The organism is Streptomyces sp. NPDC058650 (genome assembly GCF_042717315.1).
Classification (GTDB): domain Bacteria; phylum Actinomycetota; class Actinomycetes; order Streptomycetales; family Streptomycetaceae; genus Streptomyces.
On the sequence record NZ_JBHXRL010000016.1, the window covers coordinates 1 to 115,343 of the forward strand.

94 protein-coding genes and 1 pseudogene (1 of these 95 running past the window's edge) are annotated in these 115,343 nt (G+C 72.6%); 58 read left to right on the forward strand and 37 right to left on the reverse strand.

Annotation, left to right across the window (positions count from 1 at the left end):
- Positions 1-204 precede the first annotated feature (204 nt).
- The 10 genes from ACFWWU_RS25620 to argF all read left to right on the forward strand — a co-directional run bounded on the left by ACFWWU_RS25620 (position 205) and on the right by argF (position 21,634).
- A complete protein-coding gene (locus ACFWWU_RS25620) occupies positions 205-2,676 on the forward strand; it encodes a hypothetical protein (protein WP_384148145.1) in 2,472 nt (823 codons plus the stop codon).
- Complete coding sequence (locus ACFWWU_RS25625; RefSeq protein WP_384148146.1) at positions 2,673-4,460, forward strand: hypothetical protein; 1,788 nt, start codon at positions 2,673-2,675, stop codon at positions 4,458-4,460. Before ACFWWU_RS25620 ends, ACFWWU_RS25625 begins: the two co-directional genes overlap by 4 nt.
- On the forward strand, positions 4,457-5,014 hold the full coding sequence (locus ACFWWU_RS25630; protein WP_384148147.1) for a Pycsar system effector family protein: 558 nt from the start codon (positions 4,457-4,459) through the stop codon (positions 5,012-5,014). The genes ACFWWU_RS25625 and ACFWWU_RS25630 overlap by 4 nt, the downstream gene beginning before the upstream one ends.
- Positions 5,015-5,022: 8 nt before the next feature.
- A complete protein-coding gene (locus ACFWWU_RS25635) occupies positions 5,023-7,653 on the forward strand; it encodes a VWA domain-containing protein (protein WP_384148148.1) in 2,631 nt (876 codons plus the stop codon).
- Positions 7,654-7,675: 22 nt separating this feature from the next.
- The gene (locus ACFWWU_RS25640; RefSeq protein WP_384148149.1) at positions 7,676-11,179 is read left to right on the forward strand and encodes a tubulin-like doman-containing protein; all 3,504 of its coding nucleotides are present in this window, start codon (positions 7,676-7,678) and stop codon (positions 11,177-11,179) included.
- Complete coding sequence (locus ACFWWU_RS25645; RefSeq protein ID WP_384148150.1) at positions 11,176-13,854, forward strand: hypothetical protein; 2,679 nt, start codon at positions 11,176-11,178, stop codon at positions 13,852-13,854. The genes ACFWWU_RS25640 and ACFWWU_RS25645 overlap by 4 nt, the downstream gene beginning before the upstream one ends.
- Positions 13,851-16,157: a hypothetical protein gene (locus ACFWWU_RS25650; RefSeq protein ID WP_384148151.1), complete on the forward strand. Its 2,307-nt coding sequence runs from the start codon at positions 13,851-13,853 to the stop codon at positions 16,155-16,157. The genes ACFWWU_RS25645 and ACFWWU_RS25650 overlap by 4 nt, the downstream gene beginning before the upstream one ends.
- The gene (locus ACFWWU_RS25655; protein WP_384148152.1) at positions 16,154-18,892 is read left to right on the forward strand and encodes a hypothetical protein; all 2,739 of its coding nucleotides are present in this window, start codon (positions 16,154-16,156) and stop codon (positions 18,890-18,892) included. The genes ACFWWU_RS25650 and ACFWWU_RS25655 overlap by 4 nt, the downstream gene beginning before the upstream one ends.
- 306 nt (positions 18,893-19,198) lie before the next feature.
- Positions 19,199-20,431, forward strand: a complete 1,233-nt coding sequence (locus ACFWWU_RS25660; protein WP_384148153.1) for an arginine deiminase — start codon at positions 19,199-19,201, stop codon at positions 20,429-20,431.
- Between the two features lie 180 nt (positions 20,432-20,611).
- Entirely contained in the window at positions 20,612-21,634 is a 1,023-nt protein-coding gene (gene argF, locus ACFWWU_RS25665; protein ID WP_384148154.1) for an ornithine carbamoyltransferase, read from the forward strand.
- A 73-nt stretch (positions 21,635-21,707) separates the two neighbouring features.
- On the opposite strand, the gene ACFWWU_RS25670 is transcribed toward argF, so the two are convergent.
- Positions 21,708-22,235, reverse strand: a complete 528-nt coding sequence (locus ACFWWU_RS25670; protein WP_384148155.1) for an ATP-binding protein — start codon at positions 22,233-22,235, stop codon at positions 21,708-21,710.
- Between the two features lie 253 nt (positions 22,236-22,488).
- On the opposite strand from ACFWWU_RS25670, the gene ACFWWU_RS25675 reads away from it, so the two are divergent.
- Positions 22,489-23,316, forward strand: coding sequence for an enoyl-CoA hydratase family protein (locus ACFWWU_RS25675; protein WP_384148156.1), 828 nt, complete (start codon positions 22,489-22,491; stop codon positions 23,314-23,316).
- Positions 23,301-25,859, forward strand: coding sequence for a bifunctional salicylyl-CoA 5-hydroxylase/oxidoreductase (locus tag ACFWWU_RS25680; protein WP_384148157.1), 2,559 nt, complete (start codon positions 23,301-23,303; stop codon positions 25,857-25,859). Before ACFWWU_RS25675 ends, ACFWWU_RS25680 begins: the two co-directional genes overlap by 16 nt.
- Before the next feature lie 31 nt (positions 25,860-25,890).
- Here ACFWWU_RS25680 and ACFWWU_RS25685 read toward each other — a convergent pair whose 3' ends face one another.
- The 3 genes from ACFWWU_RS25685 to ACFWWU_RS25695 form a co-directional block, all read right to left on the reverse strand.
- A complete protein-coding gene (locus tag ACFWWU_RS25685; protein WP_384148158.1) occupies positions 25,891-26,991 on the reverse strand; it encodes a peptidoglycan-binding protein in 1,101 nt (366 codons plus the stop codon).
- A gap of 186 nt (positions 26,992-27,177) precedes the next feature.
- Positions 27,178-27,996, reverse strand: a complete 819-nt coding sequence (locus tag ACFWWU_RS25690) for a PaaX family transcriptional regulator C-terminal domain-containing protein (protein WP_384148159.1) — start codon at positions 27,994-27,996, stop codon at positions 27,178-27,180.
- A gap of 45 nt (positions 27,997-28,041) precedes the next feature.
- On the reverse strand, positions 28,042-29,664 hold the full coding sequence (locus ACFWWU_RS25695) for an AMP-binding protein (RefSeq protein WP_384148160.1): 1,623 nt from the start codon (positions 29,662-29,664) through the stop codon (positions 28,042-28,044).
- Positions 29,665-29,922: 258 nt separating this feature from the next.
- Here ACFWWU_RS25695 and ACFWWU_RS25700 point away from each other — a divergent pair, with 258 nt between their 5' ends.
- The 5 genes from ACFWWU_RS25700 to ACFWWU_RS25720 all read left to right on the forward strand — a co-directional run bounded on the left by ACFWWU_RS25700 (position 29,923) and on the right by ACFWWU_RS25720 (position 37,016).
- Positions 29,923-31,086, forward strand: a complete 1,164-nt coding sequence (locus ACFWWU_RS25700) for an acyl-CoA dehydrogenase family protein (RefSeq protein WP_384148161.1) — start codon at positions 29,923-29,925, stop codon at positions 31,084-31,086.
- Positions 31,083-31,496, forward strand: coding sequence for a RidA family protein (locus tag ACFWWU_RS25705; RefSeq protein ID WP_384148162.1), 414 nt, complete (start codon positions 31,083-31,085; stop codon positions 31,494-31,496). The genes ACFWWU_RS25700 and ACFWWU_RS25705 overlap by 4 nt, the downstream gene beginning before the upstream one ends.
- Positions 31,497-31,616: 120 nt before the next feature.
- Positions 31,617-33,170, forward strand: a complete 1,554-nt coding sequence (locus ACFWWU_RS25710; RefSeq protein ID WP_384148163.1) for an MFS transporter — start codon at positions 31,617-31,619, stop codon at positions 33,168-33,170.
- A 328-nt stretch (positions 33,171-33,498) separates the two neighbouring features.
- Complete coding sequence (locus tag ACFWWU_RS25715; protein WP_384148164.1) at positions 33,499-33,849, forward strand: trypco2 family protein; 351 nt, start codon at positions 33,499-33,501, stop codon at positions 33,847-33,849.
- Positions 33,846-37,016, forward strand: coding sequence for a trypsin-like peptidase domain-containing protein (locus ACFWWU_RS25720; RefSeq protein WP_384148165.1), 3,171 nt, complete (start codon positions 33,846-33,848; stop codon positions 37,014-37,016). The genes ACFWWU_RS25715 and ACFWWU_RS25720 overlap by 4 nt, the downstream gene beginning before the upstream one ends.
- Before the next feature lie 100 nt (positions 37,017-37,116).
- On the opposite strand, the gene ACFWWU_RS25725 is transcribed toward ACFWWU_RS25720, so the two are convergent.
- On the reverse strand, positions 37,117-38,646 hold the full coding sequence (locus ACFWWU_RS25725) for a UDP-N-acetylglucosamine 1-carboxyvinyltransferase (protein ID WP_329620694.1): 1,530 nt from the start codon (positions 38,644-38,646) through the stop codon (positions 37,117-37,119).
- A gap of 51 nt (positions 38,647-38,697) precedes the next feature.
- A complete protein-coding gene (locus ACFWWU_RS25730) occupies positions 38,698-39,054 on the reverse strand; it encodes a VOC family protein (RefSeq protein WP_384148166.1) in 357 nt (118 codons plus the stop codon).
- Positions 39,055-39,219: 165 nt separating this feature from the next.
- Here ACFWWU_RS25730 and ACFWWU_RS25735 point away from each other — a divergent pair, with 165 nt between their 5' ends.
- Positions 39,220-40,080, forward strand: a complete 861-nt coding sequence (locus ACFWWU_RS25735; RefSeq protein ID WP_384148167.1) for a maleylpyruvate isomerase family mycothiol-dependent enzyme — start codon at positions 39,220-39,222, stop codon at positions 40,078-40,080.
- A gap of 354 nt (positions 40,081-40,434) precedes the next feature.
- On the forward strand, positions 40,435-43,152 hold the full coding sequence (acnA, locus tag ACFWWU_RS25740) for an aconitate hydratase AcnA (protein ID WP_384148168.1): 2,718 nt from the start codon (positions 40,435-40,437) through the stop codon (positions 43,150-43,152).
- Positions 43,153-43,232: 80 nt separating this feature from the next.
- On the opposite strand, the gene ACFWWU_RS25745 is transcribed toward acnA, so the two are convergent.
- Complete coding sequence (locus ACFWWU_RS25745; protein WP_384148169.1) at positions 43,233-44,189, reverse strand: FG-GAP repeat domain-containing protein; 957 nt, start codon at positions 44,187-44,189, stop codon at positions 43,233-43,235.
- 536 nt (positions 44,190-44,725) lie between these two features.
- Between ACFWWU_RS25745 and ngcE the strand changes: the two genes are divergently transcribed.
- The 10 genes from ngcE to ACFWWU_RS25795 all read left to right on the forward strand — a co-directional run bounded on the left by ngcE (position 44,726) and on the right by ACFWWU_RS25795 (position 58,160).
- Complete coding sequence (gene ngcE / locus ACFWWU_RS25750; protein WP_384148170.1) at positions 44,726-46,174, forward strand: N-acetylglucosamine/diacetylchitobiose ABC transporter substrate-binding protein; 1,449 nt, start codon at positions 44,726-44,728, stop codon at positions 46,172-46,174.
- Between the two features lie 100 nt (positions 46,175-46,274).
- Positions 46,275-47,204, forward strand: coding sequence for a carbohydrate ABC transporter permease (locus tag ACFWWU_RS25755; RefSeq protein WP_384148171.1), 930 nt, complete (start codon positions 46,275-46,277; stop codon positions 47,202-47,204).
- Positions 47,204-48,145, forward strand: coding sequence for a carbohydrate ABC transporter permease (locus ACFWWU_RS25760; RefSeq protein ID WP_384148172.1), 942 nt, complete (start codon positions 47,204-47,206; stop codon positions 48,143-48,145). The genes ACFWWU_RS25755 and ACFWWU_RS25760 overlap by 1 nt, the downstream gene beginning before the upstream one ends.
- Before the next feature lie 181 nt (positions 48,146-48,326).
- Positions 48,327-49,538, forward strand: a complete 1,212-nt coding sequence (locus ACFWWU_RS25765) for an ROK family protein (protein WP_384148173.1) — start codon at positions 48,327-48,329, stop codon at positions 49,536-49,538.
- A 122-nt stretch (positions 49,539-49,660) separates the two neighbouring features.
- A complete protein-coding gene (locus tag ACFWWU_RS25770; RefSeq protein WP_384148174.1) occupies positions 49,661-50,725 on the forward strand; it encodes a sugar ABC transporter substrate-binding protein in 1,065 nt (354 codons plus the stop codon).
- Positions 50,726-51,049: 324 nt separating this feature from the next.
- Positions 51,050-51,838: an ATP-binding cassette domain-containing protein gene (locus tag ACFWWU_RS25775; RefSeq protein ID WP_329620684.1), complete on the forward strand. Its 789-nt coding sequence runs from the start codon at positions 51,050-51,052 to the stop codon at positions 51,836-51,838.
- Positions 51,835-53,136, forward strand: a complete 1,302-nt coding sequence (locus tag ACFWWU_RS25780; protein ID WP_384148175.1) for a sugar ABC transporter permease — start codon at positions 51,835-51,837, stop codon at positions 53,134-53,136. The genes ACFWWU_RS25775 and ACFWWU_RS25780 overlap by 4 nt, the downstream gene beginning before the upstream one ends.
- 227 nt (positions 53,137-53,363) lie before the next feature.
- Complete coding sequence (gene dxs / locus ACFWWU_RS25785; protein ID WP_384148176.1) at positions 53,364-55,283, forward strand: 1-deoxy-D-xylulose-5-phosphate synthase; 1,920 nt, start codon at positions 53,364-53,366, stop codon at positions 55,281-55,283.
- A gap of 211 nt (positions 55,284-55,494) precedes the next feature.
- Positions 55,495-56,982 (forward strand): amino acid permease, encoded by a 1,488-nt coding sequence (locus ACFWWU_RS25790; RefSeq protein ID WP_384148177.1) that lies wholly within the window; start codon positions 55,495-55,497, stop codon positions 56,980-56,982.
- Between the two features lie 95 nt (positions 56,983-57,077).
- Entirely contained in the window at positions 57,078-58,160 is a 1,083-nt protein-coding gene (locus ACFWWU_RS25795) for a hypothetical protein (protein WP_384148178.1), read from the forward strand.
- A gap of 90 nt (positions 58,161-58,250) precedes the next feature.
- Here the strand turns inward: ACFWWU_RS25795 and ACFWWU_RS25800 are convergent, their stop codons facing one another.
- Both ACFWWU_RS25800 and ACFWWU_RS25805 read right to left on the reverse strand, forming a co-directional pair.
- Complete coding sequence (locus ACFWWU_RS25800; RefSeq protein WP_384148179.1) at positions 58,251-60,389, reverse strand: 3-hydroxyacyl-CoA dehydrogenase NAD-binding domain-containing protein; 2,139 nt, start codon at positions 60,387-60,389, stop codon at positions 58,251-58,253.
- Positions 60,386-61,600, reverse strand: a complete 1,215-nt coding sequence (locus tag ACFWWU_RS25805; protein ID WP_024755102.1) for an acetyl-CoA C-acyltransferase — start codon at positions 61,598-61,600, stop codon at positions 60,386-60,388. The genes ACFWWU_RS25800 and ACFWWU_RS25805 overlap by 4 nt, the downstream gene beginning before the upstream one ends.
- Positions 61,601-61,906: 306 nt before the next feature.
- Here ACFWWU_RS25805 and ACFWWU_RS25810 point away from each other — a divergent pair, with 306 nt between their 5' ends.
- Entirely contained in the window at positions 61,907-63,028 is a 1,122-nt protein-coding gene (locus ACFWWU_RS25810; RefSeq protein WP_384148180.1) for an alpha/beta hydrolase, read from the forward strand.
- 80 nt (positions 63,029-63,108) lie between these two features.
- Here the strand turns inward: ACFWWU_RS25810 and ACFWWU_RS25815 are convergent, their stop codons facing one another.
- From ACFWWU_RS25815 to ACFWWU_RS25825, 3 genes are all read right to left on the reverse strand, one after another.
- Positions 63,109-64,392 (reverse strand): ribonuclease D, encoded by a 1,284-nt coding sequence (locus ACFWWU_RS25815; RefSeq protein ID WP_384148181.1) that lies wholly within the window; start codon positions 64,390-64,392, stop codon positions 63,109-63,111.
- Between the two features lie 81 nt (positions 64,393-64,473).
- A complete protein-coding gene (locus tag ACFWWU_RS25820; protein WP_017242457.1) occupies positions 64,474-65,139 on the reverse strand; it encodes a response regulator transcription factor in 666 nt (221 codons plus the stop codon).
- 322 nt (positions 65,140-65,461) lie between these two features.
- Entirely contained in the window at positions 65,462-66,163 is a 702-nt protein-coding gene (locus ACFWWU_RS25825; RefSeq protein ID WP_384148182.1) for a DUF3000 domain-containing protein, read from the reverse strand.
- A 91-nt stretch (positions 66,164-66,254) separates the two neighbouring features.
- On the opposite strand from ACFWWU_RS25825, the gene hemE reads away from it, so the two are divergent.
- Complete coding sequence (gene hemE / locus ACFWWU_RS25830; protein WP_384148183.1) at positions 66,255-67,331, forward strand: uroporphyrinogen decarboxylase; 1,077 nt, start codon at positions 66,255-66,257, stop codon at positions 67,329-67,331.
- 47 nt (positions 67,332-67,378) lie between these two features.
- Here hemE and ACFWWU_RS25835 read toward each other — a convergent pair whose 3' ends face one another.
- The 3 genes from ACFWWU_RS25835 to ACFWWU_RS25845 form a co-directional block, all read right to left on the reverse strand.
- A complete protein-coding gene (locus ACFWWU_RS25835) occupies positions 67,379-67,867 on the reverse strand; it encodes a hypothetical protein (protein WP_384148184.1) in 489 nt (162 codons plus the stop codon).
- A gap of 66 nt (positions 67,868-67,933) precedes the next feature.
- A complete protein-coding gene (locus tag ACFWWU_RS25840; protein WP_384148185.1) occupies positions 67,934-69,307 on the reverse strand; it encodes an FAD-dependent oxidoreductase in 1,374 nt (457 codons plus the stop codon).
- A 9-nt stretch (positions 69,308-69,316) separates the two neighbouring features.
- Positions 69,317-70,330: a DUF4349 domain-containing protein gene (locus tag ACFWWU_RS25845; RefSeq protein WP_384148186.1), complete on the reverse strand. Its 1,014-nt coding sequence runs from the start codon at positions 70,328-70,330 to the stop codon at positions 69,317-69,319.
- Between the two features lie 139 nt (positions 70,331-70,469).
- Between ACFWWU_RS25845 and hemG the strand changes: the two genes are divergently transcribed.
- The gene (hemG, locus tag ACFWWU_RS25850) at positions 70,470-71,966 is read left to right on the forward strand and encodes a protoporphyrinogen oxidase (RefSeq protein ID WP_384148187.1); all 1,497 of its coding nucleotides are present in this window, start codon (positions 70,470-70,472) and stop codon (positions 71,964-71,966) included.
- Between the two features lie 17 nt (positions 71,967-71,983).
- Complete coding sequence (gene hemQ, locus ACFWWU_RS25855; RefSeq protein ID WP_384148189.1) at positions 71,984-72,697, forward strand: hydrogen peroxide-dependent heme synthase; 714 nt, start codon at positions 71,984-71,986, stop codon at positions 72,695-72,697.
- A gap of 66 nt (positions 72,698-72,763) precedes the next feature.
- Here hemQ and ACFWWU_RS25860 read toward each other — a convergent pair whose 3' ends face one another.
- The 5 genes from ACFWWU_RS25860 to ACFWWU_RS25880 all read right to left on the reverse strand — a co-directional run bounded on the left by ACFWWU_RS25860 (position 72,764) and on the right by ACFWWU_RS25880 (position 78,653).
- Positions 72,764-74,380 (reverse strand): alpha/beta hydrolase, encoded by a 1,617-nt coding sequence (locus ACFWWU_RS25860; protein ID WP_384148191.1) that lies wholly within the window; start codon positions 74,378-74,380, stop codon positions 72,764-72,766.
- 87 nt (positions 74,381-74,467) lie between these two features.
- Positions 74,468-75,223 carry a TIGR04222 domain-containing membrane protein gene (locus ACFWWU_RS25865; RefSeq protein WP_384148193.1) on the reverse strand — a complete coding sequence of 252 codons (756 nt, stop codon included), beginning with the start codon at positions 75,221-75,223 and terminating at the stop codon, positions 74,468-74,470.
- Positions 75,224-75,271: 48 nt separating this feature from the next.
- The gene (locus ACFWWU_RS25870; protein ID WP_384148195.1) at positions 75,272-76,312 is read right to left on the reverse strand and encodes a TIGR04222 domain-containing membrane protein; all 1,041 of its coding nucleotides are present in this window, start codon (positions 76,310-76,312) and stop codon (positions 75,272-75,274) included.
- A 2-nt stretch (positions 76,313-76,314) separates the two neighbouring features.
- Entirely contained in the window at positions 76,315-77,745 is a 1,431-nt protein-coding gene (locus tag ACFWWU_RS25875; protein WP_384148394.1) for a DUF692 domain-containing protein, read from the reverse strand.
- Between the two features lie 89 nt (positions 77,746-77,834).
- The gene (locus ACFWWU_RS25880; RefSeq protein ID WP_384148197.1) at positions 77,835-78,653 is read right to left on the reverse strand and encodes an MBL fold metallo-hydrolase; all 819 of its coding nucleotides are present in this window, start codon (positions 78,651-78,653) and stop codon (positions 77,835-77,837) included.
- Between the two features lie 85 nt (positions 78,654-78,738).
- Here ACFWWU_RS25880 and ACFWWU_RS25885 point away from each other — a divergent pair, with 85 nt between their 5' ends.
- On the forward strand, positions 78,739-79,338 hold the full coding sequence (locus ACFWWU_RS25885; protein ID WP_384148199.1) for a CGNR zinc finger domain-containing protein: 600 nt from the start codon (positions 78,739-78,741) through the stop codon (positions 79,336-79,338).
- 10 nt (positions 79,339-79,348) lie between these two features.
- Here the strand turns inward: ACFWWU_RS25885 and ACFWWU_RS25890 are convergent, their stop codons facing one another.
- Complete coding sequence (locus ACFWWU_RS25890; RefSeq protein ID WP_384148201.1) at positions 79,349-79,933, reverse strand: hypothetical protein; 585 nt, start codon at positions 79,931-79,933, stop codon at positions 79,349-79,351.
- 12 nt (positions 79,934-79,945) lie between these two features.
- On the reverse strand, positions 79,946-80,659 hold the full coding sequence (locus ACFWWU_RS25895) for a peptidyl-tRNA hydrolase (protein ID WP_384148203.1): 714 nt from the start codon (positions 80,657-80,659) through the stop codon (positions 79,946-79,948).
- A 137-nt stretch (positions 80,660-80,796) separates the two neighbouring features.
- Between ACFWWU_RS25895 and ACFWWU_RS25900 the strand changes: the two genes are divergently transcribed.
- The 4 genes from ACFWWU_RS25900 to ACFWWU_RS25915 are packed head-to-tail and all read left to right on the forward strand — an operon-like array spanning position 80,797 to position 83,202.
- The gene (locus tag ACFWWU_RS25900) at positions 80,797-81,474 is read left to right on the forward strand and encodes an AIM24 family protein (RefSeq protein WP_384148205.1); all 678 of its coding nucleotides are present in this window, start codon (positions 80,797-80,799) and stop codon (positions 81,472-81,474) included.
- Positions 81,471-82,346 (forward strand): ATP-binding cassette domain-containing protein, encoded by an 876-nt coding sequence (locus tag ACFWWU_RS25905; RefSeq protein ID WP_384148207.1) that lies wholly within the window; start codon positions 81,471-81,473, stop codon positions 82,344-82,346. The genes ACFWWU_RS25900 and ACFWWU_RS25905 overlap by 4 nt, the downstream gene beginning before the upstream one ends.
- Positions 82,343-82,993: an ABC transporter gene (locus tag ACFWWU_RS25910; RefSeq protein ID WP_384148209.1), complete on the forward strand. Its 651-nt coding sequence runs from the start codon at positions 82,343-82,345 to the stop codon at positions 82,991-82,993. Before ACFWWU_RS25905 ends, ACFWWU_RS25910 begins: the two co-directional genes overlap by 4 nt.
- A 14-nt stretch (positions 82,994-83,007) precedes the next feature.
- Positions 83,008-83,202, forward strand: coding sequence for a hypothetical protein (locus ACFWWU_RS25915; protein ID WP_384148211.1), 195 nt, complete (start codon positions 83,008-83,010; stop codon positions 83,200-83,202).
- A 23-nt stretch (positions 83,203-83,225) separates the two neighbouring features.
- Here ACFWWU_RS25915 and ACFWWU_RS25920 read toward each other — a convergent pair whose 3' ends face one another.
- On the reverse strand, positions 83,226-84,086 hold the full coding sequence (locus ACFWWU_RS25920) for a polysaccharide deacetylase family protein (protein WP_384148213.1): 861 nt from the start codon (positions 84,084-84,086) through the stop codon (positions 83,226-83,228).
- A 47-nt stretch (positions 84,087-84,133) separates the two neighbouring features.
- Positions 84,134-84,331 carry a hypothetical protein gene (locus ACFWWU_RS25925; RefSeq protein WP_384148215.1) on the reverse strand — a complete coding sequence of 66 codons (198 nt, stop codon included), beginning with the start codon at positions 84,329-84,331 and terminating at the stop codon, positions 84,134-84,136.
- A gap of 113 nt (positions 84,332-84,444) precedes the next feature.
- Here ACFWWU_RS25925 and ACFWWU_RS25930 point away from each other — a divergent pair, with 113 nt between their 5' ends.
- On the forward strand, positions 84,445-85,953 hold the full coding sequence (locus ACFWWU_RS25930) for a hypothetical protein (protein ID WP_384148217.1): 1,509 nt from the start codon (positions 84,445-84,447) through the stop codon (positions 85,951-85,953).
- On the opposite strand, the gene ACFWWU_RS25935 is transcribed toward ACFWWU_RS25930, so the two are convergent.
- From ACFWWU_RS25935 to zapE, 4 genes are all read right to left on the reverse strand, one after another.
- Positions 85,939-86,874 (reverse strand): PPK2 family polyphosphate kinase, encoded by a 936-nt coding sequence (locus ACFWWU_RS25935; RefSeq protein WP_384148219.1) that lies wholly within the window; start codon positions 86,872-86,874, stop codon positions 85,939-85,941. The genes ACFWWU_RS25930 and ACFWWU_RS25935 overlap by 15 nt on opposite strands.
- Before the next feature lie 91 nt (positions 86,875-86,965).
- The gene (locus ACFWWU_RS25940; RefSeq protein ID WP_384148221.1) at positions 86,966-88,324 is read right to left on the reverse strand and encodes an alkaline phosphatase PhoX; all 1,359 of its coding nucleotides are present in this window, start codon (positions 88,322-88,324) and stop codon (positions 86,966-86,968) included.
- A 141-nt stretch (positions 88,325-88,465) separates the two neighbouring features.
- The gene (locus tag ACFWWU_RS25945) at positions 88,466-88,891 is read right to left on the reverse strand and encodes an OsmC family protein (RefSeq protein ID WP_384148223.1); all 426 of its coding nucleotides are present in this window, start codon (positions 88,889-88,891) and stop codon (positions 88,466-88,468) included.
- 34 nt (positions 88,892-88,925) lie between these two features.
- A complete protein-coding gene (gene zapE, locus ACFWWU_RS25950) occupies positions 88,926-90,011 on the reverse strand; it encodes a cell division protein ZapE (protein ID WP_384148226.1) in 1,086 nt (361 codons plus the stop codon).
- A 63-nt stretch (positions 90,012-90,074) separates the two neighbouring features.
- Here zapE and ACFWWU_RS25955 point away from each other — a divergent pair, with 63 nt between their 5' ends.
- The 8 genes and pseudogenes from ACFWWU_RS25955 (at position 90,075) to ACFWWU_RS25990 (ending at position 97,081) form a co-directional block, all read left to right on the forward strand.
- Positions 90,075-90,860, forward strand: a complete 786-nt coding sequence (locus ACFWWU_RS25955) for a pyrimidine reductase family protein (protein WP_384148228.1) — start codon at positions 90,075-90,077, stop codon at positions 90,858-90,860.
- A gap of 105 nt (positions 90,861-90,965) precedes the next feature.
- Positions 90,966-91,439 carry an indole-3-glycerol phosphate synthase gene (locus ACFWWU_RS25960; RefSeq protein ID WP_384148230.1) on the forward strand — a complete coding sequence of 158 codons (474 nt, stop codon included), beginning with the start codon at positions 90,966-90,968 and terminating at the stop codon, positions 91,437-91,439.
- 167 nt (positions 91,440-91,606) lie between these two features.
- Positions 91,607-92,998, forward strand: coding sequence for a UDP-N-acetylmuramate--L-alanine ligase (gene murC / locus ACFWWU_RS25965; RefSeq protein ID WP_384148232.1), 1,392 nt, complete (start codon positions 91,607-91,609; stop codon positions 92,996-92,998).
- Positions 92,999-93,008: 10 nt separating this feature from the next.
- Positions 93,009-93,419 carry a peptide-methionine (R)-S-oxide reductase MsrB gene (msrB, locus tag ACFWWU_RS25970; protein WP_384148234.1) on the forward strand — a complete coding sequence of 137 codons (411 nt, stop codon included), beginning with the start codon at positions 93,009-93,011 and terminating at the stop codon, positions 93,417-93,419.
- An 80-nt stretch (positions 93,420-93,499) separates the two neighbouring features.
- Positions 93,500-95,230 (forward strand): annotated as a pseudogene (locus ACFWWU_RS25975) (YwqJ-related putative deaminase); the annotation flags it as partial.
- 72 nt (positions 95,231-95,302) lie between these two features.
- Positions 95,303-95,767: an SUKH-3 domain-containing protein gene (locus ACFWWU_RS25980; protein ID WP_384148395.1), complete on the forward strand. Its 465-nt coding sequence runs from the start codon at positions 95,303-95,305 to the stop codon at positions 95,765-95,767.
- Complete coding sequence (locus tag ACFWWU_RS25985; RefSeq protein WP_384148236.1) at positions 95,760-96,155, forward strand: YwqJ-related putative deaminase; 396 nt, start codon at positions 95,760-95,762, stop codon at positions 96,153-96,155. Before ACFWWU_RS25980 ends, ACFWWU_RS25985 begins: the two co-directional genes overlap by 8 nt.
- An 8-nt stretch (positions 96,156-96,163) precedes the next feature.
- Entirely contained in the window at positions 96,164-97,081 is a 918-nt protein-coding gene (locus ACFWWU_RS25990) for an SUKH-3 domain-containing protein (protein WP_384148238.1), read from the forward strand.
- A gap of 17 nt (positions 97,082-97,098) precedes the next feature.
- On the opposite strand, the gene ACFWWU_RS25995 is transcribed toward ACFWWU_RS25990, so the two are convergent.
- From ACFWWU_RS25995 to ACFWWU_RS26010, 4 genes are all read right to left on the reverse strand, one after another.
- On the reverse strand, positions 97,099-97,884 hold the full coding sequence (locus ACFWWU_RS25995; RefSeq protein WP_384148240.1) for an SDR family NAD(P)-dependent oxidoreductase: 786 nt from the start codon (positions 97,882-97,884) through the stop codon (positions 97,099-97,101).
- A gap of 126 nt (positions 97,885-98,010) precedes the next feature.
- Positions 98,011-98,736, reverse strand: a complete 726-nt coding sequence (locus ACFWWU_RS26000; RefSeq protein WP_384148242.1) for a DUF4232 domain-containing protein — start codon at positions 98,734-98,736, stop codon at positions 98,011-98,013.
- Positions 98,737-98,879: 143 nt separating this feature from the next.
- The gene (locus tag ACFWWU_RS26005) at positions 98,880-99,119 is read right to left on the reverse strand and encodes a DUF397 domain-containing protein (RefSeq protein ID WP_384148244.1); all 240 of its coding nucleotides are present in this window, start codon (positions 99,117-99,119) and stop codon (positions 98,880-98,882) included.
- The gene (locus ACFWWU_RS26010; RefSeq protein ID WP_384148246.1) at positions 99,116-99,982 is read right to left on the reverse strand and encodes a helix-turn-helix domain-containing protein; all 867 of its coding nucleotides are present in this window, start codon (positions 99,980-99,982) and stop codon (positions 99,116-99,118) included. The genes ACFWWU_RS26005 and ACFWWU_RS26010 overlap by 4 nt, the downstream gene beginning before the upstream one ends.
- A 153-nt stretch (positions 99,983-100,135) precedes the next feature.
- Here ACFWWU_RS26010 and ACFWWU_RS26015 point away from each other — a divergent pair, with 153 nt between their 5' ends.
- Together ACFWWU_RS26015 and ACFWWU_RS26020 are read left to right on the forward strand one after the other, a co-directional pair.
- A complete protein-coding gene (locus ACFWWU_RS26015) occupies positions 100,136-100,609 on the forward strand; it encodes an ATP-binding protein (RefSeq protein ID WP_384148248.1) in 474 nt (157 codons plus the stop codon).
- Between the two features lie 125 nt (positions 100,610-100,734).
- Positions 100,735-101,124 (forward strand): VOC family protein, encoded by a 390-nt coding sequence (locus ACFWWU_RS26020; protein WP_384148250.1) that lies wholly within the window; start codon positions 100,735-100,737, stop codon positions 101,122-101,124.
- A gap of 70 nt (positions 101,125-101,194) precedes the next feature.
- On the opposite strand, the gene fusA is transcribed toward ACFWWU_RS26020, so the two are convergent.
- Positions 101,195-103,240, reverse strand: a complete 2,046-nt coding sequence (fusA, locus tag ACFWWU_RS26025; RefSeq protein WP_384148252.1) for an elongation factor G — start codon at positions 103,238-103,240, stop codon at positions 101,195-101,197.
- Positions 103,241-103,597: 357 nt separating this feature from the next.
- Between fusA and ACFWWU_RS26030 the strand changes: the two genes are divergently transcribed.
- Entirely contained in the window at positions 103,598-104,461 is an 864-nt protein-coding gene (locus tag ACFWWU_RS26030) for an aldo/keto reductase (protein ID WP_384148254.1), read from the forward strand.
- A gap of 6 nt (positions 104,462-104,467) precedes the next feature.
- Here ACFWWU_RS26030 and ACFWWU_RS26035 read toward each other — a convergent pair whose 3' ends face one another.
- Positions 104,468-104,890 (reverse strand): VOC family protein, encoded by a 423-nt coding sequence (locus ACFWWU_RS26035; RefSeq protein WP_384148256.1) that lies wholly within the window; start codon positions 104,888-104,890, stop codon positions 104,468-104,470.
- 66 nt (positions 104,891-104,956) lie between these two features.
- Here ACFWWU_RS26035 and ACFWWU_RS26040 point away from each other — a divergent pair, with 66 nt between their 5' ends.
- Both ACFWWU_RS26040 and ACFWWU_RS26045 read left to right on the forward strand, forming a co-directional pair.
- A complete protein-coding gene (locus ACFWWU_RS26040) occupies positions 104,957-105,643 on the forward strand; it encodes a nucleoside/nucleotide kinase family protein (protein ID WP_384148258.1) in 687 nt (228 codons plus the stop codon).
- Between the two features lie 22 nt (positions 105,644-105,665).
- On the forward strand, positions 105,666-106,187 hold the full coding sequence (locus ACFWWU_RS26045) for a YcxB family protein (RefSeq protein WP_384148260.1): 522 nt from the start codon (positions 105,666-105,668) through the stop codon (positions 106,185-106,187).
- Between the two features lie 88 nt (positions 106,188-106,275).
- Here the strand turns inward: ACFWWU_RS26045 and ACFWWU_RS26050 are convergent, their stop codons facing one another.
- Entirely contained in the window at positions 106,276-107,070 is a 795-nt protein-coding gene (locus ACFWWU_RS26050; RefSeq protein ID WP_384148262.1) for a hypothetical protein, read from the reverse strand.
- Positions 107,071-107,166: 96 nt separating this feature from the next.
- On the opposite strand from ACFWWU_RS26050, the gene ACFWWU_RS26055 reads away from it, so the two are divergent.
- The 4 genes from ACFWWU_RS26055 to ACFWWU_RS26070 all read left to right on the forward strand — a co-directional run bounded on the left by ACFWWU_RS26055 (position 107,167) and on the right by ACFWWU_RS26070 (position 110,976).
- Entirely contained in the window at positions 107,167-107,715 is a 549-nt protein-coding gene (locus ACFWWU_RS26055; RefSeq protein WP_384148264.1) for a tetratricopeptide repeat protein, read from the forward strand.
- Between the two features lie 9 nt (positions 107,716-107,724).
- A complete protein-coding gene (locus ACFWWU_RS26060) occupies positions 107,725-108,615 on the forward strand; it encodes a LysR family transcriptional regulator (RefSeq protein WP_384148266.1) in 891 nt (296 codons plus the stop codon).
- A gap of 56 nt (positions 108,616-108,671) precedes the next feature.
- Positions 108,672-109,631, forward strand: coding sequence for a hypothetical protein (locus tag ACFWWU_RS26065; protein ID WP_384148268.1), 960 nt, complete (start codon positions 108,672-108,674; stop codon positions 109,629-109,631).
- A 169-nt stretch (positions 109,632-109,800) separates the two neighbouring features.
- Positions 109,801-110,976 (forward strand): aminopeptidase P family protein, encoded by a 1,176-nt coding sequence (locus ACFWWU_RS26070; RefSeq protein WP_384148397.1) that lies wholly within the window; start codon positions 109,801-109,803, stop codon positions 110,974-110,976.
- A 71-nt stretch (positions 110,977-111,047) separates the two neighbouring features.
- Here the strand turns inward: ACFWWU_RS26070 and treZ are convergent, their stop codons facing one another.
- Complete coding sequence (gene treZ, locus ACFWWU_RS26075; protein ID WP_384148270.1) at positions 111,048-112,799, reverse strand: malto-oligosyltrehalose trehalohydrolase; 1,752 nt, start codon at positions 112,797-112,799, stop codon at positions 111,048-111,050.
- A 61-nt stretch (positions 112,800-112,860) separates the two neighbouring features.
- Positions 112,861-113,850, reverse strand: a complete 990-nt coding sequence (locus ACFWWU_RS26080; RefSeq protein ID WP_384148272.1) for a GNAT family N-acetyltransferase — start codon at positions 113,848-113,850, stop codon at positions 112,861-112,863.
- A 133-nt stretch (positions 113,851-113,983) separates the two neighbouring features.
- Between ACFWWU_RS26080 and ACFWWU_RS26085 the strand changes: the two genes are divergently transcribed.
- Both ACFWWU_RS26085 and ACFWWU_RS26090 read left to right on the forward strand, forming a co-directional pair.
- Positions 113,984-114,532 carry an FHA domain-containing protein gene (locus ACFWWU_RS26085; protein WP_384148274.1) on the forward strand — a complete coding sequence of 183 codons (549 nt, stop codon included), beginning with the start codon at positions 113,984-113,986 and terminating at the stop codon, positions 114,530-114,532.
- Positions 114,533-114,679: 147 nt separating this feature from the next.
- Positions 114,680-115,343, forward strand: the 5' portion of a protein-coding gene (locus ACFWWU_RS26090; protein ID WP_384148276.1) for a cytochrome P450. Its footprint extends 500 nt past the window's final position; only the first 664 of its 1,164 coding nucleotides appear in the window; it begins with the start codon at positions 114,680-114,682; its stop codon lies beyond the right edge, outside the window.

The following is a 115,343-nucleotide window of genomic DNA, read 5'->3' on the forward strand; positions in this document are numbered from 1 at the left end:
GGGGGGGGGGGGGGGGGGGGGGGGGGGGGGGGGGGGGGGGGGGGGGGGGGGGGGGGGGGGGGGGGGGCCCCCCCCCCCCCCCCCCCGAACCGGGGGCGGGAACCGCACGTACAACGTCGGGGGAGACCTGCTCGACATCCATCACAACACGATCCACGGCGGCTTCACCGGAATCCGCAAGGACACGCGGGCGGGTGAGCCGGAGTGAGCGACCACGACGACGGCGCATCCTCGAACGAACCCGACGGCGGGGGCCCGGGCGCGGACGAGCGGGGCGGGGGCCGAGGCGGGGACGAGCGGGGCGGGGGCCGGGCCGGGGACGATCGCGGCGGGGGTCGAGGGGGTCGGGAAGGCGGCCGGGAAGGTGGTCGCGAAGGCGGCCGGGGAGGGGGCAGGGAGGGCGGCCGGGAAGGCGGCCGGTCGGGCGGGACCGAACAGGGGGACGGCACCGGGGACCAGCCGCGCGAGCCGAGCGTCTTCGCGGCCGCGGACCGGGGCCCCCTCGGCGGCGAGGGCGACACCGGCGGCGCCGCCACGGCGCGGCGCGCCGTCCGGACCTGGGCGAGCGCGGCGGGTGGTGACCGCCACACCAACATCCTGGGCGACGGCACGGTCTTCGAGGGCAACCAGTTCTTCTCCCTGCACGCCTCCGACCGCGCCGCGCACTTCGTCCGGGGCCCCGTCCCGCCCGAGACGCTCGACCATCTCGGCCGGGTGTACTGCGAGGCCACCGGCTACCAGCGGATGAAGCGGCGGCTCCGCGAGCACCGGGTCCTCGTCCTCTGTGGCGAGCCCGGCAGCGGCCGCAAGGCCACCGCGCTCGCCCTCCTCGGCGAGCTCACCGACGGCAAGGTCTTCCGGCTCGACCCGCGCCACGGCGTCGACGAGATCACGGAGGAGGCCCTCCAGGACGGCGGCGGCCACCTGATGGAGCTGCTCACCGAGGACATCCGCACGGAGAGCGAGCCACGGCACTCGCGCTCCGCGCCGGGCGCCGACGGCGCCGCCGCCGCGCGCCGCCCCGCCACTCGCCTCTCCGAACTGCACCTGGACCGCTTCGCGGAGCTGCTGCGCGGTGTCGGCGCGTTCGGGATCGTCCTCGTCGAGAACGGCGAGCTCGCCGATCGGATGCTGCGCGGACGGTACGGGATGTACTGCGCGCCGCCGCCCGCCGACGAGGTCCTCCGGCGCCATCTGCGCGACCTCTTGCGCGCCGAGCCCGCCGAATCCCTCGACGCCGCGCGGGCACTCGCCGCCCGTCCCGACGTCGTCACGGCCCTCGGCCTGGAGGAGCTGCGCCCGCGCGAGGCCGCCCGGCTCGCCGACCACCTCGCCCGGCACTGGCGCGGCGAGGTGACGGATGATCAACTCCGCGCCGATTGCGCCTCCTTCGTCACCTCGCAGGCCCGCGAGTGGTTCGCTGGCGCCGACCGTCCCGGCACGCTGCCCGAGGCGCTCCCCGTTCTGGGCGCGGGAGCGTTCCGTATCGCCGTCGCCGTCTTCGACGGCTCCGCGTACAGCCTCGCCGCCGAGGCCGCCGAACTCCTCGCCTGGGAGCTCGCCGTCACGCTCGACCCCGAACACGCCCCGGGACGGCGCTTGTTCGGTACGCACGCCGAGCACCGGCCGGTGCAGGCGCGTGCCGTCCTGGAGGACGGACTGCTGGACCTCGGCCCCGCGAAAGTGCCGGTGCGGGCCGTCCGTTTCCAGGGGGAGGCTCTGGCCGGCGCCGTGCTCGGCGAGATCTGGCACGGCTACCACAACGTCCGTGGACCGGTGGCACGTTGGCTGCGGACCCTCTGCGACGATCCGCGCGCCGAGGTGTGGGTCCGGGCCTCCATCGCCGCCGGCGTGCTCTGCTCCTGGGACTGGATCCACGGATTCCGTGAACTGATCGTGCCCCTCGCCGTGACGGACGCGCCCGTGGCCCGACTGGCCGCCGCGACCGCGCTCGCCGAGTCCGCCCGCGACCCCCGCATCCGGCCGGCCGTCGCCGCCGTGCTCAAGGACTGGGCCGTGTCCGAGGACTCCGCGCTCGTCGGGACCGCCCTGCTGGCCCACGGCTACGTGCTCGCCGCCGGGGACGTGCCCGGCTCGCTCGACGCGCTCGCCCGGGTCGTCAGGGTCCACGAGGCGTCCGACGGCGACGTGCTCGCGCCCGCGGCCTTCAGCGCGGCCCGGCTGCTCGCCTCGGGGGAGCCCGAGCCCGTGCTGCGGCGCTTCGGCCAGTGGCTCGACGACGGCCGGCTCAACCTCGCCAACCTGGTGCATCTCGCCGTCATCCGCACGCTCAACACCCGGACCACCCACCTGTGGGGCCTGCGGGACGTGCCCGAACTCGACCCGCACGCGGCCCGCCCGCTGCTCGTCGCCCTGCTCGCCACCCGGCCCGGGCTCGCACCCGACCTCGCCGGGCTGCTGCGGCACACGCTCGCCACGGCGCGCTCCGGAGAGGTGGCCCTGGAGGCCCTCGGCAGCCTGCTCCGGCGGGCCGCGAAGGACGAGGAGGCGCTCGGGCACGTCTGTGGCTTCCTGCCGCTCCTCGCCGTGGACCGCCGTGACCGCGACCGCCTCAGGGGTCTGCTGAACGAACTGGTCCGGGACCGTGACAGGCCTCTGGACAGAGGCGCGGCGCGCCGCATGTGGGACGCCGTGACGGAAGGAGCCAACCGATGACCGGGCCCGAGCAGAACAGGCGCGCGCGACCGGACGAGCGGGCGCCGGAGGGACGGATGCCGGACGGCCGGGCCCGGCAGAGGTACGAGGAATCGCCCGGGCGCGCACGGGACGACAGGGAACGGCAGCAGGGGGCCGAGCGGGACCGGCAGCAGGCGGCCGAGCGGGAACGGCAGCAGGGGTCCGAGCGGGACCGGCAGCGGTACGACGGCCAGGGCGGGGCCCGGGCCGGGGAACGGGACCGGGATCGCGGCCGAGAGCGGGATCGGGATCGGTACGGGGTCGGGGACGGGGACCGGGGCCGGTGGCCCGAGCCGGAGCGCGAACAGGGGCAGGGGGGCGCACGGGTGCCGGAGGGCCGGGAACAGGACGGGGGCCGGGGCGAGGTGCGGGACGACGTACGGGGCGCGGGACGGGCGAGGGAGCAGGGGAGCCCGGAGGCCTCCGGGTGGCCGCGCGGACCGCTCCTCGGCGAGTACGCACCCCCGTACCGCCGCCGCAGCGGCCGGGTCGCGGCGGTGCTCCTCTACCGCAACGGCGGTCACCGCGTGGTCTGGCCGGATCGCAACGAGGACGTGAACAAGCCGCTGCTCGGCTCGCCGTACACCGTCTTCGAGGTCCAACTCGGCCGCAACATCACGGAGTTCCGTCTCCAGCTGCCCGCCGCCGGGGACGGCGTCTTCTTCGAGGCCGTCGCCAGGGTCCAGTGGGTGGTGACCGATCCGCACCTCGTCGTCCAGGAACAGGTCGAGGACGTCGCCGAGTTGCTGCACGACGAGCTGCTCGACGGCCTGCGCCGGCTGTCCCGGAGGTTCCGGATCACCGAGGCGCAGCGCGCCGACGAGGCGGTACGGGAGGAGCTGAGTGCCGGCCGCCTGCGCCTCGGCCGGGACATCGGACTGAAGACCCGGGTCCACGTCTTCATCGACCTCGACGACTCGGTGAAGGCCGAGGTCTACCGGCGGGACCGGGTCGGCGTGACCATGGAGGCCGACGCGCGCGAGGCCGAGGCGGAGCGCCGCAAGGACGCGGCCGAGCGGGCGCGGATCGCCGATCGGGCCCGCGAGATCGAGGCCCTCTTCCGGCGCGGCGACCTGGCCCAGATCGCCCACCACATGGCGATGCACCCCGACAAGCAGTGGGAGATCCGCACACAGCTCCAGCGGGAGCGGCGCGAGGGCCAGGAGGACTACCTGGCCGTCTTCAACCGCCTTCTGGACACCGGGGTGCTGGAACGGCACGACATCGGCGAGCAGATGTACCAGGTGCTGATGTACCTGCGGACCCAGACCAGCACCGTCGTCGGCGGCATCACCGACCACGTGCTCAACCCGGGTGGTTCCTCGGGGCCGCGGACGCGGCGCGCCCTGGAGGAGGGCACTCCGGAGCCGGTTCGACCGGACTGGGGCGACGAGCACGGGGAGGGCCGGGAGGGCCGGGAGCCCGCGGAGCGCGGCGACGCCCCGCACGACCGGCGGGTCTACGAACCGACCCGTGTCGAGTCCGGCTCCGACCGGGAGCGTGATCGGGAACGCGATCGGGACAGGGCGCGGGGCAGGGAGCGGGGGGAGTACCGGGACAGGGACGGGGACGGGGGCGGGGACGGGGACCGCGAGCGGGGCCCGGGCCGACGGGACGGCGGCCGTGACCGGTACGAGGGGGACGACCCGTACGACCGGTTCGACCGCGACGATCCGTACGACCGCGAGGGCACCGGCCGGTCCCGGCGCCCCTCCGGACCCGTACGCCCCAGCGAGGAGTTCGACGACTGGGAGGACGTGTGACGACCCGGGACCCCGCGCCGACGCCGACGCCGACGCCGCCCCCGGCCTCGACTCAGCCGGACTCCGCCCCCGCCGCCGCCCCGGTGGCGCCCGAAGAGCTGCGGTTCATGGCCGAGCGGCTGCTCGCCACCGTCCGCGAGGACATCGGACGGGCCGACACCAAGGCCGCGATCCTGCTCTCCGGAGCCCTCGCCTTCCTCGCGGTCGTGTTCTCCGGGGACCGGGCCCCGGTGCCCACGGCCGGTCCCGGGCTCGTCCTCCTGCTCGCGGCGGGCGCGCTGTGGACCGCGGGCGTCCTGATGCTCGTGTCGGTGGTCCTGCCCCGCACCCGGATCGGGGCCGACCGCACGTTCCTGCGCGACCTGGCGGCCGGCCCGTCCGAACGCGAACTGCGCGAGCGGCTCGCCCCGCCCGGCGCGGACGCCACCGGCTGGCTCCTCGAACAGGCCAGCGTGCACGGACTCGTGCTCGCGGCGAAGTACCGGTGGCTGCGCCTGGGCGTGTGCGCCCTCGCGCTCGGCGCCCTCCTGGCCCTCCTCAGCGAACTGTGGTGAGAGTGACGATGCAGTGGACGAACAAGGGGAGCGCCCTGCTCCTCGCCGGTGCGCTGCTCGCGCTCACCGGCCCGCTCGCGGCCGCCGGGCCCCCCGGCGCGCCGCGCGCACCCCGAGCGGTCGCCGAGCCCGCCGAGGGACCCGACCCGATCGACTTCGCCGTCGTCGTGGACCAGTCGGCCAGCCTGGCCGACAAGGACCTGGCGCGCGAGACGGAGGCGGCGGGGCTGCTCAGCCAGGGCGAGATATCCGAGCGCTCCCGGGCGGCCGTCATCGGCTTCGGCAGCTCGGAGAAGGCGGGCCAGTCGCCCGTGCGCGAGGTCTGCGCGCTGACCGTCGCCGACGCGGCGGGCCGTGAGCGGCTCAGCGACTGCGTCCAGCTCCTCAACCGGCGCGACGCGGCCCGGATGGGGCCGGGCACCGACTTCCCGGCGGCCATCCGCCAGGCCGTCACCCGTCTCACCCAGAAGAGCCCCGCCGGAACCGCCCGTACGGGCAGCGGCGCGGCCGCGAAGGCCCCCGCCACGCCCAAGGTCGTCTTCCTCCTGACCGACGGCAAGCTCGACGTCTCCGACAGTCCCGAGTACGGCACGGACCCCGCCAACCGCCAGTCCAACGGCGAGCGGCGGCTCACCGAGGAACTCGCCCGCGCCCGGGCGGCCGGGGTCCAGATCTGGCCCCTCGGCTTCGGCGCGGAGATCGACCGCGCCGCGCTCACGGCCATGGCCGAGGGCGGCTTCCGGGGCGCCTGCTCCGACGTGCCGGGCTCCGTCCCCCACATGCGGGTCGTCGCCGGCTCCGCCGACCTCGACAAGGCGCTCCAGGAGACCTTCGCCGCCGCCCGCTGCGCGCGGATCGCGCACGGCACCGCCGGCAAGCCGCCCGCCGACCTGACCGTCGTCATCCCGCCCATCGCCACCGACGGCTCCCTCACGGTCGCCAAGCACGACCCGAAGGTACGGGTCACCTACTACGACCCGGCGGGCCGCAAGGTCCCCACCCGGGGCGAGTTCGACGGCTCCACCTTCGAGGTCGGCGGACAGGACGGGCCGGTCGAGGCGCTGCGGGTGAAGAACCCGCTGCCGGGCCGCTGGCGCGTGCACATCGAGGCGCCGGAGGGGCACCGCGACCGCGAGGTCGCCGTCCGGGCGATCTGGCAGGGCATGCTCCGCTCCGACGTCACCCTCGACCCGGCCTCCCCGCGTGCCGGGGAGCAGGTCACCGTGTCCGTACGGATGCAGACCCGGCGCGGTGTCACCGTCACCGACCCCCGGCAGCTCGCGGGTCTCACGGTCGCGGCCGAACTGCGCGGCGCGGGCTTCTCCCCCGTGACGTTCCGGCTCGCCGACGACGGGCGGGCCCCCGACAGCAGGGCGGGCGACGTCCGGTTCACCGGCGCGCTCACCGTGCCCGCCGGCGCCACCGGCGACCTGGAGCTCACCACCCGCATGTCGGCGCCCGGCGTCACCTCCGACCGGCGGCCGCTGCACGCCCGCATCACCCAGGGCACACCGCTCCTCACCGCCGGACTCGTCTTCGACCGCGCCACCGTGCACCCCGGGAGCACCGTCCGCGGCACCCTCGACGTCACCAACAACGACTCCGGTCCGCGCGCCCTGCGCCTCGCCGTGGAGAACCTGACGCCGGGCGCCGAACTCTCCGTCTCCCCGGCGACCGTCACCGCGCCGCCGGGCGGGAGCACGCGCGTCCCCTTCACGGTGACCGTCGGCGGCGGTGCGCCCCTCGGCGAACTGGGCGGCCGGGTCGCGGCGCTGGACACCGGCGACCGCGACCGCGTCCTCGACGACGCCTTCCTCGACGTCCTCGTCGTGGCCCCGCCGACCTGGTGGGACCGCTGGTGGAAGGCCGTCGCCGGCGGAGCGGCGGGGCTCGTCCTCGTCGCCGCCTTCCTCGTCGCACAGTGGGTCGCCCGGCGCCGCCGCCGCGACCTCACCGGCGTCACGCTCGAACTCCGCGGGGACGGCCGGGTCCTCGACACGCTCACGGTCGGCCGGGGCCAGGGCGTCCGCGGGTCCTTCCCCTTCGCCGTGGACGACGGGGGCGGCGCTCCGCCCACCCTCCGCCGGGCCCGCGAGGGCTCCTCGTCCGGCGCCCACGTACTGCGCCGCACGGGCACCGGCCAGCTGCTCCTGCGCCCTCGGGGCGGAGCGCAGGTGCCCCTGCGGCCGGGCGAGCCGGCGGGCCTCGACGCGTACGAGATCGTCGTACGGGGCGGGGGGACGGCCCGCGACGGCAGGACGGGCCGCACCCGCAGGGGCTCCGGCTACGGCACCGGCACCGGCGGTGGTTTCGGCTCGGACGACGGCTTCGGTACGGACGACGGCTTCGGCTTCGGCATGGACGACGGCGCCGGGTTCGGTACGGGCGACGGCTTCGGCTTCGGTACGGGCGACGGTTCCGGTTCCCCAACGGGCGACGGCTCCGGGACCCGTACGCGTACCGACCGGGAAGGCCGCGTTCCGAGGCCGCGACGGTTCGGACGGCCGCGACGGTCCGGCCGGTCCGGCGGCGGAACGGGCAACCCCGCGACGACGACCGAAAGCGATACCGGCAGCGGCACAGGACTCAGTACGGGAACGGGCGGCACGACCGCCGGGGACCCGGACCCCAATTTCTGAACGGGCCCCCAAGGGAGACGACATGAAGATCTACCAGCCCATGCTCTTCGTCGGGCTCGGCGGCACCGGCGGACGCATCGGCACCGAACTCGAGCGCAGCCTCCGCCGGGAGCTCTGCGGCCCCGACGGCACCGCTCTCGTCGACGGCGGCCGCCGGATGCCCTTCCAGCTGCCGGACTGCCTCCAGTTCGTCTACGCCGACTTCAGCGAGGCGGAGCTGCTGAAGCAGCCGCAGTTCAAGGCCAAGGGCGCCGAGGGCGCCGCCTTCGCCCGTACCTCCCGGATCGTCCGGGACCTGCTGCCCACCGACTTCGACTCCTCGCCCGAGGTCACGCAGATGCTGCGCGTCTCCGTCCCCGGGGAGACCCGGCTCTGGCTGCCGCCCCGGATCCGGCAGCCGCGCGTCGCCCCCCTCAGCAGCGGTGCGGGGCAGCTGCCGACCGTCGGGCGCTCCGCGCTCTTCGCGACGCTGCGGTCCGGGCTCGAACCTGTCCTGCGCCAGCTCCGCGAGGCGATCGGGGCCATCGGCCAGGCGGCCGGCGACCTCCAGCGGGTCGGCGGCGGCAAGATCCGGGGCTGTGACGTCTTCGTCGCCTTCTCCGTCGCCGGCGGCACCGGCGCCGGCATCTTCTACGACTTCATCCATCTCATCGGGCACGAGTTCCGCAACGCCAAGGTGCCCGGGGTGAAGATCTACCCGCTGGTCGTCATGCCGTCCGCCTTCCCACTGGAGGCGGGCGGCGGACGCGAGGCCGAACTCAACGCCGCCCGCGCCCTCGTGGACCTCTCACGGCTCGTCGACGACCAGAACATGCCCGACGCCGTCGACTCCGTCGGCGACGTCGAGCAGCGCGGCCGGCTCAGCGTCACGTACCCCCGGGACGGGGTCGTCGCCCTGCGCCCCGCGACCATGCAGACCGCCTTCCTCTTCTCCAAGCCGTCCGTCATCGGCACCGAGGACCTGCGCCGCTCCATCGCCGCCATGGTCATGTCGCTGATCGGCACCGAACTCAGCGATTCCAACGGCGCGGTGACCCACGCCGACGACGACTACCAGTCCTTCGCCGAGCGGTTCGTGAACAAGGCCGTCGAGCGCTCGACGCCGGCCCGCTCCGGCATCGGCTACCGGGGCATGTCGACCAGCCTGGCCGCCTCCCTCACCGTCCCCGTCGACGACCTCGCCGAGATCGTCGCCGCCCGGCTCCTCGCCCAGGCCGTGCGCGGCATGGAGGAGCGGGCCCGGCGGCCTGCCCGGGACGGATCGGAGCGCGTCCGCGACCTCTTCGTCCGGGCCGGCATCGGCCGACTCTGGAACCGCGAGGCACCGGTCGTCCCCGGACCCGAGCAACTCCCCAGGGGGCGCAAGGACATCGCCCAGGAACTGCAGCACAGGCTCGGGGACATGGAGGACGCCCTGCGCCGCCTCGACGCCAACCTCACCCGTGAGATACCGCGCCTCACCGAGGACTTCAAGCCGGGCTCCGGCGCCCGTGAACTCCTCGGTCTCATCGGCCCGTTCCAGCTCGAAACCGTCCTGTCCGGACTGCCCGGCCACCCCGACAGGGTCGCCAGGGTGGGCTTCACCGGAATGCTCGACAACCGGCGCAACGAGCCCGAACGGCCGGCCCACGTCCAGGCCGCCGCCCCGCCGATCCCCCGCATCACGGGGAGTGTCGGCGGACTCGTACCGGCTCGGTGGAACGACCCCGACGTCCAGGACGCGCTCGCCGCGCAGCAGGCCTGGTACCAGTGGCGGGCCCGAGGCCTCTGGCACCGCGGCTGGCAGGCGGGCGAGAACCAGTGGCGGCCGTCCCTGGCCAGGATCGTCAACGAGCTGGGCGAACTCACCAAGGCACTCCGCGCCCATGAGCAGGACGAGGCACGGGGCTTCGGCGAACGCCGCCGCGAGCTCTACCGCGACGACCGCGCGGGCATCGCCTACCTCCTGCCGCCGCAGAACACCCTGCGCGCCTTCTACGACGAGGTCTTCGATCGCCTCGCCCAGAGCGAGGGCCTGCCCGAGGCCACCGACGCGGCGACGCTCCTCGACCGGCTGGTCCGGCCCGACGACTGGCGCAACGCCCTCGACGCGGTACGCCGAGCGCCGGGAGCGCCGGTCAAGGAGATCAAGCAGGTCCTCGAACGGCGGGTCAAGAAGCTCTTCGGCGAGGCCAACGAGGCCCAGTTCGCCCGCCCTCTGCTGCCCTCCATGGAGCTGCTGCTGCGGGCCGCCGCGGGCGACGAGGGGGCCGAGGCGAAGATCGACCCGCGCTGGCTCGAACAGTTCCGCGCCCGGCTCGCCGGACTCCTCCCCGTCGGCTTCGTCCCGGACGGCAGCGGCCCGATGAAGATCCTCATCGTGCACCCGGCCGGCGAGTCCGACGGCCGCGCCGCCGCCTTCCTCCGGCAGGCCCTCAACCTGCCCGCGAAGGCCGACCAGGAGTACCGGGCCGGCGACACCGAATCGCTCACCGTCGTCCTCTTCCGCAGCGGCATGAACCTCACCGACATCTCCGAGGTCCGCAACGTCCTCAGCCTCTGGTCCGAGGCCCGGGACTCGGCCGGCGAGGACGACTTCCTGCACTGGCGGCAGCGGCTCGGCTACCAGGACGACTGGCTCGTCGCCACCGAGCAGGACCGGCAGCGGATCATGCACCGGCTGCTCTGCGCGATGTGGAACGGCAACATCGCCACCGAAGGCCCGGCCGACTCGCCCGACCTCGTCCGGATCCGGCTCCAGGAAGGCGAGGGCGCGACGATGTCGCTGCGCCTGGAGGCCTTCGACGGCTCGCTCTCCAGTTGGGCGGGGATGCTGCGCGCGTACGAGCGCTGGGCGCTGCTCGACGAGGGCCAGATCATCGAGGTGTTCTGCGAGCGCCTCATGAAGACGCTGCCCAAGGGCCTCGCGCAGGTGCCGCAGCCGCCGTCGCCGCTCTTCACCCACTTCGTGGAGGAGGTCGCCCCGCGCCAGCTCGTCCTGCTCGACCGGCTGGAGGCCGAGTACCGCGAGTACGGCGACACGGACGTCGAATGGCTCACCCCGCTGCGGCAGTTCTGGGAGGTCACCTACCCGGGCGCCCTCGACATGCGCTTCCCGCCCGCGGCCCGCGCGACCCGCTCCACCCTGCGCGTCCTCTTCGACCGCCACGGGCCGGGGCGGTCGGGTCGGGGGCGAGGGGCTGCGGGTCAGGGGCATGGTCAGGGACAGGGTCAGGGGCCGGGTCAGGGGCCGGGGCATGGGCATGGGAATGGGCCGGGCCAGCGGCCGCCCGGGCCTGATCCCCGGGAGAACTACGGGTACGAGGCGGGGGGCGGCGCCGCGCCCGGGCCCCAGCCCGGGCAGGCGCCACGGACGGGAACGGCACGGCACGGACAGCCCCCTGGTTCCGGACGGTCCGGTGGTTCCGGGCGGTCCGGTGAGGCACGGGGGTCCCTGTACGAGGGGGACTGGGAGCGGGAGCCCGAGTTCGAGCCCGAGTTCGAGCCCGACGGGTACCCCTGGGACCACGAAGAGGAGGAGCAGTGAACCACCGCGTCCTCCCCGAGCGCCCCCTGCCGGGCCACGCCGTCTGCCTCGACCTGCGGGCGGGCGGGCCGGACGACCCCGACGCCGCCGTCCGCGCGGCGCTGGACGTCCCGCAGCCCGGCGGCGAGCGGCGGTTCCTCGTCGTCGACGAGGCCGCCGGGCTCGTCGGCCACCAGCTTCTCTACGAACGCCTCTCCTCCTACGGCCCCGCCCAGATCGTCTGCCTCGCCGTCGGCGCCCGCGGCGACCGGACGCTGCGCCGCACCCTCACGCTGCGCCCGCCCGCCGCCGGGGTCCTGTGGCTCCTCGACACCGCGGTCGAGGACGCGACCGACGGGCAGGGCGCCTCCGGCGACGCCATCCTGCGCCCGCTCGTCGAGGTGCTGGCCACCCCGGAGGTCTTCGACGCCGTCCTCGGCTCGCTCGGGGAGGTGGTGCACGGCGTGGCCGTGCCCGCCGTGCGGATCCTGGAGCACGACCTCACCGAGGAGGCCCGCGCGCGGGCCTGGCGACAGGCCGTCGAGGCGCTGACGGGCCCCGAGGTCCCGGCCGGGGCCGCCTCCCCGGAAGGGGTGCCGGGCGCGCTCGCGCTGCTCCTCGGCGAGGGCGTGCCGCGCTCCCTCTCCGGGCACGACTGGCTCCCCGTCGGCGGCCGGGCGGGGGCCCGGCTCGCCGCCTGCCAGGAGGCCCTCGACGACGCCGTCGACGGCTACGACCGGGTGCGGGGCGCGGCGGGGCTCCTCACCGGGGCGGGCCGCGCCGTCGACCTGCCGGGGGACATCGAGCGGCTCACGGAGGAGCTGGCCCGGTTCCGTACCGCCGTCGCGGACGCGTTCGGAGCCGCGGGCGGCACCCGGCTCACCGCGGAGCACCGCGGGCTGCTCCGCGAGCGCGGGGTCGAACTCCCCGAGCTGCCACGGGAGATCACGCGGGCCGGGATCGTCCCGGCGCTGCGGGACCACACGTACGACCTGATCGGCCGGGGCCTGCCGCTGCGTTCCGTGGCGGCCCGGCTCTCCGCGCTCTCCGCGCGCACCGCCCCGGCGGGCAGCGCCTCCCGGCTCGCGCGGCTCGACGCGATCTGCGGTCCGGAGCGGCTGCGTCGCCTCGGCGGCCGGTACCCCTTCACGGCCGGCGGGTCACGGCCCGCGGCCTTCGCCCTGACCGGCCTCCTCGCGCTGCTCGCCGGGGTGTGGCCGGTGCTCGGCTGGTTCCTCGGCCCGGCCGTCGGGGGCCTCGCCGCCGTACTCGCCTGGCTGATGCTGCGGCGCAGGCCCAACCGTTCGCCGGACGGCCGGATCGACGGCGGTGGTGCCACGGGCGCGGCGCCCCGGCTCGTCGGCGGAATACTCGGCGGCCTCGCCGGGGCGGGCCTCGGCCAGTTCCTGGCCCCACCGGTCTGGGCCGGGGCCGCCGCGCTGACGGTGTCCGTCGTGGCCGTGGTCCTGCTCGCACTGCGCGACTGGAACCGGGCCGTGGACGACTGGTGGGCGCGGGCGGACCCGGAGGAGGCGGGCCGGATCCTGCGCGAGATCCACGCCCTGGTCGTGACGACCGCCGTGCACGACTGGCTCTTCGCCGAGGTGCGGCACCACTGCTCGGCCGGCGCCGGTGCCGTGGCCCGGCTGCTGCGCGGTCTCGCGGAGACCGCCGACGCGTACGGCGGCGGGAGGACGCCGGAGCGGTCGTCGGAGTGGGGGCCGGACACGTCGTCGGACTGGGCTTCCTGGGCGGACGAACCGTCGGCCCCCGCGCAGGGCCCGAGCCCGGCGGGCCCGGGCCCGAACCCGTCCGACGGCACCGACACCACTACGGCTGCGTGGAGTTGGGACGACTGGGGTGACGGCGGGGAGGACGACGGCTGGACGGACATGGACGAGGAGCCGCCGGTACGGAGGCCGACGGCCACGTCCTCGTACGTACCGCCGTCAGCCCCGCCGTCCCAGTCATCGTCGTCCCAGGCGTCGTCGTCCCCGTACCCGCCGCCTCCGTCCTCCCACCCGCCTTCGTCCTCCCACCCGCCGTCGGCCCCCCACCCGGTCCAGCGGCCCGGGCCCGCCCCGGCGTGGCTGGAGCGGCGGTACGGGGACGGGGGGCCCGCACTCGTCGACACGCTCGTCGGCGATCTGGTCGCCGGCACGGTCCTCCTCCTCGACGGGTGCTGGGCGGGCATCGAGAGGGATCCCGGCGGTACGGAGCACGCGGCGCAGGGGCAGCGGCTGACGGAGCTCCTGGACGAGACCCGGATCCGTCTGGAGCGCGATGCGGCGGCCTCGCCCCCGCCCCCGTACGACGGCCTCCGCGACCTCGGCGCGCTCACTTCGCTCGCCGTCTTCACCGACCGCTCCGAACGGCCCGACGCGGCCCGCCTCACCGGTGTCGCCCCGGACGCGGTGGCCCGGCTGCTGCTCGCCGAGGACGGCTCCGGAGGCACGGTCGCGCTCTGCGGCCCCGAGCATCTGCGGCTGCTCTCCCACGACCCGCTCGCCGCCCGGCAGGTCCGCTTCGTGCCCGAGGCGATGGGGCGCGGCGCGGCGGGGGACGACATCTGGCGGGGCACCGCCGAGGGCGTGGTGTGGACCGGTGCGGGACGGCACGCCGGCATCCTCCGCCTCGTACCGCTGCGCGCGGACGTCGTGCACACCGTCCGCGCCGAGGAGGCGGGAGAACCGTGACAGACCCGAACCACCCGAACCACCCGCACGACCCGAACGGACCGCGCCACCAGGACCACCAGGACCACCAGGACCACGCGGACGATCCCGGTCGTCCGGACACCGCGCAGAACCCGCTGAACCACCCGATCGACCCCCATCACCCCGACCACCTGAGCGAGCCCATGAGCCCCCCGCACCCGTACTACGAGGAGCTGGAGTTCCTCACGCACCGCGAGGAGCCGGTCCGCTTCACCGTCCGGTACGGCGACGACCGCAGGCCGCCCGGCCGGCCCGGCGTCCTCGCGCGCCGGGCCACGCTGGGCGCGGGATGGCCGGTCCTGCAGTTCCGGCTGACCGCCTCCGCGCAGGCCGACCCCCACGCGTACGGCCTCCTCGAGCGCGAGGTGGCGGCGGCCGTCGCCCTCGAACGGGGATACGGGGCCGAGAAGTTCGGGTCCGTCTTCGCCAGGATCGTCGGCTTCGACCTGACCGGGCCCGAACCGTTCGTGCTGTACCGGCTGCCCCGCGGCCGGCCGCTCGCCGAGTGGGCGGGCCGCCTCGGCCCCGAGGAGCAGGAGCGGATCATCGGCCAACTCGCCTTTGCCGTACGGCTTATGGAACAGGTCGAGCTGGTACACCGGGCCGTCACGCCCGACACCGTACGATGGGACGGGACTCACGTACGGCTCTGCGAACCGTTCGCCGCGCTCCGCGCGGGCGAGGCGCGCGAGCCGTTCGGCGGAGTGCCCTGGGCGTCGCCCGAGCAACGCGAGGGGCTCGGCTCGGCCGACCCGCGCGACGACCTGTGGTCCGTCGCCCAGCTCGGCTACTACCTCCTCTCCGGGCGTCCCCCGCGGGGCGAGGGCCCGCCCGGGGACCTCGCCGACTACCGCCGTCTCGCAGCCCTGGCCCAGAGCGGTCTCTTCTCCCCGAGGGTGGCCGACCGGCCGCGTCCCGTCGAGCTCATGCGGCTCCTGAACGTGCCCGATCCGCTCGCCACCGCCGTCGGAACCGCCGACCCGCTCGCCCGGTGGCGCGCCGAGTACGATCGCCGACTCGCCGGGAAGCGCGCCGTGTTCGCCGGCGACGCGCTGACGGGAGCGGAGCCGCACACCGGCCCCGGGCCCGATTCCGTACGGGACACCCGCTCTCCGCGCACCACTCTGTTCGACCGGATCCTCGGCGGAGGGGAGGGCCCCGCCCGCCCCGCCGTTCCGGCGTCGCCGCTCGAACCGCCGCCGGCCCCGCCCTCGCGGAGCCGGATGTGCCCGCACTGCCTGCTGCCCGTCGAGTACGACGAACGCCTGCTCGTCACCATCGACGCCAAGGGCAACCGCATCCCGCTGGACCTCGCCGGCGAACGGCGCCCCGCCCACATCGCCGACGCCCTGCGCAAGGCCTACCATCTGTGCCCGCACACCGTGGAGGGCGACGAGGAGCACGAACTTCCCGTGCCCTACCTCACCAACGGCGAGCCGCTCTCCGTCGCCCTCGTCGGCAGCTCCTCCGTCGGCAAGACCCACCTCCTCGCCGCCATGCTCGGCGAGATCGAACTCGGCGGCCTCGCCCCGTACGGGCTGCGGAGCCGTCCGCTCAACCCCGAGGCGCACCGCACCTATCTGCGGGAACGCGTGCAGAACCTCCAGCAGGGACGGCAGTTGGGCCGTACCGGACAGCAGACCTTCGCCCGCTTCGCCGACGGCCTGCTCGTCTCCGCGGGCGGCGGGACGCCCCGGCCCGTCGTCTTCTTCGACCTCGCGGGCGAGGACCTCGCGCAGGACGGGGACGTGGCCCGCTTCCTCATGGGCGTCGACGCGTTCGTCTTCGTCCTGGACCCGCTGCGCGCACTCCGGCTCGGCTCCCTCGACCCCGTACGGGAGCAGAGCGGGATACGCCGCCGCGACCTCGGCGACGAGGCCTTCGCCACCGTGCTCGACCGCATCCCGCGGCAGCGCGGCGGCCTCGTCGCGGCGCCTGCCGCGCTCGCCGTCAACAAGAGCGACCTCGTGCGCTTCGAACCGTCCGTCGACCGGTGGCTCGGCCGTGCCCTGCCCGGCCGCTTCGACCCCGCCGAGGCGCGGGACGAGAGCCGGGACGCGTACGCCTTCCTCGCCCACCACGCCAGCGCCGCCTGGCTCAAGCCCTTCGACGACTGCGCGAACTGCTCCCTGCACTTCGTCGCCGCGACCGGCGGGCAGGCGCGCGGCGACCACTTCCCGCACGGGGTCCGGCCGCGCCGGGTCCTGGCGCCCCTGTTGTCCCTGTTCGCCATGTGCGGGCTGCTGCCCGGGGCGGAGCCTACGGAGGGAATCGTCCGATGACACGGTCGGAGTACGAGGTCGACCAGATCGTCTTCCGCTGGGACAGCGAGAACTCCTCGGGCAGCACCGGCTTCGGTCCGGTGGCCTGGTCCGGGCCCCGGGACGAGACGGAGGACCTCTTCCGGATCTCCGGACCCATGCTGCGGGCCAGCGGGGACGAGACCCGGCCGGCCCTGATCCGGCTCGAAGGCCGACGGGGCGTGATGCTGATCAGGCGCACCCCGTTCACGGACGCCGACGGCGGGACGTCCGTGCTCTGCCACGCGCTCGTCGGCTCACCCGCCCTCCTCGAACCCGCCTTCTGTCTCGGCCTCCACGCCTGGGACTGGGAGGGCGCCGCCGCGCTGAACGCCGCCGAGGTACGCGGACGGCTCCCGGTGGTCCGGGAGGAGGTCCTCGTACCGGCGACGGGCCGGGGGCAGGGCGAACTCGACGAGACGCTGCCGTACGTGAGGAGGGAACTCGCCGGTACGTTGGCGGAGTTGCTGCGGCACCCCGACGGCCGGTTCACCGTCCTCGACGAACGGGGCGACACCGCCGGTCCCGTGCTGTGGGGGCTGCACAGCATGCTCGGCGAGCTCACCGAGCGCCGCCTCTGGACCTTCGCCAGCCACGACACCGTCGAACTGGCCGCGCTGCGCTTCGTGTTCGTCGGCCGCTGGTCGGGAGCGGCGAGCCCCAACACGGGCCGCCGCCGCGTCGATCCGAGGGAGCGGTCCGGCGACCGGGCGGAGGAGATCGCGGCCCGGCTCGTCCGCCACCACCTGCGGGGCGTCGCGGAGGGCGACGGACGCGAGTACGCGGTCGCCAGCGCCCTCCACGAGGCGGCGTCCGCCCGCCGCGCCCTCCTCCTCGACACGGCCGACCGCGCTCTGGACATCCTCGACTCCGACGCCCGCGGCGGCGGCCGGCCCCGGGAACCGCGCCTCCCGCCCTCGGGGGGCCCGCGGTACGGGACATCGCCGCAGCCACGGTACGAGGCGGCGCCGGAGCGGCGGCACGAGGCGGCGGAGCCGCGCTACGGGGCCGCGCCGGAGTCGGGGGACGCGGGCAGGCGCGACCCGTGCTACGGGTCCGCGCCGGAGCCGGGGGACATCGGCGGGCGGGACCCGCGCTACCGGGCCGCGCCGGAGCCGGGAGACATTGGCGGGCGGGACTCGCGCTACGGGTCCGCGCCGGAGTCGGGGGACGCCGGCGGGCGGGACTCGCGCTACGGGTCCGCGCCGGAGCCGGGGGACACCAGCGGGCGGGACCCGCGATACCCGGCCGCGCGGGATCCGCGGCGCCCCTCGGTTCCTCCCAGGGACTCCGGACGCGAGCCGGCCTCCCCTGACGTCGACCGCCCGTCGGCTCTCCCGGGCGCGCGGCGCCCTTCGGACTCCCCGGACGCGCGGCGCCCTTCGAACGCTCCGAGCTCCCCGTCTTCCTCGTCTTCCCCGGACGACGAGTGGCCCTTCGTATCCCCGGCCACGGGCAGGACGTCGGACTCCACGGATACGGCGTGGCCCCCGGTCTCCCCCGACGCGGGGCGCCCCCCGTCCTCCCCGGAGCCCTGGGCCGGCGGTGGCCGCCAGGACCCACCCCTTCCCGGCCGTCCCCTCCAGGACCCGTCCCGGTACCCGGCGGAGCCGTACACGGACACGTCCCACGGGGAGGCCCCCGGTGGAGCCGGCCCCTGGGCCACAGAGGTCCCGCCGCGTCGGGTCGACTCCGCCCCCGATCCCGACCGCATCACTGACGCCGGTGATGCCGGCACCGACACCGGCCCTCGCACCGGCACCGAAATCGACGTCGACCCGGACCCGGGCCCCGCACCCGGCCGGCCCCGCTCCGCCCCGGACCGGACGCACGACCCGTACCCCCGCCCCGTCCTCCCGTTCGTCGGCGCCCAGTGGGCCGGTCCGGTCGGCGGCGGCCGGCGGGTATGGGCGAGGAAGCCGTGGGGCCGGGAGCGGGAGGCCGAGACCGGGCTCGTCCACCGGCTGCCGACCGCGCGCGACGTGGCCGAGGCGCGCGGCTTCGTCGAGCGTGCGGGCAGCCGCGAGTTGCTCGACGCCCTGCGGCGCCCCCAGATGTACGTGGTCGTCACCCTGCTCCTCCAGGAGATCGCCCGGCGCCTGCCGTCCTGGGAGCACCCGGCGCGCCGCGAGCTGTGCGAGGTGGTCCTCGGCCGGGAGCTCTGGGCGGCCGCGCCGCCCGGCGCCGAGTACGACCACTCCGAGCCGCCGGAGGAACAGCGCGCGTCCAACGCCGCCGAGCTGCACCGCTGGGCCGTCCGGCCCCTCCTCGGCGGCGGCGACGCCCCGGTCGGCACGGTCGCGGCCCTGCTCGCCCGGCTCCGGACGAGCCCCGTGCCGTCGGCCCGCGAGGCCTTCTGGCAGATCGTGGACGGAGACCGCCCCGGCCTGCCGGACGCGGTCTGGCTCACGCTCCTCAAGGAGGCGTACGGCGTCAGGCGCACCCCACCGCCCGGCCATGCCCCACCGCCCGGCCAGGTACCGCCGCCCGGGCATGCCCCGCCGCCCAGCCAGGCCCCACCGCCCGGCCATGCCCAACCGACCCGCCATGCCCCACCGCCCGGGACCCCGCACCACCCGGGCGCGCCCCGCGCCGTCTCGTATCCGCCGCCGGACGACGACCCCGTCAACGGTTACACCCGGCGCTTCCTGAGCCGTACCGCCGTCGTGCTCGGCCTGCTCGTCGCCGCGATCCTCGTCGCCGCGCTCATGAGGTGAGCCCGTAAGGCCGTGTCCGGAAAGTCCCGCCTGAGCCGCGGCGTCCGGCACGCACGCTCGCCGCGTTGTCGTGGGTCGCCAACGTCCCCCGTAGCCCTGCGGGCAAGGGAGGCACCCCCACCGCGTGCCGGGGGGGCGACTCCCTCCTCCGCCTTGCGATCGCACGCACAGCCGCCGCTCCCTGATCCGGCCTGATCGACAAGACGGACACCCCCGAGCAACCCGTCGCAGGACACGCCGCGGGAACCCCGGGACCGAAGGCCCGAAAGACGGGCCCCGGCCGCCCGGCTCCGTCAGGATGGGCCCATGGGATTCCATGTCGATTCCGAGACCGGGCGGCTGCGCCGCGTCATCCTCCACCGCCCCGATCTGGAGCTGAAGAGGCTCACGCCGTCCAACAAGGACGCGCTCCTCTTCGACGACGTGCTCTGGGTGCGCAGGGCACGCCAGGAGCACGACGGCTTCGCCGACGTGCTGCGTGACCGCGGGGTCGAGGTGCATCTCTTCGGCGACCTGCTGCGGGAGTCCCTGGAGGTGCCCGCCGCCCGCGCGCTGGTCCTGGACCGGGTCTTCGACGAGAAGGAGTACGGGCCGCTGGCCGCCGACCATTTGCGCGCCGCGTTCGACTCGCTGGACGCGGGGTCGCTCGGCGAGGCGCTCGTCGGCGGCATGACGAAGCGGGAGTTCCTGGCGTCGCACCGGGAGCCGACGTCGGTGCGCTTCCACGCGCTCGACCTGGACGACTTCGTCCTCGGCCCGCTGCCGAACCACATCTTCACCCGGGACACCTCCGCCTGGATCTACGACGGCGTCTCGATCAACGCGATGCGCTGGCCGGCCCGGCAGCGCGAGACCGTGCACTTCGAGGCGATCTACGGGCACCACCCGCTCTTCACCGGCCCCGAGGCGGGCTCCTTCCACCACTGGTCGGAGGGACAGCGCGACTACCCGTCGACGATCGAGGGCGGGGACGTCCTGGTCATCGGCAACGGCGCCGTGCTCATCGGGATGAGCGAGCGCACCACCCCGCAGGCCGTGGAGATGCTGGCCCGGGGCCTGTTCGCGGCCGGTTCGGCGCGCACGATCGTCGCGCTCGACATGCCGAAGCGGCGCGCGTTCATGCACCTGGACACGGTGATGACGATGGTCGACCAGGACACGTTCACCCAGTACGCGGGGCTCGGCATGCTCCGCTCGTACACGATCGAACCCGGCGACGCGGGGCAGTCCCTGCGGGTGACCGACCATCCGCCGGAGCAGATGCACAGCGCCATCGCGGCGGCCCTGGGGCTCCAGAACGTCCGCGTCCTGACGGCGACTCAGGACGTGCACGCGGCGGAGCGCGAGCAGTGGGACGACGGGTGCAACGTCCTCGCCGTGGAGCCGGGGGTGGTCGTGGCGTACGAGCGGAACGTCACCACGAACACGCACCTGCGCAAGCAGGGCATCGAGGTGATCGAGATCCCGGGGAGCGAGCTGGGCCGGGGGAGGGGCGGCCCGCGCTGCATGAGCTGCCCGGTGGAGCGCGACGCGACCTGAGCGGGCTGGGACCCGAGGGCTGGGGGCCGAGGCCGAGGCTGAGACTGCCGAGGCCGAGGCCGAGACTGGGAGCGGGGGGGCGACATCGGACAGGGGCTGTATATAAATGCTGATGTTCGTATAGAGTTCCAAGGTCCGCGACCGCCGTCCCCTCGACCCGTACCCCCAGGAGCGCGTCCCATGGCCACAGACCTCATCGGCCGCCACTTCCTCAAGGAGCTGGACTTCACCGCCGAGGAGTTCCGCGGCCTGGTCGCGCTCTCCGCCGAGCTCAAGGCCGCGAAGAAGGCCGGTACCGAGGTCCAGCGGCTGCGCGGCAGGAACATCGCCCTCATCTTCGAGAAGACCTCCACGCGCACCCGCTGCGCCTTCGAGGTCGCCGCCGCGGACCAGGGTGCCTCCACCACCTACCTGGACCCCGCGGCGTCCCAGATGGGCCACAAGGAGTCGGTCAAGGACACCGCCCGCGTCCTCGGCCGGATGTTCGACGGCATCGAGTACCGCGGCGACAGCCAGGCCGCCGTCGAGGAGCTCGCCGCCTACGCGGGGGTCCCCGTCTTCAACGGCCTCACCGACGACTGGCACCCCACCCAGATGCTCGCCGACGTGCTCACCATGACCGAGCACACCGACAAGCCGCTCGACGGGATCGCCTTCGCCTACCTCGGGGACGCCCGCTTCAACATGGGCAACTCCTACCTGGTCACCGGCGCCCTGCTCGGCATGGACGTGCGGATCGTGGCCCCGAAGACGTACTGGCCGGCCGAGGGCGTCGTCGCCACCGCGCGCGAGCTCGCCGAGACGAGCGGCGCGACGATCACGCTCACCGAGTCCGTGGCGGACGGGGTCCGGGGCGCCGACTTCGTGGCCACCGACGTCTGGGTGTCGATGGGTGAGCCCAAGGAGGTGTGGGACGAGCGGATCGCCGCCCTCTCCCCGTACTCCGTGACGATGGACGTGCTGCGGGCCACCGGCAACCCGGACGTCAAGTTCCTGCACTGTCTGCCGGCCTTCCACGACCTGGGCACGGCCGTCGGCCGCGACCTCCACGCCCGGCACGGTCTGACCGAGCTGGAGGTCTCCGACGAGGTCTTCGAGTCGGCGCACTCCGTCGTCTTCGACGAGGCCGAGAACCGGATGCACACGATCAAGGCGGTCCTGGTCGCCGCCATGGCCGGCCCCGCGGGGGAGCCGCAGGCATAGCTTTCTGCTCGCCGCCATTCGCGGCTCGGTACGACGGCTCCCGTCCCTCAGGACTCGTGACCGACCTCGCCCCTCAGGGTTCCTGGCGGCGGCGCTGGGCCGGTATCCCGGGGAGCGTGAACCACACGGCCTTGCCGCCCGCGGTCGCGCGGTGGCCGCAGTCGCTGCTGAGCGCGCGGATCAGGAGGAGGCCGCGGCCGTGCTCCTGCCAGGGGTCGACCCCGACGTCGGGGTCGGGGCAGACGAGCTCGCCGGGGCGGGCCGGCTCGCAGTCGTGGACCTCGATCTGACAGCCGCCGGGCGCGGCGAGCAGCTCGACGACCAGCTCGATCGGACCCTGGCCGGCGGTGTGCTCGACGGCGTTGGCGACGAGCTCGGCGGTGAGCAGCTCCGCCGTGTCCCCGTCGGGGAGGGCGGCCGCGCCGGGGTCGATGTCGTTGAGCGCGGTACGGATCAGGGCGCGGGCGATCGGTACGGCGGCGGTCGTGTGGGGCAGCCGGATGCGCCAGGAGGTGGCGGGTCCGGTGGGGCCGACAGGTCCGGGGGGTCCGGGGGGTCCGGTGGCGCCGGCGGGTCCGGCAGGTCCGGTGGCTTCGGGCATGGGTGGCAGGGCTCCCTTCACCGAGCGCGGCAGGGTGGGCGAGTGGGGTGGGGGCATCCCGAGACGTCCTGGTTTCAACCTTACGAGGCGCAAAATCCCGTTCCCAGGGCACCCCTCCCCGACCGGTAGGGACTTCGGTCACCTCTCTCCCGGGACCTTGTGGGGTCCGCGCACACACCCCCTTTATCGCGTACTCGTGACGACGGTCACAGTACGGTGATACCCTCCGAGTGGAGGAAGGAGGCCGTTCCGGATGAGCCCCTTTACCGGCTCCGCGACCCGCACCGAACGCTGGCGGCACCTGCGCCTGGACATCGACGAGGGCGTCGCCACCGTGACCCTCGCGCGCCCCGCGAAGCTCAACGCCCTCACCTTCGGCGCCTACGCCGACCTGCGCGACCTGCTCGCCGAGCTCTCCCGCGAGCGGGCCGTCCGCGCTCTCGTCCTCGGCGGCGAGGGCCGCGGCTTCTGCTCGGGCGGCGACGTCGACGAGATCATCGGCGCCACGCTGTCCCTCGACACCGCACGGCTCCTCGACTTCAACCGGATGACCGGCCAGGTCGTCCGGGCCCTTCGCGAGTGCCCCTTCCCGGTCGTCGCCGCGCTCCACGGCGTCGCGGCGGGCGCCGGGGCCGTCCTCGCCCTCGCCGCCGACTTCCGGGTCGCCGACCCCACCACCCGTTTCGCCTTCCTCTTCACCCGGGTCGGCCTCTCCGGCGGGGACATGGGCGCGGCGTACCTGCTGCCCCGGGTCGTGGGGCTCGGCCACGCCACCCGGCTCCTCATGCTGGGCGAACCGGTCCAGGCCGCCGAGGCCGAGCGCATCGGCCTGCTGAGCGAGCTGACCGAGGAGGGTGCCGCCGACACCCGCGCCGCCGCCCTCGCCCGCCGCCTGGCGGACGGGCCCGCGCTCGCCCTCGCCCAGACGAAGGCCCTGCTCTCCGCCGAGCTGGACATGCCGCTCGCGGCCTCGATCGAGCTGGACGCGGCGACCCAGGCCCTCCTGATGCACGGCGAGGACTACGCCGAGTTCCACGCCGCGTTCACGGAGAAGCGCCCCCCGAAATGGCAAGGCCGCTAGCCATGGCCGCCCCGACCCCGGCCGCCCCGACGCCAGCTGTCTCGACGCCGGACGCCGCGACGCCGGACGCCGCGACGCCGGACGCCGCGACGCCGGACGCCGCGACGCCGGACGCCGCGACGCCGGACGCCGCGACGCTGGCCGTCCCGACCCCGGCTGGCCCGACCCCGGCTGGCCCCACCCCGGCCGTCTCCACCCCAGCTGTCTCGACCCCAGCCGTCCCGACGCCGACCGCCCCCACCCCGGCCGCCCCCACCCCGGACGCCATCTCTCCGGACGCCATCTCTCCGGTGGCCGGGCGGCCCGCGCGGATCGCCGTCATCGGGGGCGGGCCCGGTGGCCTCTACGCCGCCGCCCTCCTCAAGCGGCTCGACCCCGCCCGCGAGGTCACCGTCTGGGAGCGGAACGCGCCCTCCGACACCTTCGGCTTCGGCGTCGTCCTCTCCGACGAGACCCTCGGCGGCATCCGGGACGCCGATCCCGTCGTGTACGAGGCGCTCCGCCGCGAGCTCGTCCGCTGGGACGACATCGACGTCGTCCACCGGGGCCACCGCACGACCTCCACCGGCCACGGCTTCGCCGCCCTCGGCCGCCGACGCCTCCTGGAGCTCCTCCACGCCCGCTGCGCCGAGCTCGGCGTACGGCTCCGCTTCCGCACCGAGGCCCCGCCCGCCGCCGAGCTCGCCGCCACCCACGACCTGGTCGTCGCCGCGGACGGCGTCCACAGCCACACCCGCGAGGCCCACGCCGACCACTTCCGCCCCACCATCACCACCCACCGCTGCCGCTACATCTGGCTCGCCGCGGGCTTCCCCTTCGACGCCTTCCGTTTCGAGATCGCCGAGACCGAGCACGGCGTGATGCAGCTCCACGCCTACCCCTTCTCCGCCGACTCCTCCACCGTCATCGTCGAGATGCGCGAAGAGGTCTGGTGGGCCGCCGGGTTCCACGAACTCGACGAGGCCGAGTCCACCGCCCGCTGCGCCAAGATCTTCGCCGAGGCGCTCGGCGGCCGGGAGCTGCGCTCGCACCGCTCCGCCTGGAACGCGTTCCGTACCGTCGTCAATGAGCACTGGTCGTACGGCAACACCGTTCTCATCGGCGACGCCGCCCACACCGCGCACTTCTCCATCGGCTCCGGCACCAAACTGGCCGTCGAGGACGCCCTCGCCCTCGCCCGACAGGTCGGCGAACACCCCACCCTCGCCGAGGCGTTGACCGCCTACGAAGCCGAACGCCGCCCCGTCGTCGCATCCACCCAACGCGCCGCCGCCGCCAGCCTCCGCTGGTTCGAGGAGCTCGCCGGCCACGTCGACCGGGCGCCCCGCCGCTTCGCCTTCGACCTCCTCACCCGCAGCCGCCGCGTCACCCACGCCAACCTGCGGTTGCGCGACCCGGCCTTCACCGCCGCCGTCGAGCGCGACTTCGGCTGCCCGCCGGGGACGCCGCCCATGTTCACCTCCTTCCGGCTGCGCGGACTGACCCTCCGTAACCGAGTCGTCGTCTCGCCCATGGACCTGTACGTCGCCGAGGACGGCGTCCCCGGTGACTTCCACCTCGTCCACCTGGGCGCCAGGGCCCTCGGCGGCGCCGGACTCGTCATGACCGAGATGGTGTGCGTGAGCCCCGAAGGCCGCATCACCCCCGGCTGTAGCGGCCTGTGGACCGACGAGCAGGCCGACGCCTGGGCCCGGATCGCCGCCTTCGTCCACACCCAGGCGCCCGGCACGGCGCTCGGCGTCCAGCTCGGCCACTCCGGCCGCAAGGGCTCCACCCGGCGCATGTGGGAGGGCATCGACCGGCCCCTGCCCGAGGGCAACTGGCCGCTCGTCGCCGCCTCGCCCCTGCCGTACAGGCCCGGCGTCAACCAGACCCCGCGCGCCCTCGACCGCGCCGGACTCGCCGCCGTACGCGAGGAGTTCGCGGCCGCCGCCCGCCGAGCCGCCCGCAGCGGCTTCGACCTGCTCGAACTACACGCCGCCCACGGCTACTTGCTCTCCGGCTTCCTCTCCCCGCTCACCAACCACCGCACCGACGCCTACGGCGGCAGCCTCGAGGGCCGGCTGCGTTTCCCGCTCGAAGTCTTCGACGCCGTACGGGAGGTGTGGCCCGAGGACCGCCCCATGACCGTCCGGATCTCCGCCACCGACTGGGCCCCGGGCGGCACCACCCCCGAGGACGCCGTCGCCTTCGCCCGCGCCTTCGCCGCCCACGGCGCCGACGCGATCGACGTCTCCACCGGCCAGGTCGTCCCCGACGAGACCCCCGAGTACGGCCGCTCGTACCAGACCCCGTACGCCGACCGCATCCGCAACGAGACCGGCGTCCCCGTCGTCGCCGTCGGAGCCGTCTCCTCCTGGGACGACGTCAACTCCCTGCTCCTGGCGGGCCGAGCCGACCTCTGCGCCCTGGCCCGCCCCCACCTCTACGACCCGCACTGGACCCTCCACGCGGCCGCCGAACAGAACTACCAGGGCCCCGCGGCCCCCTGGCCCGCCCCGTACCGAGCGGGCTCCCGCCGCCCCCCGACCGGCAAGGCCTGACGGCCGGCGGCCGGGGGCCGTCCCCGGCACGTCAGAGCGCGAGCGCGCCCCACGTCTGCGGGCCGACGATGCCGTCGACGATGATGGCGAGGCGGGTCTGGAACTTGCGGACGTGGGCCTCCGTGACCGGGCCGAAGACCCCGTCGATCGCGAGGGCCGGGACGTTCGGCACACGGGCGTTCAGCAGCCGCTGGAGTCTGCGGACCGCGGGGCCGCGCGCACCGCTGCTCACGGTCGGCGTTCCGGCGGCCTGCTCCTCAGCCAACTCGCCTCCCGTGAGCATGCCCCAGGTCTGGGGACCCGCGACGCCGTCGACCTCGATCTCGACCCGGCGCTGGTACACGCGGACGCGCTCGTCCGTCACGGAACCGAAGTCCCCGTCGACCCCAAGGGGCCGGAGGTCCGGCACATGGGCGTTCAGCAGCCGCTGGAGCTTCTCCACCGCGGCTCCCTGCGAACCCCTGCGCAGGGTGGGGGTGCCGATGCCGTCGTCCACGGGGGGCATACCTCCGCCTCCGCCGGGGGTTCCGGACGGCTGGACGTCCAGGTACATCACGTACTTGCCCAGGTCTCCGTCGTCGTCCGTACCGGTACAGACGATCTCGTCGGTGAACTGCAGGACGCGCGGGTCGTCGGGGCGTTGGCGGATCCGGCGTCGGCTGTTCGCGTCCAGCATCCTGTCCTTGGGGATGAAGATGGCCGCCGGGTTGAACGGGTTGTCGGCGAGGCCGAGGAGGTCGCTCACGCCCTCGACCAGGGCCTCCGAGAGGAGCTGGATGAAGGGCTTGAGCACGACGCCGGCCCCGCCGGTGAACTTGGCGACGGCCGCGGTCGCCGCCGTGGAGATGGCATTGGCGACGGCCTGCTTCTCCTGCTCCGCGTCACCGGCGTCCACCTGCACGAGCGCGAGCGACACGCTGAGATCCTTAGCCGGTCCGGAGTACAGCAGACGCTGGGCGCTGAAGATCCTCAGCCCCGGAGGACCGAACTTCAGCTCGCCGGACTCCGGGAACTTCAGCGGCGGTTGCGGAGTCGTCCCGGGGATCACCTGGACGCTGCCGACGATGTCGTCTTCCACTTCTTGTCTGATCTGGCACTCGAGCCCTGTCCACACGACGTTCACGTCAGCCATGGCGCATCGGATCCCTGCACTCGGGGCCGGACGGCGCGGCTGATCCCCCGTTGGCCGTGGCCGGCCGACCATGCGAAGTCCCGCACCCGCACCCCGCTCCCCGTGGCGGAACGCCTCTTACTGACGACTGTATGCCTGGCGGGGCGCAGTGTCCTGTTCCGGCGACCGGTCCGCTTCCGCACGTACCTACGCCCGCAAGAAGCCCCCCACATACTCCGCCCCCCGGTCCCGCAGCAGCTCGTGCAGGGCGGCGAAGACCTCCGCCGAGCGGCGGCCAGGCCAGTCGTCGGGGAGCAGTTCGGCGGGCAGGACCGGGTCCGCGTACGGGAGGCGCCGCCAGGAGTCCAGGGCGAGCAGATAGTCCCGGTAGGCGTCCTCCGGGCCGCTCGGTGCCGTCCGCCAGGCCCGCAGGACCGGCTCGTGGGCCGCGAGGAACTCCTCGTGGAGCCCGGCGATCGCCGGCAGGTCCCACCAGCGGGCCACCGCCTCGGCCGTCGCCGCGTACCCGAGGTGGTCGCCGCGGAAGAGGTCCACGTACGGCGAGAGCTCAAGGCGTTCGAGGGCGTTCCTGGTCTCCTCGTACAGCCGCGCCGGCGCGATCCAGACACCCGGCGCGGCCGTGCCGAATCCCATCCGGGCGAGCCGGGAGCGCAGCAGGTGCCGCTTGTGGCGCTCGGCCTCGGGGACCGAGAAGACGGCCAGGACCCAGCCGTCGGACAGCTTCGGCTCCGTACGGGCGTAGATCCGGCGGTCGCCGTCGTCGAGGAGCCGTCGGGCGTCCTCCGACAGGGCGTACCCGGCGCCCCCGTCCGCCGTCCGGCGCGGCAGCAGCAGCCCGCGCCGCTTCAGCCGCGACACCGAGGAGCGCACCGAGGGCGCGTCCACGCCGAGCCTCCCGAGCAGCCGGATCAGCGCGGCCACCGGCATGGGGGACTCGTCCGGCCCACGGCCGTACGCGCCGTAGAGGGAGACGATCAGGGATCGGGGAGTGTGCTGCTCGGCCACGTGATCACTTTAGGGCCTGCCCGGCGGATCAGGGCCGGGGCCGGATCAGACCGGGTCGCGCAGCCGGAAGCGCTGGAGCTTGCCCGTCGCGGTGCGCGGCAGCGCGTCGAGGAAGACGATCCGGCGGGGTGACTTGTACGGGGCGAGGCGGGCGCGGACGAAGGCCCGCAGCGCGGCGGCTGTGCCGGAATCGCGCGGCACCCCGTCCCGTACGACCGTGTACGCGACGACGACCTGGCCGCGCAGCTCGTCGGGGCGGCCCACGACCGCCGTCTCGACGACGTCGGGGTGGTCGAGGAGCACCTCCTCGACCTGGGGTCCGGCGATGTTGTACCCGGCCGAGATGATCATGTCGTCTGCCCGGGAGACATAGCGGAACCAGCCGTCGGGCCGTCGGACGTACGTGTCGCCCGTGACGTTCCAGCCGTCCCGTACGTACTCGGCCTGGCGCGGGTCGGCGAGATAGCGGCAGCCCACCGGGCCGCGCACGGCGAGCAGTCCCTCCTCGCCGTCCGGGACCTCGCGGCCCTCCCGGTCCACGACCCTGGCCTGCCAGCCGGGCACCGGGCGGCCCGTGGTGCCGGGGCGGATGTCCCCGTCGGCGGCCGAGATGAAGATGTGCAGGAGCTCGGTCGCGCCGATGCCGTTGATCAGGCGCAGGCCCGTGCGGCCGTACCAGGCCTTCCAGGTCGCCTCGGGGAGGTTCTCGCCGGCGGAGACGCAGCGCCGCAGCGTGCTGACGTCGGGGGCGATGTCGCCGGCCAGCTCGTCGAGCATGACGCGGTAGGCGGTCGGGGCGGTGAAGAGCACCGAGACCCGGTGCCGCTCGATCGCCGCGAGCAGCTGCCTGGGGCCGGCCTGTTCGAGCAGGACCGCGCTCGCCCCGGCCCGCAGGGGGAAGACGACGAGCCCGCCGAGGCCGAAGGTGAAGGCGAGCGGCGGCGAACCGGCGAAGACGTCGTCGGGCAGCGGGCGCAGGACGTGCGCGGAGAAGGTGTCGGCGACGGCGAGGACGTCCCGGTGGAAGTGGACGCAGCCCTTCGGCTGCCCGGTGGTGCCGGAGGTGAAGGCGATGAGCGCCACGTCGTCGGCGGCGGTCGCGACCGCCTCGTACCGGCCGGGGCGGCCGGCGGCGAGGGCGAGGAGGTCGTCGGGGCCGTCCCCGCCGAAGGGGGTGACGCGGAGGCCCGGGATCCGGGCGGCGAGGAGCTCGTCGAGGGAGTGGGCGTCGCAGAGCGCGTGGGTGCAGCGGGCCGCGTCGGCCATCACGGCCAGTTCGGGGGCGCGCTGTTGGGCCAGGACGGTGACGGCGACGCCGCCGGCCTTCATCACGGCGAGCCAGCAGGCGGCGAGCCAGGGGGTGGTGGGGCCGCGCAGGAGCACCCGGTTGCCGGGCCGGACCCGCAGGTCGGAGGTGAGGACGTGGGCGATGCGATCGACGCGGTCGCGGAGCTCGCCGTAGTTCCAGACCCGGCCCGCGCCGTCGTGGAAGGCGGGCCGGTCCGTGCCGAATCGTTCCACCGTACGGTCGAGGAGCTCCGCCCCGCAGTTGAGCCGGTCGGGGTAGGCCAGCTCCGGCAGCTCGAAGAGGAGCCGTGGCCACCGCTCCGGCGGCGGCAGCCGGTCGCGGGCGAAGGTGTCGAGGTGGGCCGAGGGTGTCAGCTCCATGAGTCCGTCCCCCTGTCGTGGTGGGGTCGCTCAACGCCACACGAGCGTATCGTGTTGGTGACGGCAGTCAACGGTTCGCGACAAGAGCGTCGGCCGATGCCCCGGCAGGCGCGCCGAGCGGCGCAGGGACGAAGGCGCCGGACGGCGCACTGGCAGGGGCGCCGGCGGGCGCACCGACAAGGGCGCACGAGGGCGCACCGACAAGCGCGCCGGAGGGCGCGGCTACCAGGGCGCCGGAGGGCGCCGGAGAGGGCCCACATGCCCGCATTCTCGCTCGATCCGGCACAGATCACCTGGTGTGCGGAGCTCCGTGCCCTCGCCGCCGACCGCCTCGCGCCGCTCGCCGCGAAGGGCGAGCCCGGCCGCGTCAACCGCCCCCTCGTCGCCGCCCTCGGCGAACTCGGCCTCCTCGCCCGCCTCTTCGACGCCGGCGCCCTCGACCTCTGCCTGCTGCGCGAATCCCTCGCGCAGACGTGCACCGAGGCCGAGACGGCCCTCGCCCTCCAGGGGCTCGGCACCCACCCGGTCGCCGCCTTCGGCACCGACGCGCAGCGCGCCCGCTGGCTCCCCGAAGCCGCCGCCGGACGGGCCGTCGCGGCCTTCGCCCTCTCCGAACCCGGCGCGGGCTCCGACGCCGCCGCCCTCGCCCTCGACGCCGTCCCCGACGGGCGCGGCGGCTGGCACCTGCACGGCGAGAAACGCTGGATCTCCAACGCCCCCGAAGCCGACTTCGCCACCGTCTTCGCCCGCACCACCCGGGGTGCGGGCGCCCGCGGCGTCACCGCCTTCCTCGTCCCCGCCGACCGCCCCGGACTCGGCGGCGAAGCCCTCGACATGCTCTCCCCGCACGCCCTCGGCACCCTCACCTTCGACGGCGTCCCCGTCGGCCCCGAGGACCTGCTCGGTGAACCGGACCGGGGCTTCCGGGTCGCCATGCACACCCTCAACCTCTTCCGGCCCAGCGTCGGGGCCTTCGCCGTCGGCATGGCCCAGGCCGCCCTCGACGCCGCCGTCGCCCACACCGCCGCCCGCCCCGCCTTCGGCGGCGTCCTCGCCGACCTCCAGGCCGTATCCCACCGCATCGCCGAGATGGCCACCCGCACGGAGGCCGCCCGCCTCCTCGTCTACGCGGCGGCCACCGCGTACGACAGCGGCGACCCGGACGTGCCGAGGCGCTCCGCGATGGCGAAACTCCTCGCCACCGAGACCGCGCAGTACGTCGTCGACGCCGCCGTCCAAGTGCACGGCGCCGCCGCCCTGCAACGCGGCCACCTCCTGGAACACCTCTACCGCGAGGTGCGCGCACCCCGGATCTACGAGGGGGCCACGGAGGTCCAGCGTGCGATCATCGCCAAGGAGATGTACGCGAAACACGCGACCGGCACCCCTCGGGCGCCCCGTCAGGAGGTCGGGTCCGCATGAGCCTGCACCGCCACAACCCCGCCGAACTCGCCCCGCCCACCGGCTTCTCCCACGCCGTCACCGCCACCGGCACCCGCCTGGTCTTCCTCGCCGGACAGACCGCGCTCGACACCGGGGGATCGGTCGTCGGGGACACCCTCCCCGAGCAGTTCGCCACCGCCCTCGGCAACCTGCTCACCGCCCTGCGGCACGCCGGCGGCACCCCCGCCGACCTCGCGCGCGTCACCGTCTACACCACCGACGTCGACGACTACCGCGCCCACGCCCACGAACTGGGCCGCGTCTGGCGCCGGTTGGCGGGCCGCGACTATCCGGCGATGGCCGTGATCGGAGTCGTACGCCTCTGGGACGAACAGGCACGGGTGGAACTGGACGGCTTCGCCGTCCTGGACGAGCCCGCCCCCGCCTGACCGGCGGACGGGCGCCGCCGTTGATCAACTGGTCACCCGTGCGGCCCTGGCTTAATGTCGAAAGGTGGACTGACCGGCCCACGGCTCCCTCCGGTGAGGCGCGATGCGCCATGAGTAGCCATGACCAGTGATCCGAAGCCGACAACCCCGACGGCGACCGCCCCGCGCAAGAGCGACGGAGACGGCAAGGGCATCGCCCTGTTCGTGATCGCCTCCTGTCAGCTGATGGTGGTCCTCGACATCACCATCGTGAACATCGCGTTGCCCGACATCCAGCAGTCGTTGGACTTCTCGACCACCAGCCTGTCCTGGGTCGTCAACGCCTACACGCTCACCTTCGGCGGACTGCTGCTCCTCGGCGGCCGCGCGGGCGACATCCTCGGCCGTCGCCGGGTCTTCATCTTCGGCGTCCTGCTCTTCGGACTCGCCTCCCTGCTCGCGGGCTTCGCCCAGAGCGACTGGCAACTCCTCGCGGCCCGCGCCCTCCAGGGCGTCGGCGGCGCGATCGCCTCGCCGACCTCGCTCTCGCTGATCTCCACGACCTTCGAAGAGGGCCCCGAACGCAACCGCGCCTTCGGTGTGTTCGCGGGCGTGTCGGCGGGCGGCGGCGCCATCGGCCTGCTCGCCGGCGGCATCCTGGTCGAGTGGCTCGACTGGCGCTGGATCTTCTTCGTGAACGTGCCGATCGCCCTGCTGATCGCCTTCCTGACGCCCCGGCACGTCAAGGAGTCCGCGCGCCAGCCCGGCCACTTCGACGTGACCGGCGCGCTCACCTCGACGCTCGGCATGGTGGCGCTGGTCTACGGGTTCATCCGCGCCGCCCAGGAAGGCTGGCGCGACCCGTACACGATCGCCTCCTTCGCCGCGGCGGTCGTCCTGCTCGTCACCTTCGTCCTGGTGGAACGGCGCTCCCGTCAGCCGATCACGCCGCTGCACATGTTCGCCGACCGCAACCGCGCGGGCACCTACGGCATCATGCTCTGCCTCGCGGCCGCGATCTTCGGCATGTTCTTCTTCCTCACGCTCTTCGTGCAGACCGTCCTGGACTTCAGCCCGCTCGAAGCCGGCCTCGCCTTCCTCCCGGTGAGCGCGGTCATCGCGGTGGCCGCCGGCATCACCTCCCAACTCCTGCCCAAGTTCGGCCCGAAGCCGTTCATGGTGGTGGGTTCGCTCTGCCTGGCGGCCGGCCTCTCCTGGCTCACCCTGACCAACATCGACTCGACGTACCTGGGTTCGATCCTCGGTCCGATGCTGGTCTTCAGCTTCGGCATGGGCTTCATGTTCGTCTCGCTGACCCTGATGGCCCTCTCCAACGTCGCCGTCAAGGACACCGGAGCCGCCTCCGGCCTGCTCAACGCGACCCAGCAGGTGGGCGGTTCGCTCGGCCTGTCGATCCTCGTGACGGTCTTCGGCACGGCCAGCCGCAACGAGGCCGACAAGCAGGTCCCGGCCTTCCTGGCCCAAGCCGGGCCACTGGAGAAGGCCCGCTTCGCCGAAACCGGCCAACTCCCGCCCCCCTGGAGCGACGAGGTCCTGACCAACGGCGTCTCGGCCGGATTCATCGTGGCCGCCGTCTTCGCGATCCTCTCCTTCCTGATCGCCCTCGTCGTGATCCAGATCAGGCCCTCGGACATCGAACGCCTCAAGGGCGGCGGCATGATGCCGGGCGCCTGAGAGCCACCGGGACGCGAATCCGGCGCGCTCTCGTTCGGCATCCGGGTCGAGGGGGCCCGGACTTCTGCCGGTCCAAGCGCGCCAGTTCACCGAATCTGAGACTCGGCAGACCCGAACCGGACCCAGGGGGCTACCGTCGCGCCAGGGTCGCCTCTGGGAGATGGCGGCACGCGGGGGCAGTCGAGGGCGGGTGGGCGTCGGCTGGGGTGCTGCGTGGCCGCACAGCGTCCCGCCGTGTCTGGAGGCACTGTCCGGATCGCCGTTTCGTGCCAGGGACAATGTGATAGTGGTAGCGGTTGACGGTAGACCGAACGGGGGAGTCGGAGACGTGCGCGATCCGTTGGAGAACGTGGAACTCACGGAGGCCGTACAGGGCTTGCGGGATCAGCTGATGGCCTCTGTGCGCGCCGCGGACGGCCAGCACATCAGGTTCGAGGTCGACGAGATCACTCTGGACTTCTCGGTCGAGCTGCGGCGCGATGCGACGGCCAAGGCGGGGTTCAAGGCATGGGTGGTCTCCGGCGACGCCCAGGTGGGCGTGGCGCAGAACGTCGTCCACAAGGTGTCCGTGAAGCTGAAGCCGAAGGACTCTGCCAACGGCGGGCCGATCGAGATCGGAAATAGGGCCGAGGTCGACATGGGTGACTTCGAGCATCCGTCCGGACTGCGCGGCGGATGAGCGCCCGGTCCGTCGAACGTATCGCCGTCGTCCAGGGAGCGCGGCAGGGCAGCGGCTTCCTCCTCGACTCCCGCCTGGTGCTCACTTCGGCGCACCTGTTCGACGGGGAGGGTGCGGCTGCTCGCGTCGCCGTCCCCGGAGGGACGGGGATGCGCAGCTGCCGCCTCGTATGGCGCCGCTACGACGAGTCGTGCGACGCGGCCCTGCTCGAAGCGGATGAAGACCTGGTCAGGGAGACCACGACGTGCCGGATGTCCGATGTTCGGTGGGGTCGGATTTCCGGCCTGGCCGCCTGGGAGAACTGCGAAGCGGTGGGTTACCCGCGAATCTCGCTCCGGGACGGGATGCGGCCGGACACCGAGCAGATCGTGGGCACGCTGAAGCCTGGATCATCCGTCCTACGCGGCCGCTATGTCCTGGACAGTTCCCACGCCCCGCCGCCCGCGGCCGGCACCTCCGGAGCATCGCCGTGGCAGGGGATGTCGGGCGCCGCGCTCTTCGTCGGCGAATACCTGATCGGCGTGGTCTCCGGGGATCCCGCGCAGTGGGGTCACGCGCGGGTGGAAGCCGTTCCCCTCTCCGTCGTGGTGGCCGATGCCGGCTTCCGGCGGGCGGTGGAGGCAGCTGCAGGGCTCTGTCCCGAGGTGGTGGAGATCGGCAGGTCGGCGCCGCAGGTGGTGCACGAGGCCTCCGCCTCCTGCGAAGGCGACTGGCTCCCTGTCGCCGACGCCGACCCTGTCTCCTTCGGTGTTCATCGCGCGCCGGATGCCTCCGGCCATCCGGACGTCGTGCGATACGTGCCACGCTGCGTCGATGCGCAGGTGGACGCGCGGCTCGAAGCGCTGGCGGAAACGGGCGGCATGCTGCTGCTGACAGGGGATTCGGCCGCGGGCAAGTCGAGGGTCCTGTTCGAAGGTATGGTCCGCAATCTCGGGGACCGGTCGGTCTGCAAGCCGGACCCCGACGCCGACCTGTCCTCCCTGCATTCCTCCTCCGGAAGTGATCACGAGCAGGTCGTGTGGCTCGACGACCTGCACAACTACCTGCGGTCCGACGGGCTGACGCCGTCCCTGCTCGACCGGCTCGTCCGCCGCGGCACGGTCGTGCTTGCCACGCTGCGCACCGAGTTCCACGAGCATTACACGGATGAGGAGGACGGCCCGGCGCTCTCGCGGAGCACCGGGCCCCGCCTGCCGTCCTCGCCGGGCAGAGTGATCCGCGCAGCGCATCACATCACCCTGGACCGGATCTGGACCGACGACGAGCGGCGGGCTGCGTCGTTGAGCGAGGATCCGCGCGTCGTCGCGGCACTGAACGCCGACAGGGCGCACGGGGTGGCGGAGTACCTTGCGGCGGGACCGCAGGTCCTCAAGCGGTGGAAGGCCGCTTCCCGGGTGAAAGGCAACCCCCGGGGTGCCGCGCTCGTCGCGGCCGCCGTCGCCCTCGCCCGCACAGGTGTGGACACCGCGCTGGCGCCGGAGTCCCTGGAACGCCTCCACGCGTACTTCCTCGACCGGGCGGGCGGCCCGGCGCTGCGGCCGGAAGGCATGGAGGAAGCCTGGGACTGGGCGTCCAGGATCGTGCTGGGCGTGACAAGCCCCCTGGTACCGGGCCGGGGAGGAACGTGGAAGCCGTTCGACTACCTCGTGTCCGATGCCGCGCGTCGGTCCCGTCCGAGTGAGCTCCCGGCACAGGTGTGGGACGAGGCCCTGCGCATCGTGGACAACACGCGCCGTGTGCTGGTGTCGACCGTCGCCAAGGTGGCGGGCCGGCCGGACGTGGCCAAGGAGGTGGTCCGCCCCCTGGCGGAGGCGGACGATCCCGACGGCCTGATCCACCTGGGGGCGCTGCTGGCCGCGGAGAAGGACTATGACGGTGCCGGCCGCTGCTTCGAGCGCGCCTCCTGCCTGGGCGAGTCCAGCGGGGCTCACAACATGGGTGCCCTGTCCTTCACGAGGGGGGATCTGGAAGCGGCGCGGGAGTGGTACGAGCGTGCGATCGAGGGCGGGGAACGGGAGTCGATCGGCGCCCTCGGCCTGGTCCACGAAAAGCTGGGGAACCAGGACGAGGCGATAGCGCTCTGGAAGCGCGGTACCGAGGCCCGCGATCCCGGGAGTGCACTGCACTACTCGGACTGGCTGAGGTCGAAGTGGCAGTCGGATGAAGCCGTCGAGGCCCTGAGAGTTGCCGCGGACGGTGAGATCCCGTTCGCCGCGCTCTCGTACGCCGGCGTCCTCCTGCGCAGGGAAGACCACGAAACGGCTAACGCCTATGTCGCGCGTGCCTACGATGCGGCCGTCAAGCAGGGGAATCTGGGCGACCCGATCGGCTGCCTGATGGCCGGCGTGACCGCGTACTCCTTCGGCAACGTCCGGCTGGGGGAGGAGTGGTGGAGCCGGGCACGGGAGCACGGCCACCCATCGGACTGGGTGGTCCTGGAAGCCGCGGACGGCTCGGCTGGACTCCCGCACCTGGCCTTCAGCCAGGATTGCCTGGACAGACTCGGGCACGAGGAAGCCCGTTCTCTCATGCAGTTGCTCTGGTCCGGCGACTGCCAGGACTGCGGGTACCCGCTGGGCGACGGCGTTCCGGCACTCCATGTGGACGACCACTACAGCTGGGCCGACGCACGGCTCTTCCACTTCGGACCGTGCCGGTATCCGCACTGGAACGATTCGGCCCTGATCAATGTGGCCAAAGAGGCGGGTATCAGCTGGACGGCCTTCACCGCCGGAGTGCCCGTGGGAGAGCGGAACGACCTGCTCGTTCCCGCTCTCGTGGTCAACCCCTCTTTCGAGGTGGCGCAGTTGGTCCAGAGCGGGGACCGCTGGGCGGCCACGTCCGCTTTCGGGCCCCGGTCGGCCAACGCTGAAGCGCTCGATCTCCAACCGCTGTGGTCCGGATTGCCGCCCAGGTCGTCGGACGGGCGTGCTTGGGCATTCACCGGTCCCGGTGAGGCCGCGGTGGCAACGTTCGGCCAGCTCTGGACCGCTCCTGCGACCGAGGAGTTCGTCGCACTGGTGCAGCAGTACGGAGGAATGCTGCTCATCGCGGCGAGCACCGTCGGACCTGATTCCCCGGCCACCGTGGAAGTCCTGACAGACGCTCTGGAGGCCTGGGACGCGATGACGAGGTGGGTCCCTCTGCAATCCGATGCCTCGGGTTAGGAGTGCCGAACACTGAGGCCCCGTGACCCTCCGTGAAGAGTGACGGGGCTCAGTTGTGTGATCGCACCTGTCGAACCGTCAGCCGGACGTATCCGAATCCCTAGATGTCCCGGAAGATCTCGATCTGCGCGCCGACCGAGTTCAGGCGCTCCGCGAGTTCCTCGTAGCCGCGGTTGATGACGTACACGTTCCGCAGGACCGAGGTGCCCTCGGCCGCCATCATCGCCAGGAGGACGACCACCGCGGGGCGCAGGGCCGGCGGGCACATCATCTCGGCGGCGCGCCAGCGCGTGGGGCCCTCGACCAGGACGCGGTGGGGGTCGAGGAGCTGGAGACGGCCGCCGAGGCGGTTGAGGTCCGTGAGGTAGATGGCGCGGTTGTCGTAGACCCAGTCGTGGATGAGGGTCTTGCCCTGCGCCGTGGCAGCGATGGCCGCGAAGAAGGGGACGTTGTCGATGTTCAGGCCCGGGAACGGCATCGGGTGGATCTTGTCGATCGGCGCCTCCAGCTTGGAGGGGCGGACCGTCAGGTCGACCAGGCGCGTGCGGCCGTTGTCCGCCGCGTACTCCGCCGAGCGGTCGTGGTCGAGGCCCATCTCCTCCAGGACCGCGAGCTCGATCTCCATGAACTCGATCGGGACCCGGCGGATCGTCAGCTCCGACTCGGTGACGACCGCCGCCGCGAGCAGGCTCATCGCCTCGACCGGGTCCTCGGAGGGGGAGTAGTCGACGTCGACGTCGATCTGGGGCACGCCGTGCACGGTCAGCGTCGTCGTGCCGATGCCGTCGACCCGGACGCCCAGCGCCTCCAGGAAGAAGCACAGGTCCTGGACCATGTAGTTGGAGGAGGCGTTGCGGATGACCGTCACGCCGTCGTGGCGGGCGGCGGCGAGCAGCGCGTTCTCGGTCACCGTGTCGCCGCGCTCGGTCAGGACGATCGGGCGGTCGGGGGAGACCGAGCGCTCGACCTGGGCGTGGTAGATCCCCTCGGTGGCCGTGATGTCCAGACCGAAGCGGCGCAGCGCGATCATGTGCGGCTCGATCGTGCGCGTACCGAGGTCGCAGCCGCCGGCGTACGGCAGCTTGAAGCGGTCCATGCGGTGCAGCAGCGGGCCGAGGAACATGATGATCGAGCGGGTGCGGATCGCGGCCTCGGCGTCGATGGACTCCATGTCCAGCTCGGCCGGCGGCACGATCTCCAGGTCCACGCCGTCGTTGATCCAGCGGGTGCGCACCCCGATGGAGTTGAGGACCTCCAGGAGCCGGAAGACCTCCTCGATGCGGGCGACCCGGCGCAGGACCGTGCGGCCCTTGTTCAGGAGCGAGGCGCAGAGCAGCGCGACGCAGGCGTTCTTGCTCGTCTTGACGTCGATGGCTCCGGAGAGCCGGCGGCGTCCGACGACGCGGAGGTGCATGGGTCCCGCGTAACCCAGGGACACGATCTCGCTGTCGAGGGCCTCGCCGATCCGGGCGATCATCTCAAGGCTGATGTTCTGGTTGCCGCGCTCGATCCGATTGACGGCGCTCTGGCTCGTGGCCAGCGCCTCGGCAAGCTGCGTCTGTGTCCAGCCGCGGTGCTGCCGGGCGTCACGGATGAGCTTGCCGATGCGTACGAGGTAGTCGTCTGCCATGGCGTCACGTTATCTCAGATATGAGATGACGCTCGTCATTGGGGTGGTCCGTCAGGGTGACAGCGTGTGCGCAGTCGGGTGACGCGGTTCGTACAGGGGGAGTTCGGTGCCGCTCGGCAGCCGGACGGCCGCGAGCAGGCCCCAGCCCTGGTCGGTGATGGGGCGTGAGATCTCGGCGCCCCGGTCCTCCAGGGCCGTCAGGGTCCGGGTGACGTCCTCGCACATGAGGTAGACCTCGTGCTTCGGCTCGCCCTCCGTGGGGTGCACGGCGATCTCGGCGGGTGGCAGCTTGAAGATGAGCCAGCCCCGGCCGGCGTCGACATGGTCGAAGCCGAAGACGTCCTTGAGGAAGTCGCGGTCGGCCTCCGCGTCCTGGGTGTAGAGAATCACGTGCGCGCCGTTGAACATGGCTCGATCCTCGGCCCGTCGGCCGTTCCCGGCCATTCGTGCGCGGCCATCGGTGTCCGGCACTGTGCCTGTCGCCGCGTCCGGCACCGTGTCTGTCACCGCGTCTATCGCAGCCGTCCTACTCGGCGGTAATCTGCGGGCCCGTCCGCAGCATGGGGGAGTGGCATGGGCACCGTCACGACGTTCGATCCCGTCTCCGAGCACGAGAAGACCCGCGCCGCGCTGGCGGTCGCGATCCCGCGCCTCGCGCGACTGCTCCGCGAGGTCCCCGACCTGGACGCCCCCTCCGGTGTCCCGAGATGGAGCGTCGGCGACGTCGGCGCGCACCTCGCGTCCGTGTACCTCGCGTACGGCTCCGTCGTCTCCGCCGAGGGCTCCATGGACTGGGACGGCATCCTCCCGTCGGGCGACCTGCCCTTCGTCGAGCGGATCACGGCCCTGAACGCCGCCTCCGTCCGCCTGCTCGACGGCGAAGGGCGCGCCCGGCTCGGCGACCTCCTCGCCGAACGGGGCGAGACGTTCCTGCGCAGCACCGAGGGCCTCGCTCCGGACGCCCCGGTCACCGCGCCCTGGTACGGGTCGGAGCCGACGCTCACGGTGGCGGTGGTGACCGGTCTGATGCTCAGTGAGAGCCTCGTGCACGGTCTGGACATCGCGCGCGGCGCCGGGCTTCCGTGGCCGATCGGCCGGGACGAGGCGAGCCTGGTGATCGGGCAGTCGATGCCGACGATGATGGGCCTGGCGCTGGACACGGCGAAAGCGCGGGGGGTCCGCATCGCGTTCGACCTGGTGGTCAAGGGCGGTCCGCACCTCGCGGTCGTCGTCGACGACGGGACGATGACGGTGACCCGTGACGCCCCGCCGCGCGCGTACGACTGCAGGATCACGGTGGATCCGACGGCCTTCCTGCTCGTCTCCTTCCGGCGCACGCCGATCTGGAGGGCGATCGCCTCGGGCCGGATGCGGGCCGGCGGCCGCAGGCCGTGGCTCGCGGCGCGGCTCGGCGAACTCGTCGCCACCCCCTGACCCGGGAGACGGCGCCCGGCGGACGCGACGGAGCTGACGGACCCGGCAGACCGGACGGACGCGGCGGAGCCCGACGGACCCCGCAGACCGGACGGATGCGACGGAGCCCGACGGACCCCGCAGACCGGACGGATCCCGGCGAGACGAACGCCACCTCGGATCCACGGGGCGGCCGGGCATGACCGAGCGGCGGGGATGCACTAGAGTTATCTCGACATCGAGATAACTGCTTACGGCGCACCGTGGCCGCCTGCCCGGTAAGGGCTCCCTAACTAAGCCTTACCTTAGCGGATCGGCGAGGGGTCGTGGCGGCAGCATGACGGTAGTACGCGCACATTGATGAAGGAGACTGTCGTGTCGGCGAACAGCTTCGACGCCCGCAGCACGCTGCGCGTGGGCGACGAGTCGTACGAGATCTTCAAGCTGGACAAGGTCGAGGGCTCCGCGCGCCTCCCTTACAGCCTGAAGGTCCTCCTGGAGAACCTGCTCCGCACCGAGGACGGCGCGAACATCACCGCCGACCACATCCGTGCCCTCGGCGGCTGGGACTCCCAGGCTCAGCCGAGCCAGGAGATCCAGTTCACGCCCGCCCGCGTGATCATGCAGGACTTCACCGGTGTGCCCTGCGTCGTCGACCTCGCCACCATGCGCGAGGCCGTCAAGGAGCTCGGCGGCGACCCGGCGAAGGTCAACCCGCTCTCCCCGGCCGAGCTGGTCATCGACCACTCCGTCATCGCCGACAAGTTCGGCACCGCGGACGCCTTCGGCCAGAACGTCGAGCTGGAGTACGGCCGCAACAAGGAGCGCTACCAGTTCCTGCGCTGGGGCCAGACCGCCTTCGACGACTTCAAGGTCGTCCCGCCGGGCACCGGCATCGTCCACCAGGTCAACATCGAGCACCTGGCTCGTACGGTCATGGTCCGCAACGGCCAGGCCTACCCCGACACCCTCGTCGGCACCGACTCCCACACCACCATGGTCAACGGCCTCGGTGTGCTCGGCTGGGGCGTCGGCGGCATCGAGGCCGAGGCCGCGATGCTCGGCCAGCCGGTCTCCATGCTCATCCCGCGCGTCGTCGGCTTCAAGCTGACCGGCGAGCTCCCGGCCGGCACCACCGCCACCGACCTGGTCCTCACGATCACCGAGATGCTGCGCAAGCACGGCGTCGTCGGCAAGTTCGTCGAGTTCTACGGTGAGGGCGTCGCCGCGACCTCCCTCGCGAACCGCGCCACCATCGGCAACATGTCGCCGGAGTTCGGCTCCACCGCCGCGATCTTCCCGATCGACGGCGAGACGCTGAAGTACCTCAAGCTCACCGGCCGCTCCGAGCAGCAGGTCGCGCTCGTCGAGGCGTACGCCAAGGAGCAGGGCCTCTGGCTCGACCCGGCCGCCGAGCCCGACTTCTCCGAGAAGCTGGAGCTCGACCTCTCCACGGTCGTCCCGTCGATCGCCGGCCCGAAGCGCCCGCAGGACCGCATCGTCCTCGCGAACGCCGCCCAGCAGTTCGCGCTGGACGTGCGCAACTACGTCGACGAGGTGGACGAGACGGGCAAGGAGTCCTTCCCGGCCTCCGACGCCCCGGCGAACCACCCCAACGGCGCCCCGTCGAAGCCGGTCACCGTCACGGCCCCCGACGGCTCGACCTACGAGATCGACCACGGCGCCGTCACCGTCGCCGCGATCACCTCCTGCACCAACACGTCGAACCCGTACGTGATGGTCGCCGCCGCGCTCGTCGCGAAGAAGGCCGTCGAGAAGGGCCTGACCCGCAAGCCGTGGGTCAAGACCACCCTCGCCCCGGGCTCGAAGGTCGTCACCGACTACTTCGACAAGGCGGGCCTGACCCCGTACCTCGACAAGGTCGGCTTCAACCTCGTCGGCTACGGCTGCACCACCTGCATCGGCAACTCCGGCCCGCTGCCGGAGGAGGTCTCCAAGGCCGTCAACGAGCACGACCTGGCCGTGACCTCGGTGCTCTCGGGCAACCGTAACTTCGAGGGTCGCATCAACCCCGACGTCAAGATGAACTACCTGGCCTCGCCGCCGCTGGTCGTCGCGTACGCCCTCGCCGGCTCCATGAAGGTGGACATCACCAAGGACGCCCTCGGCATCGACCAGGACGGCAAGCCCGTCTACCTGGCCGACATCTGGCCGACGGAGGCCGAGGTCAACGACGTCGTCGCCAACGCCATCGGCGAGGACATGTTCAACAAGTCCTACCAGGACGTCTTCGCGGGCGACGCCCAGTGGCAGGCGCTGCCGATCCCGACCGGCAACACCTTCGAGTGGGACACCGAGTCCACCTACGTCCGGAAGCCCCCGTACTTCGAGGGCATGACGATGGAGACCACCCCGGTCACCGACATCGTCGGCGCGCGCGTCCTGGCCAAGCTGGGCGACTCGGTCACCACCGACCACATCTCCCCGGCCGGCGCCATCAAGGCCGACACCCCGGCCGGCAAGTACCTCACCGAGCACGGTGTGGAGCGTCGTGACTTCAACTCCTACGGCTCGCGCCGAGGCAACCACGAGGTCATGATCCGCGGCACGTTCGCCAACATCCGCCTGCGCAACCAGATCGCGCCGGGCACCGAGGGCGGCTTCACCCGCGACTTCACCCAGGCGGACGCGCCGGTGGCGTTCATCTACGACGCCTCGCGCAACTACATCGAGCAGGGCACCCCGCTCGCGATCCTGGCGGGCAAGGAGTACGGCTCCGGCTCGTCCCGCGACTGGGCCGCCAAGGGCACCGCGCTCCTCGGCGTCAAGGCCGTCATCGCCGAGTCGTACGAGCGCATCCACCGCTCGAACCTCATCGGCATGGGCGTCCTGCCGCTGCAGTTCCCGGAGGGCGCGAACGCCGAGTCCCTCGGTCTGACCGGCGAGGAGACCTTCTCCTTCACCGGCGTCGAGGAGCTCAACAACGGCACCACGCCGCGCACGGTCAAGGTCACCACCGACACCGGTGTCGAGTTCGACGCGGTCGTCCGCATCGACACCCCCGGTGAGGCGGACTACTACCGCAACGGCGGCATCATGCAGTACGTGCTCCGCAACCTGATCCGCGGCTGACCCCTGCTGATCCGGTAGCAAGCGGGAAGGGCCCCGCTCCTCGTGACGAGGAGCGGGGCCCTTCCGTATCACCGGGTCGATCAGAACAGCGCGCCGAAGCCGTTCCAGCCCGAGGTGCCGATCTTGATGCGGGAGGGGAACGGGTTGGACGAGCTGCCCGCGCCCTTGTACAGCCACAGCGCGCCGGCGCTGTCGCGGGCCACCAGGTCCGCGCGGCGGTCGCCGGTCAGGTCGCCGGGGGAGAAGATGTTGTTGTACATGTTCCAGCCGCTGCCGACACGGGTCCGGGTCGCGAAGGGCGACCGGTAGTTGCCGGTGCCCTTGTAGAGCCACAGGACGCCGCTGCGGTCACGGGCGACGACATCGGCGCGGCCGTCGCCGGTCACGTCGCCCTTGCCCGCGATCTGGGTGTACTGGTTCCACCCGGAGCCGACGCGGTAGCGCTGGGTCAGGGACGCGTTGCCGTTGCCCAGGTAGTGCCAGAGCACGCCGTAGCCGTCACGGGCCAGGACGTCGTCCGGGGCGCCGCCGCCGGTGTTGCCGGCCGAGACGACCTTGTTGTAGATGTTCCAGCCGCCGCCGAGGTCGCGGACCGGGCCGTTGCTGGCGTAGTGCAGCCGGCCGGCCCTGTTGACGGCGTACCAGCCGTCAGCGTGGTACCAGCCCTCGTCCTCGGCCCGCCCGTCGGTGTCCGCCTGGGCGAAGTTCTTGTACCCCACCCAGCCCGTGCCGGCCTTTCCGGCGATCCGCTGGATGGCGCCGCCGCCGACGGGGGTGTAGCCGATGACGTCGCCGTTGGTGTGCCAGCCGTAGAGGTTGTTGAGCGCGGCCCCGGAGGCGGCGGTCGCGGAGGCCGCGGCGGCGGACACGCGGTCCGACTGCGGGGCGACCGAGGAGGCGTCCGCCGCACGCGGGGTGGCGACCGGCGCGTCCGCCGCGACGGCGGCCGTCGTGGTGGCGAGCAGGCCGGCCGTTATCGCCGCGACCGTGACACGGGACAGAACGCCCGTGCGGTTCAGGCCAGAAGAGTTGGCCACGTAAGACTCCGTATGCGTAGGGAACAGGCAGGTTCGCCGCGCCTCCGTCGCGAGGACGGGCGTCGGCGAGACCTCTATGATCCCGGATCCTCCTTACGGAATCTTCATCTCATGGGGGCTGTGACACAACTGTTTCGGTCGCGGACGTATGTCCGCCTTTGCCCCTTCATCCTCCCTCTCCGTACGGTTCGGTCCCACCAATGGCGTGGCAAGACCTCCAATATGTGGAGGTCTGATGTGCTGTCAAGGGTGTTACAGGGCCAACGGTTGGACGAAACGCCGCAGATTCGGCGCGCTTATCCCGGAGGTCTCAACTCGGGAAAGATGGTTGCGGAAACCTGCTTTCGATCTTGCTCAGGTGAAGGGAAGTGGACTATACCTGTCGGCGTCCAGCCAGTCGGAACACTCCGACGACGGCCCGACGCGTGCACGACCCGGCTGCAAATGACCGCGGTGGCGGGGCCCTTCGCCTGTGGCGAGTGAGTACGGGCGACCGGTACACCGCCTGAGTCCTGAATGAAGGCGAGGACTTGAGCATGGGATCCACCTCCGCACACACCAATGAGGGCGGCCTCGGCCGTCGCGATCTGATCAAGCGTTCCGCGGCGATCGGCCTGATCTCGGTGCCGACGATGGGCTTCCTCTCCGCCTGCGCGAGCAGCAGCGGCGACGGAAACGAAAAGGTCGAGAAGGGCACGAAGTCCGAAAAGAACCCGCTCGGGGTGAACGAGGGGGCGGCACTCGACTTCGTCCTCTTCGACGGCGGTTTCGGACAGCAGTACGCCAAGGACGCGATCACGATCTATGAGAAGAACTACCCCAAGGCCAAGGTCAAGTTCACCCCCACTCAGAAGATCACGACGGTCCTCCAGCCGCGCTTCAACGGCGGCAACCCGCCGGACCTCATCGACAACTCCGGCGCCGAGCAGATGGACATGGGTGTCCTCGTCGGCCAGAAGCAGCTGGCGGACCTCACCGCCCTCCTCGACGCGCCCTCCATCGACGACCCGAGCAAGACGGTCCGCGACACGCTGCGGCCCGGCATCGTCGAGATGGGCCAGTTCGACGGCGCCCCGGTCTGGGTCCTCTACTACGCCTACACCGTCTACGGCGTCTGGTACTCGCAGAAGCTGCTCGACTCCCTCGACGCGAAGTACCCCGAGACCTGGGACGAGATGCTGGCCGTCTGCGAGAAGGCCAAGAAGAAGGGCATCGCCGGCTGGACGTACGCGGGCAAGCACCCGTACTACCTGCCCTTCTCGCTCTACCCGATGATCGGCAAGGTCGGCGGCCGCGAGGTCCTGGACGCCATCGACAACCTGGAGCCGAAGGCCTGGGAGCACCCCGCGGTCAAGGCCTGTTTCGAGGCGTACTACGAGCTCCAGCGCAAGGGCTACATCCTCAAGGGCACCCCCGGCCTCGACCACATCCAGTCGCAGACCGCCTGGACCGAGAACAAGGCGCTCTTCATCCCGAACGGCTCCTGGGTCGAGAACGAGGCGGCGAAGACCATGCCGGCCGACTTCGACCTGGCCGTCTCCGCGCCGACCGGCCTCGACGCCTCCGACAAGATGCCCTTCGGCACCATGTGGGCCTCCGGCGGCGAGCCCTTCATCGTCCCGGCCAAGGCGGCGAACGCCGAGGGCGGCATGGAGCAGCTGCGCATCATGCTCAGCGAGGCCTCGTCGAAGAACTTCACGCAGTCCGTGAAGTCCCTCTCCGCCTTCAACGGCGGCACCGACGGCATCGAGCTGACCCCGGGCCTCAAGTCCGGTGTCGCCGCCCTGCAGAAGGCCGGTCAGAACGTCGTCAACCCGCGGCTGCAGGACTGGTACGTGGCCCTGCAGAAGGAGAAGATCGGCGTCGCCTGCATCGGCGAGATGATGGCCGGCCGCGCGACCCCGGCCGAGACGATCAAGAAGATCCAGAAGTTCGCCGACGAGGCGGCCAAGGACCCGAACATCAAGCACTACAAGCACCAGTGAGCAGTGCCGGGGCCCCTTCCCGCCGACCGGGAGCGGGCCCCGGTTCCTTCGCGCGCGGCACCGGCGGCGCGCCTCCGCGGGAAGATCGGGGTCGGTAGGAATGCAGCACGGCAAGAACCGTTTCATCGTGGGGTTCCTCGCGGCTCCCCTCGCGCTCTACGCGCTCTTCGTCATCTGGCCGTTCATCCAGTCCATCTACTACTCGTTCACGGACTGGACCGGGCTGAGTCCCGAATTCGGAATGGTCGGATTCGACAACTACAGCAGAATGCTGGACGACGAGATCTTCTGGAAATCGCTCCAGCACAGTCTGACCTTCGCCGTGGTGCTGCCGCTGGTGACCGTCGGGCTCGCGCTGTTCTTCGCTTTCATGCTCAATGTCGGCGGTCGGCGCCGCCGGGGAGCGGCCATCGCGGGAGTACGCGGATCATCGTTCTACAAGATCGTGTACTTCTTCCCGCAGGTGCTGTCGATCGTGATCGTCGCGCTGCTCTTCCAGTTCGCGTACAACCCGAACAGCGGAGCCATCAACTCCGCGCTGAAGCTCGTCGGTCTGGGGAGTGTCCAGCCGGACTGGCTGGGTGACCCGGACCTCGCCCTCATCTGCGTGATGGTGGTTCTCGTCTGGTCCACGGTCGGATTCTTCGTCGTCCTCTTCTCGGCCGGCATGGCCTCCATTCCGAGGGACTTCTACGAGGCCGCCCTGCTCGACGGCGCCAACCGCTTCACCACCTTCTTCAAGATCACCCTGCCGCTGCTCTGGGACACCGTGCAGTCCGGGTGGATCTACATGGGCATCCTCGCCCTCGGCGCGGAGTCCTTCGCCGTCGTCCAGATCATGACCGTCGGCCCCAACGGCGGCGGGCCCGACTACTCCACCATCGTCCTTCCGTTGTACGTGTACCAGAAGGCATTCCGGGACGGTCAGGCCGCCTACGCAACGACCATCGGTGTCGCGCTCCTCATCGTCACGCTGGCCTTCGCGGCCCTCGTGATGAAGGTGGGCCGGCGCGAGCGGCTGGAGTTCTGATGAAGACGACCGACACGGCCTCCACCGGCCTCGACAAGACCCCCGGCTCCCCGAGTGGCGCGGACACCGCTCCGGTCAAGACGACGGCCCCCGTCACACGCGAGGAGCCCAAGCGTGAGGGCGGGATCCTCAACGTCTTCTCGCACGGGGTCCTGATCATCTGGGCGATCATGGTCGTCATGCCGCTGCTCTGGGCGGTCATGACCTCCTTCAAGACCGACAAGGCGATCTTCACCGCGCCGTGGTCGCTGCCCGACAAGCTGCACTTCGAGAACTGGTCGCGCGCCTGGACCGACGCGCACATGAGCGACTACTTCCTGAACACGGTCCTCGTGGTCGGCGGCTCGCTCATCGGCACCCTCCTCCTCGGCTCGATGGCGGCCTACGTGCTGGCCCGCTTCGACTTCCCGGGCAACCGCTTCATCTACTTCCTCTTCATCGGAGGGATGAGCTTCCCGATCATCCTGGCGCTCGTGCCGCTCTTCTACGTGATGCAGAACATGGCCCTGCTCAACTCGCTGCACGGCCTGATCCTCGTCTACATCGCGTACTCGCTGCCGTTCACGGTCTTCTTCCTCACCGCCTTCTTCCGCACCCTGCCGAGCTCGGTGGCGGAGGCGGCCTGCATCGACGGCGCCTCGCACACCCGGACGTTCTTCCAGGTCATGCTGCCCATGGCCAAGCCGGGCCTGATCAGCGTCGGCATCTTCAACTTCCTCGGCCAGTGGAACCAGTACCTGCTGCCCACCGTGCTCAACACGGAGCAGGAGCAGAAGGTGCTCTCGCAGGGCCTCGTGCAGCTCGCGGTCAGCCAGGGCTACAAGGGCGACTGGTCCGGTCTCTTCGCCGGTCTCGTGATGGCCATGCTGCCGGTCCTCGCCGCGTACATCATCTTCCAGCGGCAGGTGGTGGCCGGTCTCACCGCCGGCGCCGTGAAGTAGCCGCGACAGGGTCCCGAAGGCCCGCTCTCCCGCCCCGAAGGGCCCCCGGCGCCGCCGCGCCGGGGGCCCTTCGTATGCCGTGACACCCGACCCCCACCGCTCAAGGTCTTGACGGGGGGCAAGCCGAAAGCGTCCCCTTAGAGTTCACATGTTGGAGAAAACGGTGGGAGTGAGTGAGTCGATGGAGACTCCGGGGTCGCAGACGTCTCTGCACAGGGCCAATCTCGAACGGGTCGTCCGGGCGGTACGCATGGCCGGCTCGCTCACCCAGGCGGAGATCGCCCGGGCGACGGGCCTGTCCGCAGCCACGGTCTCCAACATCGTGCGGGAGCTGAAGGACGGCGGGACGGTCGAGGTCGTCCCCACCTCCGCGGGCGGCCGAAGGGCCCGCAGCGTCTCGCTCTCCGGGGACGCGGGCATCGTCATCGGCGTCGACTTCGGCCATACCCATCTGCGGGTCGCCGTCGGCAACCTCGCCCACCAGGTCCTGGCCGAGGAGGCCGAGCCGCTCGACGTGGACGCCTCCGCCGCCGAAGGCTTCGACCGGGCGGAACAGCTGGTCACCCGGCTGATCGCGGCCACCGGGATCAGCCGCGACAAGGTCATCGGCGTCGGTCTCGGCGTACCGGGCCCCATCGACGTCTCCTCCGGCAGGCTCGGCTCGACCTCGATCCTGCCGGGCTGGAGCGGCATCAACCCCGCCGAGGAGCTCTCCGGCCGCCTCGGCGTCCCCGTGCACGTCGACAACGACGCCAACCTGGGCGCGCTCGGCGAGCTGGTCTGGGGGAGCGGGCGGGGCGTCAAGGACCTCGCCTACATCAAGGTGGCCAGCGGCGTCGGCGCCGGCCTCGTCATCGACGGGCGGGTCTACCGGGGGCCCGGCGGCACCGCGGGCGAGATCGGGCACATCACCCTCGACGAGTCGGGACCGGTCTGCCGCTGCGGCAACCGCGGCTGCCTGGAGACCTTCACCGCCGCCCGCTACGTCCTGCCGCTCCTCCAGCCAAGCCACGGCCCGGACCTGACCATGGAACGGGTCGTGCAGCTGGCCCGGGCGGGCGACCCCGGCTGCCGCCGGGTCATCGCCGACGTCGGCCGGCACATCGGCAGCGGCATCGCCAACCTCTGCAACCTCCTCAACCCCAGCCGGGTCGTGCTGGGCGGCGACCTCGCCGAGGCCGGCGAGCTGGTCCTCGCGCCCATCAGGGACTCCGTCTCGCGGTACGCGATCCCCAGCGCCGCCCGGCAGCTCTCGCTGGCCCAGGGGGCGCTCGGCGGGCGCGCGGAGGTGCTCGGCGCCCTCGCCCTCGTCCTGAGCGAGATGGGCGATTCGACCCTATTGGAGAGCCCGTTGCCGACGGCGGCCCCGGCCTCCACGCCTGCCTTCACTTAGATAACGAACACCACCGTTGTCATCTCGTTAAGAATTTACTTCTTGACGGCAGTGTTGCGGCCGAGTTGACTTCGTGCATCCTCGGCCGCAACGTCGCGGCCTCGTCAGGGAGGCAACCCCACATGAACGCAGTGACGCGTCGCGCCGTCATAGCCACGGCCGCGGTCTCGATGTCCCTCTCGCTCGCCGCCTGCGGCCAGGCCGGCGGTGGCGACAGCGAAGACAAGGGCAGCACCACCAAGATCGGGCTGCTCCTTCCCGAGAACAAGACCTCGCGCTACGAGGCCCTGGACAAGCCCCAGTTCGAGAAGGCCGTCAAGGCCGCCTGCTCCGACTGCGAGATCGTGTACAACAACGCCGTCTCCGACGTCGTCAAGCAGAAGCAGCAGTTCGACCAGCTGATCGCCGACGGCGTCAAGGTCATCGCCCTCGACCCGGTGGACTCGGCCAAGGCCGCGGGCTGGGTCAAGGACGCGAAGGCGAAGGGCGTGAAGGTCGTCGCGTACGACCGTCCCGTCCCGGGCGCCGACGCCTACGTCAGCCACGACAACAACAAGGTGGGCGAACTCCAGGGCCAGGCGCTGCTCGCCGCCCTCGGCTCCAAGGCCGCCACCGCCAACGTCGTGATGATCAACGGCGACGAGAAGGACCCGAACGCCGGTCTGTTCAAGAAGGGCGCCCACACCGCGCTCGACGGCAAGGTCGGCAAGATCGCCTACGAGGCCTCCGGCGAGTGGGACCCGAAGGTCGCCGGCGAGAAGATGTCCGCCGCGATCTCCTCGGTCGGCAAGGACAAGATCGGCGCCGTCTACTCCGCCAACGACGGCATGGCGGGCGGCATCATCACCTCCCTCGAGAACGCCGGCGTGAAGAACGTCCCGGTCGGCGGCCAGGACGCCGAGGTCGCGGGCATCCAGCGCATCGTCGCCGGCTCGCAGACCTTCACGATCTACAAGTCGCCGCTCCAGCTGGCCCCCGAGGCCGCCAAGTTCGCCGTGAACCTGCTCCAGGGCAAGGAGCTCGGCGCGCAGGGCGAGACCGAGGGCGTGCCCTCCACGCTCTTCGCCCCGGTCGTGGTCGACAAGACCAACATCCAGACCACGGTGATCGCCGACGGCATCTACAAGGCCGCCGACATCTGCACCGCGGACCTCGCCGCCAAGTGCACCGAGCTGGGCATCAAGTAACCCTCCGGGTCTCGTCCTGAGCCCCGCCGGGCCCCGCGAGGGCCCGGCCCCCGGCGACGGCCCCCCCGTGGCCGCGTACGACCGCCCCGCCCCCGCCTCCCCGCCCGTACGACCGGCCTCCCGGCCGGACGGCACGTGCAAGAGGTGAAGGAGCGCGCGGCGGAGACGCGCCACGAACGGGCTCCCGTCCCCACCTACGCCGTCCGGTTCCCGGCCGACCCAGACCCCGCTGTCGGTCCGGGAGCCGGACGTGCAAGCCCCCCTCAGATTTCGGCGCCGCCCGGGCGGCGCGCCAGGCCCGCCGCCGCACCGGTGGCGAAGGAGTTGGTTCACGTGTCCCAGACGCCCGTGTTGGCGTTGCGCGGGATCTTCAAGCGGTTCGGAGCGGTTCAGGTCCTCTCCGGTGTCGATCTCGAAGTCCACGCAGGAGAGGTCGTCGCGCTCGTCGGCGACAACGGAGCGGGCAAGTCGACGCTCGTCAAGACGATCGCCGGCGTGCACCCCATCGACGAGGGCACCATCGAGTGGGAGGGCGAGCCGGTCGAGATCAACCGCCCCCACGACTCCCAGAACCTCGGAGTCGCGACCGTCTACCAGGACCTCGCCCTCTGCGACAACCTCGACGTCGTCGCCAACCTGTTCCTCGGCCGGGAGATCAAGAAGGGCGGCGTCCTCGACGAGGTCGCCATGGAGAAGCGGGCGAAGGACCTCCTCTCGACCCTCTCCATCCGCATCCCCAGTGTCCGCATCCCCGTCGCCGCCCTCTCCGGCGGCCAGCGGCAGGTCGTCGCCATCGCGCGCGCCCTCGTCGGCAATCCCAAGATCGTGATCCTGGACGAGCCGACCGCCGCCCTCGGCGTCGAGCAGACCGCGCAGGTCCTCGACCTGGTCGAGCGGCTGCGCGAGCAGGGCCTCGGCGTCATCCTCATCAGCCACAACATGGCCGACGTCAAGGCCGTGGCCGACACCGTCGCCGTGCTGCGCCTGGGCCGGAACAACGGCACCTTCCCGGTGGCCACCACCACGCACGAAGAGATCATCGCCGCGATCACGGGAGCCACGGACAACGCCGTGACCCGCCGCCAGGCCCGCAACGCGGAGGTAGCGAAGTGAGCAAGACCCCTTCCGCCGCGAGCGACCAGGCCGCCGTGCCCGACCCCCGTACGAGCGAGGACGCCCCGGCCGCCGCGGCGATCCCCGCCGTCGACCCCCGCCTCCTCGTCCGCCAGCAGGGCCTCAAGGGCTACGTCGACGAGTTCAAGCGCAAGATCCGCTCCGGCGAGATCGGCTCGCTGCCGGTCGTCGTCGGCCTCATCGTCATCGGCATCGTCTTCCAGGCGCTGACCGGCAACTTCATCACCTCGTACAACCTCGACCAGATCACGCTGTACGCGGTCGGCCCCGGCATCATGGCCGTCGGTATCGTCTTCGTCCTGCTGCTCGGCGAGATCGACCTCGCCGTCGGCTCCGTGGCGGGCCTGGCCGGCGCGGTCTGGGGCGTCCTCGGCACGGACATGCCGGACGTCCTCGCGATCGTCCTCGGCATCCTCTCCGGCACCCTCATCGGCGCCTTCCACGGCCTGGTCTTCGCCAAGATCGGCGTGCCCGCCTTCGTCGTCACCCTCGCCGGCTTCCTCGGCTGGGCGGGCCTGCAGACCTGGGTCATGGGCGACCGGTCCACCATCCCCACCCCGATCGGCAGCTTCGTCGGCGACCTCACGAAGTACTACTTCTCCGACGTCGCCGCCGCCTACGGCCTCGCCGTGGCCGTCGTCGCCGCCTTCTACCTCGCCCAGCTGCGCGACGCCCGCCGCCGCAAGGCGGCCGAGCTGCCGCACCGCCCGCAGAGCGAGATCATCCTGCGCACCGCCGTCCTGGCGGTCCTGGTCCTCGTCGCCGCGTACGGCTTCAACCAGGAGCAGGGCCTCCCGCTCTCCCTGGTGATCTTCCTGGTGATCCTGCTGGTCACCGACTTCGTGCTGCGCCGCACCACGTACGGCCGGCAGGTCTTCGCGGTCGGCGGCGGCATCGAGGCAGCCCGCCGCGCCGGCATCAACGTCTCGTGGATCCGGATCTCGGTCTTCATGATCTCCGGCACCATGGGCGCGATCGGCGGCCTCTTCCTCGCCTCCGCGACCGGCGGCGCCGACCGCTCCCTCGGCGGCGGCAACCAGCTGATGATGTGCATCGCCGCGGCGGTCATCGGCGGCACGTCCCTCTTCGGCGGACGCGGCAAGGTCTGGTCGGCGCTCCTCGGCATCCTGGTCATCCAGTCGATCGTCCAGGGCCTCAACCAGATGAACCTGTCCTCGAACGCGATCCAGTACATGATCACCGGGGCGGTCCTGCTCATCGCCGTGATCATCGACTCGGTCTCCCGTAAGACGCAGAAGACGGCCGGCCGCGCGTAAGGTCATCCCGCGCGTAACGCTCGCCACAATGCCCGGCGCCGCGAAACCGGCGCCGGGCACTGCTGCGTCCGGAGCAGTGCACCAGCGCGTACAGAGCCGTACAGATCAGCGGGACGTCCGCCATGAGGGTGACGCCTCACCCCCTGGCCCGATGCCCGCGATCCAAGACGGAACATTAGACTCGACAAATCGGCAAGCTCGACCAGCTCAAACGCAAGGAGGCACGGGTGGCTCTGCTGACCCGTATCAGGGGACCGCGAGATCTGGACCGGCTTTCCCCGGAACAGCTGGACCAGCTGGCCGACGAGATCAGGACGTTCCTCGTGGACGCCGTCTCCAAGACCGGCGGGCACCTCGGCCCCAACCTCGGGGTGGTCGAGCTGACCATCGCCCTGCACCGGGTGTTCGACTCCCCGAAGGACAAGGTCCTCTGGGACACCGGACACCAGAGCTACGTCCACAAGCTGCTCACGGGCCGCCAGGACTTCTCCAAGCTCAAGATGAAGGGCGGCCTCTCCGGCTACCCCTCGCAGGCGGAGTCCGAGCACGACGTGATCGAGAACTCGCACGCCTCGACGGTCCTCGGCTGGGCCGACGGCCTCGCCAAGGCCAACGAGGTCCTGAAGAAGGACGACCACGTCGTCGCCGTCATCGGTGACGGAGCCCTCACGGGCGGCATGGCCTGGGAGGCGCTGAACAACATCGCCGCCGCCAAGGACCGCCCGCTCGTCATCGTGGTCAACGACAACGAGCGCTCCTACGCCCCGACCATCGGCGGCCTCGCCAACCACCTGGCCACCCTGCGCACCACCGACGGGTACGAGCGCTTCCTCGCGCGCGGCAAGGACATCCTGGAGCGCACCCCGGTCGTCGGGAAGCCGCTCTACGAGACCCTGCACGGCGCCAAGAAGGGTCTCAAGGACTTCATCGCCCCGCAGGGCATGTTCGAGGACCTCGGCCTCAAGTACGTCGGCCCCATCGACGGCCACGACCTCGAGGCCCTGGAGTCCGCGCTGACCCGTGCCAAGCGCTTCGGCGGCCCGGTCATCGTCCACTGCCTCACCGAGAAGGGCCGCGGCTACCAGCCGGCGCTCCAGGACGAGGCCGACCGCTTCCACGCCGTCGGCAAGATCCACCCCGACACCGGCCTGCCGATCTCCTCCTCCGGCGCCGACTGGACGGGCGTCTTCGCCCAGGAGATGGTCGAGCTCGGCAAGGAGCGCGCGGACATCGTCGCGATCACCGCGGCCATGCTCCAGCCCGTCGGCCTCGACAAGTTCGCCAAGGCCTTCCCCGACCGCGTCTTCGACGTCGGCATCGCCGAGCAGCACGCCGCCGTCTCCGCGGCCGGCCTCGCCACCGGCGGCCTCCACCCGGTCTTCGCCGTCTACGCGACCTTCCTCAACCGCGCCTTCGACCAGGTCCTGATGGACGTGGCCCTGCACAAGTGCGGCGTCACCTTCGTCCTGGACCGGGCCGGCGTCACCGGCACGGACGGCGCCTCCCACAACGGCATGTGGGACATGTCGATCCTCCAGGTCGTGCCCGGTCTGCGGCTCGCCGCGCCGCGCGACGCCGACCAGGTCCGCGCCCAGCTGCGCGAGGCCGTCGAGGTCACCGACGCCCCGACCGTGGTCCGCTTCTCCAAGGGCGCCGTCGGCCCCGCCGTACCGGCCCTGCGCCGCGTCGGCGGCATGGACGTGCTCCGCGAGCCCGGCTCCAACCGGCCGGACGTCCTCCTGGTCTCCGTGGGCGCCCTGGCGCCCATGTGCCTGGAGATCGCCGACCTGCTCGACCGGCAGGGCATCTCCACCACCGTGGTCGACCCCCGCTGGGTCAAGCCCGTCGACGAGGCCCTCGCCCCGCTCGCCGAGGGCCACCGGGTCGTCGTCACCGTCGAGGACAACAGCCGCGTGGGCGGCGTCGGCTCGGCCGTCGCGCAGGCCCTGCGCGACGCCGGCGTGGACGTGCCGCTGCGTGACTTCGGCATCCCGCCGCGCTTCCTCGACCACGCCTCGCGCGCTGAGGTCATGGCCGAGATCGGGCTGACCGCCCCGGACATCGCCCGCCAGGTCACCGGTCTGGTCTCGCGTCTCGACGGAAGGTTCGAGCCCAGCGCGAAGGCCGTGGAACCCGCGCGCGACTGACTCCGCACCAGCGAATTCCGGTCACACTGAGTAACCTTTGGGCCGGTCGGTTCACCCTCCCGGGTGCCGACCGGCCTTTTCGCGTGCATTCTGGCGTTCTGCGGGCAGCGTCACCTCAGCCTCCCGTTCACGGAGGCTCCGAGATCGACGTCAGGCACGGCGCGGAGGTGCCAGGGTGAGTACGGACCAACAGCCACGGGCGAATTCCGGAATGTTCCGGACCAAGTCGGTCGAGCAGTCGATCCGCGACACGGAGGAGCCCGAGCACGCGCTCCGCAAATCCCTGTCGGCCTGGGATCTGACGGTGTTCGGCGTCGGCGTCATCATCGGCACCGGCATCTTCGTCCTCACCGGCAAGGTCGCCAAGGAGAACGCGGGACCGGCCACGGCCCTCGCCTTCGTCGCGGCAGGCATCGTCTGCGCCCTCGCCGCCCTCTGCTACGCCGAGTTCGCCTCGACGGTGCCGGTGGCGGGATCGGCGTACACCTTCGCGTACGCCTCGATCGGCGAGCTGCCCGCCTGGATCATCGGCTGGGACCTCGTCCTGGAGTTCGCGCTCGGTACGGCGGTGGTGGCCGTCGGCTGGTCGGGGTACGTCCGCTCGCTCATGGACAACATCGACTGGCATCTACCAGCGTCGCTCCAAGGCCCTGATGCGCCCGGCGGCTCCTTCGACATCCTGGCCTTCGTCCTCGTCCTGGTGCTGACCGTCGTCCTCGTCCTGGGCATGAAGCTCTCCGCCCGGATCACCGCGGTCGTCGTGGCGATCAAGGTGACCGTGGTGATGATCGTGATCATCGCCGGCCTGTTCTTCATCGTCGGCGACAACTACGACCCGTTCATCCCGCCGGCCGTCACCCCGGAGGGCGGCGGCTCCAACTGGGACTCCCCGCTCGTCCAGCTCCTCTTCGGCTACGAGCCCACCAACTTCGGCGTGATGGGCATCTTCACCGCCGCCTCGGTGGTCTTCTTCGCCTTCATCGGCTTCGACGTGGTGGCCACCGCCGCCGAGGAGACCAAGCTGCCGCAGCGGGACATGCCCCGGGGCATCCTCGGCTCCCTCCTCATCTGCACCGTGCTGTACGTGGCCGTGGCACTCGTCGTCACCGGCATGCAGCACTACACGGAGCTGTCCGTGAGCGCCCCGCTCGCCGACGCCTTCAAGGCCGCAGGGCATCCCTTCTACGCGGGCGTGATCAGCTTCGGCGCCGCCGTCGGCCTCACCACGGTCTGTCTGATCCTGCTCCTCGGCCAGACCCGCGTCTTCTTCGCGATGAGCCGCGACGGCCTGCTGCCGCGCTTCTTCTCCGTCACCCACCCGAAGTACCGGACCCCGTACCGCCCGACGATCCTCCTCGGTGTGATCATCGCCATCGTCGCGGGCTTCACCAGCATCAACGAGCTCGCGACCCTGGTGAACATCGGCACGCTCTTCGCCTTCGTCGTGGTCGCCATCGGCGTCATGGTGCTCCGCCGGACCCGCCCCGACCTGCCGCGCTCCTTCCGCACCCCCTGGGTGCCGGCGCTGCCGATCCTCTCCATCGCCGCCTCGGTCTGGCTGATGCTCAACCTGCCGGGCGAGACCTGGTTCCGCTTCGCCGTGTGGATGGCGATCGGCATCGTCGTGTACTTCCTGTACGGGCGCGGGCACAGCCGGTTGGGCCGGGAGGGCCGGGAGCGCCGGGAAGCGAAGTACTGAGCGGGCACGGCACCGGCGGGCGGAGGGGTTCGGGCGGGCGACTACAGTCGGTTCGTACCCGAACTCCCCCGACGACCGGAGCGCTGGATCCCCCCATGGCGAATCGATCCCAGGCCCCCACAGCCTCTGCCCACGGTTCCACTTCCGCCCCGCTCCTCCAGGGCGGCTGGCTGACCAGAGGGGAGGAGGGACGGTTCAGCGTGTACCTGCCCCGGGACGGTGAGGTGGTGCGCTGGACCGAGGAGCCCACCGGCGGCTGGAGCGGGCCGGACTCCCTCGGCGGCGACGGTCTGACGCCCTTCCTCGCGGTCGGCCAGGGCGCCGACCGCTACGTCCACCTCGTCGGTCTGCGGCCCACGCCCGGGGACGAGGGACACGTCGAGCTGGTGCACAGCATCCAGTTCCAGACGGGCCGTCCCGCCGTGGCGTGGCGCTCCCTCGGGCACTCGAACGGCAAGGGGCCGTGGACGGGGAACCCGGCCGTCGCGGTGGACGCCCAGGGCCGCGCGTACGCCTTCGTACGGAACGGCGGCGGCGGACTGAGCGTCCGGGCGCAGAAGGACGCGGGCGGCTGGCACCCGTGGTGGGACCTGCACGGCTCGGGCACCGACGCGTCCCCGGTCGCGGCGGTCAACGGCCAGGGGCGCGTCGAGCTCCTCACGGCCACCGCGAAGGGCCTGCTCCGCTACGTCCAGGAGGAGCCCGGGGCCAAGCCCGTCCGCCAGGACGTGGTGCCCGCGGAGGCCGTCCCCGGCACGCTCGCCGCGGTGACCGGCCCCTCGGGCCACGTGACGCTCTTCTACTGCGACAAGGACGGCGGCGTCCGCGCCTGGTCCCCGGGACGCGGGCTGGCGCCGACGCGCCTCGCCGACGCGGTCGGTGCGGGACGGCTTTCCGCCACCCGCTGTCTGATCGACGGCTTCGACTGCACGGTCCTCGCCCAGCAGTCGGCCGACGGCCGTCTCGCCCTCGCCGCCTACCCGAGCGAGCAGGAGGAGGCGGGCGCGCGCTGGTCGGAGACCGGGGAGCCGCGCGGGCAGCTGACCACGGTCCTCACCCGGGGGCTCGACGGCCGCCTGGTCGCGATGGCCCTGGCCGGCGGCGGGACACTGGTCACCACGCGCCAGAAGGCAGCGACGGACGGCCTCCTCCTCGAGAGCTGGCGCCCCGTGGGCTGACCCCCCGTACCCCTCGGTACGCGAACGGCCCCGGCACCTGGAGAGGTGCCGGGGCCGTTCGCGTACGCCCTGAGGGAGTGAGCTCCGGCGTTACGCCGGGACGCTCGCCACGCCCTGCGCCAGGAAACGCTTGCCGTTGACGCGCTCGGAGACGCCCTCACGGTCCAGGTACGGCGTGATGCCGCCCAGGTGGAAGGGCCAGCCCGCGCCCGTGATCAGGCAGAGGTCGATGTCCTGCGCCTCGGCGACGACACCCTCCTCCAGCATCAGGCCGATCTCCTGCGCCACCGCGTCCAGGACGCGGTCGCGGACCTGCTCCTCGGTCAGGACGGAGTCGCCCTGGACGAGGAGGGCGGCGACCTCGGGGTCGAGCTCCGGCTTGAAGCCGTTCTCGGGCTTGTAGACGTAGAAGCCGCGCTTGCCGGCCTCGACGACGGCCTTCAGGTTGGGGGAGACCGTGAAGCGGTCCGGGAAGGCGCGGTTCAGGGTCTCGGAGACGTGCAGACCGATCGCCGGGCCGACGAGCTCCAGGAGGACCAGCGGGGACATCGGCAGACCGAGCGGCTCGATGGCCTTCTCCGCGGTCTCGACCGAGGTGCCCTCGTCGATGACGTTCTGGATCTCGCCCATGAAGCGGGTGAGGATGCGGTTCACGACGAACGCCGGGGCGTCTTTCGTCAGGACCGCGGTCTTCTTCAGCTTCTTCGCGACACCGAACGCGGTGGCCAGGGAGGCCTCGTCCGTCTGCTCGCCGCGGACGATCTCCAGGAGCGGGAGGATCGCGACCGGGTTGAAGAAGTGGAAGCCGACCACGCGCTCCGGGTTCCGGAGCTTCGACGCCATCTCGGAGACCGACAGCGAGGAGGTGTTGGTGGCGAGGATCGCGTGCGCCGGGGCGACCGCCTCGACCTCCGCGAACACCTTCTGCTTGACGGACATCTCCTCGAACACGGCCTCGATGATGAAGTCCGCGTCCGCGAAGCCGGCGGCCTTGTCCAGGACACCGGAGACCAGGCCCTTGAGACGGTTGGCCTTGTCCTGGTTGATGCGGCCCTTGCCGAGCAGCTTCTCGATCTCGGCGTGGACGTAGCCCACGCCCTTGTCGACGCGCTCCTGGTCGATGTCGGTCAGGACGACCGGCACCTCGAGGCGGCGCAGGAAGAGCAGGGCCAGCTGGGACGCCATCAGACCGGCGCCGACGACGCCGACCTTGGTGACCGGGCGGGCCAGCGACTTGTCCGGGGCGCCGGCGGGGCGCTTGCCGCGCTTCTGCACCAGGTTGAAGGCGTAGATGCCGGAGCGCAGCTCGCCGCCCATGATCAGGTCCGCGAGGGCCTGGTCCTCGGCGTCGAAGCCCTTCTGCAGGTCCCCGTCCTTGGCGGCCTCGATGATGTCGAGGGCGCGGTAGGCGGCCGGGGCGGCGCCGTGCACCTTGGAGTCGGCGATGGCACGGCCCTTGGCGACGGCCTGGTCCCAGCCCTCACCGCGGTCGATCTCGGGGCGCTCGACGGTGACGGAGCCGTTCAGGACGGAGGCCGTCCAGATCAGCGACTGCTCCAGGAAGTCCGCGCCCTCGAAGAGCGCGTCGGCGATGCCGAGCTCGAAGACCTGCTTGCCCTTGAGCTGACGGTTCTGGTTCAGCGAGTTCTCGATGATGACCGAGACGGCCTTCTCGGCACCGATGAGGTTGGGCAGGATCGCGCAGCCGCCCCAGCCGGGCACCAGGCCGAGGAAGACCTCGGGCAGCGAGAAGGCCGGCAGGGCCTTCGACACAGTGCGGTAGGTGCAGTGCAGACCGACCTCGACGCCGCCGCCCATGGCCGCGCCGTTGTAGTACGCGAAGGTCGGCACGGCGAGCGCGGACAGACGCTTGAAGACGTCGTGGCCGCCCTTGCCGATGGCGAGGGCCTCGTCGTGCTTCCTCAGCAGCTCGACGCCCTTGAGGTCGGCGCCGACGGCGAAGATGAACGGCTTGCCGGTGATGCCGGCGCCGACGATCTCACCGTTCGTGGCCTCGGCCTCGACCTGGTCGATCGCCGTGTTCAGGTTGGCGAGCGACTGCGGGCCGAAGGTGGTCGGCTTGGTGTGGTCGAAGCCGTTGTCCAGCGTGATCAGCGCGAACCGACCCGCACCGGCGGGGAGTTCGAAGTGCCGTACGTGGGCGCTCGTGACGACCTCGTCGGGGAAGAGCGCGGCGGCGCCCTTCAGAAGCTCGGCGGTGGTGCTCACTTGCCCTCCCAGTGGGGGTTTTCCCAGATGACCGTCGCGCCCATGCCGAAGCCGACGCACATGGTGTTGAGGCCGTAGCGGACCTGCGGGTTCTCCTCGAACTGGCGGGCCAGCTGCGTCATCAGACGGACGCCGGAGGAGGCGAGCGGGTGGCCGTAGGCGATGGCGCCGCCGTACTGGTTGACGCGGGCGTCGTCGTCGGCGATGCCGTAGTGCTCCAGGAACGCGAGGACCTGGACCGCGAAGGCCTCGTTGACCTCGAAGAGGTCGATGTCCTCGATCGACAGACCGGCCTTGGCGAGGGCCTTCTCGGTCGCCGGGATCGGGCCGTAGCCCATGACCTCGGGCTCGACGCCGGCGAAGGCGTACGAGACGAGGCGCATCTTGACCGGGAGGTCGTGCTCGCGGGCGAAGTCCTCGGAGGCGATGATCGAGGCGGTCGCGCCGTCGTTGAGACCGGCCGCGTTGCCCGCGGTCACGTTGCCGTGGACGCGGAACGGCGTCTTCAGGTTGGCGAGCGACTCCAGGGTGGTGCCCGGGCGCATCGGCTCGTCGGCGGTGACCAGGCCCCAGCCGGTCTCGCCGGTGGAGGCGTCGGTGCGGCGCACCGAGATCGGCACCAGGTCCTGCTGGATCTTGCCGTCGGCGTACGCCTTGGCGGCCTTCTCCTGCGAGCGCACGGCGTACTCGTCGGCGCGCTGCTTGGTGATGCTCGGGTACCGGTCGTGCAGGTTCTCGGCGGTCATGCCCATGAACAGGGCGGACTCGTCGACCAGCTTCTCGCTGACGAACCGCGGGTTCGGGTCGACGCCCTCGCCCATGGGGTGACGGCCCATGTGCTCGACGCCACCGGCGATGACGGCGTCGTACGCGCCGAAGGCGATCGAACCGGCCACCGAGGTGACGGCGGTCAGCGCGCCGGCACACATGCGGTCGATCGAGTAGCCCGGCACCGACTGCGGCAGCCCGGCGAGGATGCCCGCCGTGCGGCCGAGGGTCAGGCCCTGGTCACCGATCTGCGTGGTCGCGGCGATGGCGACCTCGTCGATCTTCGCGGGGTCGAGGCCGGGGTTGCGGCGCAGCAGCTCCCGGATGGCCTTGACGACGAGGTCGTCGGCGCGGGTCTCGTGGTAGATGCCCTTCGGGCCCGCCTTGCCGAACGGGGTGCGGACGCCGTCGACGAAGACGACGTCCCTGACGCTACGAGGCACGATGGCTCTCCTCCAGGGTGCGGGATGGCACTGCTGCCGCGACACGCCTAAGCGTGCGCTTGCTTCCTTCATGCTACTTGTGAGTAACCGGACTGCCCAGCCCCTGGGGGGCAAGCGGCGAAGGTCACATCCCGAGGATGCCGCAGGACCGGCCGCGCGCCCCCCGCGTACGCCCGTCCGTTCGAACGGTCCTGCCACCCGATGGGCCCAGGGCGGCGGCCGTGTCGCGCCGCGAACACCCGCCCCGGGCGGAGTCTGGCCGCGCCGGGGCACGAGGCCCCGGCGCTGCGCACGGAACGGACTCCTATGGCGATCGTCACCACCGACCACGAGGTCCCTCACACGTCCACCGTCCCCGCGAACGCGGGCGAGGCGGTCAAGCTCTTCGTACGGGAGCGGCGCGACACGTCCGACACCGGGACGCGTACACCGGTCCTCATGCTCCACGGCCGGAGCGTCCCGGTGCTCGCGGGCTTCGACCTCCAGTACGAGTCGTACAGCTGGGCCGAGGCGCTGGCGAAGGCCGGCTACGACGTCTTCATGATGGACCTCCAGGGCTCCGGACGCTCCCCGCGTCCCAAGATGGACGACCCCCACAACGTCAACCCGGCCCAGCAGCCCCTGCTGACGCCGAGGCCGCCGGGATTCGTTCCGGGCACGCCGAACTACCCGTTCCAGCTGACCAACTCGAACAGCGACCGGGACGAGCTGAACACGGTCGTGGAATTCATCCGCGCCGAGTGCGGCGTGGAGAAGGTCGCCTTCATCGGCTGGTCCGCCGCCGCGTTCACCATGGGCCCGTACGCGGTGAAGAACCCCGCGAAGGTGGAGAGCCTGTTCCTGCTGGCGCCGATCTTCCCGCCCCTCGGCACCTCGAACCCACCGGCCGTGCTTCCGGTCCCGGGCTTCCCGACCTTCATCGGCGGGAAGTCGGGGTTTGACCAAGGCTGGAAGGGCGAGGCGCCCTGCGAGGGGCAGCGCGCGCCCGGCATCGTCGACGTGGCATGGGACGCGATCATGGCGAACGACCCGGTCGGCAGCACGTGGGGACCCCCGACGGGGTTCAACCGGATCAGGAACTTCGTCCGGTGGGGATGGAACGACACCACCGCGGCGCAGGGCGGGGTGCTCGGCGGCGGCGTGCCCGTACTGATCGTGTACGGGGAGTACGACAAGCAGGTGAACACGTCACCGCCCAACCCGAACCCGGAACTCAACTTCTCGGTCCCCGCGCTCTACGACGCCGTCGCGGGCCCGCACAAGCTGATGGTCAAACTGGCCTGCGCGGGGCATTCGGTCGTCTGGGAGATGCAGCACAAGAACGTGCACAACCTCTCCAAGCACTGGCTCAAGCACCTCAAGGTCGACGGCAAGACCCAGGGCGTCTTCGACATGGACACCGACGGGAACCTCAGCCCGGCCCCCTAGGAGGCCCACAGCGGCTCATGGGTCCCACGGGACGGCGGAGCCCCCGGCCGCACGCGGTCGGGGGCTCTCTCGAAGCGGGGTCACGCCGTCGCCGTCAACGCCTCCACCAGCAGCGGGGTCACCAGTTCGACCTGCCACGGGCGGGCGCCGTAGCCGGCCAGGGCGGTGGCCACGGCTTCCGGGGTCGCCGGGGTCGGCGGCTCCCAGCAGACGCGGCGGACCGTGTCCGGAGTGATCAGGTTCTCCTGGGGGAGGTTCAGCTCCTCCGAGAGGGCCGAGACCGAGGCGCGCGCCGCCGAGAGGCGGGCCGCCGCGACGGGGTCCTTGTCCGCCCAGGCGCGCGGCGGGGGCGGGCCCGCGACCTGCTGGCCCGGCTGGGGGAGCTCGCTCTCCGGCAGGGCCCTGGCACGGTCCACCGCGGCCTGCCACTGTTCCAGCTGGCGACGGCCCATCCGGTTGCCGAAGCCGGGCAGCGCCGTCAGCGCGGCCACGTTCACCGGCACCGCGAGCGCCGCCTCGACGATCGCCGCGTCGCTCAGCACCTTGCCGGGGGAGACGTCCCGCCGCTGGGCGACCTTGTCACGGGCCGTCCACAGCTCCCGTACGACCGCCATCTGGCGGCGCCGGCGCACCTTGTGCATGCCGGAGGTACGGCGCCACGGGTCCTTGCGCGGCGGGGCGGGCGGGGCGGAGGCGATCGCGTCGAACTCCTGGTGCGCCCACTCCAGCTTCCCCTGCCGGTCGAGCTCCTTCTCCAGCGCGTCGCGCAGGTCGACGAGGAGTTCGACGTCGAGCGCCGCGTACCGCAGCCAGGGCTCGGGCAGCGGGCGGGTGGACCAGTCGACGGCGGAGTGGCCCTTCTCCAGGGCGTAGCCGAGGACGGACTCGACCATCGCGCCGAGGCCGACGCGCGGGAAGCCCGCGAGCCGTCCGGCCAGCTCGGTGTCGAAGAGCGAGGTGGGGAGCATGCCTATGTCGCGCAGGCACGGAAGGTCCTGGGTCGCGGCGTGCAGGATCCACTCGGTCCCGGCGAGCGCCTCGCCGAGCCCCGAGAGGTCGGGGCAGCCCACGGGGTCGATCAGCGCGCTGCCCGCGCCCTCGCGGCGGAGCTGTACGAGGTAGGCGCGCTGCCCGTAGCGGTAGCCGGAGGCGCGCTCGGCGTCGACGGCCACGGGGCCCGTCCCGGCGGCGAACGCGGCGATCACCTCGGCGAGGGCCTCGTCGGTCTCGACGACGGGCGGGATCCCCTCGCGGGGCTCCAGCAACGGGATCGGAAGCCCATTCGCAGGGACATCGTCGTCCGGGGGGCCGCCCCCGGTGGTGCGCAGTGCTGTGTCTGCTGCGGTCTCTTGGGCGTCGGTCACCTGTCAAGGGTATCGGTGAACGGCAAGCGCCTGTCGACGGAACGTTCCGTCGACAGGCGCGGGCTTTCCACTGGCCTTCCGTCAGTGGATGATGCCCGTCCGCAGGGCCACCGCGACCATGCCGGCGCGGTCGCCGGTGCCCAGCTTGCGGGCGATGCGGGCGAGGTGGCTTTTGACGGTGAGGGCGGAGAGGCCCATGGAGACGCCGATCGCCTTGTTCGACTGGCCCTCCGCGACGAGCCGGAGCACCTCGACCTCACGGCCGGAGAGCTCGCGGTAGCCGCCCGGGTGGCTCGGGGCACCCGGGGGGCGGCGGTGGCCCAGACGTGCGGCGGCGGAACCGATGGGTGCGGCTCCGGGCCGGGTCGGGTGGCCGATGTTGGTACGGGTACCGGTGACGACATAGCCCTTCACGCCGCCCGCCAGGGCGTTGCGTACGGCGCCGATGTCATCGGCGGCCGAGAGGGCGAGTCCGTTGGGCCAGCCCGCGGCGCGGGTCTCGGACAGCAGGGTCAGGCCGCTGCCGTCGGGCAGGTGGACGTCGGCCACGCAGATGTCGCGTGGATTGCCGACGCGGGGACGTGCCTCCGCGATGGAAGAAGCCTCGATCACGTCGCGTACTCCGAGGGCCCACAGGTGGCGGGTCACGGTGGAGCGGACGCGCGGGTCGGCAACGACGACCATGGCCGTCGGCTTGTTCGGGCGGTAGGCGACCAGGCTTGCGGGCTGCTCGAGGAGAACGGACACCAGGCCTCCTGGGGGGAAGGGTGCGGGACGGAGCCGGCTCGGGGATGAAGCCGGGGGGCGAACCCGTGCTGCTGAAGGGGTCACTGACTCCTTCGGCAGCTGAGCCCTCCTCCTTTAGGGAAAGATCACGATTTGGTGAGTAACAATTAGGGCAATTCGGACGCGTGATCGATCATCCTACGAGCGGACCCCCGATCGGAACCCTGATCGGACCCCTGATCGGGCCCCCGATCGGACCCTGCGTGGATGCCCGACCGGACGCTCGCGAGGACCCCGGGCGGACGCCTCCCGTCCCGCTGGAGAGGGCCCGCCGGAGAAGCTCCTACACCTGCTGGGGGCCCCGCCGCTGGGGCAGCGAGACGATCCCCGCGCCCGACACCGTCCCCGCCGGACCCGGCGCCGGCTCGGCCGGGGCGGGAGGCAGCCCCGCGATCTGGCAGAGCAGATCGCACCAGGCCGCCAGGTGCGCCCCCGTGTCCGGCACCCCGCCGAGCCCCTCGCGCGGCGTCCAGGAGGCCCGGATCTCGATCTGGGTCGCCGGCCTCCGGTCCGCGAGCCCGCCGAAATAGTGCGAGCCCGCCATGGTGACGGTCCCGCTCGCCTCCCCGTACGCGAGCCCGCGTGCCTCCAGGGCCCCGGTCAGCCAGGACCAGCACACCTCGGGGAGCAGCGGGTCCGCCGCCATCTCCGGCTCCAGCTCCGCCCGGACGAGCGTCACCAGCCGGAACGTCCCCTTCCATGCCTCGTGGCCGTCCGGATCGTGCAGCAGCACGAGCCGTCCGTCCGCGAGATCGTCCTCGCCGTCGACGACGGCCGCCTCCACCGCGTACGCGTACGGGGCCAGGCGCTGCGGGGGCCTGGTCGGGTCGATCTCGATCTCGGAACGCAGTCGCGCCGATCGCAGCGCCTCCACCGCACGCCGGAAGGCGGCGGGTACCGGGTTCGTCTCCGTACTGTCCGCTGTCTCGTCCGTCCCTCTTTTGCCGTCGGAATGATCGGAAAAATGTCCCTGAGCCGCAGCCATGCGGGGAAGAGTAGGCGGAACGGGGCCTCAGTGCGGGGAGGGACACCCGGCCCGGACGAGCGGCTTCCCGCCACATGCGAAGATTCTGGGCGTGAGTGCCAATAGCCGCCCGCAGGGCCAGCAGACGAAGCAGCAGTCGCGGACGCACGACTCCGCGTTCCTCAAGGCATGCCGGCGCGAGCCCGTGCCGCACACCCCCGTCTGGTTCATGCGGCAGGCCGGGCGCTCCCTCCCCGAGTACCTGAAGGTCCGCGAGGGCATCCCCATGCTCGAGTCGTGCATGCGGCCCGAGCTGGTCACCGAGATCACGCTCCAGCCGGTCCGCCGGCACAAGGTCGACGCGGCCATCTACTTCAGCGACATCGTCGTCCCGCTCAAGGCCATCGGCATCGACCTCGACATCAAGCCCGGCGTCGGCCCGGTCGTCGCCGAGCCGATCCGCACCCGCGCCGACCTGGCCCGGCTGCGCGACCTGACCCCCGAGGACGTCCACTACGTCACCGAGGCCATCGGAATGCTCACCGCCGAGCTGGGCGAGACCCCGCTCATCGGCTTCGCGGGCGCGCCTTTCACCCTCGCGAGCTACCTCGTCGAGGGCGGCCCGTCCCGTAACCACGAGCACACCAAGGCGCTCATGTACGGCGACCCGCAGCTCTGGGCCGACCTGCTCGACCGCCTCGCCGAGATCACCTCGGCCTTCCTCAAGGTGCAGATCGAGGCCGGCGCCTCCGCCGTACAGCTCTTCGACTCCTGGGTGGGCGCCCTCGCCCCGGCCGACTACCGCCGCTCGGTGATGCCGGCCTCCGTGAAGGTCTTCGACGCGGTCGCCGGCTACGGCGTCCCGCGCATCCACTTCGGCGTGGGTACGGGCGAGCTGCTCGGCCTCATGGGCGAGGCGGGCGCGGACGTCGTCGGCGTCGACTGGCGCGTCCCGCTCGACGAGGCCGCCCGCCGCGTCGGCCCCGGCAAGGCGCTCCAGGGCAACCTGGACCCCGCCGTGCTCTTCGCCTCGCGCGAGGTCGTGGAGGCGAAGACGGACGAGGTCCTCGCCGCCGCGAAGGGCCTGGAGGGGCACGTCTTCAACCTGGGCCACGGCGTCATGCCGTCGATGGACCCGGACGCCCTGACCCGTCTCGTCGACTACGTGCACACGCGGACGGCCGTCTGACCGTCGTCAGGCGGCCGCCCGCGCGGGGGAGTCTCCCGAGGTCCTCTCTAGGCCTCGCAGTTGACCGGTGCGTTGCCGACGCCGACCCGGCAGAAGTCGAAGCCGAGGCTGCCGTCGACGATGCCCGCGTTGGCCGAGACCCGGAGGTAGTCGTTCCCGAGCCCGCCCGTGACGGTGCCGCTCGGGGTGACGGTCCCGGCCGTGAGGTAGTCGGCCGCGTCACCCCCGGACACCGTGCCGGAGACCGTGCCGGGGGTGCTGAGGTAGTCGGCGCCCGGACCGCCGGTCACCAGGCCGGCGACCGAGCCGGTGACGACGATGGTGTCGCTGCCGCCGAGACCGTTGACCTGGTCGCCGCCGACGACCGAGGCGCAGCGGATGACGTCGCTGCCGGGGGTGCCGGACACGACCGTGCCGGTCACGGGAAAGCCGTTGACCGTGCAGGTCGTGACCGCGTGAGCCGGGGTCACGGACAGGGCGAGCGGGGCGATGACGAGTGAGGCGGCGCAGAGCGCACGCGCGGTGTGTCGGATCATGTGATCAGACACTCACGGTGACGGTATTCACGCAAACCGTCACCCCGTGTCACGCCGCCGCTCGGGTCATCCCGCCGCCCGAACGGCCGCCGTCGCCTTTCGGGCCGCGATCAGCACCGGGTCCCAGACCGGCGAGAACGGCGGCGCGTACCCCAGGTCCAGGGCCGTCATCGCCTCCACGGTCATCCCCGCCGTCAGCGCGACCGCCGCGATGTCCACGCGCTTGGCCGCGCCCTCCCGCCCCACGATCTGCACGCCGAGCAGCCGGCCCGTACGCCGCTCCGCCAGCATCTTCACCGTCATCGGCGCGGCCCCCGGGTAGTAGCCCGCGCGGCTCGTCGACTCCACCGTCACCGTCACGAACCGCAGCCCCGCCTCCCGGGCGTCCTTCTCCCGCAGGCCCGTCCGCGCGATCTCCAGGTCGCAGACCTTCGACACCGCCGTGCCCACCACACCCGGGAACGTGGCGTAGTCGCCGCCGACGTTCGCCCCGATGACCTGGCCGTGCTTGTTCGCGTGCGTCCCCAGCGGCACGTACCGCTGCCGGCCCGAGACCAGGTCCAGGACCTCCACGCAGTCACCGCCCGCCCAGATGTCCTCGTGGCCCCGCACCCGCATCGCGAGATCGGTGAGCAGCCCGCCGCGCGCGCCCAGCGGCAGCCCCGCCGCCCGCGCGAGCGAGGTCTCCGGCACCACGCCCGTCCCCAGGACCACCACGTCGGCCGGATACTCGGCGTCGGCCGTCGCCACCGCCCGCACCCGGCCTCCCGCGCCGGTGAGGATCTTCGTCACCTCCGCGGAGACGACCGTGGTGATCCCGAGGCCGTCCATCGCCCGGTGCACCAGCCGGCCCATGTCCGGATCGAGCGTCGCCATCGGCTGCTCGCCCCGGGTCAGGACCGTCACCTCGTACCCCCGGGCGAGGAGCGCCTCCGCCATCTCCACGCCGATGTATCCGGCGCCGACCACGACCGCCCGCCGCCCCGGCGTCCGCTCCAGCGAGTCGAGCAGCGCCTGGCCGTCGTCGAGGGTCTGCACCCCGTGCACCCCGGGTGCGTCGATCCCCGGCAGCGACGGACGCATCGGCCGGGCGCCGGTCGCGATCACCAGCTTGTCGAAGCCCGTCCACGCCTCCGTGCCCGCGTCGAGGTCCCGGGAGAGGACCCGCCGCCCCGGCACGTCGATGGCGGTCACCTCGGTCCGCATCCGCAGATCGATGTCCCGGGCCCGGTGCTCCTCCGGGGAACGGGCGATCAGCTCGCCCCGCGAGGCGACGTCCCCGCCGACCCAGTACGGGATGCCGCAGGCCGAGTACGAGGAGAAATGACCGCGCTCGAAGGCGACGATCTCCAGCTCCCCGGCGGATTTGAGCCTGCGCGCCTGCGACGCGGCGGACATGCCCGCCGCGTCGCCCCCGATCACGATCAGTCGTTCAGTCATGAGAAGAAACTACTTCTCAGGAGTCTCCGGGGTCTTCGGGGTCTCCGGAGCCGCGGCGACCCCGGCGGCATTCGCCTCCGGCAGTCGGCCGGTCTCCGGGGCCGCGCCCGGGCGCGCCGCGCGGCGCGGGCGGAGCACGCGGTGCCAGACGACGAACGCGATCAGCGCCACCGCGAGCCACGGGGCCAGCGCGGCCAGGACGATCACGATCCACGCGAGCGCCCCCACCAGCGCGTTCCACCCGCCGGACAGGGCGTCACCGAAGCCGGGGCGGCCCTCGTCCTCCTCCTTGTCGGCGCCCGGCTTCTCCTTCTCGGTCAGTTCGAGGGTGATCGTGGCCAGCGCCGTCCGGTCCTTGAGCGAGGACTGCTGGGCGAGCAGCGACTCCAGGTCCGCCTGGCGGCGGCTCAGCTCGCCCTCCAGGGTCACCACGTCGGCCAGCTTCTCCGCCCGCTGCATCAGCGCCCGCACCCGCGCCACGCTCGCCCGCTGCGTCGCGATCCGGCTCTCCACGTCTACCACCTGCTCGGTGACGTCCTTGGCGTCCGCCTTGCGGGCGATCAGCTTGCCCGTGCCCGCCAGCTCGATGAGGACCGCGTCGTACTGCTCCTGCGGCACCCGCAGCACGATGCGCGAGGTGACGTACGAGTCGTCGAACCGCTCCGTCGACTCGTTCTCCACCAGACCGCCCGCGCCCGCCGCCACCCTGCGGGCCGTGACCAGGGCCTTCGCCGCGTCCTCGACCTCCACGGTCAGCGAGGCCGTGCGGATGACGTGCTGCTGCTGCCGTACGGCCTTGCCCGGCGCCGCGGACTGCTGCTCGCCGCCCGAGGCGGGGGCGGCCGCGCCCTCGGCCTTCGATCCGTCGTCGGCGCGCGTCCCCGCGCTCACGCCGCGCTTGCTCTTGCCGCCGTGGTCTGCCGAGTCGCCCGCGCCGCAGCCGGTCAGGACGAGCGTGGCCGTCAGGAGTGCGGCGGCCGTCGTCGTCCGGGCCGCCCGTGACACCGTTCGTGTTCTGCTCATGGATCCCCCCAGGGAATGGTGGCGAGTCGTGCCCCTTGGACGGGGGAGCCCCCGGTGCGGGTTGCCGTCCGGCGGTAGCGATGCGGTCACGTTCCGGCCTCGGAAAGGGAGCGCGCGGGCGATTTGAGAGAGTGGTCCCATGAACGCGGACACCACGGGACCCCACGTCGTCGTCGCCGGAGGCGGGATCGCCGGACTCGCGGCCGCCCACCGGCTCGCCACCGCCGGCCACCAGGTGACCCTCCTCGAAGCGGGCGACCGCCTCGGCGGCAAGCTCCTCGCCGGGGAGATCGCCGGCGCGCCCGTGGACCTCGGCGCCGAGTCGCTGCTCGCCCGCCGCCCCGAGGCCGTCGCCCTCGCCCGGGCCGTGGGCCTCGGCGACCGGCTCCAGGCGCCGGCCACGACCACCGCGTCCGTCTGGTCCCGCGGCGAGCTCACCCCCATGCCCAAGGGCCATGTGATGGGCGTCCCCGGCGACGCCCGCGCCGTCGACGGGCTGCTGTCCGAGGAGGGCGTGCGCCGGATCGGCCTCGACCGCGAGCTGCCCCCGACCGAGATCGGCGACGACATCGCCATCGGCGCGTACGTCGCCGAGCGCATGGGCCACGAGGTCGTCGACCGGCTCGTCGAACCCCTCCTCGGCGGCGTCTACGCCGGCGACGCCTACCGCATCTCGATGAAGGCCGCCGTCCCCGCCCTCTTCGAGGCCGCCCGCCGCCACCCCACGCTCACCGCCGCCGTCCACGCCGTCCAGCGGGCCGGAGCCGCCGTCCCGGCCGACGCGGCGGGCGCCGCCACCGGCCTCGGCGGCTCCGTCTTCCTCGGCCTGGAGGGCGGTGTGGGGACCCTGCCCGGCGCCGTCGCCGACGCGATCCGCGCCGCCGGTGGCGAGATCCTCACCCGTACCCCCGTCACCGCCCTGCGCCGCACCGGACCGGCCGGCTGGGAGGTCGTGGTGGGAGACGCGGGCGACCGGGTCCTGACCGCCGACGCCGTGGTCCTCGCCACCCCCGCCGGGCCCGCCGCCGCGCTCCTCGCCGACCACGCGCCCGCAGCCTCCGCCGAACTGGCGGGGATCGCGTACGCCTCCATGGCCCTGATCACCCTGGCCTTCCGCCGCGCCGACATGCCCGCCCTGTCCGGCTCCGGCTTCCTCGTGCCGCCCGTCGACGGCCACACCATCAAGGCCTCCACGTTCTCCAGCCGGAAGTGGCGGTGGGTCGCCGACGGCGCCCCCGACCTCTTCGTGCTGCGCACCTCCGTCGGCCGCCACGGCGAGGAGGGGCAGGTCGACCGCGAGGACACCGACCTCGTCGCCGCCTCCCTCAAGGACCTGGGCGCCGCGACGGGACTCGCCGCCCGGCCCGTCGCCACCACCGTCACCCGCTGGACCGGCGGCCTGCCCCAGTACCCCGTGGGCCATCTCGCGCGCGTCGCCAGGGTCCGCGAGGCCGTCGCCGCCCTGCCAGGACTGAGGGTCGCGGGCGCCGCGTACGACGGCGTCGGCATCCCCGCGTGCGTCGCCTCGGCCCACCGAGCGGCCGACGAGATCACGGCCGAGATCGGGGCCGGGTACGGCGACGAGATCATCGCCACGTCGAAAAGGACCGACCCCGGTGCGGGGCACTCCTCGTGACGGGCGAGAATAGGCGTATGAGTGCGCCCGAAAAGATCCCGAACGCCGGTAAGAAGGCGAAGGACCTCAACGAGGTCATCCGCTACACCCTGTGGTCTGTGTTCAAGCTGCGCGACGTTCTGCCCGAGGACCGCGCCGGCTACGCCGACGAGGTCCAGGAGCTGTTCGACCAGCTCGCCGCCAAGGACATCACCGTCCGCGGCTCGTACGACCTGTCCGGTCTGCGCGCCGACGCCGACGTCATGATCTGGTGGCACGCCGAGACGAGCGACGAGCTCCAGGAGGCGTACAACCTCTTCCGCCGCACCAAGCTGGGCCGCGCCCTGGAGCCGGTCTGGTCCAACATGGCGCTGCACCGCCCCGCCGAGTTCAACAAGTCGCACATCCCGGCCTTCCTGGCCGACGAGAACCCGCGCGACTACGTCTCGGTCTACCCCTTCGTGCGCTCCTACGACTGGTACCTCCTGCCGGACGAGGACCGCCGCCGGATGCTCGCCGACCACGGCAAGATGGCCCGCGGCTACCCCGACGTCCGCGCCAACACGGTCGCCTCCTTCTCGCTCGGCGACTACGAGTGGCTCCTCGCCTTCGAGGCCGACGAGCTGCACCGCATCGTCGACCTCATGCGCCATCTGCGCGCCTCCGAGGCGCGGATGCACGTCCGCGAGGAGGTCCCGTTCTACACCGGTCGCCGCAAGAGCGTCGCCGACCTGGTGGCGGGCCTGGCCTGACACGGCCGTACGAACCTGGTGGCGGCCCTGCTCCCGGCCGGGCGCGCCACCCCTTGACCCGGAAGATCAGACGGCGGGCGTCTTCGTTGCCCTCCCGTCCAGCGACACCGGGTCCGGCTCCGGGTGCGGCGCGCATGACGCGCGCCGCACCGGCGTCATTTCCGGGCCCTTTTCCGCGCTCGGCACAGCTCCCGTGAGCAGATAGCGCTCCAGATACCCGTTCACGCACGCGTTCGGCCCGCCCGCGACACCGTGCGTGCCCGCGTCCCGCTCGGTCACCAGGGCCGCGCCCGACAGCCGGCGCTGGAGTTCGAGGGCGCCCGCGTACGGGGCCGCCGCGTCCCGCTCCGCCGCCATGATCAGCACCGGCGGCAGCGCCCCGGGAACCGTCCGCACGTCGAGGGGCCGCTGCCGGGGCGCCTTCCAGTACGCGCAGGGCAGGTTCATCCACGCGTTGTCCCAGGTCTCGAACGGGGCCCGCTCCGCGAGCAGGGTGTTGTCCCGGTCCCAGACGGCGAACTCCTCCGGCCAGGGCGCGTCGTTGCACTCCACCGCCGTGTACACCGCACGCCCGTTGCCCGCGTCGGGATCCGGCGTCTCCGGGGGCGCGGCCTGGGCGATCAGCGGTTCCGGATCGCCCTTCAGATACGCGGCGAGGGCGCCCGCCCGCAGCGGCCAGAACCGGTCGTCGTAGCCGGCCGCCAGCATCGCCCCGTGCAGCTGGCCGGGACCGACCCGGCCGCCCGCCGGGCGCGCCGCGAGTTCGGCGCGTACCCGGTCGTAGCTCGCGCCCACCTCCCGCGCGGTGCCCCCGAGCCCGTACACCGCGTCGTGCTTCGCCACCCACGTGCGGAAGTCCGTCCAGCGCCGCTCGAACGCCTCGGATTGGGCGAGGTTGTTGTGGTACCAGATCCTGCCCGGTGACGGGTCCACGGGCGCGTCGAGGACCATCCGCCGCACCCGGTGCGGGAAGAGGGTCGCGTACAGGCCGCCGATGTACGTGCCGTACGAGGCGCCCAGGTAGGTCAGGCGCGGCTCGCCGAGCGCCGCCCGCACCACCTCCAGGTCCCGGGCGTTGTTGAGCGAGTGGTAGTGGCGCAGGGCCGGGCCCGTCCGGCGCGCGCAGCCCTCCGCGTACGTTGTCGCCCGCGCGATCCGCTCCCGCTTGTACACCTCGGACGGCCGGCTCGGCGCGGGTGTCGGGCCCGTCGCCCGGTCCGCCGGATCCTGGCAGGAGACCGGCGCCGAACGGCCCACCCCGCGCGGGGCGTAGCCCACGAGGTCGTACGCGGCGGAGATCCGCCGCCACTCCGGGAGCTCGGCGGCCAGCGGGAAGTACGTCGAGGAGGCGCCGGGGCCCCCGGGGTTGAAGAGGAGCGCGCCCTGCCGGCCGGCGGCGGGCCCCGAGGCCCTGACGCGGCTGACGGTCAGCGGGATGCGGGGCCCGTCCGGGTCCGCGTAGTCGAGCGGCACGCGGACCGTGCCGCACACGACGGACGGCGGCAGCTTCTCGGCCGCGGCGCAGGCGCCGAAGACGATCCCCTCGGCGGCGGCCCGGCGGGCGGCGAGCAGGGTGCCGCGTGCCTCGGACGGCGGGGCGTCGTGCGCGGGGGCCGGGGCGAGCGAGGGGACGGAGGTGAACAGGAGGGCGCTGAGGGCTCCGTACAGCGCGGGAGAGGGCATCGGTGCTTCCCTTCGTGACCGCGTGCGCGTGGGGCGCGCGCGGGTGCGAAGAGATCGTTGGCGCGGGGGAGGAGCGAAGTAAAGGAACTACGGCAGGCGCACGGGAGCGTGTCTCCGGAGTGCCGCGCGGAGCTCGGGTTCCAGGACGGCGGGGCCGCGCGTCGCGAGCGCGGTGAGCGGGTCGGCGGGGGAGAGGCCGGAGAGCAGCCGCTGCCCGGCGGGGGACGCCCAGCGGGTGTACGGGTACACCTCGACGCGGCCGATCAGCAGGCACAGTCCGGACGCGAGCAGCGGCAGTGCGAACGCGGCGACGACCAGGGTGCGTTCGGTGCCGGGCACGAGGAGCGCCGCCGCCGTCCCGAGCGCCAGGGAGAGCAGGAAGGCGGCCCGCACCGCGCGGACCCCGGCCGCCACCTCCCGGCGGCCCGACTCGGGCACGGCGAGCCCCCGGTCGACGAGCCGCTGGGCGAGCGACCGCACCGCGTCGGCGGTGGCCACCGCCGGACGGACCGCGGGGATCGGGGACTGCCCGCCGGGCCCGATGGCACCGAGCACGGTGCTCTCCCACTCGTCCCGGGAGCCGGTGGAGGAGTCCACGACCGTCGCCCAGCCGGTGTGGGCGAGCAGCAGCCGCCGTTCCCGGTGCATGGCGACGAGGGTGAGATCGGTGACCCGCAGCGGACCGCCGGCGAGGTAGGCGGCTTCGAGGACGGTGAGCTCGGCGTCGTCCCCCGCGGGGGACGGGGGAGCGGGCAGGGCCGCCACGAGGGTGGCCCGGCACAGCCGCGCGCAGCCGGCGCCGGCCACGACGCACGCCACGAGGAGAAGCGGAACCCAGACCATGTCCGAGTTCTACGACAGGACCGGCGGGCCCGCCACTCGAATGGGTGATCAGCTACTGGAACTGGAGCACGAACTCCCGCTGGAACTGGAGCTGGAGCACGAACTGCCGCTGGAGCTCGAACAGGAACTGCCGCCGCCCCCGCCGCCGGACCCTCCGCCCGAGCACGAACCGGAGGAACAGGAACCGGAGGAACAGGAACCGGACGAGCAGGAACCGGAGCCTCCGCCCGGGGAGCCGCCGCAGAAGCTGTTGTTCGCGCACCACACGGTGGCCACACCGGCGGCGGCGTGGTCCGCGGTGGAGTGACGCGCGGGCGCGGGCCGCCTTCCGCGCCCCCGTCCCCGGGGCGGCGCGTACACCCGGGCGGCGGCGAGGAGTTGTTCCCGCAGCATCGGGTCGGGCAGACCCCGCAGCCCGTACAGGGCCACGAGATGACCGGCGTCCGCCAGGTGGCCGTGGGCGCGTCCGTACGCCGCGAGGGCGCCCTGCCCGGCCGGGGTGATCCGCTTCGAGGCGATCGCCCCGCACGAGATGGCCGTGACCCCGGCGGCGAACAGGGCGGGCAGCACCTTCACCACGAACGGCACCGACATCTCCGCCGCGGTGGCCAGGTCGAGGACCGTGAGGACGACCGAGACGGGGAAGAGGAGGAAGGCCGTGAGACCGAGCGCGAGGCACCAGCCGAGGGTGCTGCTCCGCCGTGCCGGTTCCACGATCAGCCCGCGCCCCGCGAGTCCGTCGCCGATCTCCTGGACCGCCGGGTGCCGCATCGCGGCGAGCCGCAGGTGGTGCAGGGCCCCGTGCGGGGCCGCCGCGTGTTCCTGGAGCACGGCGCGTTCCACCGGGTCGTACGCGACGGGCCGGAGGACCGCGACGATGCCGGGGCCGCCGATCGCGATCCGGCCGTCGGACTGGAGGGCGGCGATGGCGGTGTCGACGACCCGTGCCGGGCCGCCGTTCAGGAAGGCGGCCTCGTACCGGTCGTGGACGGGCCCGCCGGTGCCGCCGCGTGACCGGACGACCCGGGTGACGAGCAGCGCGATGCCGGCGGCGGCGGCCACGTAGAAGACGACGACCAGGGTGTTCACGGTCACCTCCGTGCGAGGGCGTGTCGGGCGGCCCGGGCGAGCCGGACGGCGCGGCCGGGGGGGCGGCTGCCGGAACGGTCCTGCCACCACTCCGTGAGCCGCCGTCGGGCCGCCGGGTCCTCGGGGCGGTCGGCGAGCAGCAGGTGTTCGGCGAAGTCGAGGGCGTCACGGCGGTAGCCGCCGGTCATGGGGCGGGTCCTGGCGTACGCGAGGAACGCGGGCCGGAAGCCCTTGCCGAGGATCTCCGGCAGCTCGGGGGCGACCTTCGCGACGACGCCGGCCCGCTTGGCCGCGAGCGCCCGGCTCTGCACCCCGAGGCGCCGGCTGTCGAAGCCCTCGGGGGCGGGCGTTCCGGCGACGAGCGCGGACAGCAGCGCGGCCTGCGCGAGCCCGACGCGCTGGCGGGCGCCGTCGCAGGGCGCGGATGCCTCGTCCGTGGCGCGGGGCCCGGGAAGGTCCGGCGTCACGGCGGCGACAGTGGCGGCGGCGGCCGCGGTTCTCGGCGGCGGCGTCAGAGTCGGCGTCGGCGTCGACGTCGGCATGGGTCCGCCCGACACCCGGGCGCCCGCGCCGATGAGCAGCGGCGACGCCACCGTCTCCCGTACGACCGTCTCCCGTACCACCGTCTCCCGGATCACCGTCAGTTCCGCCGCCAGCTCCTCCGCCGGCGGGAAGTCGTCGTCCCGCTCCAGGAGCACCCCGGGCGGCGCGATCCGCGACGCGAGATCCGCCAGGACGTCGAGCACGGCACCCGGCACGGGATGCGCGTGCGTGTCGTGCCAGACGCCGTCGCGTTCGACGCCGCCCGCCACGTGGACGTAGGCGATGGCCTCGACCGGCAGCTCGGACAGGGCCTTCGCCGGGTCCTCGCCGCGGTTGACGTGGTTGGTGTGCAGGTTGGCGACGTCGATGAGGAGCCGTACCCCCGTACGCTCCACGAGTTCCGCCAGGAACTGCCCCTCCGTCAGCTCCTCCCCGGGCCAGGCGATCAGGGCCGCGATGTTCTCCAGGGCGAGCGGCACGGGCAGCGCGTCCTGCGCGATGCGCACGTTCTCGCAGAGCACGTCGAGCGCGTCCCGGGTCCGGGGCACGGGCAGCAGGTGGCCCGCTTCGAGGAGCGGCGACGCGGTGAGCGGCCCCCCGGCCCGTACGAACGCGATGTGCTCCGTGACCAGCGGCGCCCCCAGCGCCACCGCCTTCTCCCCGAGCGCCGCGAGCCGCGCCGGGTCCGGCCGGTCCGCGCCGCCGAGCCCCAGCGACACCCCGTGCGGGACCACCGTCACGCCGCGCTCCCGCAGCCGGGTCAGCGAGTCGGGCAGGTGGTCGGCGCAGATGTTCTCCGCGACCACCTCGACCCAGTCGACGCCGGGCAGCGCCTCCACCGCCTCCGCGATCTCGGGACGCCAACCGATGCCGATGCCGAGTTCCGCCATGTCCCCCATGTCCCCCTCCTTCGGTCCTCAGTCATCCACGTGATGGCCCCGGTGGAGACGTTCGAACCCCGGGAGGGGGACGTTCAGAGCTACATTTGAGGTTCCGGCGTCCGGAGGGCGGCTCCGCCCAGATCGAGCCGGCCGGCCAGCCCGGCCTTCGTGAACGCGGCGACCACGTCGTCACGGCTCTCGGTGAAGTGGGCCCAGCTGTCGCAGTGGACGGGAACCACACGGCGGGCGCCGAGGATCCCGGCGGCCTCGGCGGCCTGCGCGCTGTCGAGGACGATCACAGCGCCGTCGAAGAGCTGGGTGAAGCGCGGGGCCCCGGCGAACAGGATGGCCGTGTCCACCGGGCCGAACCGTTCGGCGATCTCCTCGACCAGACCGAGCGAGGCGTTGTCGCCGCTGACGTAGAACGTGGGCAGGTCCTGCCCGGTCAGCACGAATCCGACGACCTGGCCGGTGAACGGCTCGACCTCCTCGCGGGTGCCGGGCCCGTGCAGCGCGGGCACGCCCGTGACGGTGACAGTGCCGCCGCCGGGACGGTCCAGTTCGACCGACTCCCAGTCGGCGAGGCCCTTGGCCCCGGCCCCCAGGCGCTGTCCGCCGCCGGGCGTGGTCAGGGTCAGCGGGACGTCCGCGAGCAGGGCCCGGCCGGACGCGTCGAGGTTGTCGGGGTGCTCGTCGTGGGAGAGCAGGACCACGTCGATACGGCCGAGGTCGGCGGGCGCGGCCGAGGCGGGCGCCGTCTTGGTCAGCAGGCCGCCGGGCACGGGGTAGTCGCGGGGCGCGTCGAAGGTGGGGTCGGTGAGGAAGCGCAGGCCGCCGTACTCGAAGAGCGCGGTCGGGCCGCCGAGGACGCGGACGGGGATCTGCTCGTGCTGGGTGGGCGTGCTGATGTCAGTCATCAAAACCTCACGAATAAGTGGCGATCCATCCGTGAGAACCATAGCCCATGCCTCACGGATGAACGCAAGCCGTACCATGAGAACCATGAGTGAGAGCCCGACCGCCGAATCCGCGCTGCCGCCCGCACCGGGGGAGGAGGAGTACGCCGCCCTCGCCTTCGTGAACAGCGCCGTCGCGCTGCCCGGAGGGCACTCCACGGACTTCCTCGGCACCCCCGAGGCCACGAACCGGTGGCTCACCGAGCACGGCCTCGCACCGGCCGACGCCGGGGTGCAGGAGATGTGCGCGGCACAGCTGCGCTCCCTGCGCGAACACATCGGTTCGCTGTGCGCCGCCCGCGTCGCGGGGCTGCCCGCCCTGCCCATGGCGGTCTCCGCCGTCAACGACGCGCTGAGCAAAGCCCCCACGGCCGCCCTGCTGTACTGGGACGCGAAGAACGGCCCCTACCGCGCGGCGCCCTGCCCCACCGACCAGATCCTCGGCCGCGCCCTCGCGACCCTCGCGGCCAACGCCGCCGACCTCCTCACCGGCCCCGACGCAGAGCGCCTCACCCGCTGCGGCTCCACTCCCTGCCGGCGCTACCTGCTGCGCCACGGCCGCCGCCACTGGTGCTCCACCCGCTGCGGCGACCGCGCCCGCGCCGCCCGTGCCTACGCCCGCCGCACCCGGCCGCAGGCGGAGTGACGGGAGCGGTTCAGTCGGCGCCCGGGACCGTGTGGTAGTTCGTGGTCAGCGTCCACTCGACGAGCGTGCCCGGGCGTTCCCGCAGCGCGCGGAGCGTGACGTCGGCGTGATCGGACACGCAGGTGCGGAGGATCGCCTTGTGCCGCACGGGGCACGGCTCCGAGATCTTCGCCCGCGGCTCGTCGCCCGGCCCGTCCCACGACAGGAGCTCCCCGCCCCGGGAGCGCACTCCCCTGATGTCGTCGGGTACGGGACCGTCCACGACGAAGTACAGGTGCAGCCGCATCAGGCAGTACAGGGCGGGCTGCTTCGGGGCGTTCCGGTCGAAGAGGTTCCTGCCGCCGCCACGGGTGCACGTGTCGACCAGCGTGGTGCGCAGGGCCGGACCCCACGGCGAGGCTCTGCCGATCTCCTCGGCGCGGGCCCGCAATTCACGCTCGGCGCGCTCCCGTTTCCGCCGGACCTCGTCCGACGTGGCGATCTTCCGGAGCTTCCGCTTGCCGGGGCGGCCGGTACAGGCGTCGATCCCCACCAGGACGAACAGAAGCAGCAGGGACGTGGCCTGGCCGACCCGCCGGCCTAACGGTGAGGTCATGGCGCGAGTCTCCTACGGCCGGCGCAGCCGCAGGTGAGGAGCGAAGAGGTGGCTTCCCTCGGACACGACCGTCTTCCCGGGCGCGATCTCCGTGAAGCCGGCGTCCCGCACCACGGGCAGCCCGCTGTCGCTCGCCGTGAGCGCGGTCCAGTGCCCGGCCGTCGCGGTGCGCACCGCGAGCGGGAAGCCCGCCTCCTGCCAGGCCTTCCGGTCCGCGTCCGGCATCGCCCACCACAGCAGCTGCGCGCCGTGTCCGGCCTGCGCCATCGTCTTGCCCGCCGACATGTCGAGCCCGGGGTTGATCCAGAGCGTCACGGCCCCGTCCGGTACGGGGCCGGGCGCGGCCGGGTCGTCGAGGTCGGTGCCCGACACCTGGAGCTTGGCCAGCTCCTTCGGCCAGCCGTCGAGCGGCACCGGCGGGAAGACCCGTACCTCCGCCTCCGCACCGGTCACGGTGATCCCCGGGAGCGTTCCGGCCTTCCGCCACTCCGCGCCGCGCGCCCGGCGCACGACCTTGCGGATCCGGGCGTCCTGCCAGTCCGTCATGAGCTGCGCCCACTCGCCCTCACCGAGGGAACGGTCGTCGGTGAGGATCTCCAGGACGGCCCGCGCGGCGGTCTCCAGGGCGTCGGTACGCGACGGGGGCGCGTCGCGCTCGATCCGTACCACCAGGGGGAGGACGAACTGGGGCTTCTCATCGCGGAGGTCGGTCTCGTCGCTGCTCACCGGGCAAGTCTGCCACCGCCGTGACGCACGCCCGACGGCGGGACGACGGCGGTACGACGGCCGGACGACGGCGGGACGACGGCCGGACGCCGGGGCATTCTTGTGGGAATCGGAGCTTCCGGGCCAGGATGCCCTGCATGAAGAGTGATCTTTTCGCCGGCGAACACCTCGCCGAGGCGGCCGGCTTCCCGGGCATGACCCTGCAGAACGCGAAGTCGGTCAAGTACACCGTCAACGGCGAGATGCACGCCCGCCAGGGCTCGATGATCGCCTTCCGCGGCGACCTCCACTTCGAGCGCAAGGGCCAGGGCATCGGCGGCCTGCTCAAGCGTGCCGTCACCGGCGAGGGCCTGGCGCTGATGGCCGTGCGCGGCCAGGGCGAGGCCTGGTTCGCGCACGAGGCGCAGAACTGCTTCATCATCGAGATCGAGCAGGGCGACGCCTTCTCGGTCAACGGCCGCAACGTCCTCTGCTTCGACTCCACCCTCCACTACGAGATCAAGACCGTGAAGGGCGCCGGGGTCACCGGCGGCGGCATCTTCAACTCCGTCTTCTCCGGCTACGGGAAGGTGGCGCTGATCTGCGAGGGCAGCCCCATCGTCATCCCCGTCTCCCCGCAGGCTCCCGTGTACGTCGACACCGACGCCGTCGTCGGCTGGAGCGAGCAGCTCCGCACCTCGCTGCACCGCTCGCAGTCCGTCGGCTCGATGATCCGCGGCGGCTCGGGCGAGGCGGTGCAGCTCAAGCTGGAGGGCCAGGGCTTCGTCGTCGTGCGGCCGAGCGAGCTCACCCCGCAGAAGACCTCGTCGAGTTGAGGCTGGAGCGGGTCGGGCGCCGGTACGGCCCGCGCGGGCCGTGGGTCCTGCGCGGGGCCGTCCTCGACCTGCCCGCCTCCACCCTCGTCCGCGTCGTCGGCACCAACGGCACCGGCAAGTCGACCCTGCTCCGGCTGATCGCCGGGATCGACGCCCCGAGCGAGGGCCGGATCACCGGCCGCCCGCCCCGCACCGCGTACGTCCCCGAGCGGTTCCCCGCGGCCCTGCCCTTCACCGCCGCCGACTATCTGGTCCACCTGGGCCGCGTCCAGGGCCTCGGCCGGGCGGCGGCCAGGGCCAGGGCGGGGGAGTGGCTGGAGCGCTTCGGGGCCGGGGAGCACGCCCGTACCGAACTGGCGGAACTCTCCAAGGGCACCGGCCAGAAGGTCGCCGTCGCCCAGGCCCTCATCGCCGACCCGGACCTCCTCGTCCTCGACGAGGCCTGGACCGGCCTCGACACCACGGCCCGCACCGCACTCGACCGCGCCGTCCGGGAACGGGTCGCGGCGGGCGGGACGGCCGTCTTCGTCGACCACGACCCGCGCCGCCTGGCGGGGGAGGCGGACGCGGCGTACGCGGTGGAGTCGGGTGCGGTACGGGCCGTGGCGCCCGCGGCGCGGGACGTCCCGCCCGGCCGCCGGGTGCGGATCATGGCCTCCGGCGGCAAGCCCCTCCCGGAGGGCCTGCCAGGCGCCCCCGCCGCCGAGTGGCCGGACCCGGCCGACCCCGCCGCCGAGTCGCCGGACCCGGCCGACCAAGCCCGCCCCCTCGTCCTCACCGTTGACGCGGCACACTCCGACGCCCTGCTCGCGGCGCTCCTGGCCGCCTCCTGGCACATCCACCGACTCGACTCCGGAGGCGTCCGGGTATGACGGCGCTCCTGCGCTACCAGACGGGTCTGCTGCTCCGCTCCCAACGCTGGCTCGCACCGCTCCTCCTGTACGCGGCCTTCCTCGCCGTCGGCGTCCGCGCCGGCGAACCCGTGCTGGGCGCCCTCGGCTTCTCGGCGGCGCCCCTGGTGCCGGTGACGGCCTGGTGCGTGCGGATCTGCCTCACCCAGGAACCGCCCGCCGCCCGGCACGTCGTCGCCGCGGCCGCCGGCCGGAGCCGCGCCCACCTCGCGGCACTCCTCACCGGGACCGCGCTGCCGGGGCTCCTCGGCGTGGCCGCCGTCCTCGGTCTCACCGCGATCGGCGACCGGCGCGGGGTCGGCCCGCTCGCCGCCACGGGTGCCGGGCTCCTCGCGACGGCGGCCTGCGTCCTGACGGGCGCCGCCGTCGGCGCGCTGGCCGCCCGCCCGTTCCTCAAGGCCACCGGCTGGTCGGTCACGGCCCTCGTGCTCGGCTCGCTCCTCGCCCTCGTCACCACCGGCTCCCCGGCGAAGCACGCCCTGACCGCGCTGGTCACCGGCTCCCGCACGACGACCGCGCACCTTCCCTGGCTCGCCTGCGCCGGTGCCGTGCTCCTCGCGGCGGCGACGGCGGCCCTCGCCTGCCGGGCCACGGCACGCCTGGAGTGAGTACGCTCGAAGGTATGACCGAGTCCACGTCGTACTGCGACGGAACAACCGGGCCCACCGGCCCGAAGCCCGAACCGGCGGCCGAGGGGCCGTTCGCCTCGTGCGTGCTGTGCCAGGAGCCGACCGAGTACCCGGAGTCGACCAAGGGGATCACGCTCTGCCCCGTCTGCGAGTGGCAGGAAGCCCAGCGCACGGCCTGCTCGGGCTGACCCGCCCGGCCGGAGGCATACGCTCAGCGGCCGCCCATCAGCTCCGAGACCTTCACGAAGCGGTAGCCGCGCGCCCGCAGCTCCGGGACGATCCGGCGGATCGCCTCCTCGGTGACGGGGGCGGCGCTGCGCGTGCAGTGCATGACCACGAGCGAACCCGGCTTCACCCCGTCGAGCACCTGCTCGGCGACGGCGTCCGCGTCCTTGGCGAAGGCGTCGCCGCTGACCACGTCCCACTGGACCGCCGTCACCCCGGCGGGACCGAGCGCGCGCAGGGCCGCGTCGTCGTAGCAGCCACCGGGGAAGCGGAAGTACGGGACGACGTTGACGGCCCCGGCATCCCGGAAGGCGTCGAAGGCCCGCTGCACGTCGGCCGTCATGTCGGGTCCCGCGACGGTCGGGAGGCCGTAGCAGGGGGACGCGAAGGCGTAGTGGCTGTAGGAGTGGTTGGCGATCTCGAAGCGCGGGTCGCCGCCGATGGACTTGGCCTGGTCCGGGTACTCCTCCGCCCAGCGGCCCGTCATGAAGACGGTGGCGTCCACCTTGAGCCGGCGCAGGGTCGCGATGAGCCCGGGGTTGTCGAAACGCTCGCCGGCCGCGGCCCGGGGGCCCTGGTCGGCCGTCATGTCGGCGTCGAAGGTGAGCGCGACGACCTTCTCGGCGCCCTGCGCGCGGCGGCTGTAGACGGGGGTGAGCCCCCCGGGCCCCGGCGCCATGGTGGGCGGGGCGGCGGGCACGCGCGCGGGCTTCGGGCCGGCGGCCGCGCTCGCCCGGGGCGACGGGCTGTGGGACGCGGTCGGGGCCTTCGCCTTCGGGGCGGAGGTCTCGGCGGCGCCCCCGCCGCAGCCGACGAGAGCGGCGCCCAGGAGACCAAGCGCCGCCATTTTTCGTACAGAAATGTTCACGATCGGAAGTTATCCGATCAAAGTGTCTAACGCTCGCGACTCGACAGCAGCAGCACCCGAGTCCACGCGCTGAGCTGACGCACCATCGCCTGAGCGTGCGCGGCCCGCTCGCGGCGGAAGGGGAGGACGAGCAGCGCGGGCACGAAGGCGAGGGTGACGAGCAGCAGGGGCACGGTCGCGACGAGGACGATGAGGGCGCGCTGCGCCCAGCGGAGAGTACGCATGGGACTCCTTGACGGAAGGAACTGACGAGCCCCCACCATCGGTCCCGTCCGGTACGTTGCGACAGCCGCAACCGTTGCCGATGCGGCGTCAACACCGCAGGGGGAGAGGCACCATGACCGAAGTCGTCCGTACGCAGGGCACCTCGTCGGAGGTCGAGCGTGGCGGGGTCCCCGAAGTTGCCGCGCTCGGCACCGTGTTGACGGACCTCTTCAACAGACTGGGCATCCCGCAGACCCAGTACGCCCACCGCGTCCACCTCGACAAGTCCGCCGTCTCCCGCTACCTCTCCGGCCGTCGCCTAGCCCCTCAGGAGTTCATCGACCGTCTGGTGCGGGAGGTGGAGGAGCACGTGGGCGCCCCGCTCCAGCTGGAGGCCAAGGAAGCGATCCGGGCACAGCGGCTGGAGGCGCTGCGCGTCTGCAATCCGGCGGAGTTCCGGCTGGAGGGCCTCCGGAGCGAGCTCGCCCGCTCCCGCCGCGACACGGAACGCGCCCACCGGAACATCGAGGCCCTGCACGCCCTCCTGGAGCGGAAGGAGTCCGAAGTCCGACACGTCGCCGAGGACCTCGCCCAGCTCCGCCTGGACTGGGGCGCCGAGCGGACCGAAGTCGTCCGCGCCCAGGAGGACCTCCTCCGCCAGGTCCTCCAGCTCCGCCAGGACCTCCAGGACGCGGAAAGCCTCCGGGCGGATGCCGAACACCAGAGCCGGGAGCTGCGGGACCAGGTGCTGAGCCTGGAGGAGGAGCTGTCGCGGCGGCGCCCGGCGACCTCCGACGACGTACCGCTGGAGCTGTTCAAGAGTCGGCTGCTGTCGATGTGGGAGGAGGAGGACCTCCCCGAGGCGGCACGCGACCTGACCGAGGCCGCGTGGTCGCGTCCCCTTGAGGAGGTGGCGGACCTGCTGCGCTGGCTGCTGGAGCGCGGCGCGGCCCCGGAGACCTTCGCCGCGGACGTGGCCCGGCTGCGGCCGATGGTCGACGTGCTGGCGTTCGCCCCGGAGGTCGCACGGCTGGGACGGACCCGGACCCGGGAGTCGTGGACGGCGGCGGTCGCCGCCCGGGTCACCGAGCGCAACGCGGCCGCCGTCTTCCAGGGCCTGAGGGACGTCGAAACCCGCTCGGACTCCGAGGCCGACCGCGTCCTCGCCGAGGCGGTGGCCCGCGTGCGGAGCGACGCGGCGGCGGTCGCCCTGGTGACGGCCGCGCTGGCCGGCACGGCGACCCCGGTGCGCCTGGAGCGGGTGGCGGAGACGCTCGCCAACGGGAGCAGGCTCGACCGGTTCGGCCTGCGGGTCCTGGCCGGGCTCGCGGAGGCCGGCAGGCCCGACGTGGCAGCTCGCCTGCTCGCCTACTTCTTGCGAATCCATCGGTTCGTCAGACTGGCCGAGCGGGTCGGCGCACTTGACGATGCACAGATAGACGCGCTGTTCGACCTGGTGACCTGGCTGGACGACACGGACCTCATGACCGCCTTCGCCATGGGCCTGACCCTCGACGTCACCCTCTTCGACCGCCTGCTCACCACGATGGCCGAGCAGGGCAGGCTGAGCCTGCTCGACCTCACGCCCTTCGAGGAGCTGAACACGGCCGTCAGGGACTGGCGCCGCTCACGTCATCAGTAGCCGCCGCCGGCACTCGTCGACGTCGAAGTCCCCCGGCGGGTACTTCGGGTCCAGCGCCTCCAGATGTTCGAGCAGCAGCTTGCTGATCGCCCAGTTCCGGTACCACTTCCGGTCCGCCGGGACCAGGTACCACGGGGCCTCGTCCGTCGTGCAGCGTTCGAGGGCGATCTCGTACGCCTTCCGGTACGCCGGCCACACCGCCCGCTCCTCGATGTCGCCCTGGTTGAACTTCCAGTGCTTGTCGGGGTTGTCCAGGCGCTCCAGGAGCCGGTTGCGCTGCTCCTCGTACGAGAGGTGCAGGAAGACCTTGACGACCGTCACCCCGTCGTCGGCGAGGGACTTCTCGAAGTGGTTGATCTGGGCGTAGCGCCGGTCGAGCTGCGAGCGCGGGACCAGGTCGCGGACGCGCGCGATGAGGACGTCCTCGTAGTGCGAGCGGTCGAAGATGCCGATCTCGCCGGGCTGGGGGAGCGCCTTCATGATCCTCCAGAGGAACGGATGGCTCTGTTCCTCCGGGGTCGGCGCCTTGAAGGCGCGGATGCGGCAGCCGGACGGGTTGAAGAGGCCGATGACGTGCTTGACCGTGCCGCCCTTGCCGCTGGTGTCCATGCCCTGGAGGACCAGGAGCAGCCGTCGCCGGTCGCCCGCCGTGCTCGACGCGTACAGGCGTTCCTGGAGGTCCGCGAGGCGCGGTGCGAGGGCGGCGGTGGCGCCCAGGCCGGCCGCCTTGTCGGTGGGGCCGGCCGGGGTCGCCGAGGCGTCGTACGCGGTGAGGTCGAGCCGCTCGCCGCCGGGCACGCGCAGCACGTCCCGCAGGGGCGTGTCCTGCGGCGTCCGCTGCTCCCCCCTCTTACGGTCGGCCCTCTTCCGGCCCGTCTTCGTGCGGTCCGTCTGCTTCCGGTCGTCCTTCTGCTTCGCCACCGTGTGACCCTTCCGCCGCGCCACTCGTCCTTCCCCGATCCTGCGACGGAACCAGGTCGTCCGCGACCGCGAACGGGCTCAGCTCAGCAGCTCAGCACCAAGGGCCCGTCACCGCGAAGGTCGTCCCCGGCGTGTAGCAGTTCACGTACATCGTGGAACCGTCCGGGGAGAAGGTGACGCCCGCGAACTCGCCCCACTCCGGCGCCTCGGGCGTCCCGATGTTGTTCGCCCCCCGGGCGACCGGGTACACCTCGCCCTTCCTGCTCACCCCGTAGACGTGCTGCGCCCCGTCGCCGTCCTCGCTGACCATCAGGCCGCCGCTCGGCGTGAGACAGATGTTGTCCGGCGACTCGCCCGGGAGCCGGATGTCCGTGCTCGGGCCGAAGACGACGACGAGCGTGAGGCGGCGCCGGTGGGGCTCGTACTTCCACACCTGCCCGAAGTGGGTGGCGCCCGAGCCGTCCTTGAGGCGGGCGAAGGAGGACACGAAGTACACGGCCCGCCCGCCCCAGTAACAGCCCTCCAGCTTCTGGGCGTGCGTGATGCCCTTCGGCCCGAAGTCCTGGAGCCTGATGGGCGTCTCGGCCGCCTGCGGATCCGGTACGGGGACCCACTCGACGCCCTCGAAGCGCGCGCCGGTCTCCTGGATCACGGACAGGTCGGGTACGCCGGGCACCCGCATGGCCTCCAGGGCGCCGCCCGCGCGCAGCGAGCCGGTGCCGCCGAGCGGCTTGCGCGGGAGGAAGCGGTAGAAGAGGCCGAAGGGCTGCTGGAAGGCGTCCTCCGTCTCGTACACCATGCCGCTCGACGGGTCGACGGCGATCGCCTCGTGCTGGAAGCGGCCCATCGCGGTGAGGGGGACGGCCCCGGTGCGGTGCGGGTCGGCTCCGTCGACCTCGAAGATGAAGCCGTGGTCCTTGGTGTAGCCGTTCGTCCCGGCCTTGTCCTCGGTCTCCTCGCAGGTCAGCCAGGTGTTCCAAGGGGTGTGCCCACCCGCGCAGTTGACGGCGGTACCGGCGATGGCGACGCGCTCGCCGAGGACGTTGTTCCGGCCGTCGAGTTCCAGGGCCGTGCACCCGCCCTTCGCGGCCGGGTCGTACGTCAGTCCGGGGACGGTGGGGACGCCGATGCGTCCGGTGACCCGGTTCTCGTGGTTGCGGACGAGATGCACGCGCCCGCGCCGGCCGGCGAAGGCGCCCATGCCGTCGTGGTTGCTGGGGACGGGTCCCTCGCCGGAGCGGAGCGGATCGCCCTGCCGGGAGAGGACCTTGTAGCGGAAGCCGGCCGGGAGGTCGAGGAGCCCGGCGGGATCGGGGAGGAGGGGGCCGTACCCCGCTCCCCTCGCGGCCACCGCGCTGCCGGCGAAGAGCTCGGAGAAGGCGCCGGTGAAGGCGATCCCGGCGGCGGACGCGCCGGTGCGGGAGAGGATCTGACGTCGTGTCGCGGACATGAGGCAACCCACTTTTCCTGTTGGCGGACAGGCGTGTGCTGTGCTGTGACGTGTGACCCGCATGTGTGTATCACGCACTGTGGTGACACGTGAACCATGCGGGCCACAACGGCCTCATGTGGCGCGTGAACTGACGAGGGGTCAGTCCAGTTCGGCGGTGAGCGTGATCGTCGTTCCCGTGAGCGCCTGGCTGACGGGGCAGTTCTTCTTCGCTTCCTCGGCGAGCGCCCGGAACTCGTCCGCGTCCAGGCCCGGGACCTCGCCGCGCACGGTCAGGTGGATGCCCGTGATGCCCTCGCCCGGCTGGAAGGTGACGTCCGCCTTGGTCTCCAGGCGAGTCGGCGGGTTGCCGGCCTTGGCCAGACCGCCGGAGAAGGCCATCGAGAAGCAGGAGGAGTGCGCGGCGGCGATGAGCTCCTCGGGGCTCGTCTTGCCGTTCGGCTCGTCCTTCCGGGCCGGCCAGGAGACGTCGTACGAGCCGAGGCCGGAGGAGTCGAGGGTGACGACGCCGGAACCCTTGAGGAGGTCGCCCTGCCAGACGGTGTGGGCGTGACGCACGGTGGCCATGGTGGATCCCTTTCGATCGGGTACGGCCCCCAAGCTACTGCGCCACAAGCCCCTTCGCGTCGCGCGCGAGCGCGGTGAGCCGGGAGATGGCCCGGAAGTACTTCTTGCGGTATCCGCCGTTCAGCATCTCGTCGCTGAAGAGCCGGTCGAAGGGCAGTCCGGAGGCGAGGACGGGTATCTCGCGGTCGTAGAGGCGGTCGGCGAGGACGACGAGCCGGAGCGCCGTCGACTGGTCGGGGACCGGCTGGACGTCGGTGAGGCAGACCGCCGCGAGGTCGTCGGTGAGCGCGCCGTACCGGCTCGGGTGGACCTTGGCCAGGTGGTCGAGCAGGTGCGGGAAGTCGTCGAGGGCGGCGCCCGGCGTCGCGTACGCGGTCTCCGTCACGACCTGGTCGGAGTACGGGGCGGGGGCCTCGGGCAGGCCGCGGTGGCGGAAGTCCTCGCCGTCGATCCGCAGCGGCATGAAGTGCGCGGAGAGGCCCTGGATCTCGCGGAGGAAGTCGGCGGCGGCGAAGCGGCCCTCGCCGAGCTTGCCGGGGAGCGTGTTGGAGGTGGCGGCGAGGGCCACGCCCGCCTCGACGAGCTTGCCGAGGAGGCTGGAGACGAGGACGGTGTCGCCCGGGTCGTCCAGCTCGAACTCGTCGATGCAGAGGAGACGGTGCCCGCTGAGGGTCTTGACCGTCTGCTGGAAGCCGAGCGCGCCGACCAGGTTGGTCAGCTCGACGAAGGTGCCGAAAGCTTTCAGCGCCGGCTCGGCGGGGGTCGCGTGCCAGAGGGAGGCCAGCAGGTGGGTCTTGCCGACGCCGTACCCGCCGTCCAGGTAGACGCCGCGCGGCCCGCTCGGGGCGGCCGGCTTCTTGGCGAACCAGCGGCGCTTCCCGGCGCCGGTGGCGTGCGCCCCGCCGAGGCCCTCGGCGAAGCCGCTCAGCGCCTTGACGGCGTCCGTCTGGCTCGGCTGGTTCGGGTCCGGCAGGTACGTGTCGAAGCGTACGGAGTCGAAGCGTGGCGGCGGCACCATCTCCGCGACGAGACGGTCTGCGGGGACGTGGGGCTCTCGGGAGCAGAGCGAGAGCGGGGCCGCTTCGGTGGAAGCCGCTTCGGTGAGGGCGTGGGTCGACACAGTTCCCCACTGTAAGCGCCATGTCAGACTGCGAGGATGCGACGCCTGCTCCCTGTGACCTACATGACAGACCCCGCAAACGAAGTGGGGGCCGAGGCCGAGACCGCCGCCGGGGAGGTGTCCGCCGGTGGCCGGGAGTGGTCGCTCGACGAGCTGGCCGACGCCTACGCGTATCCGGAGGGTGACGGTGTGTGGCTGCGGGCCAACATGGTCTCGTCGCTCGACGGGGCAGGTCAGCACGACGGCCGCTCCCAGCCGCTCTCCTCCGACACGGACATGCGGATCTTCGGCACCCTGCGCGGGCTAGCCGACGTGATCGTCGTGGGCGCGGAAACGGTACGTCTGGAGGGGTACCGCCCGGCCAGGGCGCGGGAGGCCTTCGCCGCCCGCCGGGCCGCCGCAGGGCAGGGGCCCGCACCCGTGATCGCCGTGGTCACCGCCTCCCTCGACCTTGACTTCTCGCTGCCGCTCTTCACGGAGCCGCTGGTGCCGACCCTGATCCTCACGGGGGCCGCCGCGCCCGCCGAGCGCGTACAGGCCGCCCGGAAGGCGGGCGCCGAGGTGCTCTTCGCGGGCGAAGGGGCCGGGGTGGACCCGGCCCGCGCGGTCGCGGTCCTCGCGGAGCGCGGGCTGCGGCGCCAGCTGACCGAGGGCGGGCCCCGGCTGCTGGGCCAGTTCGTGGCCGCGGAGGTCCTCGACGAGCTGTGTCTGACGATCTCGCCGACGATGACCGCGGGCGCCGCTCAGCGGATCGCCGGGGGCCCTTCGGTGGCCGTCCCGACACGCTTCGCCGTGGCTTCCGTGCTGGAGCAGGACGGGTTCCTCTTCACCCGCTACCGTCGGATCTGACAATCGGCGGAATTTGTCGTTCCGCTTTCCGTCCGCTGGGCACACTTATGTCGCAGACCCCGTGCGGGCACGGGGAAGGATGGTTTCCGCAGAAGGGCTCCTGAGGTGTTCACAAGCGTTCTGATGATCGAGAAGCCCCTGACCTCCGTCGACGTGGAGTTCGTCACCACGCTGCACGGCGACGAGGGCGTGTCCTTCATCGTCCTTATGCAGCCGCGTGGTGACCAGGCCGACGTGCTGTTGCGTGCCATCGACGACGTCGCCATGGGCGAACTGAAGGAAGCCGCCCACGAGAGCGGGGAACCGGAGGGCAAGGCCGCCCGGGTCCCCGCCGAGCTGGCCCTGGAGCACTCGCTCCAGGCCCTGAGAGACGCCGGCTGCGAAGCGGTCGGCCAGGTCGTCGAGGACCACCCGCTCACCAAGATGAAGGCGGTGGTCGAGGAATCGGAGGCGGACGAGGTGATCGTTCTCACCGCTCCGCACTACGTGGAGGAGTTCTTCCACCGGGACTGGGCCTCCCGGGCCCGCCACAAGGTGGGCGTACCCGTACTGAAGCTCTTCGCCCACAGCGAGGAGTAGGGAACACCGAGGGTCCGTGTCCGCGCCCCGTGCAGGGGGCGCGGACACGGCGGCCCCTCACGGGCCGGGGACACGGCCGACCCTCCGTGCCCCGGGCCGCCCGGCGCGAGCCACTAGGCTGGTCCTTCCAGTACGACACAGCCAGACGCACCCGGGGAGAGATCCACATGGCACCCGCCATCCCTGCCGCCATGGAACGGCCGCACTTCATCGGCATCGGCGGTGCCGGCATGTCGGGCATCGCGAAGATCCTCGCCCAGCGCGGCGCCAAGGTCGCCGGCAGCGACGCCAAGGAGTCCCCGACCGCCGAGGCGCTGCGCGCCCTCGGCGCCACCGTGCACATCGGCCACGCCGCCGAGCACCTCGCCGACGACGCCTCCGCCGTCGTCGTCTCCAGCGCCATCCGCGCCGACAACCCCGAGCTGGCCCGCGCCGCCGAGCTCGGCATCCCCGTCGTGCACCGCTCCGACGCGCTCGCCTCCCTCATGGACGACCTGCGCGCGATCGCGGTCGCCGGTACGCACGGCAAGACGACGACCACCTCGATGCTGGCCGTCGCCCTCACCGAGCTGGACCTCGACCCCTCGTACGCCATCGGCGGCGACCTCGCCGGCCCCGGCACCAACGCCCGCCACGGCTCCGGGGACGTCTTCGTCGCCGAGGCCGACGAGAGCGACCGCAGCTTCCAGAAGTACGACCCCGAGGTCGCGATCGTCCTCAACGTCGAGCTGGACCACCACGCGAACTACGCCTCCATGGACGAGATCTACGAGTCCTTCGAGGCCTTCACCGCCAAGATCCGTCCCGGCGGCACCCTGGTCGTCGGCGAGCACGCCGGCGCCCGTGAGCTGGCCCGCCGGGTCGCGGACCGCGACGGTCTGCACATCGTCACGGTCGGCGAGTCCGAGGACTCCGACGCCCGGATCCTGAAGATCGCCCCGAACGGCATGAAGAGCGAGGTCGTCGTCCTCCTCGACGGCGTCGAGCACACCTTCACCGTCTCGGTCCCTGGCCGCCACTACGCCCACAACGCCGCCGCGGCCCTCGCCGCCGGCGCCCGCGTCGGCATCGACCCGGCCGAGCTGGCCCAGGCCCTCACCGCCTACACCGGCGTCGGCCGCCGCCTCCAGCTCAAGGGCGAGGCCGCGGGCGTCCAGGTCATCGACTCGTACGCGCACCACCCCACCGAGATGACCGCCGACCTGGAGGCCATGCGCGGCGCCGCCGGTGGCGCGCGCCTGCTCGTCGTCTTCCAGCCCCACCTGTTCTCCCGCACCCAGGAGCTCGGCAAGGAGATGGGCGACGCGCTGGCCCTCGCCGACGCCTCGGTCGTCCTCGAGATCTACCCGGCCCGCGAGGACCCGATCCCCGGCATCACCAGCGAGCTGATCATCGCCGCCGCGCAGCGGGCCGGCGCCGACGTCACAGCCGTCCACGACAAGGCGACCGTCCCGGACGTCATCGCGGGAATGGCCAAGCCCGGCGACTTCGTTCTGACGATGGGCGCGGGCGACGTCACGGACCTCGGACCGCGCATCCTGGACCACCTGTCGAACTGAGGAGCATCCGATGACCGCGTACGAGGTCGAGAAGCCGGACGAGCAGTGGCGTGCGGAGCTCACTCCGGCGGAGTACCAGGTGCTCCGCCAAGCGGGCACCGAGCCCGCCTTCCGCGGGGAGTACACGGACACGAAGACCAAGGGCGTGTACTCCTGCCGGGCCTGCGGCGCGGAGCTCTTCACGTCGAACGAGAAGTTCGAATCGCACTGCGGCTGGCCCTCCTTCTTCGACCCCAAGGACTCCGCGGCGGTCGAGCTGATCGACGACCGCTCCCACGGCATGGTCCGCACCGAGGTCCGCTGCTCGCGCTGCGGCTCGCACCTGGGCCACGTCTTCGAGGGCGAGGGCTACCCCACCCCGACGGACCAGCGGTACTGCATCAACTCGATCTCGCTGCGCCTGGAGCCGGACGAGGGCTGACGCCCGGACGCCTCGTCACCAGCCCCCTGTGGTAGGACTATTGCGGATTGCAAACAGTCTTCAACGGGGGGCGGGGGAACGTGGCGGTCACGGTTCCGGACTGGGCGGACACTCTTCTCGATCTGATCGGGGTGGCGTGGCCGAACGTCGACGAGGACGCGTATCGCGAGATGGCGGACGCGCTCAGGGAGTTCGCGGAGGATCTGGAGGACGACGGTCAGCTCGCGAACAATCATTTCGAGCGGTTGTTGTCGTCGGGTGAGGGTGAGGCGCTCGACGCGCTGAACGAGCATTGGGCGAAGATCAAGACCAAGCATCTGAAGGACATCTCGGGTGCGGCGCGGACGGTCGCGGGTGGTCTGGACACGGCGGCGGGTGCGATCGAGGGCATGAAGCTCGCGGCGCTCGTCCAGCTGGGCTACCTGGCGGCCGAGGCCGGTATCGCGATCTCTTTGATTCCGGTGACGGGTGGGCTGTCGGCGCTGATCGGCGCGGCGGCGATGCGGGCCACGCAGGAGGTGATCAAGCGGCTGATCAAGGAGTGCGTGGAGGAGGCCGTCGGTTACGTCGTGGCGGCGATGACCGAGCCTGCGGTGGCGGCGCTTGAGGGCATGGCGGCGGATCTGGTGGTCCAGCTGGGCGCGGTGGCGATCGGTCTGCAGGACGGGGTGGACCTCGACCAGACGAAGGACGCCGGGCAGGACGGTTTCAAGGAGGGCGTCCAGTCGGGCAAGGAGTCGTTGAACCTGGCGTCGGCCGGCGGCGGTGGCGGTGGCTCGAAGGGTGGGGGGCTGAAGAACCTGCACATCGAGCATGCCGAGCACACCCATGCCTCCACCCAGCTGAACACCGTCAGCGCGGGGATCCATGGCAAGACGGCGGGCAAGCTCACGAAGGCGAAGACCGCGCACGGCCGGACGCGGGGCCGTGACTCGATCGCCGACGCGATCGATCCGATCGCGGACAAGGCGCTGGAAGCGCTGACCAAGGCTGCGAAGAACATGGGCGACCATGTCGGCCAGACGTTGCCCAAGGCCGTCAAGCAGATCTCCGTCGACCACAAGAACACCGACGACAACCTCCGCGACCGTTTCGCCCGCCAGCGCAAGGGCGACCACGACAACAACGGCGGCGGAGGCGGCGGAAACGGCGGCGGTGGAGGCGGCGGGGGCGGCGGCGGTAACGGGCCGGGCAGCGGCAGCGGCAACAACCCCGGCGGAAACCGCATCTCACCGGCCCCGCCCTGGCACGGCAGCTCCGCCGGTAACATGAGGCACCACCGGACGGACCCGCTCGACGTCAGCCACCTGACGCCCGAACAGCAGCGGGCGGCGCTGGTCCAGGAGGCCCGCGACCTCGCGAACCAGGCGCGCAAGGCCGACCCCGACAACCCGAACGACCCCAAGCACCAGATCGACCTTGCCAAGACCCACTTCCCGCCCGGCACGAACCTCCTCGACGGATCGTGCTCCGGCAGCCTCCTGCACGACGGCACCGTCACGAGCCACTCCAGCTCCACCAAGGGAGCGGGCCAGAAGCTGCCCGACCTGCACCCCGCCATGCAGTCGATCTACGACGACGTCAAGGCGCAGATCGAAGGCGAAGGCAGGAACCCGGGGGCGGGACACGGCAAATGCGCGGAGGCCAATCTGGTCTCGGACCGGCTGCGGAGCCTCGACCCCGACGGCACCTCGATCAAGTCGGCCGACGACGTACGCGAGGCCATGAAGGGATCGCAGGTCTACAGCGTGCAGATCGGCGAGCAGGTCAAACCGCACCCCCTCGGCCACGGCGAGTACAAAGCCCCGTGCCGATCGTGTGAGATCGCAATGGACATGGCGGGCGTCTCCGCCTACACCGGATAAGGAGTTCCCGTGCCGCGAATGGAAACCCGGGAGGACGTCGACGCCTGGTTCGGGGAACACGGATGGTTCCCCGGCCGCGACGTGACCGACCAGGTACCGGCGCTGATCAAGGAGGTCGCCGAGCAGTACCGGGAAGCGGGCTTCCCGGTGGAGCCCTTCGAGGCCGCGACCGCGTTCCTCACCGAGCACGGCGGGCTGCGCCTGACGATCGACGCCCCCCGCGAGGAGTACCTCTACTTCACCCCGTACCTGGGCTACCGGTCGGCTCCGGCCGATGTCGCCGAACTGAGCCGCGACCTCGGCGTACGCCTCTTCCCGGTCGGCCTCGACAGCTCGGACTCGTCCCCCGTGCTCGTCGACGAGCAGGGCAGGTTCTTCTACCTGCACCACACCGGCGCCTACTACATGGGCGCCGACAAGCACGAGGCGATGATCAGTTTCGCCCACGCGCCCATGCAGGACGCGGAGGATTTCTATGTCTGACCTGATTCCCGGCACGGCCGCGTCGCTGCTCATGCACGGCACGATCACCAGCCACACCAACCTCGCCGGTGACGGCGAGCCTCACCTCCACCCCGCCGTCCAGGAGTTCTTCCACGCGCTCCCGCCGTCCCTGCGGGAGCCGTTCATCGGCTACTGCGCCGAGTCCGCGCTCGTCTCCGACGAGCTCTTCGGTCTCGACCGGCAGCGGGCCGACGGACGGACGATCACCCTGGACGAGGCGGCCCCGCACTTCGAGGGCGCCGCGCTCGTCGCCCGTAAGATCCGCCCGCACGGCGACCCCGAGCACGGTACGGAGGCCGAGGTCTGCCGCTCGTGCACGGCGCTCCTCGACCGGCTCGGCATCGACGTCCTCCACGGCGAGGGATGACGTTTTCCGTGGACGACGTACTGACGAAGGCCGGCTGGCGGCAGGGGCGTGACGCGGGGGACGCGGCCATGCTGGCGATCCTCACGACGGTGACGGTCGGCGGGGGGAGCGTCTTCCCCGCCGCCGAGCGGGCCGTCCGCGAGTTCCACGGCCTGCGCGTCCCGCCCGCCCCGGACGGCGGGCGCGAGGTCGCCGCCACCGGCTGCGTCGTCGACCCCCGCGAGGCCCGCTTCGCGAGCCCGCAGCTCGACCGGCTCGCGGCCGACCTGGGAGTCCGGCTCTTCCCCTTGGGCCGTACGGACACGGACGCGCCGCTCGCCGTCGACGAGGAAGGCCGGCTCGTCCTCCTCGGCCCCGGCGGCGCCTGGCTCCTCGGGGCGACCGTGCGCGAGGGCCTGACCGCGCTCGCGGAGGGGATCGCACCGGCCCGACTCCGCGCGCCCCGCTGGAGTTTCCCGCTGCCCGGCGAGCGCGGCGACTCCGCCGACCTCGCCGCCGCCGTACGAGCCGCGCTCGTCGCCGTCTACGTCCTGCACAGCAGCGGCGTGTACGGTGCCCGGGCGCTGCGTCTGCGGGCGACCACCCTGCGGGGCATCGGCGTCGTGGCCGTGGACGAGGTCTTCCCGCTGGGGCCGGGCTCCCTGGACAGCAGCACCGAACCGCTGATCGAGGCGATGACCGGGCGCCTCGACGCCTCGGGCGTGCGCGCGGGCGGCTGCGAACTGACCCTGACGGTCACCGTCCCGTCCGGTACGGAAGGGCCGTCGGCCACGGTGGAGTGCGCCGTGACGGTGGGCAACCCGGCCGAAGGGCCCGTACTGACCCTCTCGGCCGCCCCGGCCGCGTCGCTCGGTCCCACGGCGGCGGTCCTGGGCAACTGTGCCGAGGCCTTCGCCGCCTGGTCGGGGGCTCCGCTCAGCCCCTGAAAGGAGTTCCCGTCCGCTCAGTGGACGGAGAACCCGCCGTCCACGAAGAGCGACTGCCCCGTGACGTACGCGGAGGAGGCGCTCGCCAGGAAGACGGCCGCGCCCGCGAAGTCCTCGGCGAGGCCGTTGCGGCCGACCATCGTGCGGGCGGCCAGGGCGGCCACCTTCTCCGGTTCGGAGGAGAGCCGCCGGTTGAGCGCGGTCATCACGAAGCCGGGCACCAGGGTGTTGGCCGTGACGCCGTACGGCGACCAGGCCTCCGCCTGCGAGCGGGCCAGCGACTCCAGCGCGCCCTTGGACACCCCGTACGCCCCGCTCTGGACGAACGCGCGGTGCGCCTGCTGAGACGTGACGTGGATGATCCGGCCGAAGCCCCGCTCGGCCATCCCGGGGCCGAAGCGCTGACCGAGGAGGAACGGCGCCTCCAGGTTCACGGTCATCGTCGTGTCCCACACCTCCTCGCCCAGCTCGCCGAACGGCGGACGGAGGTTGATGCCCGCCGAGTTGACCAGGATGTCCGGCTCTCCGAAGACGGCCGCCGCCGCCTCGGCCCCCGCCTTGATGCCCTCGCGGGTGCTCAGGTCGGCGCTCACCCAGGCGGCGCGGCAGCCGGCGGCCGTCAGCTCGTCCACGGTCGCGACGAGCTCGCCCTCCTTGCGCGCCAGGACCACCACACGCGCCCCGGCCCGGGCCAGCGCCCCGGCGATGGCCCGGCCGATCCCGGAACTGCCGCCGGTGACGAGGGCGATGCGCCCGTCGAGCGAGAACAGCTCGGAGAGGTAGGGGGCGGGGGTGGTGTTCATCGTGGTGCTCCTCGCTTCGTACGGCGCCGACTCGTCCGTGTGCGGTGGATGGCCGGTCCCCGCATCCTGGCACAGGGCACTCACGGGCGGCGGACCCGTCCGGTCCTTGCCCGAGGTCGGATCAGGTCACCTGGCCTTGAAGACGTACTTCTCGACCTCGCGGCGGTCGCGGTTCCAGAACGTGACCGAGGGGTTGGGGCCGACGGTGACGAACTTGACCTCGTCGGACAGCGCGATGTCGAGCGCCGCTCCCTGCTCGGTCTGCTTGGGGTTCGCGAGCGCGAGGCCGAACGACTCGTACGTGACCGTCTTCTCGCCCCCGAGGAAGAGCTTCATGCCCGCGTACGCCTTCTCCTTCGGCCCGATCGTGGCGATCGCCGTCGGCTTCGACTCCATCGGGCCGAGGGGGTTCTCGGTCTCCTGGCCGAAGTAGACGAACGGGTAGTGGTAGAGCGTGCAGGGCTTGTCGGAGTTGTTGGTGGCCGTGAGGAGGAGGTGCTGGCCCGAGTCCCTCGGCCAGTACGACGTGTCGTACGAGAGGTCGTCGTCGACGCAGGCCCGGGCGGCGGCCGTGCCGCCCCCGTCGCCGTCGCCGCCGCCGGGCGTGGCGGAGTCGGTCGCGACGGGTGGGGCGGCCGACTCGCTGGGTTCGGTGGGTTCGGTGGTCTCGGTCGCACCCGGAGTGCTGGGCTGCTCGGAGCCGGTCGTCGCGCTCGCGCTACCCGACGGCGGCGTGCCCGCCGCCCCGTCGTCCGAGCCGCCGCCCGGCTGGCAGGCCGTGGAGGAGAGGAGCGCGGCGACGGCCGCGGCTCCCAGGGCGTACGTCTTCCAACTCTTGCGGGCAGCGCCCATGGTGATCCCCCGTGTATGTCACATGGCTTGAACGGTGTGGCTGACGATCCGATTCTGCACATCGGGCCGTGGCCATATTCCGTTCCCCTACGGCTTGTGACGAACAGAGGACATGGAAGTGATGCTTCCGGTCGGACGCCGTCTCAGCCGAGCCGGGAGAGGAAATCCGTCCAGGTGGCGGGGGAGAGGGCGAGTTGGGGGCCGGTGGGGTTCTTGGAGTCGCGGATGTGGATCGTGGCGGGGCAGGCGGCGACCTCGACGCAGTCGCCGTCACCGCCACTGCTGTAGCTCGACTTGCGCCAGGACAGGGCGACTTCGACGCAGTCTCCGTCGCCACTGCTGCTGTAGCTGCTCTTGAACCAGGCCAGGTCTGTGGTGCTCATGGTGCTCCTCGCATCTCCCGCAGCAGGCTCACGGACTCCTCGAAGGACAGAGCCTGTGCCCGCATCCTGGCATATCGCTTCTGGAGGATGCTGACCTCTTTGGGGTCGGCGAGGAGGTGGGCGGCGCGCTGCCCCTCGCAGTAGGCGTACCACTTGTTCTCTGGGGTCTCTAGGAGTTGCAGGGGCCCATCGAGCCCCGCGTGGTGTTCACGCGTCTGCGGCATGATCTGGAAGTCGATGTTGCGGCGTGCGCAGATGTCGAGGATGTGGGCGATCTGCTCGCGCATGACCTCCGGACCGCCGGTCTGGCGGCGCAGGACATGCTCCTCGATGATGAAGCTGTAGATCGTGTGGGGGCGGTCGGTCAGGAGCTTCATCCGCTTGACTCGGGCCGCGAGCTTCGTCTCGACCTCCTCGTCGCCCAGTGCCGGGATCTGTTCGTCGAAGAGCGTCTTCGCGTACGCGGGAGTCTGCAGCAGACCCGGCACCAGCCGGTTCTCGTACGTGTAGAGGGTCACCGCCTGAGCCTCCAGCTTCGCCCACTGGCGGAACCAGCTCGCGAGCCCCGGGTTCCGCGCCACGTGCTTCGCCGCACCCCGGATCGCCCCGAAGGCGTCCAGCACCACCTCCGACCGGTCCACGTAGGCGACCGGGGGAAAGCGTCTGCCCTGCTCGATCGAGGCCACCGTCGGCACCGAGTACCCCACCATCGGCGCGAAGCGCTCCTGCGTGAGTCCGGCCCGTTTGCGGAAGGCCTTGACCACCTCCCCGAAGGCCTTCAGGCTGTCCGTCGACTCCGGTTCGCCCCCGTTCGTCGCCTCGCCCGACGCCTCGTCCGTCACTTCGTCCGGAACCTCGTCCATCACCCGGCCACCTCCCGCACCCGTGCGCTCGTCTGGAACGCACCCATCGTTACGGGTAGTTACCGGTACCGTCCAGAGCGTGAACCCGTACGCTGTCGCAGCGTACGAGTTTCTGACCTGGTAACCAGCCCCGCGCGGCGTCACATTGGCCCCATGACCACCCCCGTGACCCGCGAAGTGCCCGTCACCGTACGTGTGTTCGTGCAGCGCTTCAGCTCCACCCCGCGCGGCGCCCGGCTCGCCCGCCGCCTTGCTGTCCACCAGCTCCACCGCTGGGGCTTCCCGTACGGCTCCGAGGCCTCCGACACCGTCGGCCTGCTCGTCGCCGAACTCGCCGCCAACGCCGTCACCCACGGCCGGGTGCCCGGGCGTGACTGCGAGCTGACGCTCACGTACACGCCCGGTTCGCTGCTCCGGGTCGACGTCTCCGACACCAGGGGCGAGCGCCGGCCGCCCGGCGGGACGCCGGACCGCGCCCGGCCCCTCGACGGCGAGGGCGGGCGCGGTCTGCTCCTCGTCGAGGCGCTGGCCTCGCGGTGGACGGTGCTCGACCGCGTACCGGTCGGGAAGACCGTACGGGCGGAGCTCGATCTGCCCCTCACTGTGGTGCCGTCGCCGTGGCCGTGAACATCGGCAGTGCCGGGAAGGGCCGGTCGGCCTCGGCACGGGCGCTGCCGTCCGCCCGTAAAAGAGCTCGGATCCGCCGGGCGAGCGACATACCCTGAGCCCTTTCCACGCTATCTGGGAGTGTCATGACAAGTAGGTTCACCGAGTTGGCCGTTGACTGCCACGATCCGGAGGTGCTCGCGGCCTTCTGGTGCGAGGTCCTGGACTTCAAGGTGATCGACCGGAACGGGGATCTGATCGAGATCGGCTCCTGGGAGCCGACCGCCGAGGAAGTCCGGGCGCGCCAGATGCCGCCCACCATCTGCTTCGACAAGGTGCCCGAGGGCAAGACCGTGAAGAACCGGCTTCACCTCGACATCAGCCCGATCGACGTCAGCACCGAGGACGAGGTGACGAGACTGCTCGGCCTCGGCGCCACCAAGGTGGATGTGGGCCAGGGACCGGACCGGAGCTGGGTGGTCATGGCCGACCCCGAGGGCAACGAGTTCTGCGTCCTGCGCACCCTGGCGCCGTAGAGCCGGTGTGTCGCCGTGCCCGTTCGGCCCGCACTGCTTGTGCGGGCCGAACGGCGGCGTTCAGGTGGTCCTACGGGGCCGGAGCCGGGGCGTACCCCGCGGGGCGGGTGGTGAAGGTGCCCCGGCCCTGGGTGCGGCCGCGGAGGCGGGACGCGTAGCCGAAGAGTTCGGCCAGCGGGACCGTCGCCGACACCACCGCCGTACCGGAGCGGGTCGTCTGGTCCGTCACCCGGCCCCGGCGGGCCGCGAGGTCGCCGAGGACCGCGCCGACCGACTCCGCCGGGACCGTGACCGTCACGTCGGCCACCGGTTCCAGAAGCGTCATCGCGCTCGCGCGGAGCGCCTCGCGCAGGGCGAAGCGGCCCGCCGTGCGGAACGCCATCTCCGATGAGTCCTTCGGATGCGTGGCGCCGTCCGTGAGCGTGACCCGGACACCCGTCACCGGGTGACCGCCGAGGGGGCCCTCGACGAGGGCGTCCCGGCAGCCGGCCTCGACCGCGCGGACGTACTCCTGCGGTACGCGACCGCCCGTGACGGCGGAGCGGAAGGTGAACTCCCCGTCCGAGTTCGAGACCGAGTTCGAGACCGAGTTCGAGTCCGGGCCCGTCGGTTCGACGTCGATGACGACATGGGCGAACTGGCCCGCGCCGCCGTCCTGTTTGACGTGCCGGTAGAGCAGACCGGTGACACCCTTCGCCACCGTCTCCCGGTACGCGACCTGTGGACGGCCGACCGTCACCTCAAGGCCCCGGTCGCGCCGGAGCTTCTCCACCGCGACCTCCAGGTGCAGTTCGCCGAGGCCGGACAGGACCGTCTGGCCCGTCTCCGGGTCGGACCGCACGACGAGCGACGGGTCCTCCTCGGAGAGCCGGGCGAGAGCCGTCGCCAGACGGCCGGTGTCCGTGCTCCGGCGGGCCTCCACGGCGACCGAGACCACCGGGTCGGCGGTCGTCGGCGGTTCGAGGACGACCGGCGCGTCCGGAGCGCAGAGCGTCGCGCCCGGGCGGGCGGCCTTCGGCCCGACGACGGCGACGATGTCCCCGGCGCGCGCCGCGTCCAGCTCCGTCGCCCGGTCCGCCTGGACGCGCAGGATGCGGGAGATCCGCTCGGTGCGGCCGGTGGTGGTGTCGAGCACGGTGTCTCCCTTCGTGAGCGTGCCCGCGTAGACGCGGACGTAGGTCATGCGGCCGGTGGCCGTCGCGGTCACCTTGAACGCGAGCGCCGTGAACGGCGCCTCGGGGTCCGCCGGTGTCTCGCCGCGTACCGGAGGCATGTCGGACGGTGCCGGGAGGTACGCGACGACGGCGTCGAGGAGCGGCTCGGTGCCGCGGTTGCGGTAGGCCGAGCCGCAGAGGACGACCACGGCCTCGCCGGTGAGGGTGAGGTCGCGGAGCGCGCCCGTCAGCGTCTCCGCGGAGAGCGCGTCCGTCGCGCAGAACTCCTCCAGGGCCGCCGGGTGCAGCTCCGCCACCGTCTCCTCCAGGCGTCGCCTGCGGTGCCGGGCCTCGTCCCGGAGTCCGTCCGGGACCGGCAGGACGGTGTACGTGTCGGCGCCGTCGGCCCACACGTACGCCCGCATCCGGACCAGGTCCACGACGCCGGTGAAGCCGTCCTCGCGCCCGATCGGCAGCTGGACGGGGAGCGGGACCGTGCCGAGGCGCGTACGGATCGACTCCACGGCGCCGTCGAGGTCCGCGCCCGCGCGGTCGAGCTTGTTGACGAACGCGATGCGCGGGACACCGTGCCGGTCCGCCTGCCGCCACACCGTCTCGCTCTGCGGCTCGACGCCCGCGACGGCGTCGAAGACGGCGACGGCGCCGTCGAGGACGCGCAGCGAGCGCTCGACCTCGTCGGAGAAGTCGACGTGACCCGGTGTGTCGATCAGGTTGATCCGGTGGCCTGCCCAGTCGCAGCTGACGGCCGCGGCGAAGATGGTGATGTCCCGGTCCCGCTCCTGCGGGTCGAAGTCGGTGACGGTCGTGCCGTCGTGGACCTCGCCGCGCTTGTGGGTGGCGCCGGTGAGGAAGAGGATCCGCTCGGTGACGGTGGTCTTGCCCGCGTCGACGTGGGCGAGGATGCCGAGGTTGCGGATGACGGGCGTGAGGTTCGTACGCACGGTGTCGTGCCTTTCGCTGCTGCGTGGAGAACAGGGCAGCGCGATTCCCGGACGAAGGTCAGGCGTGTGACGTCGTCACGGGCGGCGATGGCGGGCGCGCAGCCGCCACCGCTCGGCCGAGGAGGCGAGGATCACGTCGTACCGGGCACGGGAGGAGGACACGGCGACGGCACTGTGGCTGCGCACGGTCTTCTCCCCTCGGACGGACGGACGGACGGACGGCTCCCGGCGCACCGATCGGTGCGTCGAGACGTGAGTGTAGGGAGAGCGACGGGCCGCGCGACAGCGGTTTTCGTCCTCGGGCACGATCAACCACCTTGTTAGCCTTGCCGTTTGATCGAGAGGTGGAGACGAGAGATGACTGCGACCACGTTTCGCATCGGCGGGGACCTGGGCGTGCGGCGGCTCGGATTCGGGGCCATGCGCCTGCCGACCGGGGCGGGCCCCGCTCGCGAGGCCTCCCTCCAGGTGGCCCGCCGAGCCGTCGAGCTCGGCGTCACGCTGATCGACACGGCTCACATGTACGGCTGGGGCGCCAACGAGGAGCTCCTCGCCGAAGCCCTCCACCCGTACGCCGACGGACTGCTCGTCGCCACCAAGGTCGGCATCGTGCGCGCGGACTCGGCGGAGGGCTGGAAGCACGACGCCCGGCCGGACGCCCTGCGCGACCAGGTCGAGCAGGCTCTCCGGCGGCTGCGCGTCGAGCGGATCGAGCTGCTCCAGCTGCACCGCATCGATCCGGGGACGCCCCTCGCGGACCAGCTCGGGGCCCTGCGGGAGCTTCAGACGGAGGGCAAGGTCGGACGGATCGGCCTGTCCGAGGTCACCGTCACCGAACTCGACAGGGCACGGGAGATCGTCGACGTCGCGAGCGTGCAGAACCGCTACAGCCTGGTCGACCGCGAACACGAGCCCGTGCTCGCGGCCTGCGAGGCGGCGGGCATCGCGTTCCTGCCGTGGCGGCCGGTCGCCGGAGGAACGCCGGGCGGCGTGTCGGACGGCGCGTCGGCCGAACTCGCCGACGTCGCCGCCGAACTCGACGCCACTCCCGCGCAGGTCTCCCTCGCGTGGCTCCTCGGCCGCTCGCCGGTCATCCTCCCGATCCCGGGCACCGGACGCGTGGGACACCTGGAGGAGAACGTCGCGGCGGCACAGCTCCGTCTGACACCGGCCCAGCGGGACCGGCTCGACCGGCTCGGCCCGCCGCCTGGGCAGGCGTAGGCGTCGTTACGAGGTGGGGGCGTCGTCCGCCGGCTGGAGGAGGTCCCAGCGGTTGCCGTAGAGGTCCTCGAAGACGGCGACCGAGCCGTACGGCTCGTGGCGCGGCTCCTCCTTGAACGTGACCCCCGCCGCCGTCATCCGGGCGTGGTCGCGCGCGAAGTCCTCGGTGTGGAGGAAGAAGCCGACCCGGCCGCCCGTCTGGTTGCCGACCGAGGCCGCCTCGGCCTCGTTCTTCGCGCGGGCCAGGAGCAGGCCCGCGTTGCCGAGGCCGCCGACCCCGGCCGCGCCGCGCGGGCGGACGACGACCCAGCGACTGCCGTCGCCCCGGTCGGTGTCCTCGACGAGGTCGAAGCCGAGGGCGTTGGTGTAGAAGGCGATGGCCTCGTCGTAGTCACGGACGACGAGGGAGACGAGTGCGATGGACGGCATGGGGTCAAAAGTAGTACGGACGAATCTACCCGCGTCAACCGGCTCGCCCGGTGCGAGAATCCCCGCATGGACGCGCAGTGGTTCGACCGGCTCGCCGCCCGGGCGCGCGCCCTCGCGGAGCAGGGGCAGGGGCCGGAGCGGGAGCGGGAGCGGGAGCAGGGGGAGGAGCAGGGGCCCGGCGCGCGCCATCGGCGGATACTCGGCATCGTCGGCGCGCCCGGGGCCGGGAAGTCCACGCTGGCCGCGCGGCTCGTCGCGCGCCTCGACGGGCTCGCCGTCCTCGTCCCGATGGACGGCTTCCACCTCGCGCAGGCCGAGCTGGAGCGCCTCGGCCTGGCCGGCAGGAAGGGCGCGCCCGACACCTTCGACGCCGCCGGGTACACGGCTCTCCTCGCCCGGCTCCGCGCCCCCGAGCCCGGCACCACCGTCTACGCCCCGGCCTTCGACCGCTCGCTCGAAGAGCCGATCGCCGGGGCGATACCCGTCCCGCCCGAGGTCCCGCTCGTCGTCACCGAGGGCAACTACCTGCTCCATGACGAGGGCCCCTGGGCCGCGGCCCTGCCCCTCCTCGACGAGGTCTGGTATCTGGACCTGGACGACCGCCGCCGCGTCCCCCGGCTCGTCGAGCGACACGTCCGCTTCGGCAAGGACCGGGCCGGGGCCGAGCGCTGGGTCCACGACTCGGACGAGGTCAACGCCCGTCTGGTGGCCCGGGGTCGGGACCGCGCTCACCTGATCGTCAGGATGAGTTAGCAGGACAGTACGATCGCGTGTCATGGTCATGGAATCAGGGCAGAGCGGCGTCCAGGACGCGGTCGAGCTGGTCTACCGCCCGACGCGCGCCGACGTCCTCACGGCCGTCCTCGTGCGTGAGCGGCTTCGGCGCCTCCACCTGGTCCGATGGGGCTTCACGCTGTTGTTCGGCGGCAGCGCCCTGCTGCTCGTGGCCGCGCAGCGGACCTTCACGGTGCCGATCGCGCTCGCCGCCTTCTGCGCCGTCCTGATCTGGGCGACGCCCCACATCCAGGCGAACCACGCGCTGCGCACGGTCGAATGGCAGGGCGAGTACCGGGCCTCCGTGAGCGGGACGGGGATCACGGCCGAGACCGAGCACGTGACGCTCCTCCAGCGCTGGTCGGTCTTCCGCGGCTACCGCGAGACCCGCGACCACCTCGTGCTCCTCAGCCGCGACCCGAACATCCTGCTCGCGGAGGTCCTGCCCAAGCGCGGGCTCAGCTCCCCGGACGAAGCGGAGCGGCTGCTCGACGTGGTGAGCCGCCACCTGCCGCGCGTCTGACCCCCTCGTGACGACCTTTGCTCGTCACGACCTTTGCTCGTCACCACCTTTGCTCGTCACGACCGCAGGAGCTGCCGCAGCGGCAACCTCAACCCCGAGACCGATGTTCCCCGAGCGGAACGGATTCCGCCGCTGCCGAACCGGCCCGCCTCCCCGCGTGCCGTGCCGCCGCCGTCGCCAGGGCGCGGATCAGGGGGTGCGGGCGGGTGCCGTCACCGGCGAGTTCCGGCTGGAAGAGCGTCGCCAGGAAGAAGGGGTGCGCGGGGAGTTCCGCGACGCGGATCCCGCCCTCCTCGTCGGCGCCCGTGAAGCGCAGGCCGTGGGCCCGCAGGGTGTCGAGGTGACGGCTGTCCGGGCCGTAGTCGCAGTGGTAGCGCTCGGTGGTCCGCTCCGCGCCGAGGGCCCGCTCGGCGAGCGAACCGGGGGTGACCCGGACCACGCCCTCGTGGCCGACGAGCGAGCAGGCGAGCGGCGCGATCAGCAGGTCGCCGGGGTCGGCCGCCGGGTCGGTCTCGGCGTGCGCGGCACGGGTCAGGCCGCAGACGTTCCGCGCGTACTCCAGGAGGGCGTGCTGGAAGCCGCCGCAGGTGCCGAGGAAGGGGATGCCGTCCTCGCGGGCCGTACGGATCGCGGCCAGCGCCCCCGCCTCGCTCGCGTACGGACTGCCCGGCAGCACCCACACCGCGTCGAAGCCCCGCACCGCGCCCGGCGCCTCCGCGTCGCCCGTCGGGATCCAGTACGCGTCGAGCGCGAGCCCGTCCCGTTCGGCGAGCGCGTCGAGGAGGACGGGGACGCGGACATGGGACCTGACGTGCGGGGAACGGTCGCCGACCAGGGCGATGCGGGGGGTGGGGTGAGTGGGGCGAGGGGTGTTCGTGTTCATGGCGACCATGCTGGTCGGCCGCCTCTCTTCACGTCCAACGATGATTCGTGCACTCACCATCACGAATGCTTATGCGGCCGTGGATAGGGTGGCCGCATGACCTCCACCGATCAGGGAACGCAGCCCGCATCGCCGGACTGGGAGCGCCGCGTCGCCACGCTCTGGGAGCGGTTCGACGACCACGAGCCCGCCGCGTTCCGCGCCCTCGTCGCCGGACTCGCCGCCGAGCGGCCCGCCGACGACGCCGCAGCCCTGTTCGAGCTGGGCGCCGCCCACGACTCCACCGGCCTGCCCGTGGAGGCCGTCCGTCTCTACGAGCGCGCCCTCGACCACGGACTCACCGGGCTGCGCCGCCGCCGGGCCGTCGTCCAGCTCGCCAGCAGCCTCCGCAACCTCGGCCGGCCCGACCGCAGCGTCGAACTCCTCACCGCCGAGCGCGACATCCCCGCCGACCGGCTCGACGCCGACGAGCTCGCGCTCTCCGGCGCCGTCGACGCCTTCCTCGCCCTCGCCCTCGCCGACACCGGCCGCGACCGCGAGGCCGCCTCCCTCGCCCTCGGCGCCCTCGCGCCCCTGCTGCCCCGCTACAACCGCTCGCTCGCCCACTACGCCCGTGCTCTGCTCACCGCGCCCGACGGTTCCTGAGCGGCCCTCGTGGACCCGCACCTCCTCCGTACGTACGTCACCGTCGCCCGCCTCGCCTCCTTCTCGGAGGCCGCGCGCGAGCTGGGCTACACCCAGTCAGCCGTCTCCCAGCACATCGCCGCCCTGGAGACCGACCTCGCGCTGCCCCTCCTCACCCGGCGGCCCGTCGCACCCACGCCCGCCGGGCAGCGGCTCCTCGAACACGCCGGGGCGCTGCTCCTCCGCCTCGACGCGGCCCGCGCCGACCTCGGCCGGTTCGCCGCCGCACCCCGCGCGACCCTGAGCGTCGCCGCCTCCCCGCTCGCCCTGCACCCCCGTGCCCTCGCCGCCCTTCCCGCCACCGGGGTCACCCTGCGCGGCCTGCCCCGCGAGCGGGTGCCCGAGGCCGTCGCCACCGGCGAGGCCGACGCGGGCCTCGTCGACGGGATCGCCGCCCCCAGCGACCCGCTGCGGCTGCCCGACGTCGCCCCGCTCTCCGCGACCGGCGTCGCCGAGGAGCCGCTCGCCGTCGTCCTGCCCGCGAGCCATCCCCTCGCCGGGCGCGCCGGGCTCCGGCTCGACGACCTCGTGGACGCCCGCTGGCTCGACGCGCCCGCGGCCGGCGTCCCCCTCGGTCAGCTGCGGGCCGTCCACGCCGGACCCGCCGGCCGGGGCTTCCGTACGGCCCTGCGGTACGAAGGCACCGACACCCGTACCCTGGCCGCCCTCGCCGCCGCCGGGCACGGCCTCGCGCTCCTGCCGCTCCCCGTGGCGGCCGGCGTCCCGGGTGCCACCGCCGTCCCGCTGGTCGCACCCCGGCTCGTCCACCGCACCGAACTCCTCCTCCCGGGTCCCGGCGGGGACGAACCCGGTGAACCCGCCGGTCCGGCGGCCGAGTTCGCCCGACGGCTCAGGAGCTGACACCCGCACTCGCTACCCTGGGCGCGACGGCGACGGGCGACGGAAGGCGGGCGGGCGTGGGCTGGCTGCGGCGAGGACCCAAGCGGGACGGCGAGGACGCGCCGAGGGATCCCGAGTTCACGTACTTCTCGGAGCGGGAGGCCGCGCTCTTCCGCGGCCGCGTCCGCGCCACCTTCGCCGAGCTGGGCCTGGAGGTCGCGGTCTACGCGAACCACGTCGTCGACGACAAGGGGCGCAGGTTCGGCCTCGGCAACCTTGCCGCCGTCTGCCACCAGGACCGCCGGGGCACGCGCGTCTGGCCGCAGCTGATCCATCGTCATGTCGACCTGGTCGTCCGCGCGATGGAAGGTCCGTCCGCCCTGGAGACGCTCCCGCCGGAGCAGATCCGCGCCCAGCTCTACCCCCGGGTCGTCAGCGGTGACGGCATCGACGCCGGCGCCTTCGGCTACGCCAGGACCGTCGCCCCCGGGCTGTACGAGGTCCTCGCCCTCGACCTGCCGGAGAGCGTCATGATGCTCACCGACGAGGCGCTCGAACGGCTCGGCGACCACGCGCAGCTCCGCGACCGGGCGCTGCGCAATCTGCGCGGGCTGCCCGTCGAGGAGCACGAGACCGTCCGCGACGCCGACGGCATGTGCTTCGAGATCATCCTCGGTGACTCCTTCTACACGGCGAGCCGCGTCCTCGACCTGGACGGCGTGGCCCAGCGCGTCACCGGTCTTCCGCTCGGCGAGCACGGCGCGCTCGTCGCCCTGCCCTTCCGTCACCAGCTCGCCTTCCATCCCATCCGGGACACCTCGATCATCCCGGCGCTCGGCGCGATGGCCTCCTTCGCCGCCTCCGGGTACGAGGACACGCCGGGCGCCATCAGCCCGTACGTCTTCTGGTGGCGCGGCGGCACGCTCACCCAGCTCAGCGAGCACGACGAGGAGCGCGGCGACCTGCGGATCGTCGTCGGCGACGACTTCCAGGAGCTTCTGGAGCGGCTCATCGCGCAGGGCCCGGACCGCCGCTGAGCGGTCGCGTCGGGCCCAGGCCAGGGGCAGGATGCTGTACGGCGCCGGCGCCGCCGAGGCGCCCGCCGTTGCCACCGCCACCACCGGCGCCACCGCCACCACCGGCGCCACCGCCACCACCGCCACCACCGGCGTTGCCGTCACCGCCGCCGCCGAGAAGGAGCCCCTCATGTCGCGCACTCCCACCGCATCCGCCGAAGACGTCGTGCCCTTCACCGCGGACGACTACCGGGCCCGGATGACCCGCGCGGCCGAGTCCGCGGCGGACGCCGGGCTGGCGGGCGTGCTCGTCGCCCCCGGCCCCGACCTCGTCTACCTCACCGGCTACCAGCCGACCGCGATCACCGAGCGGCTCACCGTCCTCGTCCTCGCGGCCGGCCAGGAGCCGGTGCTCGTCGTCCCGACCCTGGAGGCGCCCGACGCGGAGAAGGCGACGGGGGCGGCGGCGCTCACACTGCGCGACTGGACCGACGGCAAGGACCCGTACGCGGTGACGGCTCCTTTGCTGGACTGGGGGCGCTCCCAGGCCGAAGGCCCTGGGGGAGGCCGCTTCGGCGTCAGCGACAACGCCTGGGCCATGCACCTGCTCGGCCTCCAGCAGGCCCTGCCCGGCACCTCCTACGTCTCCCTCACCGAGGCCCTGCCCATGCTCCGCGGCGTCAAGGACGCGCACGAGCTCGCGCGGATCGCGGCAGCGGGGGCCGCCGCCGACCAGGCGTACGGCGAGATCCTCAAGGTCCGCTTCGCCGGCCGCAAGGAGACCGACGTCGCCGCCGACCTCGCCGCGCTCCTCATGCGCTTCGGCCACTCCCAGGTCGACTTCACCGTCGTCGGCTCCGGCCCCAACGGCGCCAACCCGCACCACGAGGCGGGCGACCGGACCATCGAGCGCGGCGACATGGTCGTCCTCGACTTCGGCGGCCTCAAGCACGGCTACGGCTCCGACACCACCCGCACCGTCCACGTCGGCGAGCCGACCGACGAGGAGCAGCGCGTCCACGACCTCGTCCGCGAGGCCCAGCAGGCCGGCTTCGAGGCGGTCCGCCCGGGCGCGGCCTGCCAGGAGGTCGACCGCGCGGCCCGCAAGGTCATCACGGACGCCGGCTACGGCGAGTACTTCATCCACCGCACGGGCCACGGCATCGGCGTCACGACGCACGAGCCCCCGTACATGATCGAGGGCGAGGAGCTCCCCATCGTCCCCGGCATGTGCTTCTCGATCGAACCGGGCGTCTACCTCCCGGGCCGCTTCGGTGTCCGCATCGAGGACATCGTGACGGCGACGGAGGACGGCGCGGGCCACCGCTTCAACAACACCCCGCACGAGATGGCGATCGTCGAGTGATCGTCGAGTGATCTTCGAGGGGTTTTCGAGTGTTCGTCGAGTGGGAGGAGCCCGCCGCTCGCAGCCGGTCGTCAGCCGTCCGTGAGGACGATCGCCGACTCGCCCGGGATGCGCAGGGCCCCGTCCGCGCCCGGGGCCTCGATCGGGTCCCAGGCCGCGAGGACCCGGTCGCGGCCGTTCGAGCCGAGGGGGATCACCGCCGGCTCCTTGCCCATGTTGACCGCGACCCGCAGGTCGCCCCGGCGGAAGACCAGCCAGCGGGACTCCTCGTCGAAGGCGACCTTCACGCCCGCCAGGTCCGGGTCCGTCAGATCCGGCAGGGTCCGGCGGAGGGCGATGAGCTGGCGGTGCCAGGCGAGGAGGCGCTTGTGGGGGTCCTGTTCGCGTTCGGCGCGGTCGAGCACCGAGCGGTCGCGCGTGGCCGGGTCCTGCGGGTCGGGCACCTCGTCCGCGGACCAGCCGTGCTCCGCGAACTCCCGCCGCCTGCCCCGCCGTACGGCCTCCGCCAGCTCCGGGTCGGTGTGGTCGGTGAAGTACTGCCAGGGGGTGGTCGCCCCCCACTCCTCGCCCATGAAGAGCATCGGGACGGAGGGGCCGGTCAGGACGAGCGTCGCCGCGCAGGCGAGCAGGCCGGGGGAGAGGGAGGACGAAAGGCGGTCGCCCAGGGCCCGGTTGCCGATCTGGTCGTGGGTCTGGGCGTACCCCAGGAAGCGGTGCGCGGGGGTGCGCTCCCGGTCCACCGGGCGGCCGTGGCGGCGGCCCCGGAACGTCGAGTGCGTACCGTCGTGGAAGAAGACGTGGGTGAGCGTCTTGGCGAGCGCCGCCATCGGGGCCCGCGCGAAGTCGCCGTAGTAGCCCTGGGATTCACCGGTCAGCGCCGTGTGCAGGGCATGGTGGAAGTCGTCGTTCCACTGGGCGTGGACGCCGAGACCGCCGAGCGTGCGCGGAGTCGTGGTGCGCGGGTCGGCGAGGTCGGACTCGGCGATCAGGAAGTGCTGGCGGGCCTGCTCCTTCGCCAACTCGTCCACGGAGGCGGAGAGTTCTTCGAGGAAGGTCAGCGCCCGGGTGTCGGCGAGCGCGTGCACCGCGTCGAGCCGCAGCCCGTCGATCCGGTAGTCCCGCAGCCACGCGAGCGCGCTCCCCAGGAAGTACGCCCGGACCTCGTCCGAACCCGGCGCGTCCAGGTTCACCGCCGCACCCCACGGAGTGTGGTGCGTGTCCGTGAAGTACGGGCCGAAGGACGGGAGATGGTTGCCGGACGGGCCCAGGTGGTTGTGCACCACGTCCAAGACCACGCCCATGCCGAGACCGTGCGCGGCGTCCACGAACCGCTTGAGGGCCTCCGGGCCGCCGTACGGCTCGTGGACCGCCCACGGCGCCACCCCGTCGTACCCCCAGCCCCGCACCCCGGGGAACGGGCACAGCGGCATCAGCTCCACATGGGTGATGCCGAGGCCCGCGAGCTCCCCGAGGCGGGCGGTCGCCGCGTCGAGCGTCCCCTCGGGAGTGAAGGTGCCGACGTGCAGCTCGTACAGGACGGCGCCGCGCAGCCGCAGCCGCGGGGACTCGTGCTGCCAGACGTACGAGGAGTGGTCGACGACCGCGCTCAGGCCGTCGGGACCGTCGGGCAGCCGGCGGGAGCGCGGGTCCGGCAGGACGGACCGGTGGTCGAGGGCGAAGCCGTACCGGTCGCCGTCCTCGGCGGGTACGACACCGGTCCACCAGCCGTCCCGTTCGGCGTCCCTCTCCAGGGGGTGGTCGGTGCCGTTCAGCGCCAGCATCACCCGGCTACGGGCGCTCGGCGCCCACACCTCGAAGAGCACGGGAATCCCCTCGTCGACGGACCAGCGACTCAACCACTGACTACCGCTTCCATCCTGGCAGTCAGGACCCCGACGCGCCCGGCGCGTCCCACACGTAGTTGATCGCGCGCTCGAAGGTGACGTAGCCCGCCCGGGCGAAGGCCGCCGCCATCGGGACGTTCCCCAGGTCCGTCGCCGCCCTGATCCGGGGCACGTCCTGGCCGGCCAGGATGCGGGTGCCCTCCGCCAGGATGTCGTCGATGTAGCCGTGCCCGCGATGGGCGGGCAGCACGCCGATGTAGGCGATGGTGTGGTGGTAGTTGTTCCGCGCGGGGATCACGAAGCCGACCGGCTCGCCGCTCTCCGGCAGCTGCGCGACCTGCCACCACTCCTGGGGCGAGGTGTAGTGCGCGAGCTCGTCGTCGTAGTGCAGCTCCGCCGCCTCGCGCGCCGAGAGCCCGGACGCCAGGTCGGCCCGGCCGTGCGCGTCGAGCGTGCCCTCCATGACGGGCGTCATCAGCGCGACCAGGTCCTCGCGGTCCCGCACCGGCCGGAACTCCAGGCGGCCCTTCGGCTCCGGTACGGGCGTGCCGGGCTGCCACTCCAGCCGGAACCGCTCGACCAGCGGACGGGCGCCCGTCCGCTCCAGTACCGCGAACAGGGACTCCAGGACGGACCGGGTCTCCGAGACCTCGCGCCAGTCCGCCGGCATGAACCGGCCGAACTCGGGGCGCTGCGTGCCCGCCGGGACGACCGCGGCCATCGCCGTCTCCAGGAGCCGCAGACCGACGTCCGCGCGCTCCTCCTCCGTCAGCTCCGGGGCGAGGTCGAAGAAGTCGAGCGCCAGCGGCTCGCCGCCCTCCTTGTTCGTCCACCAGGCGATCCGGCCGAGGAGCCGGTCGCCGTCCAGCGCCACCCACATCCACGCGGGGACGCGGCGGCCGGTGGCGAGGTCGTCGGCGAGCTCGTGGTCGAGCGAGTACGTGAGACGGAGGAACAGGTCCAGTTCCTCGGGCCCGGCGAGCGGGCGTATGACGAGCCGGGCGGCGCTGGTCGAAGAGGACGCGGTCACGTCGTGTTTCCCCCTGGGGATCTCTGATGTGGAGACCGCAGACCGTAGCAGCGATCTTGTCAGGCCGGTACGGAGTTCCCAGGTCGGGGGCCCTTCTGGACACTTCGGGCCTGCCGGGCCGACAATCACGGGTGTGACGACCCCCTTCGAGCTTCCGGCGAACACCCCTCGGCTGACCGACGCCGAGCGGGACCGCGCGCTGGGGCTGCTCCGTGAGGGCGCCGCTCAGGGACGCCTCTCGCACGACACCTTCATCTACCGGATGGAGCGCGCGCTCCAGGCCCGCCGGTCGGACGAGCTCGACCTGCTCGTCGCCGACCTGCGGACCGAGGGGACCTGGACCCGGCGGGTCGTCGGCGCGGTCGAGCGGATGTCGGCGTTCACGGTGCGGCTCGGGCGAGCCTGGCGCGCGGAGCGGCTGCCGAAGCTGCTGCTTCCGCTCCCCGGCCCGCACCCGCTGCGGATCGGCCGCGACCCGGTCAACGGCCTGCGGCTCAGCCACGAGACCGCCTCCCGGCTGCACGCCGAGCTCTCGCTGCAGAGCGGGATGTGGGTGCTGCGCGACCTCGGCTCGACGAACGGGACGACCGTCAACGGGCGCCGGGTCTCCGGCGCGGTGGTCGTACGGCCCGGGGACGTGGTCGGCTTCGGCCAGATGTCGTTCCGGCTCTCCCACGGCTGAACCGCCCGTCGCCCGGCCTCACCCGTCCACCCGTTCACCCGTTCGGCGGTATGTGACGCGCCGCGCGGGCCGCCCGGTGATGGGGTGGGGAGACGCGCGCCACGATTCTCCGGCCGCGGCACCCACCGCCGATCGACAGGGGGCGCGATGAGCGACGAGCCGAACCGCGGCATACCGAACCGCGGCAGACGGGACGATCGGCCCCAGGAGTCCGGGGACCCCTGGACGAGACTGCCGTCGATGGCCGCGGGCGCGGTCTCCGCCGCGATCCCGACGGTGACGACCGGTGCACCCCCCGCGCGGGGCGCCACCGCGGGCCGGGTGCGGACCGTCGCCGACCCGACGGCCGCCGATCCCGTGGGTCCCGCCGGACTCGCCGAACCCTTCGCGCCCACCGGGCGGACCGTCGCACCGAGCCCCCTCGACCCCGGCGCCACCCACGACCCGCACGCGATCCACCGGACCCTGCGCGAACAGTTCCCGCTCACGTACGACCCGCTGCTGCGCGCCTGGGTCCTCAGCCGGTACGCGGACGTCGCCGCCGCCCTCACCGACACCCGCTTCACCCACGGGCACCGGCCGGGCGACCCACCCTGCGCCACGGCCCATGTCGACGTCGACATGGCCGAGTTGAGGCACGTCACCGAACGCACGGCGTACGTCCTCGCCCGCCGCATCGCCGAACGCCCGCAGGCCGACCTCGTCGCCGACTTCTGCCACTGGCTGCCCGCCGGGACCGTCGCCGCCGCCGTCGGCGTGCCCTACCGCGACATGATGCGGCTCGTTCGCGGCCGCGCGGCCGGGGCGCTCG

What these genes read in the sequence shown, in the direction of transcription:
- ACFWWU_RS25625 (WP_384148146.1), top strand. Translation starts at nt 2,673, where the DNA reads ATGACCGGGCCCGAGCAGAACAGGCGCGCGCGACCGGACGAGCGGGCG.
- ACFWWU_RS25635 (WP_384148148.1), top strand. Translation starts at nt 5,023, where the DNA reads ATGCAGTGGACGAACAAGGGGAGCGCCCTGCTCCTCGCCGGTGCGCTG.
- ACFWWU_RS25640 (WP_384148149.1), top strand. Translation starts at nt 7,676, where the DNA reads ATGAAGATCTACCAGCCCATGCTCTTCGTCGGGCTCGGCGGCACCGGC.
- ACFWWU_RS25655 (WP_384148152.1), top strand. Translation starts at nt 16,154, where the DNA reads ATGACACGGTCGGAGTACGAGGTCGACCAGATCGTCTTCCGCTGGGAC.
- ACFWWU_RS25660 (WP_384148153.1), top strand. Translation starts at nt 19,199, where the DNA reads ATGGGATTCCATGTCGATTCCGAGACCGGGCGGCTGCGCCGCGTCATC.
- argF (WP_384148154.1), top strand. Translation starts at nt 20,612, where the DNA reads ATGGCCACAGACCTCATCGGCCGCCACTTCCTCAAGGAGCTGGACTTC.
- ACFWWU_RS25670 (WP_384148155.1), bottom strand. Translation starts at nt 22,235, where the DNA reads ATGCCCGAAGCCACCGGACCTGCCGGACCCGCCGGCGCCACCGGACCC.
- ACFWWU_RS25675 (WP_384148156.1), top strand. Translation starts at nt 22,489, where the DNA reads ATGAGCCCCTTTACCGGCTCCGCGACCCGCACCGAACGCTGGCGGCAC.
- ACFWWU_RS25680 (WP_384148157.1), top strand. Translation starts at nt 23,301, where the DNA reads ATGGCAAGGCCGCTAGCCATGGCCGCCCCGACCCCGGCCGCCCCGACG.
- ACFWWU_RS25685 (WP_384148158.1), bottom strand. Translation starts at nt 26,991, where the DNA reads ATGGCTGACGTGAACGTCGTGTGGACAGGGCTCGAGTGCCAGATCAGA.
- ACFWWU_RS25695 (WP_384148160.1), bottom strand. Translation starts at nt 29,664, where the DNA reads ATGGAGCTGACACCCTCGGCCCACCTCGACACCTTCGCCCGCGACCGG.
- ACFWWU_RS25700 (WP_384148161.1), top strand. Translation starts at nt 29,923, where the DNA reads ATGCCCGCATTCTCGCTCGATCCGGCACAGATCACCTGGTGTGCGGAG.
- ACFWWU_RS25705 (WP_384148162.1), top strand. Translation starts at nt 31,083, where the DNA reads ATGAGCCTGCACCGCCACAACCCCGCCGAACTCGCCCCGCCCACCGGC.
- ACFWWU_RS25710 (WP_384148163.1), top strand. Translation starts at nt 31,617, where the DNA reads ATGACCAGTGATCCGAAGCCGACAACCCCGACGGCGACCGCCCCGCGC.
- ACFWWU_RS25720 (WP_384148165.1), top strand. Translation starts at nt 33,846, where the DNA reads ATGAGCGCCCGGTCCGTCGAACGTATCGCCGTCGTCCAGGGAGCGCGG.
- ACFWWU_RS25725 (WP_329620694.1), bottom strand. Translation starts at nt 38,646, where the DNA reads ATGGCAGACGACTACCTCGTACGCATCGGCAAGCTCATCCGTGACGCC.
- ACFWWU_RS25730 (WP_384148166.1), bottom strand. Translation starts at nt 39,054, where the DNA reads ATGTTCAACGGCGCGCACGTGATTCTCTACACCCAGGACGCGGAGGCC.
- ACFWWU_RS25735 (WP_384148167.1), top strand. Translation starts at nt 39,220, where the DNA reads ATGGGCACCGTCACGACGTTCGATCCCGTCTCCGAGCACGAGAAGACC.
- ngcE (WP_384148170.1), top strand. Translation starts at nt 44,726, where the DNA reads ATGGGATCCACCTCCGCACACACCAATGAGGGCGGCCTCGGCCGTCGC.
- ACFWWU_RS25755 (WP_384148171.1), top strand. Translation starts at nt 46,275, where the DNA reads ATGCAGCACGGCAAGAACCGTTTCATCGTGGGGTTCCTCGCGGCTCCC.
- ACFWWU_RS25760 (WP_384148172.1), top strand. Translation starts at nt 47,204, where the DNA reads ATGAAGACGACCGACACGGCCTCCACCGGCCTCGACAAGACCCCCGGC.
- ACFWWU_RS25765 (WP_384148173.1), top strand. Translation starts at nt 48,327, where the DNA reads ATGGAGACTCCGGGGTCGCAGACGTCTCTGCACAGGGCCAATCTCGAA.
- ACFWWU_RS25770 (WP_384148174.1), top strand. Translation starts at nt 49,661, where the DNA reads ATGAACGCAGTGACGCGTCGCGCCGTCATAGCCACGGCCGCGGTCTCG.
- ACFWWU_RS25790 (WP_384148177.1), top strand. Translation starts at nt 55,495, where the DNA reads ATGTTCCGGACCAAGTCGGTCGAGCAGTCGATCCGCGACACGGAGGAG.
- ACFWWU_RS25795 (WP_384148178.1), top strand. Translation starts at nt 57,078, where the DNA reads ATGGCGAATCGATCCCAGGCCCCCACAGCCTCTGCCCACGGTTCCACT.
- ACFWWU_RS25810 (WP_384148180.1), top strand. Translation starts at nt 61,907, where the DNA reads ATGGCGATCGTCACCACCGACCACGAGGTCCCTCACACGTCCACCGTC.
- ACFWWU_RS25825 (WP_384148182.1), bottom strand. Translation starts at nt 66,163, where the DNA reads ATGGCTGCGGCTCAGGGACATTTTTCCGATCATTCCGACGGCAAAAGA.
- ACFWWU_RS25835 (WP_384148184.1), bottom strand. Translation starts at nt 67,867, where the DNA reads ATGATCCGACACACCGCGCGTGCGCTCTGCGCCGCCTCACTCGTCATC.
- ACFWWU_RS25840 (WP_384148185.1), bottom strand. Translation starts at nt 69,307, where the DNA reads ATGACTGAACGACTGATCGTGATCGGGGGCGACGCGGCGGGCATGTCC.
- ACFWWU_RS25845 (WP_384148186.1), bottom strand. Translation starts at nt 70,330, where the DNA reads ATGAGCAGAACACGAACGGTGTCACGGGCGGCCCGGACGACGACGGCC.
- hemG (WP_384148187.1), top strand. Translation starts at nt 70,470, where the DNA reads ATGAACGCGGACACCACGGGACCCCACGTCGTCGTCGCCGGAGGCGGG.
- hemQ (WP_384148189.1), top strand. Translation starts at nt 71,984, where the DNA reads ATGAGTGCGCCCGAAAAGATCCCGAACGCCGGTAAGAAGGCGAAGGAC.
- ACFWWU_RS25860 (WP_384148191.1), bottom strand. Translation starts at nt 74,380, where the DNA reads ATGCCCTCTCCCGCGCTGTACGGAGCCCTCAGCGCCCTCCTGTTCACC.
- ACFWWU_RS25865 (WP_384148193.1), bottom strand. Translation starts at nt 75,223, where the DNA reads ATGGTCTGGGTTCCGCTTCTCCTCGTGGCGTGCGTCGTGGCCGGCGCC.
- ACFWWU_RS25875 (WP_384148394.1), bottom strand. Translation starts at nt 77,745, where the DNA reads ATGGCGGAACTCGGCATCGGCATCGGTTGGCGTCCCGAGATCGCGGAG.
- ACFWWU_RS25880 (WP_384148197.1), bottom strand. Translation starts at nt 78,653, where the DNA reads ATGACTGACATCAGCACGCCCACCCAGCACGAGCAGATCCCCGTCCGC.
- ACFWWU_RS25885 (WP_384148199.1), top strand. Translation starts at nt 78,739, where the DNA reads ATGAGTGAGAGCCCGACCGCCGAATCCGCGCTGCCGCCCGCACCGGGG.
- ACFWWU_RS25890 (WP_384148201.1), bottom strand. Translation starts at nt 79,933, where the DNA reads ATGACCTCACCGTTAGGCCGGCGGGTCGGCCAGGCCACGTCCCTGCTG.
- ACFWWU_RS25900 (WP_384148205.1), top strand. Translation starts at nt 80,797, where the DNA reads ATGAAGAGTGATCTTTTCGCCGGCGAACACCTCGCCGAGGCGGCCGGC.
- ACFWWU_RS25910 (WP_384148209.1), top strand. Translation starts at nt 82,343, where the DNA reads ATGACGGCGCTCCTGCGCTACCAGACGGGTCTGCTGCTCCGCTCCCAA.
- ACFWWU_RS25915 (WP_384148211.1), top strand. Translation starts at nt 83,008, where the DNA reads ATGACCGAGTCCACGTCGTACTGCGACGGAACAACCGGGCCCACCGGC.
- ACFWWU_RS25920 (WP_384148213.1), bottom strand. Translation starts at nt 84,086, where the DNA reads ATGGCGGCGCTTGGTCTCCTGGGCGCCGCTCTCGTCGGCTGCGGCGGG.
- ACFWWU_RS25925 (WP_384148215.1), bottom strand. Translation starts at nt 84,331, where the DNA reads ATGCGTACTCTCCGCTGGGCGCAGCGCGCCCTCATCGTCCTCGTCGCG.
- ACFWWU_RS25930 (WP_384148217.1), top strand. Translation starts at nt 84,445, where the DNA reads ATGACCGAAGTCGTCCGTACGCAGGGCACCTCGTCGGAGGTCGAGCGT.
- ACFWWU_RS25940 (WP_384148221.1), bottom strand. Translation starts at nt 88,324, where the DNA reads ATGTCCGCGACACGACGTCAGATCCTCTCCCGCACCGGCGCGTCCGCC.
- ACFWWU_RS25945 (WP_384148223.1), bottom strand. Translation starts at nt 88,891, where the DNA reads ATGGCCACCGTGCGTCACGCCCACACCGTCTGGCAGGGCGACCTCCTC.
- ACFWWU_RS25955 (WP_384148228.1), top strand. Translation starts at nt 90,075, where the DNA reads ATGACAGACCCCGCAAACGAAGTGGGGGCCGAGGCCGAGACCGCCGCC.
- murC (WP_384148232.1), top strand. Translation starts at nt 91,607, where the DNA reads ATGGCACCCGCCATCCCTGCCGCCATGGAACGGCCGCACTTCATCGGC.
- msrB (WP_384148234.1), top strand. Translation starts at nt 93,009, where the DNA reads ATGACCGCGTACGAGGTCGAGAAGCCGGACGAGCAGTGGCGTGCGGAG.
- ACFWWU_RS25980 (WP_384148395.1), top strand. Translation starts at nt 95,303, where the DNA reads ATGGAAACCCGGGAGGACGTCGACGCCTGGTTCGGGGAACACGGATGG.
- ACFWWU_RS25985 (WP_384148236.1), top strand. Translation starts at nt 95,760, where the DNA reads ATGTCTGACCTGATTCCCGGCACGGCCGCGTCGCTGCTCATGCACGGC.
- ACFWWU_RS25995 (WP_384148240.1), bottom strand. Translation starts at nt 97,884, where the DNA reads ATGAACACCACCCCCGCCCCCTACCTCTCCGAGCTGTTCTCGCTCGAC.
- ACFWWU_RS26000 (WP_384148242.1), bottom strand. Translation starts at nt 98,736, where the DNA reads ATGGGCGCTGCCCGCAAGAGTTGGAAGACGTACGCCCTGGGAGCCGCG.
- ACFWWU_RS26005 (WP_384148244.1), bottom strand. Translation starts at nt 99,119, where the DNA reads ATGAGCACCACAGACCTGGCCTGGTTCAAGAGCAGCTACAGCAGCAGT.
- ACFWWU_RS26010 (WP_384148246.1), bottom strand. Translation starts at nt 99,982, where the DNA reads ATGGACGAGGTTCCGGACGAAGTGACGGACGAGGCGTCGGGCGAGGCG.
- ACFWWU_RS26015 (WP_384148248.1), top strand. Translation starts at nt 100,136, where the DNA reads ATGACCACCCCCGTGACCCGCGAAGTGCCCGTCACCGTACGTGTGTTC.
- ACFWWU_RS26020 (WP_384148250.1), top strand. Translation starts at nt 100,735, where the DNA reads ATGACAAGTAGGTTCACCGAGTTGGCCGTTGACTGCCACGATCCGGAG.
- ACFWWU_RS26030 (WP_384148254.1), top strand. Translation starts at nt 103,598, where the DNA reads ATGACTGCGACCACGTTTCGCATCGGCGGGGACCTGGGCGTGCGGCGG.
- ACFWWU_RS26035 (WP_384148256.1), bottom strand. Translation starts at nt 104,890, where the DNA reads ATGCCGTCCATCGCACTCGTCTCCCTCGTCGTCCGTGACTACGACGAG.
- ACFWWU_RS26040 (WP_384148258.1), top strand. Translation starts at nt 104,957, where the DNA reads ATGGACGCGCAGTGGTTCGACCGGCTCGCCGCCCGGGCGCGCGCCCTC.
- ACFWWU_RS26045 (WP_384148260.1), top strand. Translation starts at nt 105,666, where the DNA reads ATGGTCATGGAATCAGGGCAGAGCGGCGTCCAGGACGCGGTCGAGCTG.
- ACFWWU_RS26050 (WP_384148262.1), bottom strand. Translation starts at nt 107,070, where the DNA reads ATGAACACGAACACCCCTCGCCCCACTCACCCCACCCCCCGCATCGCC.
- ACFWWU_RS26055 (WP_384148264.1), top strand. Translation starts at nt 107,167, where the DNA reads ATGACCTCCACCGATCAGGGAACGCAGCCCGCATCGCCGGACTGGGAG.
- ACFWWU_RS26070 (WP_384148397.1), top strand. Translation starts at nt 109,801, where the DNA reads ATGTCGCGCACTCCCACCGCATCCGCCGAAGACGTCGTGCCCTTCACC.